Source organism: Sinorhizobium sp. P24N7 (genome assembly GCF_042436655.1).
Classification (GTDB): Bacteria; Pseudomonadota; Alphaproteobacteria; order Rhizobiales; family Rhizobiaceae; genus Sinorhizobium; species Sinorhizobium meliloti_A.
This window is the reverse complement of the sequence record NZ_JBHMIW010000027.1, coordinates 1-87,403: the sequence shown is the minus strand read 5'-3', so window position 1 is coordinate 87,403 and position 87,403 is coordinate 1. Positions and strand designations below refer to the sequence as shown.

The following is an 87,403-nucleotide window of genomic DNA, read 5'->3' as shown; positions in this document are numbered from 1 at the left end:
GAAACCATCTTGGCCAGTGGCCCTGTGCGGCCACACCGAAAGGCCGAACATATGGAAGCAAGCGATCCGATCAAAAAATCTGCAAAAAACACTTGCAAGGGGGAGCCGTCCACATAAGGGATGAGGGTAGAGAGGGGGCGGCCCCTCGGCGCGTTTCATAACCCGTGAAGATAGTGAGGCGGCGCGGAAGGCCCCAAGTCACGCCCGTCTACAGCGTCCCGCTTCGCTTCGATGTAGTAGCCGCACATCCCGGTCCCTCATTCCTGTGCTTGTCACAGGAATCCAGCCAGACCAAGTCCTTGGGCTGGAAGGCTCTTCCGCGCCGCAGACGCGGCGCTGCTCTCATCCCTGTGACGAGCACAGCGATGAGAGTAGAGAGGGTGCGGTCCCTCGGCGCGCTTCATAAACCGTGAAGATAGCGAGGCGGCGCCGAAGGTCCCGGGTCACGCCCGTATACAGCGTCCCGATTCGCTTCGATGTAGTAGCCGCACATCCCAGCTCCTCATTCCTGTGCTTGTCACAGGAATCCAGCCAGACCAAGTCCTTGGGCTGGAAAGGGTCTTCCGCGCTGCAGACGCGGCGCTGCTCTCATCCCTGTGACGAGCACAGGGGATGAGGGTAGAGAGGGGTGCGGTCCCTCGGCGCGCTTCATAAACCGTGAAGATAGCGAGGCGGCGCCGAAGGTCCCGGCTCACGCCCGTATACAGCGTCCCGCTTCGCTTCGATGTAGTAGCCGCACATCCCGGTCCCTCATTCCTGTGCTCGTCACAGGAATCCAGCCAGACCAAGTCCTTGGGCTGGAAGGCTCTTCCGCGCCGCAGACGCGGCGCTGCTCTCATCCCTGTGACGAGCACAGGGATGAGAGTAGAGAGGGTGCGGTCCCTCAGCGCGCTTCATAAACCGTGAAGATAGCGAGGCGGCGCCGAAGGTCCCGGGTCACGCCCGTATACAGCGTCCCGCTTCGCTTCGATGTAGTAGCCGCACATCCCAGTTCCTCATTCCTGTGCTTGTCACAGGAATCCAGCCAGACCAAGTCCTTAGGCTGGAAAGGGTCTTCCGCGCCGCAGACGCGGCGCTGCTCTCATCCCTGTGACGAGCACAGCGATGAGAGCAGCGAGGGGGCGGCCCCTCGGCGCGTTTCATAAACCCGTGAAGATAGCGATGCCGCGCGGAAGGCCCCCATTCACGCCCGTATGCAGCGTCCCGCTTCGCTTCGATGTAGTAGCCGCACATCCCAGTTCCTCATTCCTGTGCTCGTCACAGGAATCCAGCCAGACCAAGTCCTTGGGCTGGAAAGGCTCTTCCCGCGCCGCAGACGCGGCGCTGCTGGATCCCTGTGACGAGCACAGGGATGAGGTGAGGAGAGATTGCAGTCCTCCGATACGTTTCCTACAGCGCCGCGCGCCTTACGCGCAAAGGTCGCTGTAGCACTTTGAGCTGCTGCATGTTTTTGTCCTTTGATCGGCTACGATCAAAGGACAAATGGAGTGGCGCACGGTCGGTGCTCGAGGTCTTCAAGCGACAAAACCGACCCGAGCTTCAACGCCATTATCCATCTCGCAGCCGTCATAAACTCAAAATGAATCTCGACGGGCCCTAAACCAGCTCGACGTCCACCACCCCGGGAGCGGAGCGAAGGGCGGCGGCGATCTCGGGTGAGATCCGGTATTTCTCGTTGAGCTCGACTTCGATCTCCCGCTGCCCGTTGTCCTTGATGACGATAAAGGAAACCAGGCCGTCCCCCTTGGCGTTCAGATGCGAGGCGATGGAGCGCAGCGGTCCGCAGTCGCGCACATAGACGCGCAAGGCCTTCTGCATCTGCAGCGATTCTTCCTCGAGCGAACGCAGGGTTCGGATGCGGAGGCCGATCCCTTCGGGCCGCTCTTCGGCGTCGACCGTCATCACCAGCGATTTGCCGGGCTCCAGAAGGTCGCGATACTGGTTCAGCATTTCGGAGAAGAGTACGGCCTCGAATTGGCCCGAAGCGTCCGAGAAGGCGACGATGCCCATCTTGTTGCCGGTGCGCGTCTTGCGTTCCTGCTTCGACGTCACCGTCCCGGCGAGGCGGCCCGCCGCCGCTCCCTGTTTTACGGCTGCCGAGAACTCCGCAAATGTCTGCACGCGCATCTTGGCGAGCAGATTGTTGTAGGTGTCGAGTGGATGGGCGGAGAGATAGAAGCCCAAAACCTGGAACTCGCGATGCAGCTTCTCCGAGGCGAGCCACGGCGTATAGGGCGGGAGCGCGATCCTCTCGGGCCCGGTTGCGGCGCCCGCGCCGAACATGTCGCTCTGGCCGCTCACCTTGTTTTCCTGGGCGCGCTGGGCGAAACCGAGGATACGATCGAGGCCGCCGACGAGCTCCGCCCGGTCGTAGCCGAAGCAGTCGAAAGCACCGGCGGCGATCAGACTTTCGAAAACACGCCGGTTCAAGAGCTTCGGATCGATCCTCAGGCAGAAATCTTCGAGACTTGCGAAAGGCCGATCGCCACGCACGGCGACGATGTGGTCGACGGCGGACTCGCCGACGCCTTTGAGGGCGGCGAGCGAATAATAGATGCGGTTGTCGCCGGTCTCGAAGTGGCGGTGGGAGGTCTGCACGGACGGCGCGACCACCTGGATGCCGAGGCGCATCGCATCCTGGCGGAAATCGTTGATCTTGTCCGTGTTCGACATGTCGAGCGTCATCGACGCTGCGAGGAACTCGACCGGATAATGCGCCTTCATGTAGGCGGTCTGGTAGGAGACGATGGCGTAGGCGGCTGCGTGCGACTTGTTGAAGCCGTAATTGGCGAACTTGGCGAGAAGGTCGAAGATCAGGTCGGCCTGCGGCTTCGAGACGCCATTCTTGACGGCACCGTCAACGAAGCGGGCGCGTTGCTTGTCCATCTCCGCCTTGATCTTCTTGCCCATGGCGCGGCGCAGAAGGTCGGCCTCGCCGAGCGAATAGCCCGAGAGCACCTGGGCGATCTGCATCACCTGCTCCTGGTAGACGATGACGCCCTGTGTCTCCTTGAGGAGGTAATCGATCTTCGGATGGATCGATTCGATCTCTTCCTCGCCGTGCTTGCGGGCGTTGTAGACCGGGATGTTCTCCATCGGTCCCGGGCGATAGAGCGCCACAAGCGCGATGATGTCCTCGATGCAGTCCGGGCGCATGCCGATCAGCGCCTTTCGCATGCCGGCGCTTTCCACCTGGAACACGCCGACCGTCTCGCCGCGCGAAAGGGTCTCGTAGGTCTTCAGATCGTCGAGCGGAATGCTTGCGAGGTCGATATGGGCGCCGCGCTTGCCGACGAAGTCGACGGCCGTCTTCAGAACGGTCAGCGTCTTCAGGCCAAGGAAGTCGAACTTCACGAGACCCGCCTGCTCGACCCATTTCATATTGAACTGAGTGACCGGCATGTCGGAGCGCGGATCGCGGTACATCGGCACGAGCTGCGAGAGCGGCCTGTCGCCGATGACGATGCCGGCCGCGTGCGTCGAGGCGTGGCGGTAAAGCCCCTCGATCTTCTGGGCAATGTCGAGGAGACGGGCAACGACCGGCTCCTTCTCCGCCTCCTCCTGCAGGCGCGGTTCCTCCTCGATCGCCTTGGAAAGCGGCGTCGGGTTGGCGGGATTGTTCGGCACCAGCTTGCAGATCTTGTCGACCTGGCCGTAGGGCATTTCCAGCACGCGGCCGACGTCGCGCAGTGCTGCGCGCGCCTGCAGCGAACCGAAGGTAATGATCTGCGCCACCTGCTCGCGGCCGTATTTCTGCTGCACGTAGCGGATGACCTCCTCGCGCCGGTCCTGGCAGAAATCGATGTCGAAATCGGGCATCGACACGCGTTCGGGATTGAGGAAGCGCTCGAAAAGCAGAGAGAAGCGCATCGGGTCGACATCGGTGATCGTCAGGGCATAGGCGACCAGCGAGCCGGCACCCGAGCCGCGGCCCGGCCCGACCGGAATGTCATGCTGCTTGGCCCATTTGATGAAGTCCGCAACGATGAGGAAGTAGCCCGGAAACTTCATCCGCTCGATGACGCCGAGTTCGAAGGCCAGCCGCTCCCGATAGTCCTCTTCCTTGTAGCCGGGCGCCATGCCGAGTTTGGCGAGCCGGCCCTCCAGCCCCTCCTCCGCCTGCCGGCGCAGCTCCGCCACCTCCGCGCGTTCGGCCTCCTCCGGATCATCCGAAGCGCCGGTAAAGCGCGGCAGGATCGGTCCGCGGGTCTTCAACATGAAGGAGCAGCGCCGCGCCACCTCGATCGTATTCTCCAATGCCTCGGGCAGATCCGCGAAGAGCGCCGCCATCTCCTTGCGGCTCTTCAGATAATGATCCGGGGTCAGACGGAAACGGCTGTCGTCGGACACCATCGCATTGTGAGCGACGGCCATCAGCGCATCGTGGGCATCATAGTCGGACGGCGACGGGAAAAACGCCTCGTTGGTGGCAACGAGCGGAACGTCGAACCGGTAGGCGAGATCGATCATGCGGTTCTCGTGACGCCGGTCGTAATTCCCGTGCCGCTGCAGTTCGACATAGAGGCGATCGCCGAAAAGCTCGATCAAGACTTTCAGGCGTGCCTCGGCCAGGGCCGGCGAACCCGACTTCAGCGCCAAGTCGACCGGGCCGGCTCCCGCCCCGGTCAGCGCGATCAGCCCGGACGTACCGCCTGCGGCGAGCCAGGAGCGGCTTATTCGCGCCTGCTGGTGTCCCTCGCCTTCGAGATAGGCGCGGCTGACGAGCTCTACCAGGCGAGCGTAACCGTCATCGGTCGCCGCGATCAGCACGATCGCGGGAAGCTTGACGAACTGATGCGCGTTTCCACGCCGCTCGCCCTCCGCTTCGTCCTCCATATCGATGGAGAGTTGGCAGCCGATTATCGGTTGCAATCCGTCGTCCGCGGCCTTCTGCGAGAATTCGAGCGCCGCGAATAGATTATTGGTGTCGGCGATGCCGATCGCCGGCTGATCGTCGGCGACCGCCTTGCCGATGATCTTCTTCAAAGGCAGGGCGCCTTCCAGCAACGAATAGGCGGAATGCACCCGCAGGTGAACGAACTGCGGATCCGCCGCAGCCCCTGTGCCGTGCCCGATACTCTGCCCGATACTCTGGTTGCCTGTCATCGCCGCACTCCGATTCTTGTCCGGCGCCGAGGATATCCTGTTTCCCGTCCCAACTGTCCAGTCTCAAGGACGGGCCGCCGGGGTTTTTGCCCGGCGTGTGGTGTTTGGTGTGCGTTCGACAGGAACGCGGAGCACGCTCGATAAATCCCGGTCACAGGCCGAGAGCGATTACCGAGATGCTCACGATGAAAAGGCTCATCGAGGCGAAGGCAGCAAGATCACGTACGAAATCAGCCATAACTTGTCTCCTTTCCGCTACTGTTCCCTTTTTGTTCTAATTTTGTTCGATAGTCAAGGAAGTCTGCATAGAAGACCCGCTATTCAGTGGCTATGGTTAACGTGCACCGGCGGCCCGCATTTGTGCATGCCCTTCCGAGGGTCGACACGCCTCGAATGGAACATGCAAGGAGCGCAGCCCGAAGCGGGTGACCGCGCCGCGAGTGAGGTCGGAGCCAAGTAGGCGCAGCGGCGGCCGAACTATTTCAGTTCGACGACCTTGCCGTCCTCGATGGTGACGCGGCGATCCATGAGTGAAGCGAGTTCGTGATTGTGGGTGGCGATCAGCGCCGCGAGCCCGGACTGGCGCGCCAGGGCTTCCAGCGCCTCGAACACATAGCCGGCCGTCTCGGGGTCGAGGTTGCCGGTCGGCTCGTCCGCCAGAAGGATGAGCGGCGCATTGGCGACCGCCCTGGCGATGGCGACGCGCTGCTGCTCGCCGCCGGAAAGCTCGGTCGGGCGGTGGCTGCCGCGATGGCCGATGCGCATATAGTCCAGGAGGGCCGATGCCCGCTCCGCCGCCTCGGCCTTGGGCAATCCGGCGATCAGTTGCGGCATCATGATGTTCTCCAGCGCCGAGAATTCCGGCAGGAGATGATGGAACTGGTAGACGAAGCCGATCTCGTTGCGGCGGATGGCGGTTCGCCGGTCGTCGCTGAGCCCGTTGCAGGAGGTGCCGTTCACGAGCACCTCGCCCTCGTCCGGGTGTTCGAGCAGCCCGGCGATATGAAGCAATGTCGACTTTCCGGTACCGGACGGGGCCACGAGGGCGACCGTCTCGCCGCTTCGCAACGTCAGGTCGGCTCCCTTGAGGATCGGCAGAAACGTGTCGCCCTCGCCATAGTGCCGCTCGATGCCGGAGAGCTGCAGTGCCACGCGCGCATTCATTTAAGCTGTTGTCCTTGTTATTCGTACCGCAGGGCCTGCACCGGATCGAGGCGCGAGGCGCGCCAGGCCGGGAAGATCGTGGCAAGGAAGGAAAGCGCAAGCGCCATGACGACGACGGTGACGGTCTCGTCGGCGTTCATATCGGCCGGAAGCTGGCTGAGGAAATAGAGCTCCGGATCGAAGAGCGTGGCGCCGGACACCCAGGAGAAGAACTGGCGGATCGACTCGATGTTGAGGCAGACGACGACCCCGAGGACGACGCCCGCGATGGTTCCCGTGACCCCGATTGCGGCGCCCGTCATGAAGAAGATGCGCATCACCGAGCCGGAGGTCGCGCCCATCGTCCTAAGGATCGCGATATCGCTGCCCTTGTCCTTCACCAGCATGATCAGGCCGGAGATGATGTTCAGCGCCGCGACCAGCACGATCAGCGTCAGGATCATGAACATCACGTTCCGTTCCACCTCGAGCGCGGAAAAGAATGTTCTGTTGCGCTCGCGCCAGTCCGTAATGAATATCTGCCGGCCGGCGGCATCCTCCACCGGCTTGCGAAGCTCGTCGACCGCGTCCGGATGCTCGGCGAATATCTCGATCGACTGGACGAGGCCTTCGGCATTGAAATAGAGCTGCGCTTCCTCGAGCGGCATGAAGATGATGGTGGCGTCGTATTCCGACATGCCCATCTCGAAGATGGCCGAGACGGTATAGGCCTTGACCCTCGGATTCATGCCCATCGGCGTGACGTCGCCGTTCGGCGAGGTGAGCGTGATCGTCCCACCCACCCGGATGCCCAGCTGCTCGGCCATGCGCGAGCCGATGGCGACGCCGCTGCCCGAGGCGAAGCCGACGAGGTCGCCGGACTGAATATTTCCCGAGATCGACTTCAGCTTGGTGAGGTCGTCGGCGCGTATCCCGCGAACGAGCGCACCCGTCGACGCATCGCCCAGGCCCTGTGCGAGAACCTGGCCCTCGACGATCGGAATGGCCATGGTCACGCCCGGAACGGCGGAGAAATTGGTGGCAAGATCGGCATAATTGGTGAGCGGGCCGTCCAGAGGCTGGACGATCATATGGCCGTTCATGCCGAGAATGCGCGAAATGAGCTCGGTTCGGAAGCCGTTCATCACCGCCATGACGATGATCAGCGTTCCCACCCCAAGCATGATCCCTATGAAGGAAAAGCCGGCAATGACCGAGATGAACGCTTCCTTGCGTCGCGAACGCAGGTAGCGCCAGGCGACCATACGCTCGAAGGCGGAGAAGGGACGGCTGGAAGATATGCTGGATGGAGCGGCAGCCTGCACTTGCTCATCCGTCGCCGCGGTCATCATCGATCCCTTCGTCTGTTATCTCGCCGCGACCAGTTTGTTGATCGCCGCTTCGACGGTCATCGTCTCCCGCGCGCCGGTCCTGCGGTCCTTCACTTCGACTTCGCCGTTCGCGATCGAACGCGGTCCGACGATCACCTGCACCGGCACGCCGATAAGGTCGGCGGTGGCGAACTTCCCGCCGGCGCGCTCGTCGGTGTCGTCAAGAAGAACGTCGAATCCAGCCTTGCCGAGATCGGAGTAGACCCTGCCGCAAGCCGCATCGCAAGCGTCATCGCCCGTTTTCATGTTGATGACGACGACGTCGAAGGGAGCGATCGCTTTGGGCCAGATGATGCCGTTGTCGTCATGCGAAGCTTCGATGATCGCCGGCACCAGGCGGGTCGGACCGATACCATAGGAGCCCATGTGCACCGTGTGTTCCTTGCCGTCCGGCCCGAGCACCTTCGCACCCATGGCCTCGGAATATTTGGTGCCGAAATAGAAGATGTGACCCACCTCGATGCCGCGCGCGGACAGGCGTTCGCCTTCGGGGATGGCGCCGAAGGCGGCCTCGTCGTGCATTTCCGAGGTCGCCGCATAGCGCGACGTCCACTTGTCGAAGATCGTCTTCAGGCCCGCGACGTCGTCGAAATTCGTATCCTCGCCCGGAATGTCGAAGCCGAGGAAGTCCTTGTGGCAGAACACCTCGGACTCGCCCGTGTCGGCAAGGATGATGAACTCGTGGCTGAGATTCCCGCCGATCGGGCCCGTGTCGGCACGCATCGGTATGGCGCGCAGGCCCATCCGGTCGAAGGTGCGGAGATAGGCGGCAAACATCTTGTTATAGGCGTGCTCCGCCCCTGCCCGGTCGAGATCGAAGGAATAGGCGTCCTTCATCAGAAACTCGCGCGAGCGCATGGTGCCGAAGCGCGGACGGATCTCGTCACGGAACTTCAGCTGAATATGATAGAGGTTCAGCGGCAGATGGCGGTAGGACTTGACGTAGGAGCGGAAGATGTCGGTGATCATCTCCTCGTTCGTCGGTCCGTAAAGCATCGGCCGGTCCTGCCGGTCCTTGATGCGCAGCATCTCCTTGCCATAGGCGTCATAGCGCCCGCTCTCCTGCCAGAGCTCCGCCGACTGCAGTGTCGGCATCAGCAGTTCGATGGCGCCGGAACGGTTCTGCTCCTCGCGAATGATCGCATTCACCTTGTCCAGCACGCGCTTGCCGAGCGGCAGCCACGTATAGATGCCCGCGGACTGCTGGCGGACCATGCCTGTCCTCAGCATCAGTCGATGGGAAACGATTTCCGCTTCCTTCGGATTTTCCTTCAAGATGGGCATGAAAAAGCGGGACAGGCGCATGACGGGTTCCAGAACTGGTGAATTCGCACTATCGACGGATTCAGGCAAAATGACGTTGTGCTTCGGCCGCTCCTTCGCCTGAGATCAGGGTAGGCAGCTGTTGCCATTCTAACAGGGCTCTTGATTTTCCCGGCGACGCATCGACGGGAGCCTTTCGAGTTCAGCGTTCATAGCCGCTTCGCGCGCGGAAGGGAACCCTGCCTTAAGGCCGGCTATCGCTGCGTCGACACATAACCCGGATGAGAAATACGGGTCGCGACCCTGCGGCAAAAGAGCACGCTAGTAACAGGACGAAGACAGTTGGTGTCAACGGAAAAATTTTACCCGACTGTAGCAAAAATGCAAAAAAAGCAGATGACAGCGCCCAAGGTTTGAGCTAATTTCGGCTCACAAAACAGGCAGGAAGACCAAATTCTTGCCGAAATTCGCGGTCAAGTCTTGGGAGGATAAGATCTTAGGCGCGCTCGTTCGCTGCCGCCGGAAACGGATTAAAGATCACGCGACACTTAAAAAACAAGGCTTTGGCCTTGTTTTTTTTTGGTTTTTCATCGCCCCCTCCGGGCGAAGCAGGCGCGAGAAAACGTCAATAATCTGTCTGTCAAGTGCGCAAACGCGCCGGCCGGCCTGCAAGCTTCCGCCCCCCCGGTTCTGCTACGTCATATTTTAGGGGTGAAAGAGCGTTGAAGGCGGCCCCCCCGTTGGTCCTTCGAGAGACCGCCCTCGTCTAGTATCCTACGGAGTTGCGTCAGCGGTCCTGCGGCAAAGGCTTTGCTTCCCGTTCGGTGGCCGGAGCCGCTTCGTCGCCGTGCAGCGGATGATGATGAGCCATCTGCTTCATCATCCCCGCGCATGCCTCCATCATCGGCCCCATGGCGCGCATCATGTCCATCATGCCCTTCATTCCGGACATGTCGCCACCCATCATATCCATGCCGCCCTTAACCGCCTCGTCTTTCGCGACGGGGGGCGCGCTATGGTTCGCATAGGCGGCGGTTGCAATGAGCAGTGCTGCTGAAAGCGTTAGCTTCGTAATGGTATTCATCCTGGTCTCTCCTTTCTCTGGTCACTTGGTTCGTTCATCGGTGGCCGATGCATCGGCCGGCTTCTTGCCTCGGCACATGACGCAATATCCGGTGGCACACATCACCGCGCAGGGCGCGAGGCTCAAGAGAATGGGGGCCACACCCGCCGCTGCGAGCCAGTCCCAATTTGCGGCCAGGCCGGTTCCGGCAACGCCCAGTCCGACAAGGATCCAGCCGCGGCGGCCGAACGGCATCCGCAGGCCAGCTACTTGCCTCGTGCTGGCGGCTTTTACGATTTCACTCATTTTCGAGTCTCCCGTTGTTCTCATGGCTCTGCCCGTCGCCCGCGGTGATCCGGGTCTGTATTTTGCGCTGGCGCTCCGGCCACCTGCTCTTGATGAACCCCAGAACCGCGGTGATCTCGGCATCGGTCAGCAGCCCCCCAAAAGCGGGCATATCGCTTTCGTAGTCCGGTAGAACCGCGCCGAGACCCGATTTGGTGAAGGTGAACAGCTCCTGATCCGAATGATGCCAGGTATGTCCGGTTGCATCATGCGGCGGCGCGGGCATGCGGCCGCTCGCTTTTCTCCGTCGCCAGTCAGGCTCTCCTTCCAGCCGCACCCCGTGGCAAGAGGCGCAATGGTCCTGGTAGATCGTCCGTCCCAGGTCGATCTGTTCGGACGTGACGGCCTCCCCCAGAAAGGTCAGGCCGTTGGCCACCGGCCGCTGCGCAGCGGCGGCAAACCAGCCCGCAGCGCCGATGCCCACCGCGACAAAGACCGTCATGAGTTTGCGCACACGCATCGGCCCCGCCTCCGCTGCTCACTCATCGGAATAGACCGCCGGGCCGTCGGGACCGAAAGAAAAGATGCGCAACGACCCCGTCTTTTTGGAGGCCATACCCGGCGCATTCGCCGGCATGCCCGGCAGCGTGATACCCGTGACGGCGGGGCGTTCATGGAGCAAACGCCGGATGATATCGGCCGGTATCAGACCGCTCAGGGTATAGCCGTCGATTTCCGCCAGGTGGCAACCCATGCCACGCTCAGGCACCCCCGCCGCCACCGAACGGTTGACGAAGTCCCGGTCATCGATCACGTGAACCTCGAAGTTCTCGGAGCGCAGGTAATCGACGTAGGCGTCGCAGCAGCCGCAATCCGGATCGCGCCAGACCGTCATCGGTTTTTCGGCAAGGGCCGGGGTCGCCAAGGCGAGAAAAACGGCCAGGGAAAGTATATTTCGCAAGAGAGTTCTCCTTCAGAGCTTCGTCCAGTTTGTGCCGCCATCGCGGCTGACTACGACCGCATCTTTCGTGACGGCGGCAAGCTGTTCGGGGTTTTGTGGATGCGATGCCAGGGCGAGCGCATTCAGCTCCGAGCTGCGGGACCAGTTCACGCCCGCATCTGCGGAAGTCCAAAGACCGGAAGGCATCGCGGCGAACAGCCTCTCGGATTCCGCGAGGCAGGAGACGAGCGCGCGGACCGCCTCCCCCTTGGGCAAGGGTGCTTCCGGTTTTTGCGGGCCGCCGGCAATCAAAGCGTCCATCGCGTCGCCCGCTACGATCGCCTGCCAGCGGCAGAAGCAGTCAGGCACCCGGATCAAGCCGGCCTCGGTTGCGGCATAGATCCAGATGCCCCCCATGCCCGAGGCGGTGTTCACCGAGGCGAGCCCGACGATCTCGCGTTCCCCGTCCCCGATCCAGGGCCGGTCCATTGCGAGGCTCCAGACCGCCCCGTTGTCTGTGCTGTGCCAGAGACCGTCACCTGCAACGGTGGCGTAGAGCGTGTCGGGCGCTGCGGCGGATGCGGCCAATGCGGTTACGGGCGCCCCCGGCAGTCCCTTTCCCGGGAATTGCCAGCTGCTGCCGCCATCCGAAGAACGTGCGATGCCGCCCCCTGCCAGACCGGCAACGATCTCACCCGCCCGCGCGGGGAGGCTGGCGAGCGCCGTCACGAAACCGGGTGACTTCAGGACCTGCCAGCCGATCACGGGAGCGAACCGTCGGATCTCTCCTTCGATCGCAGTTACGAGCGAATCGCCATCGAAAGCGATCGCGCGCGGGACAGAGGTCGCTGCCACGATCCTGTATGGCAACAGGACGAAGCCGGCGCCGGTGGCAAGCAAGCCCACAACACTTCGCCGGGATAGACCGGCGCATGCGGCCGTGGAAAAGATCATTGTCTTCCTCATATACGATTTCGATTGCAGCTATCGTCCTGCCTGAAGGCCGGCATCGGAACGACGTGGCTGAGATGGCGCGTGTCTGGCCTGGCCGCGTGCCCGGGCCGCCAGCGCCTATCAAAGCGACGGAGGACGGCTGAAACCTTGCTTCGGCGACGGTCGCCGTGGCACGGAAACTGACCGTTCCACGCACCTCTCAGGCATTGCGCGTCAGATCAGGCGAAATGTTTTGGGGGAAGAGGGTCCGGCGGTCCGATACGGCCAGGCCGATCTTCAGCCGCAGCGGGGCCGAAGACTTTTGACGGGACGATCGGTCGGTATCCGGGATAATCGACGGGCAGGCCCGACCCGAGGGAGGTGCAGTCGACGTTGCAGGCAAAGCCGTCAGCGTCGCCAGGCTCATCGTCGCAATCCGGGCACCCTGCCATCTGCGAGCCGGCATCGGCTGCCATGGCGATCATCATCGCCGTGCTACCTGCCGCCTGCGCAACGGTACTCGCGGCAAAGGCGGCGAGCCAAAGGCACAGGAGGAGGCGGGCAAAATACAGCATGCCCTTTATTAGCCGGCGGGCGAGTGGCTGTCGATTCACGAAACCGTGTCGCTGCGTTCCCGGCGTCAGTAGAATTCCGGCGCGAAGCGTGGGATTGCATCGATGTCGTAGCCGAGCTTCACCGAAACAATGTACCAGCCGAGATGGATGACGGCGGCAATGACCGTGGTCAGCAGTACGACCCTGAGGGCGCGGAAACGGGCTGGAGCACTCTCAACGGAGCCGGGGACGACGTCATTCTCTTCGGCTTGCGTACGCACACCGAGCGGCAGCACGACGAAAAGCGTGATCCACCAGATAATGAAGTAGATTGCAAAGGTAGAGAAGAGAGGCATCAAAAATCTCTGCGGTGGAGCGTTCGGCCGCGTTATAACCCCGCACGGCTCAACCGGCAAACCTCTTCCCCGCGCCCGACTGTCACACCTCTTCGAGCTCGATCAAGGTGCCCTGAAAGTCCTTGGGGTGAAGAAACAGGACAGGCTTGCCGTGCGCGCCGATTTTCGGGTTGCCGTCGCCGAGGACACGCGCTCCCGCCTGCCTCAGCCGGTCGCGCGCGGCGATGATGTCTTCCACCTCGTAGCAGATATGGTGCATGCCGCCGGCCGGGTTTTTCTCGAGGAAGGCGGAGATCGGCGATGTGTCGCCGAGCGGCTCGAGCAATTCGACCTTGGTATTGGGCAGCGTCACGAAAACGACGGTCACGCCGTGTTCAGGCAGGGCCTGCGGCTCGGAGACCGGCGCCCCCAGCGTAGCGCGATAGCTTTCGATGGCGACTGCAAGGTCGGGCACGGCGATCGCCACGTGATTCACTTTTCCCAACATCCGATGCTTCTCTCCCTGCCCTGCGGTTCACGATTTCGGAGGGTGCCGCCGGATCAGACCTTGGTGATGAACACCGTGACGACCGGCTTCTTGCCCCAGACCTGGTTCGTAGTGCTGCGCACGGCGCGGCGAACGGCTTCCTGCAGCATCGCGAGGTCCTTCCGCTTTGCCCGGGGAATGCTCTCTACAGCGCCGAGCACCGCATCATAGAGCGTGTCCTCCATCGCCTCGCCTTCGTCGTCGTATTCCGGAAGGCCGATCGGCACGACGTCCGGGTCGCCCAGAAAGTCGTAACGGCTGTCGAGGACGACACTGACGGAGACGTGACCGGCAAAGGAAAGCTTCCGGCGTTCGCCGATCCCCATCTCCTCGAAATCGCCGATGAGGGTGCCGTCCTTGTAGATGCGGCCGTGCGGCGCCTCGTCAATGACTTCCGCGGGTCCGGGCGCAAGCCGCAGCATTTCGCCATTGCGCAGCCGCGGCACGCTCGGGATACCCGATTGCAGTCCAAGCTCCGCATGCGCCGTCAGATGCGCCGCCTCGCCATGCACCGGCACGAGGATCTGCGGCTTCACCCACTGGTACATCTGCTGGAGCTCGGTGCGTCGCGGGTGGCCGGAAACATGCACCAGCGCCTCGCTGTCCGTGACGATGTGGATGCCTTGCTCGATAAGCCCGTTCTTGATGTCATTGATCGCTTTTTCGTTGCCGGGGATGGTGCGCGACGAAAAGACGATCGTGTCGCCGGCCGAAAACGCCACGTTGCGCATCTCGTCGCGAGCGATCTTGGCAAGGGCGGCGCGCGGCTCGCCCTGGCTGCCCGTCAAAATGACCACGACCTTGTCGCGCGGGACATAGCCGAACTCGTCCTCTGCCAGGAACGGCTTCACGCCTTCCATGAGCCCGACATCGCGCGCAACGTCGACGACGCGCTTCATCGAACTGCCGAGTAGAAGCACCTCCCGCCCGGCAGCCTCCGCCGCTTCCGCAACGGAGCGGATGCGCCCGACATTGGAGGAGAAGGTCGTGATCCCGACCCGGCCCTCGGCATCGGCAATGATCTTGGCGAGACTTTCGGAGACTTGCTGTTCGGACGGCGATACCCCCTCGCGCAGGGCATTGGTCGAATCGCAGACGAGAGCGAGGACGCCTTCCTCACCGATCTGGCGAAACCGCGACTCGTCGGTCAGCGGCCCGAGCGAAGGCTCGAGGTCGATCTTCCAGTCGCCCGTGTGCACGACCGTGCCGAGCTGCGTGCGAATGACGAGCGCCATCGGCTCGGGGATCGAATGATTGACCCCCACGGCTTCGACGCTGAAAGGTCCGACATTGATGCGGTCGCCCTGCTTGAAGATCGTGATCGGGATCTCGCTGCGGGATTTTTCGAATGCGCGCTTGGCCTCCAGCATGCCCGCGGTAAAGGGCGAGGCGTAGACGGGAACGTTCAGGCCCGGCCACAGATCGTTCAGGGCCCCGTAATGGTCCTCATGGGCATGCGTGATGATGATCGCCTTCAGATTGCGGCGCTGTTCGGCCAGAAAGGCGATATCGGGCAGAACCAGATCTACGCCGGGCAATTCCGGGCCGGGGAAGGTCACTCCGCAATCGACCATGATCCATTGGCGGTGACCTGGCCTTCCATAGCCGTAAAGGCCGAGATTCATGCCTATTTCGCCGACGCCGCCGAGCGGCAAGAACACCAGTTCTTCATCCTGCGCCATGTCGTGATGCGCCTTTGCTTTTTTCAATCATCCAAAAAATACGTCGCCCGCCGCAATGGTTTGCGGCGGGCCGGAACCCGTGTCGAGTAGAAGCCGGCCGTCCCGATCGATACCTGCAAAGCGGCCGGAAAGCGAGCGGTCCGGGAGGTTGACCGTGATCGCCTCGCCGATGCCCTTGGCCGCGGCGCGCCACTGATCGATGATTGCGGCGACGCCCGCGCCTCGGTCCCATACGGCGAGCGTTTCGGCCATGGTTACGAAAAGATGCGCGAACAGCTCCTCGGGAGAGGTCGTCGCGCCCTCCCGCCGAAGCGATGTGACGGGGTAAAGCGCGTCTTCAGGCATGACGGCGACGTTGATGCCGCAGCCAATCACCAGGGCCCGCCGCCCGTCGGCCAGAACCTCGCCTTCGAGAAGAATGCCGCAGGTTTTCCGCCCGTCGATAAGAATGTCGTTCGGCCATTTGATCGCGGCCTCGGCCCCGCCCGGTGGCATCACCCGGCGGATCGCCCGATGGACCGCGACCGCTGCGGCGAGCGGCACCGCATGCAGCCTGTCCACCGGCGCCGGATCGATGAGCAGCAGGGATGCGTAGAGGTTCCCCGGCTCCGAGAACCAGGCGCGGCCACGCCTGCCCCTGCCTCCGGTCTGGCGCACCGCGGTGATCCAGAGATTGCCGGGATCGCCCTCGCGCGCCCGCAGAAGGCACTCGTTGTTGGTCGAGACCGTTTCGGCGAGCGCGACGTGCCGGAAATCTTCAGGCGAACTCCGGCCGCCGCTTCGTCCGCCGGTCAAAAGAATGTCCGCGCCGCAGCTTCGGCAGCGGTTCCGAGCGGACCGCCGATGAGCACGTAGCCGAGCACGAAGAGGCCGGACAGACCGAACACCAGCCTAAGCTCGCCCGCCGTTCGGGCAAACTCGCCTCTCGGCTCCTCGAACCACATCACCTTGATGACCCGCAGATAGTAGTAGGCGCCGACGACGGAAGCGAGCACGCCGATGATTGCCAGGCCATAGAGCTGCGCCTCGATCGCCGCAACGAAGACGAAGTACTTGGCGAAGAAACCTGCCAGCGGAGGGATGCCGGCGAGCGAGAACATGAGGATCGTCAGCACCGTCGCCATGAACGGGTTGGTCTGCGAAAGACCGGCGAGATCGTCGATACCTTCCACATGCTCGCCTTCCCGCCGGCGCATGGCAAGGATGCAGGCGAAAGTGCCCAGCGTCATGACCATGTAGATCAGCATGTAGAGGATCACGCCGCGTACGCCGGCCATCGAGCCGGCCGCCAGACCGACGAGCGCATAACCCATGTGGCCGATCGAGGAATAGGCCATCAGCCGCTTGATGTTGCGTTGGCCGATCGCGGCGAAGGAGCCGAGCAGCATCGATGCGATCGAGATGAAGACGACGATCTGCTGCCAATCGGCGACCACCGGCTCGAAGGCGTTGATGACGATGCGCACGAGGATCGAAATGGCCGCGACCTTCGGTCCTGCGGCGAAGAATGCCGTCACCGGCGTCGGGGCGCCTTCGTAGACGTCCGGCGTCCACATATGGAATGGTACGGCGGAGATCTTGAAGGCGAGGCCTGCAAGAATGAACACAAGCCCGAAGACGAGGCCCAGCGAGCGGCCCTCAGCCGTGAGCGCCGCCGCGATCTCGTCGAAGCCGGTATGCCCGGTGAAGCCGTAGACGAGCGACATGCCGTAAAGCATCATGCCCGAAGACAGCGCGCCGAGAACGAAATACTTCAGGCCCGCCTCCGTCGACCGGACGCTGTCGCGGTTGATTGCCGCCACGACGTAAAGGGCGAGTGACTGCAGCTCCAACGACAGGTAGAGCGAGATGAGATCGTTGGCCGATATCATCAGCAGCATGCCGAGGGTGGCCAGAACCAGAAGCACGGGGAACTCGAACCGGTCGATCTGAGCCGAACGCGCGTGTCCGACGGTCATCACCATCACGGTGATCGAGCCGATCAGGGCGAGGACCTTCATGAATTTGGCGAAGGGATCCGACAGGAAGGCGCCGCCATAGGCCTCCCCCTCGCCCGTCTTCAGAACGAGCCACAGCCCGGCGATGATGAGCACTGCGACCGCAAGTCCGGTCACGGTCGGTGTGGCTCTTTCGCCCGAGAAGACGCCGATCATCAGGAGAGCCATCGCGCCGACCGCAAGGATCAGCTCGGGCATCGAAAGTTGCAGGCTGGCGATAAGGGTTTCAGCAGTCATGTCACATCACGTCCCTTGATCATTGCACCGAAAGCGCAACGTCTTGCGCTGCCTGCAGGGCGGCGGCGTAGTTGTTGACGAGCAAGTCCACGGAGGCCGCGGTCGCGTCGAAGACCGGTGCCGGATAGACACCGAAGAAGATGGTCAGGATCACCAGCGGATAGAGAATGAGTTTCTCGCGCCCCGACAGATCGAGCAGCGCCTTCAAGCTTTCCTTTTCCAGCGCACCGAAAATCACACGGCGGTAGAGCCAGAGCGCGTAAGCCGCCGACAGAATGACGCCCGTCGTCGCGAACAGGGCGACCCAGGTGTTGGCGCGGAAGGCGCCCACCAGCGTCAGCACTTCGCCAACGAATCCCGACGTTCCCGGAAGGCCCACATTGGCCATGGTGAAGACCATGAAGGCGACGGCATATTTCGGCATGTTGTTGACGAGGCCGCCATAGGCCGCGATCTCGCGCGTATGCAGCCGGTCATAGACGACGCCGACGCAAAGGAAGAGCGCGCCCGAGACGATGCCGTGCGACAGCATCTGGAAAATCGCTCCCTGGACACCCTGAACATTCGCCGCGAAGGTTCCCATCGTCACGTAGCCCATATGCGCCACTGATGAATAGGCGATGAGCTTCTTGATGTCGGTCTGCATCATCGCGACCAGCGAGGTGTAGATGATCGCAATGATCGACAGGGTGAAGACGAACGGCGCGAAGAAGTCGGACGCCAGCGGGAACATCGGCAGGGAGAAGCGCAGGAAGCCGTAGCCGCCGAGCTTCAGGAGGATACCGGCCAGGATGACCGAGCCTGCCGTCGGCGCCTGCACGTGCGCATCGGGAAGCCAGGTGTGCACCGGCCACATGGGCATCTTCACCGCGAAGGAAGCGAAGAAGGCAAGCCAGAGCCAGGTCTGCATTTCGCGCGGGAACTGATAGGCGAGCAACTGCGTGATGTCGGTGGTGCCCGCCTGCCAATACATCGCCATCATGGCAAGCAGCATCAGAACGGAACCGAGCAGCGTATAGAGGAAGAACTTGTAGCTTGCGTAGACGCGCTCCTTGCCGCCCCACACACCGATGATGATGAACATCGGGATGAGCCCCGCCTCGAAGAAGACGTAGAAAAGGATGATGTCGAGCGACACGAAGACGCCAAGCATCAGCGTTTCCAGGATCAGAAACGCGATCATGTATTCCTTCAGGCGCTTCTCGATCGTCACCCAGCTTGCCAGCACGCAGAACGGCATCAGGAATGCCGCCAGCGGGACGAAGAGTATGGAAATGCCGTCGACGCCCAGATGATAGGAAATGCCGGTGCCGAGCCACTCCCGCTTCTCGACCATCTGGAAGCCCGGATTCGACGGGTCGAACTGGTACCAGATGTAGAGCGACACGAGGAAGGTGAAGACCGTCGTCAGCAGCGAGACGTTCAGGATGTTGCGGCGGCCGTAGGCGCTGTCTTCCCTTGTGAGCAGGAGAAGCAGAACGCCGACGAGCGGCATGAAGGTGACCGCGGAAAGTACGGGCCAATCGGTCATCAGAAGGAACTCCCGAGCATCATCCAGGTAACGAGCGCTGCAATACCGATCAGCATGGCGAACGCGTAGTGGTAGAGGTATCCGGTCTGCAGGCGGACCACCCGGTCGGTCACGTCGAGAACGCGCGCAGCGATCCCGTTCGGGCCGTACCCGTCGATCACCCGGCCGTCACCCTCCTTCCAGAGGAAGGTGCCCAGGCGCTTGGCGCTGCGGACGAACAGGAAATCGTAGAGTTCGTCGAAATACCACTTGTTGAGCAGGAACTGGTAAAGCCCGCGATGCTGCTCGGCGAGATATTTCGGCGTCTCCGGCGAACGGATGTACATGTACCAGGCCGTGAAGAGACCGAGCGCCATGGCCGCGAACGGGCTCCATTTCACCCATAGCGGAACGTGGTGGTACTCCTCGAGAAGCTCGTTTTCGGCGGACGTGAACAGAGCGCCCTGCCAGAACTCGGCGTAGTGGTGACCGAAGAAATAATCGTGGAACAGGAAGCCCGCGACGAGGGCGCCGGCGGCAAGGATGTAGAGCGGCACCAGCATGACCTGCGGCGACTCGTGGACGTGATGCATGACGTCGGAGGAAGCGCGTGGCTTGCCGTGGAACGTCATGAAGGTCAGACGCCAGGAATAGAAGCTGGTGAAGAGCGCCGCGATGACCAGCAGCACGAAGGCCAGACCGGAAACGACGCTATGCGACGCGAAGGTGGATTCGATGATCGCGTCCTTCGAGAAGAAGCCCGCCGTGCCGATGACCGTACCGGGAATGCCGACGCCGGTGAGCGCGATCGTACCGATGAACATCATCCAGTAGGTGACCGGAATATGCGTGCGCAGTCCGCCCATGTAACGCATGTCCTGCTCGCCGTCGACGGCGTGGATGACCGAGCCCGCGCCCAGGAACAGGAGCGCCTTGAAGAAGGCGTGCGTGAAGAGGTGGAAGATCGCCGCGCCATAGGCGCCGACGCCGAGCGCGACGAACATGTAGCCGAGCTGAGAGCAGGTCGAATAGGCGATGACGCGCTTGATGTCGTTCTGGACGAGACCGACGGTCGCCGCAAAGAATGCGGTGATCGCGCCGATCAGGGTGACGACCGTCAGGGCGTCTGGCGAAAGCTCGAAGAGCGGCGACATGCGGGCAACGAGGAAGACGCCCGCGGTCACCATGGTTGCGGCATGGATAAGGGCCGAAACCGGGGTCGGGCCTTCCATGGCGTCCGGCAGCCAGGTGTGCAGCAGGAACTGCGCCGACTTGCCCATCGCGCCCATGAAGAGCAGCAGGCAGGTGGCCGTCAGGGCATGCCCCTTGTCGAGCTGCATTCCGAAGAGATTGATGACCGCGTCCCCTGCCGCAGCACCCTCGGCCGGCAAATAGTTCTGCGCGGCGGCGAAGATGGTCTCGAAATTGATCGAGCCGAAGAGGACGAAGACGCTGAAGATGCCGAGCGAGAAGCCGAAGTCGCCGACGCGGTTGACGATGAAGGCCTTCATCGCCGCCGCATTGGCGGACGGCTTCTTGTACCAGAAGCCTATCAGCAGGTATGACGCGAGACCCACGCCCTCCCAGCCGAAGAACATCTGCAGCAGATTGTCCGACGTGATGAGCATCAGCATCGCGAAGGTGAAGAGCGACAGATAGGCGAAGAAACGCGGCCGGTTCGGATCGTGGTGCATGTATCCGATCGAATAGATGTGCACCAGGGTCGAGACGGTGTTGACGACGACGAACATGACGGCCGTCAGCGTGTCGACGCGGAAAGCCCATTCGACATCGAAGCTTCCGGACTGGATCCAGCGCAGCACCGAAACCTTGATCATCTCCTCTTCGCCGAGGGCGACGTGGAAGAAGACGAACCAGGAGAGCGCTGCGGTGACGATCATCAGGCCGCTGGTCACATATTCGGATGCTTTGGCGCCGATCTGCGTGCCGAGAAGGCCGGCGATCAGGAAGCCGATCAGAGGCAGGAAGACGATAGCCTTGACGATGGTATCCATAGCCCTGTCAGCCCTTCATCATGTTGACGTCTTCGACGGCGATCGAGCCGCGGTTGCGGTAGAAGACGACGAGAATTGCAAGTCCGATGGCGGCTTCGGCCGCCGCAACGGTCAGGATGAACAGCGCGAACACCTGGCCGGTGATGTCGTTCAGGAAGGCCGAGAACGCCACCATGTTGATGTTGACGGCCAGCAGGATGAGCTCCACCGACATGAGGATGATGATGACGTTCTTCCTGTTGAGGAAGATGCCGAAGACGCCGAGCGTGAACAGAATGGCGCTGACGGTCAGATAGTGGGAAATTCCGATTTCCATAAGTGTAGTCCCTCGACCTCGCGTCCGATTAGATGCCCTGCCCCGGCTTGACCGTAACCACCTCGACGGCGGTTTCGGGGGTGCGGGCAACCTGCTGCGGAATGCTCTGACGCTTGATGTTCTGACGGTGACGCAGGGTCAGCACGATGGCGCCGATCATGGCGACGAGCAGCACGAGCCCCGCGATCTGGAAGAAGTAGACGTAATGGGTATAGAGGACATCGCCGAGCGCGGCGGTGTTGGTGCGGTCGCTCGGCGCCGGTATCGGCATTGAGATGCCCTTGGCGATTTCAGGCGAGAAAGCCGAGCCGCCGACAACGACGATCAGTTCGGCGGCAAGGATCAGCCCGATCAGCGCGCCGATCGGCGCATATTCGAGCACGCCGGCGCGAAGCTCGGCAAAGTCGATATCGAGCATCATGACCACGAAGAGGAAGAGAACCGCGACGGCCCCGACATAGACCACCAGCAGGATCATCGCCAGGAACTCGGCACCGGTCAGCAGGAAGAGCCCGGCCGCATTGAAGAAGGTCAGGATCAGGAACAGAACCGAATAGACCGGATTCCTGGCCGCGATGACCATGAATGCCGACGCCACGGCGATGAAGGCAAAAAGATAGAAAAAAAGAGCCTGCAGACCCATGATCGGTGCCTTTTTCGTCTTGCTGGCGTGAAGGCACGCAGGCCCGCACTCCATGAGGCAAAGCCGGACCACCTGTCCGGCCGATGCCCAAACCCGTTTTGCATGCACCGTCTTCGATCAAGCGGCGCGATGCTGCGTTCCGCGAATGGCCTCAGCGGTAGGGCGAGTCCATCGCAATGTTGCGCGCGATTTCCCGCTCCCACCGGTCACCGTTGGCGAGCAGCTTCTCCTTGTCGTAGTAGAGCTCTTCGCGCGTCTCGGTGGAGAACTCGAAATTCGGCCCCTCGACGATCGCATCGACCGGACAGGCCTCCTGGCAGAAGCCGCAATAGATGCACTTCACCATGTCGATGTCGTAACGCACCGTGCGGCGCGTGCCGTCGTTGCGGCGCGGCCCGGCCTCGATGGTGATTGCCTGCGCAGGACAGATCGCCTCGCACAGCTTGCAGGCGATGCACCGCTCTTCGCCGTTGGGATAACGGCGCAGCGCGTGCTCGCCGCGGAAGCGCGGGCTGATGGGCCCCTTCTCGAAGGGATAGTTCAAGGTCGCCTTCGGACGGAAGAAATAGCGCATCGACAGAAGGAATGCGCCGACGAATTCCTTGAGGAACAGCGAGCTGACGGCGTTCGAAAGACCGGCCATCATTAACCTCCAAACTTGCCGGTTGCGGAGAAACCGGCGGTATGCAGCGAAGCGTGAGCGGCCATCATGCCCAGCCCGTCAGCTTCAGAACGAATGCGACGATGACGACCATCGCCAGCGAAAGCGGCAGGAAGACCTTCCAGCCGAGGCGCATCAGCTGGTCGTAGCGATAGCGCGGGACGAAGGCTTTCACCATGGCGAACATGAAGAACACCAGCGACGCCTTCAGCACGAACCAGATGATGCCCGGGACCCAGTTCAGGAGCCAGATGTCGACCGGAGGCAGCCAGCCGCCGAGGAACAGAATCGTCGTCAGCGCGCACATCAGGCAGATCGCCGCGTACTCGCCGAGCATGAACATCATGTACGGGGTCGAGCCGTATTCGACCATGAAGCCGGCGACGAGTTCCGATTCGGCTTCCGGAAGGTCGAAGGGCGGACGGTTCGTCTCGGCGAGCGCCGAGATGAAGAAGATGATGAACATCGGGAAGAGCGACAGCCAGTGCCAGTCGAGGAACGAGGCAGGCAGGCCGAGCATGGTGCCGACGCCGTCGTTCTGCGCGTTTACGATGTCCGTCAGGTTGAGCGAGCCGACGCAGAGCAGCACGGTGACGATGACGAAGCCGATCGAGACCTCGTAGGACACCATCTGCGCCGCGGAGCGCAATGCGCCGAGGAAGGGATATTTCGAGTTCGACGCCCAACCGCCCATGATGATGCCATAAACCTCGAGAGAAGATATGGCGAAGACGAAGAGGATGCCGACATTGATGTTCGCGATCACCCAGTTCGCATTGAGCGGAATGACCGCCCAGGCGGCGAGCGCCAGCGTCACGGAAACGAGCGGGGCGAGCAGAAAGATCGTCTTGTTGGCGCCGGCCGGAATGACCGGCTCCTTGAAGACGAATTTCAAAAGGTCGGCGAAGGACTGGAACAGCCCCCATGGGCCGACGACGTTAGGGCCGCGGCGAAGCTGCACGGCCGCCCAGATCTTGCGGTCGGCGAGCAGGATATAGGCGATGAAAAGCAGCAGCGCGACCAGAAGCAGGAGCGACTGGCCGATCATGATGGCCGTGGGCCAGACATAGGTCGAAAAGAAAGCGTCCATGATGCTCTATTCCCTCGCGCTCATTCCGCGGCAGCTTTGAAATTGTTGCGCGCCAAGGCCGAGCATTCGGCCATGACGGCGGATGCGCGCGCTATCGGGTTCGTCAAATAGAAGTCTTTGACCGGAGACGCAAACACGGATTTCGCCATCGCACCGGCTTTTTGTGCAAGTGCGGCAATTTCGTCGCTGCGGCCTGCGGCGATCTCGTCGACTGCGGCGAAATGCGGATAGGCCGCATAGAGCTTCGCACGCAATTCGCCGAGCGAGTCGAAAGGCAGCTTCCTGCCGAGCACGTCGGAAAGCGCGCGGATGATCGCCCAGTCCTCGCGCGCTTCACCCGGTGCGAAAGCGGCGCGGTTGCCCATCTGGACGCGCCCTTCGGTATTGACCCAGGTGCCGGACTTTTCCGTGTAGGTCGCGCCGGGAAGAATGACATCCGCCGCATGCGCGCCGTTGTCGCCATGCGAGCCGATGTAAACGGTGAAGCCGGCCTTCTTGGCCGAAAGATCGATTTCGTCGGCCCCCAGCAGGAAAAGGACATCCATGGCGTCGACCATTTCGCCCGCCGACTTGCCGCCCTGACCGGGCACGAAGCCGAGATCGAGACCGCCGACGCGGGCGGCCGCGCTGTGAAGCACGGCAAAACCGTTCCACTCGGCATTCACCGCACCAACGGCAACGGCGAGCTTCCCCGCATTGGCGAGCACGGCCGCACCGCCCTCCCCTGCCAAGGCGCCCTGGCCGACGATGATCAGCGGACGCGCGGCCTTTTCCAGCGTTGCGAAGAACGTCCCCTTGCCGGAAACGAGTTCGGCGAGCGTGTCGGTACCCGCACCCAGATATTCGTATTCGTAACGCAGCTCACCCGCCTCGCCGATCACACCGATCGGGAAGTTGGCCATGCGGTAGCGCTTGCGGATGCGGGCATTGAGGACCGACGCCTCGAAGCGCGGATTCGAGCCGATGATGAGCAGTGCATCGGCGCTTTCGATGCCCTGGATCGTCGGGTTGAAGATGTAGCTCGAACGGCCGAACGACGGATCGAGCGCTGCGCAGTCCTGCCGGCAGTCGAGGTTCGCCGAGCCGAGCGAGGAGACGAGCTCCTTCAGCGCGTACATTTCCTCGACCGAAGCGAGATCGCCGGCGATCGCGCCGATCCTGTCGCCCGACGTGCCGGCAACGGCGGTCTTGATCGCCTGGAAGGCTTCGCCCCAGCTTGCCGGCTGCAGGCGTCCATCCTTCTTGACATAGGGGCGATCCAGGCGCTGCGTCTTCAGCCCGTCCCAGATGAAGCGCGTCTTGTCGGAGATCCACTCTTCGTTGATCTCCTCGTTGACGCGCGGCATGATCCGCATGACTTCGCGGCCGCGCGTATCGACGCGGATGGCGGAGCCGACCGCGTCCATGACATCGATCGATTCGGTCTTGCCGAGCTCCCACGGGCGCGCGGTGAAGGAGAAGGGCTTGGAGGTCAGCGCGCCGACCGGGCACAGGTCGACGACGTTGCCCTGCAGTTCCGAGGTCATCGCCTGTTCGAGATAAGTGGTGATCTCGGCATCCTCGCCGCGGCCGATCAGGCCGAGTTCGGCGATGCCGGCGACTTCCGTCGTGAACCGGACGCAGCGCGTGCAGTGAATGCAGCGGTTCATCACGGTCTTGACGAGCGGACCGATATACTTGTCCTCGACCGCGCGCTTGTTTTCCTGATAGCGCGAGCTGTCGATGCCGAAGGCCATCGCCTGGTCCTGCAGGTCGCACTCGCCGCCCTGGTCGCAGATCGGGCAGTCGAGCGGGTGATTGATGAGCAGGAACTCCATGACGCCTTCGCGCGCCTTCTTGACCATCGGCGTGGTCGTGAAGACTTCCGGCACCTCGCCGTTCGGACCGGGACGAAGGTCGCGCACGCCCATGGCGCAGGAGGCCGCCGGCTTCGGGGGGCCGCCCTTGACCTCGATCAGACACATGCGGCAGTTGCCGGCAACCGAAAGCCGCTCATGGAAACAGAAGCGCGGAACCTCGGCGCCGGCCTCCTCGCATGCCTGAAGCAGCGTGAAATGATCCGGGACCTCGATCTCTTTTCCGTCGACTTTCAGCTTTGCCATCTTCGTACTCAATCCTGTCTTCAGTCCGTCTGCTCTTCTACAGCGCCGCGCGTCTTGATCTGGCGCGCAAGGGCCGCTGCAGCACTTTGGTTTGCTGCGAGTTTCCTTTAATCGGCTACGATTAAAGGAAACATGCAGTAGGCAACGGACAATTCCTTCACGGTCTCGCCGCTTGCCGTGACCACCGCACGGTCGTCACGTTATTTCTCTCGCGCTCCCGTGAGCGCCTTTGCCTGCCCGATCCAATCGTCGCGGACGACGCGGCCGGCAAGGCCGAGTTCGCTATCCAGTCGCTCCACGTCGGCCTTGCTCAGGGCGGCGATGTCGGCGAAGCGGAATATGCCCCTGCCCTTAAGCACCTGCTCGAGCTTGGGGCCGATGCCGGAGATACGCTTCAGGTCGTTTGCGAGGCCTGCCGCCGGTGCCGCAGCCCGCTTGACGGGTCTGCGCGGTTTGCGCGTCGCGTCCGCGGAGACCGGAGCTTTCCGCTGCGCTGCCTTTTGCGGCCTTGCGACCGGAGCAGGCTTGGAGATCTCCGCCTGATCGGGCGCGGCGACGCTCTTCTTGAGCGTGCTGGCCGCCCCCTGCATCGCGCCGAACATCATGCCGGCGATGTGACTGGACAGACCGAAGCCAAGAGCCGTCGCTGCCGCGACGGCCGCCGCCGGATGCGCCATCAACGGATGCAATCCGACGCTCGGCAAGCCGGCGTTCGACAGGTTCTTCATCCATTCGCCCATGCCGAACGGGTCGGCCGGGTCGGCGCCCTGAGGCCATGCGAATGAACCGGCCGCGCTCGCGGCTGTCCTCTCCTGTCCGTCCTTGCGTGCCCCAGCCATGGTTTCTTACTCCGCCGCCTCCAACACGGCGCCATGCGAGGTCGCATTGCGCGTGTATTCGTCGATCCGCTTCTCCATTTCCGGACGGAAATGCTTGATAAGGCCCTGGATCGGCCATGCCGCCGCATCGCCGAGCGCGCAGATCGTGTGGCCCTCGACCTGCTTCGTCACGTCGAAGAGCATGTCGATCTCGCGCTTCTGGGCGCGGCCCTGCACCATGCGCTCCATGACGCGCATCATCCAGCCCGTGCCTTCGCGGCAGGGCGTGCACTGGCCGCAGCTCTCGTGCTTGTAGAAGGCCGACAGCCGCCAGATCGCCTTGATGATGTCGGTCGACTTGTCCATGACGATGACGGCAGCCGTGCCCAGGCCCGAGCCGAGCTCGCGCAGGCCGTCATAATCCATGATCGCGTCTTTCATCTGCGCGCCGGGCACGCAGGGAACCGACGAGCCGCCGGGGATGACCGCCAGCAGGTTGTCCCAGCCGCCGCGAATGCCGCCGCAGTGCTTCTCGATCAGCTCGTGGAACGGGATCGACATCGCGTCCTCGACCGTGCACGGGCGATTGACGTGGCCGGAAACCGAATAGAGCTTGGTGCCGTGGTTGTTGGGGCGGCCGAAGCTCGTATACCAGCCGGCGCCGCGGCGCAGGATGGTCGGCGTCACCGCGATCGACTCGACATTGTTGACCGTCGTCGGGCAGCCATAAAGGCCCATATTCGCCGGGAAAGGCGGCTTCAGGCGCGGCTGGCCCTTCTTGCCTTCGAGGCTTTCGAGCAGCGCCGTCTCTTCGCCGCAGATATAGGCGCCGGCACCGTGATGCACGTAAATGTCGATGTCGTAGCCGAGCTTGTTGTCCCGGCCGAGCAGGCCGTATTCGTAGCATTCGTCGATCGCCGCCTGCAGCGCTTGGCGCTCGCGGATGAACTCGCCGCGCACGTAGATATAGGCGGCATGCGCACCCATGGCGAAGCTCGCAATCACGCAGCCTTCGATCAGCGTGTGCGGATCGTGGCGCATGATGTCGCGGTCCTTGCAGGTACCGGGCTCGGACTCGTCGGCATTGACGACGAGGTAATGCGGGCGCCCGTCGCTTTCCTTCGGCATGAAGGACCATTTGAGACCGGTCGGGAAGCCGGCGCCGCCGCGGCCGCGCAGGCCGGAGGCCTTCACCTCGTTGATGATCCAGTCGCGGCCCTTTTCGAGGAACTGCTTCGTGCCGTCCCAATGGCCGCGCGCCATCGCGCCCCTCAGCGACTTGTCCTTGAGGCCGTAGATGTTGGTAAAGATGCGATCTTCATCTCTAAGCATGGGGTATCACCTCTTCACCGCGGCTTCTTCGCGGGCTTCGACTTATCGACCGTTTCACCTTCGATCTTGACGTTCTTCGCCGCCGCCTTCCTGGCGGTGGCCGGCGTCTTCAAGGTCGGATTGGTAACGTCCGTCGCGGTCGAAGGCTTTGCCGCATTCGACGGAGGCACGCTCACCGCCTGTTCGTCCTTCGACTTGCGGACCGATTTCTTCTTCTCTTCGACCGGCTCGGGCCCCTGCAGCGTCGTCAGGCCGCCGATCGGCGCGGAATAGATGCGGTCGATCTGCGGGCCCGGCACGACTTCCGCCCCCTTCCCGGCCTCGAAGCGGTCGATGATCTCCTCGAGCCGCTCCGGCGTCAGATCCTCGAACGTGTCCTTGAAGATCATGACCATCGGCGCGTTGACGCAGGCGCCCTGACATTCGACCTCTTCCCAGGAAAGGGTGCCGCCCTCGTTGAGGGTGAACGGTTCACTGGCGATCTTCTTCTTGCAGATCCTGATCAGGTCTTCGGCGCCGCGCAGCATGCAGGGCGTGGTGCCGCAGACCTGGACGTGGGCACGCGTTCCGACCGGCTGCAGCTGGAATTGCGTATAGAAGGTGGCGACTTCGAGAACACGGATATAGGCCATGCCGAGCATGTCGGCGACCGACTCGATCGCCGCCCTCGTCACCCAGCCATCCTGCTCCTGAGCACGCATCAGCAGGGGGATGACCGCCGACTGCTCGCGGCCCTCGGGATATTTCTTGATCGTTGCCTCGGCCCAGGCAGCGTTTTCCTTGCTGAACGCGAAGGCCGCTGGCTGGACTGTGTCTTCGGCTAGTCGACGAACGGACATTCTAGTGGACACCTTATCAGTTAATCGAACCGCACCGCGATTTCGTCAGCGAGACAAATTCGCAGGCATAGGCTGACTGGTCTTTCTGCAAAAACACGATGTAGCGCGCGCCGTTGTTGACGGCTGCTTTGATCTCGTAACCCCTCGACAGGAGCGCCGGCATGGTGCCGCCCCTGAGCGCTGCGGATGACTCGCTGCCGACGTCCTCCTGGGCCGAGGCCCCGGAGGCGAGCGCAAGAAGTCCGACGGCGACGAGCGGCACCAGACGCATCAGCGATCCACCTCGCCGAAAACGATATCGAGGGAGCCCAGCACGGCCGAAACGTCGGCAAGCTGGTGTCCGCGACAGAGGAAGTCCATCGCCTGAAGATGCGCGTAACCCGGAGCGCGGATCTTGCAGCGATACGGCTTGTTGGTGCCGTCGGAGACCAGGTAGACGCCGAACTCGCCCTTGGGCGCCTCGACCGCGGCGTAGACCTCCCCGGCCGGCACGTGATAGCCCTCGGTATAGAGCTTGAAGTGATGGATCAGCGCCTCCATCGACCGCTTCATCTCGCCGCGCTTCGGCGGCACGATCTTGCCGTCGAGCGAGGAGACCGGACCGATCTTGGCATCGCCGAGCAGACGGTCTACGCACTGGCGCATGATACGCGCCGACTGGCGCATCTCGATCATGCGGATGAGATAGCGGTCGAAGCAGTCGCCGTTCTTGCCGATCGGAATGTCGAACTCCAGGTCGGAATAGCATTCATAGGGCTGCGAACGGCGCAGATCCCAGGCCGCCCCCGAGCCGCGCACCATCACGCCCGAGAAACCCCAGGCCCAGGCGTCCTCGAGGCTGACGACGCCGATATCGACGTTGCGCTGCTTGAAGATGCGGTTGCCGGTCAGAAGCTCGTCGATATCGTCGACGGTCTTCAGGAACGGGTCGATCCAGTTGCCGATATCTTCGACCAGCTGGTGCGGCAGGTCCTGATGCACGCCGCCCGGACGGAAATAGGCCGCGTGCATGCGCGCGCCGCAGGCCCGCTCGTAAAAGACCATCAGCTTCTCGCGCTCCTCGAAGCCCCAGAGCGGCGGCGTAAGCGCGCCGACATCCATGGCTTGAGTCGTCACGTTGAGGAGATGCGACAGGATCCGGCCGATCTCCGAATAGAGAACGCGGATCAGCTGACCGCGGACCGGCACCTGCGCACCGGTCAATCTCTCGACCGCAAGCGCGAAGGCGTGCTCCTGGTTCATCGGCGCGACATAGTCGAGCCGGTCGAAATAGGGTATCGCCTGCAGATAGGTCTTGGCCTCGATCAGCTTTTCCGTGCCGCGATGCAGGAGGCCGATATGCGGATCGACGCGCTCGACGATCTCGCCGTCAAGCTCCAGCACCAGACGCAGAACGCCGTGCGCCGCCGGATGCTGCGGGCCGAAGTTGATGTTGAAGTTGCGGACGTTATGTTCGGTCATACCGATTGCTCCAGGCCGGATGGCGTCCTTCGCGGATCGCCGCGGGCCGACTTAATTCAGCGTGGTCTCGCCTTTTCGTCGCCGGGCAGCACGTATTCCGTGCCTTCCCAGGGCGAAAGAAAGTCGAAATTGCGGAATTCCTGCTTCAGCTCGACGGGTTCGTAGACGACGCGCTTGGCCTCGTTGTCGTAACGCACCTCGACGAAACCGGTCAGCGGGAAGTCCTTGCGCAGCGGATAGCCTTCGAAGCCGTAGTCCGTCAGGATGCGCCTCAGATCCGGGTGACCGGTGAAGAGGATGCCGTACATGTCGTAGGCTTCGCGCTCGAACCAGTCGGCGCCGGGATAGACCGACGTCGCCGAGGGGACAGGCTCGTTCTCGCCGGTCGCAACCTTCACGCGGACGCGCTGGTTCTGGCGCGGCGAGAGAAGATGATAGACGACATCGAAGCGGTCCGGGCGCTGCGGATAATCGACCCCGCAGACATCGATGAAGCTGACGAAACCACACTGGACGTCGTCGCGCAGGAAAGTCAGTAGCGCGACGAGGTTCTCGGCTTTCGCCGTCAGCGTCAGTTCGCCGTATTTGACCTCCGCATCGGCGATCAGCGCGCCACGCGCCTCGCGAAGATAGGAGGCAAGCTCGTTCAGGGCTTCACTCATCTTAAGTTCCCCTGCCCTTAGCGCTCGATCGTGCCGGTCCGGCGGATCTTCTTCTGCAGCAGAAGCACGCCGTAAAGCAGCGCTTCTGCCGTGGGAGGACAGCCTGGCACATAGATGTCGACGGGCACGACGCGGTCGCAGCCGCGCACAACCGAATAGGAATAGTGATAGTAGCCGCCGCCATTGGCGCAGGATCCCATCGAGATCACGTAACGCGGCTCGGGCATCTGGTCATAGACCTTGCGCAAGGCCGGCGCCATCTTGTTGGTCAGCGTGCCGGCGACGATCATGACGTCGGACTGACGCGGCGAGGCGCGGGGCGCAAAACCGAAGCGTTCGGCATCGTAACGCGGCATCGACATCTGCATCATTTCGACCGCGCAGCAGGCGAGACCGAAAGTCATCCACATCAGCGAACCGGTGCGGGCCCAGTTGATCAACTCGTCGGTCGAGGTGACGAGAAAGCCCTTGTCGGCGAGCTCGTTGTTGATCTCGCCGAAGAACGCGTCATTGCTGCCGATCGGCTTGCCGGTCGCGGGATCGAGGATACCCTTGGGCTGCGGCGCAACGAGCGTGGTGCCGGATGCTAATTCCATTCCAGCGCTCCCTTCTTCCATTCATAGATAAAGCCGACCGTCAGGACCAGAAGGAAGACCATCATCGACCAGAAGCCGAACCAGCCCAACTCCTTGAACGAAACCGCCCAGGGGAAGAGGAAGGCGACCTCGAGATCGAAGATGATGAAAAGGATCGACACGAGATAGAAGCGGACGTCGAACTTCATGCGGGCATCGTCGAACGCATTGAAGCCGCACTCGTAAGCCGACAGTTTTTCCGAATCAGGCGCCTTGAAGGCGACGGCGAAAGGAGCGACCAGAAGTGCGAGGCCGATCACCAGCGCGATCCCAATGAAAATCGCGATCGGTACGTAGGAACCGAGAAGTTCTGTCATTTTATCCGTCCCTGCCTGCGGAGGGCGCCATGAAAGCGCTTCAACGAAGAATGCCGCAGGCCGAAAAGCATGTTGCAACGCCAGAGTGGTTAGCGCAGCCGGCGCCCGGGCGCAAGCCTCGAAGGGGCATTTAAACCGGTTCGCAGCGCATAGCGGGGATGCGCCCACCGCAGGATGCGCGGCAAGGCGCGCAATCGCGGGAAGCCGGGCCTCCCGGCGCCAGGAATTCCGCGGCGAGACACTTTGCCGCAATGCAAAAAAAGGAAGCACAGATAAGGGGAGACGGCCACGTGAGAAGAGAATGGCGCGAGTGACGGGGCTCGAACCCGCGACCTCCGGCGTGACAGGCCGGCACTCTAACCGACTGAGCTACACCCGCGCATTATGGCCATCGCTGACCATTATCTCATCATCGGCACTTTTTGAGAATGCCGCATTCCTTCAAGAGTGGCGCGAGTGACGGGGCTCGAACCCGCGACCTCCGGCGTGACAGGCCGGCACTCTAACCGACTGAGCTACACCCGCATCTCTTGACCTTCCAGACGCGCTCGCGCGCCCCTGCCCGAAGCGGCCTTGCCGTTCGATGAGCGGCTAACTAAGCGGTTCGCTTTGGGGTGTCAAGCGCGATTGAAAACAAATCGGTGACGGAACGTTTTTTGGTCCACAGCATGGCTTCAGGCAAGGATTTTGCCGTCTGTGGAAGCGCGCACCAAAGGTGAGCACCCCCTCACCCCCTCGGGAGCTCGCCCTTCCTTTATATGCGGGCGCAGCGGAGCGACCAACAATGCGCCGCCTGCCTCGCCAGCCGCCTCCCTTCCCCCCCCCAATTGTCCACAGACTTCCTGACGGGTGCCCCGGTCCGCGATAAAAAATTCGAAAAAATCGCTCGAACGCTCTTGCGGTTTTCGCCGGTTACGCATAGATCACGCCCACCGACGCGGCGGACACTTGTCCGGCAACGCGATAGGGCGATTAGCTCAGTTGGTAGAGCGCCTCGTTTACACCGAGGATGTCGGGAGTTCGAGTCTCTCATCGCCCACCACTTCTTCCCGAGAAATTAGCCATCAAAGTCCTGCACAAGCGGGGCTTTTGTCCTATTTGGCAGTTCTCAATTTCTTCCACCCGTCCGCTCGCCGCAGCCATTGATTCCATTGAAAAACTCGCTGCGCGCCCTCACCCTTGCTGTGCGGCATGGAGTAACCGAAAAGATCAAGAGTGCTTGACGTGTGTAGGTCTCCCCAAGCTCAGGGACATCTCTATCTCTTATGCTTTCAGCGAACCGCCGAGAAGCAGAAGCCCGGGAAAAGATAGAGCGCGACACAGAAGATCAGTTCGGGAATTAGCTCGGGACTCGGTGACTTGGTTTTGTATTTGGCGTTTTTGGGCTAGTTCAGATCGAACACGGCCGCTTCGTCCTCGCGTGGCCTGTCCCCCTTGAGGGAAGCGTGCCGCAACTTTCCGTTGTCGGTCCATGCGCGATACTCGACCTCGCCGACCCAGGACCGGCTCGGTGACGAACGCGTGACCGGAATGGCGTCGATGGTTATCAAGAGTAGATTTCATGTGGTTGCCGGATTGACGAAAGGTGGAGCTTCAGCAACGTTGCTCGCATAACGAGCGAGGGACTCATGAGCACTATCGAAGAAAGCCTGCGCGCAATTTCTGAGCGTGTTAAGTCGCATTCCAGCACAATGGCAACTGAAGAAGCGGTGAAGACAGCGGTCGTCCTGCCCTTCCTGCGATCGCTGGGGTATGACGTTTTTGACCCCACAGAAGTTGTGCCCGAATTCACGGCCGATGCTGTGGGCAAGAAAGGCGAAAAGGTCGATTACGCCATCAAGATCGACAACGAAATTCGCATACTTATGGAGTGCAAACCGATATCAGTCGCGCTCGACAAAAAGCATTTAGATCAACTCTACCGCTACTTCAGCGTCACCAATGCGAAATTCGCGATCCTCACGAACGGTCGGACATTTAACTTCTACACAGATCTCGAAGCGCCCAACAAGCTCGACACGAGGCCGTTTCTTGTTTTCGACGTGACCGATTTCAACGCGGGAATCGTCACAGAGCTCCGCAAGTTTGAAAAGTCCGCCTTCAACGTCGCTGCAATTCTAGCGACGGCTGAGCGCCTAAAATATACTTCTGGCGTTAAGCAGGTCATCTCGAAACTCATCGAAGAGCCGACGGACGAGTTCGTTCGCATAGTTGCGGGCGGTGTGTACGAAGGACGCATAACGGCTCAGGTCAAGGAAATGCTGACCGGGGTGGTGCGCACGGCCTTCCGCGAGGTGATCATGGACACCGTCAAAAGCAGGCTTTCCAGCGCCCTAGCCGACACCGAGGAGGTCATCGAAAAGATCGACACTCCGGTTGAAGAAGAGCCGGACGTCGTCACCACCGACGATGAGCGTGAAGGATACATGATTGTGAAAGCTATAGTTCGCGACACGATCAGTCCGAAGCGCGTCGTGATGCGAGATCAGAAGTCCTATTGTGGCATCCTGGTCGACAACAACAATCGGAAGCCCCTAGCGCGCTTGTGGTTCAATCGCTCGGTAAAATACATTGGCTTGTTCGACGGCGAGAACGAAGAGCGGCTGATAGTCGATAGCCTGGACCAGATCTACGAGTATAGCGATCGGCTGCGAGCAACGGCCAAGAAATATGCGGAGCTGTGAGTTATCTGGGACTCTCGGCGCGTTTCGGGTGCGTGCTTCAGTAAATCCCGGGCACCGGTTTCAGCGAGTCGTGGACAGTTGCCGGGCGGATTGCGGTCGGTTCTCGGCTGCGCTGCTCCGCTCTGAGCATTAGCCGGAATGGAAGCTGTTCCCGATGCAAGGAGGCTTGCAGCAGCAATTATGCTTGCAGCCTTCCACGGGATGGCGGTCACAGTCTCCGCTGGCGACCTCCATGACGTCACGAAACGTCTGCTTGCCGCAAGAAAACATACTGAAATGGACGGAATTTATCAAGATATATACCGAGAACTTGGGGGAGATGTAGCGAATATTGTTGGCTTTCTTAAGAAGAATGGTTTTTCTTGCTGGACTGACGATGGGTATTTCATGGCTAGATGCGTTCTTGCCTATTGCGGCGACCGGTCCGCATTCGTTGGTTTTCGAAAGAGGCTGATGTCTGTGGATGTCCTCATTACGATACGCGGTGCCGATACAGCTGTTGCACACCAACCTATCGCGTGCCCGGAGGCAGCAGCTGCGCTTCGCCAAATACAGGAAAAAGCACTGACAGGGGAGAATAAGCATCGCCGAGAATAACAAAGTTCAGTTCTCGATCATCGAATGCGAAATCATGCGGAGGAGAGAAGAGTTCGTTGGCCGAGCCGTGTTTCGGCGCTGATCAAGGCGATGCGTTGCAACAAAAAGGTCGTAGTGTGAAGGTAAAGAACTGCGTGGCGATCGCGTTCACTGGCGCTGCTATTGTGTTTGCGGCTACTCCTTTGCACGCGGTCGAAACCATCAATATCAGAGATCGATTGCTCACGGCGAGAAAACAACAAGACTTCTCTAATATTTATGACGAAATACGTATCGAATTGGCAGAAAGGCGAGCAATATTGTGGATTTTCTAAATACTGTTGGATTCTCGTGTCAGACTGGTGGTCCGTTTTTCGAGGCTAGTTGCGTTTTTGCTTATTGTGGTGACGCAAGGTATTTCCCCGTCTTTATCAAGCGTGAGCTGATGACTATCATCTCACTATCAGGGGAATGATCACGTGTGGACCGGCGTCGCTCACCAACAGGCGGCCTGTCCGGCGACTGACTCTCTTCTAAGGCAGACGCAGGAAGAGTTATTGACTGGGCAGACTTCGAGTGACGGAACGCAATAACCTCTTTTTTCTATAAGATAATTACTACGCGCACGACCGAATAAGCCGCTACCCGCCCCGATACTGCTCCTCCGTCACATGCTCGAGCCAGTCCACCGCCTTGCCGTCGAGCGCCTCCTGAATTGCGATATGCGTCATTCCCGTTTCCGGCGCGGCGCCATGCCAATGCTTTTCTCCCGGCGGGAACCAGACGACGTCGCCGGCGCGGATCTCGCGCGGCTCCCCGCCCCAGCTCTGCGCGAGGCCGCGGCCTGCGGTGACGATCAGGGTCTGGCCGAGCGGGTGCGTGTGCCAGGCGGTGCGCGCGCCGGGCTCGAAAGTCACCGTCGCGCCGCGTACCCGTGCGGGTGACGGTGCCTCGAAGGCCGGGTCCACGCGAACGGAGCCGGTGAAATATTCGGCCGGGCCATGCGCCGAGGGTCTCGATCCGCATTCGAAGATATCCATTGGAGCCTCCTTTGAGGGACTTCGCCGGGCCAGCCGACGGGTGATGCAGGGGCAAGGCGCATGCAGCTTACCTCTTTCCGGCAAGCGGCTACAACCGGTGGATCGTCACGCCCGGGCAGGCGCTCCGCGCAATGTCGCAAAGGTGCTCGTGGTGGGTCAGATAGATCACCTGTCCGACATCGGCCATTTCCGCCATCAGTTCGAAGGCGCGGCCGGCGCGGCCGTCGTCGAAGGTTTCCATGATGTCGTCGGCGATGAAGGGCAGCGTTTCCCGCGTCGCCGCGACTTCGTGGTAGCCGGCGATCCTGAGCGCGAGATAGAGCTGGAAGCGCGTGCCCTTGGAAAGATCGCGGGCGAGCTTCGATCCGCCGGCGGCGGTATTTGCTATGAGGAATTCCTGGCCCTTGTCGGCTTGCGTCGAGAGACCGGAATATTCGCCGCCGCTGATATGCATGAAGGTTCGCGAGGCGCGTTGCATCATGGCGCTGCGGTGGCGCTCGCGAAACAGCCTGAGCGCCTGTTCGGCGGCGATCACGCCCGCGCGCAGGCGGAGATAGCCGATCGCCTTGCTCTCGATGTCGAGAAGCAGCGTGCGGCGCCGCTGTTCGAGCTCCGCCACCCGGTCGCCGCCCTCGACGGCGGCAAGCGCCCTCTCCCGGGTCCTGACATCGGAGTGCAGCTCGCTGACATCCCGGTCGGCCGCCTCGATCGCCTCCTCCAGCCGCGCCAGTTCCAGCCCGAGCTCCCGGTCGTCGAGTTCGGCGAGCAGCGCTTCGGCCTCGGCGGCGCTCGCGACGCCGAGCCGCGCGGCCAGATCGCTTTCCATTTCCGAGCATCGCTGTCGCAGCCGCTGCTCTTCGCGGGTGGCTTCCAGGCAGGCGGCCGCTTCGTCGAGAGTCCCGCAGCCGAAAAAGTCGAGGACCCTCTGCCTGTTGGCGCCGTGAAGTCTCTCCTCGGCGCGCAGCGAGTCGAGGCTCTCCTCCATGCGCTCGATATTGCCCTGAAGCGCCAGACGGCGCTCCTCCTTCTGAAGTGCGGCGGCAACGCGGTCGCGCACCGCGGAAAAGAGCGTGAGGACATCGCCGGCCCGTTCTTCGCCCAGTGCGGCGGCCACGCCGACGACGTTTTCCGTGAAGGCCGCCTGATCCCTGCGCATCCCCGCCACGCGATGATCGAGCTCCGCTTTCTTCTGCATCAGCTTGTCGAGGTTCTGAAGCACGGCGAGCACGGGACCGATTTCCTGCGGCAGCGGGCGCTCCACCTGCCGGGAAAGCCACGTGCCGGCGAGCGCCTCGTCCCATTCCCCGCACCAGGATGCCATCGCAGCCTCCGCGGCCGCAAAAGCGGTCCGCCGCTTTTCGAGCGCCTCCGAGGCGCGTTGGAGCTGCGCCACGGCATTCCGGCAAGCAGTGGATGCGGCCTCGGCGCGGGAGGAGACAAGTTCCGCTACCGCGAGCAAGGCGTCGAGGCGCTCCGGCAGCGCATCGCTCATCCCGAGCCGCGCCAGCTCCGCCCGAAGACTGCAGACCGCCGCCTTCTCTTCGGCGACCGCCCGGTCGCGCTCCTTCAGCGCAGTGCGAAGTTCCATGCGCAATTCGAGCGCGGATGCGCGGGCGGCAAGCCACGCCTCCAACTGGGGCAGCCCCGTTATGCAAGGCAAGCCACAGGCGCGTGCGGCGGCGCCGATCTCGGCATTCAGCCTCTGCCGCCGCTCCTCCGCGGCTTTCCTTTGCATGTCCAGCGACTGCAGGCGGGCGCGCCGCTCGGTCACGGCAAGCGTCAGGGCGCGTATCTCGGCCACGCGCTCCGCCTGGGCAAGCCGAAGCGCCGTGGTTGCATCATGCTCGTGCAGTGCCGCCTCGAACGCGATCGCCGTCTGCTCGTCCAGACCGGCACGATGCCGCTGCCAGGCAGTATCGCGGCGGCGCCTTAGTTCGCACACGGTCGCGTCGTCCACGACGCCGCCATTGGCCGCAATGGCGGCAAGGCGCGCCTCGTCTCCGGCCTGGCGTTCGCTTTCGTCGGCGATCCTGTCGCCGAGGCGCAAGCGCCGCTCCGCCTCGGCGTGGTCCTCGGCCCGCCACGCTTCCACGATGGGCGGTGCCGGTGCAGGAAGCGCGGCCAGATCGTCGATCGTGCCGGCGAAAGGCCGCAATTCATCCAGTCGGTCGCAAATGGCTGCATCGAGCCGGTCGATCTCTCGTGCCGATGACTGCTGGCGCAACAGGCAGTCGCTCTGCCGGAGGAGATGCACGCGTTCGGCGAGGAACGCCGGGTCGGCCGCCCCCTCCTTCAGCCGGGCAACTTCGCGCTCGGCGTCGCCGTGGTTCCCTTCCGCGGTTTCCATCTCCTCGCGCGCCGCTGCCAGCCTTTCCGAAAGGCTTGCGTGCCGGCGCACCAGATCCTGCAGACGGACGGCGCGCGCCGCCTGCAGCAGGAGCGAGGCCAGGTCGGGATTGCCCGCCTCGCCGAGGCGGATCAGACAGGCATCGATCTCCGCGGCCGTCTTCGCCAGTTCCTCCAGACGAGCCGGCATGTCGCGGTCAGCCGTGAGATAGCGGGCTTCGAGTGCGGTTTCGCGCAGAGCCCCGAACCGGTCCGCGATCGCCAGCGCCTGCTCGTCGCGAGGCAGCCTGGCAAGCTCTTCGCGCCGCCGGGCGAGTTCCTCGTGCAATTGCCGGAGCCGCGCGGCGATTTCCGCATCGCTGCGGCGAAGAACCGGCAATTCCTCCTGCCACTCGGCCGGCGGCACCGGCAACGGGTCCCGCCCGGCAAGCTCCTGCCGCACGCCGCGAAGCCGCGCGAGAAGCGGCAGGGCGTCGCGCTGAGCCCGCATCCGGTCCCGGTCGGCACGCAACTCGTTGCGCTGCCTCGCCGCTGCCTCGTGGCGTGCGCGCATTCTCGCCAGGGCCTTGCGGAGTGCTGCATATTCGCGTGCATTCACGTCGACCGCGTTCCGCTCCGCCTTCAGTGCGTCGAGCTCCGCCTTCAGTTCGGCGAGCTGGTGCTTGCGCGCCTGCGGGCGGAAGAAAGAATCCGCTTCGGCTCGAAGCCCGGCAAGCACGGCGGCGCTGTCCGGCAAACCGGAACTCGCGGAAAACAGGAGAGACCCCAGCTCGCCCTCGCTCTTCAGTATGGCTTCCCCGCCCTCTTCGATGCTGTCGTCGTCGAGCGAGAACATCGTGCTGTAGGTTGCCCGGTCGATCGAGCCGAGGGCTGTGGAAAACAGGCCATCGGGCAGCGGCTGCTCGTCGGGGCCGATCAGGCTGTTGGCGTTGCGCTTGATGCGGTAGGCGTGATGCAGGCGGTTACCGGCCGCGACGATGCCGCCGATCCGCATCGTCTGATAGGGATGCAGGAAGCCGTAGGGGCTCGAACGTTCGATGCCGAAGACGAGGTCGAGGAAGCCGGAAAAGAGGGTCGACTTGCCCGCTTCGTTCGGGCCGTAGATGAGGTGAAAATCCGGCTCGCCCAGTCTCGCCTCGCCGAAATCGAGATGCCGCTCCGTGAATTTTCCGTAGCGGACGAGCTCCAGTCGCTGAAGCCGCATCAGTCGATGCCTCCGGCGCCGGCACGGCCGTGAAGATGCGCCAGCACATCCGCACTCCCCGCAAGTGCTGCCTCCAGCGCCAGCCGCTCCAGCGCCTCCTCGTCGCTCGCCAGCACCTGCCTGAGTTCAGGCGGCAATTGCTGCAGGAGCTCCTTTGCAACTCCGCTCAGCTCGCCGCGAAAGCCGAAGGAGGGCAGAACGTCGTTTTCGACGAGTGCCGCCAGTTCGCCGACCGGGTCGGCCGCACTTTGCTCCGCATTGCCGATTGCCTGGCAGCCCAGTTCCGTCTTCTCGATCCAGCATCCGCCGATCCCGGCCGCGATGTTGACGATCTCCGCTTCCAGGAGATCCGCGTCGCGCCTGAGGCGCCAGGCAAGCGGCGTCGCGCCGGTCAGCGTCAAGCGCAGGATCAGATTGTCCGCCGCCATGTTCTTTCGAAGGTGGATCAATTCACGGCCCACCGCATCCAGCATGTCGCGCCAGTCCGCAATCCCGCTCACGTCGATCTCATGTCGCTCGAACGCGGCGGTGCCGGTCGGCCGGTCATCCAGCGCAACCAGCCCCTCATCGTCGATCGTCACGATCGTGACGCCCTTCGTCCCCGCTTCGTTGATGTCTCGGCCCTGCGGCATGCCGGGCATGACGATGCAGGGCTTTTCGCAGTGCACCTGCCGCTGATGGACATGACCGAGCGCCCAATAATCGAAACCGTGCCGCTGAAGCTCGGCGACGCTGCAGGGCGCGTAAGGGTCGTGGGCCGCGGATCCGGAGAGGCTGGTATGCAGCATGCCGATATTGATGCCGCCGGCGACCGGCGGATGGAACTGAGGCAGCAGGCTTTCCGGCGCGTGCGGATCGGCAAAGCTCACGCCGTGGATGTGCACCGTGCGGCCGTTCGCAAGCGTCTTGACATGTACCGCCCTGCTCCGGCCGGCAAATACATGCACCGAAGACGGCAAAGTGAGTTCGCGCGTCACCTGCGACTGGGAATCGTGATTGCCGCGAATGATGAACGTCCGGATGCCGGCCTCGTCGAGCCGCCGAAGCTCGGCCGCCAGGAAGAGCGCCGTGTTCATGGAGGTCTGGCTGCCGTCATAGAGATCGCCGGCGATCAAAAGCGCATCGACGCTTTCGGCGATGCAGAGGTCGACGATGCGGACGAGCGCATCGCGCGTCGCGCTTCGAACGAGGCCGGCAAGCTCCGCATTCCGGAGTGCCAGGCTGCGCAAGGGCGAATCGAGATGGAGGTCTGCGGTGTGAACAAATCTGAAGGGCATGGCCGGGCGGACCATGGCCCGGCGCCGCCGCTTTCGTCAATGGCAGCAGGACCGGGTATCCACGGAATGCTTGAACGCGGGCAGCGTTACGACGCGCCGGCCGACAACTCTTCGCTTCGCAAACAACGGCATCGCGACGAGGGCGCGTTTCTTATCGCCGCCGGTCATTCCCAAGTTTTAGGTGGTTTTGGTCGACAAATGCGGCAATTGTGACTATCAATAATGTCACTGCCATTTCACATGGCCCCTCATAATAACTCATAAGGTCATGAAGAAGACATTCGAGGTTTCCGATAAGCTGTTCGAGCTCTACCATCGCGTTCATCGTCTGGTGAACGAGTCCATGACGGAGGAAGGCGTATCGCTTGCCAGGAGCAAGTTCCTGTTCTTCCTGAGCAAGCTCGGACCCTGTCGGTCTACCGACATAGCCTGTGCGTTGAATTTCGCTCCGCGAACAGTGACCGAGGCGATCGACGGACTGGAACGCGACCGTCTGGTCATGAGAAAACCCGACCCCGAGGATCGCCGCGCAAAGATCGTCTCCATAACAGAGACCGGCAGGGCCGTTCTTCAGGCTGCAGAACATCCGCGCAAACAGCTCATCGAAGAGATCTTTTCGGCGCTCGATGACGAGCAACTGGACCAGTTGTACGATATCGTCAGCAAACTCGTCGAGAAAACCGACGATATCCGCAAGCGCAAGGAAGAAGCGGAAGCGACGGAGATTGCCGTCGCGCGCTGAAGGCCGTTTCTAGAATCAAGAGGCCGGGACATCATGTCCCGGCCTCTTTCGTTTTCTCCGTATCGGACGCTTACATGGCGTCCATCGCGCCTATGGAGAAGAACAGCGTTTCGCCGGAGGAGTCGTCGACGTCGTCATTGTCGGTGACGACATAACCGTTGCCGGCCGCGTCGATTGCAAAGCCTTCGACCTTGTCGACGACATAGCCGTTCAGCGACTGCAGGTCCGGAATGAGGTCGCGCACCTCTTCCTTGCTCACGACAGGCAGTGCCCCGCCGAGTGCCGCGGGTTTCAGGTCCGCAAGCGCGACGCGGTAGAGCTTCTTGAGCTTGGCGGCTTCGCCGACCAGATTGTCACGCTCGAGAATATAGGCGTAGGCTCCATGAACGGAGATTTCCGACAGGCCGACCCAGCCTTCCTCCGCCTTTTCAAGCGGATAGCGCACGGCGCCCCATTCCTTGCTCGACGGCTTGTAGGAGACGAGCTTGACGAAGCCCTTCTCGTCATCCTTCCATTCGCGCTGCACAGCCATCCAGAGAACCTGGTCGTCCCCTTCGCCCACGACGGCGATGCCTTCGAAGCCGTAGCGGATCTCGCTGGCGCGCAACTCCTCCGGTAGTGCGATCTCCTGCTTGATCTCGCCCTTCCTGTTCACATGCAGCAGCGCATGGCTGTAGAGCTTGTCGGAGTTGCCTTCCGAAGCGAGCCAGAAGCCGCCTTCGCCGTCAGTGGCGATGCCTTCGACGTCGAGCTTCTGGGCGGGAGCGCCGTCACGGGTGACCGGCAGGGCTTCCGTGATCAAAGCGGGCTTCTGCGTAGCGTCGATCGTGAAGATGGTCGGCTGCGACGAATAGACTGAATCATTGACCGCATGCAGGAAGCCGGGCTTGTCGGCAGCGGCAAGGCCGGAAAGCGCCCCGAAGCCGATGGGTTGCCCATCCTTCTCCACGGAACGGATCTGCGGATAGGCAGCCTCCCCTTCCCCGCGCTCGTAGATCATGACATGCGCCCGCGCCCCGCCGTCTTCGACGAGATCGACCTCGTTGGCGGTCGCAAACAGGTTGCGCCCGGGAATGGCGACAGCGCCCTCGGGGGAAACGCCGGAGGGCAGAAGTTGCACGAGCTCCGGTTCGCCGCCCGTATCCTTGTAGACGCCGACGATCGAGGCGCGTTCCGAGAGAACGAAGAAGAGCTTGTCTTCGCCGAATTGCGCCATTTCAAGCCCTTCCGGTTCGACGCCCTTCGCCGAAGAACGCTTTTCCGGATAGTGGCCGATCGACGCGATAGCGTGTTCGAAGGCTGCTCCCGACTCGTAGAGGACCTTCCCGGTCGTGTCGAAGATCGTGAAGCCGCGGCTCCCGCCCTCATAATCGCCCTCATTGGCGACGACCAGGCGATCGTCGTCGAGCCACTTGATCGCATCGGGCTCGCGCTTGCGGCCCGCCTGCTCGCCGGTAAAGGCGATGGAGCCGTCGCGCTTTGTGTCGATACCTTGGAGATCGACCGTGCCCGCAGGGAAATGCGTCTTCACGGTTGCGGACTTACCGTCGATGATGACGATGTGGTTGTTCTCCTGGAGGGTGAGCGCAATCTCGTCCCGGCCGTTGAAGGTTACGAATTCCGGCTCGGGATCGTCGCCGGCGACCTCGGCGAGACCGGTCAGCGTCACATGCTTGATGGTCGCGCAATCGGCCGCCCCGTCCTTCAGCGACAGGATCACGAGATCTCCTGCAGGCATCTGAGGGATCTGCCCGTCATTGACGTCCTCGTCGCGCTCGTTCTCGATCGCGATTGCGGCAAGCGTCCGATCCTTGTTCACGGCCACCGAGTCCGGCTGGCCACCGAGATCGCAGGTGGCATCCACCTCCCTGCCGGCAATGTCGACCACGGCGAGCACGCCGGATGGCTTGGTAAAGCTTTCGCTCGTGTTGACGGCAACGAGCGCTTTGGCACCGGCTACCGCAACCGAAGTCGGCTCCCCGTCGAACGAGACGATACCGCCTGCCTCAGGCGCCCTGGCGTCGGTGATGTCGATGAAACCAATGCGTTTGCCGGGACTGTCGGAATAGATCAGCGTATTGCCGTCTTCGCTTGCGGTGATGATTTCGGCCGATGTCGGGGCGTTCCGCTCGGCCCCCTCGGGCAAATTCGTGGCCACCGCAAAGGATGCGATGCGATTGAATACCTGTTCGGCCTGAACGACCGACGCCGTCGATGCGGCAAGTGCCGCGGCCAATGCCGTGGTGATGGAAATTGCTTTCATCTGTCCCTCCTTGTCGCGGCACGCCGTTGCGCTACCGCGTGCGTCCGAAAACGTCGGACGGGAGGCTTTTGCAACTGTCCTGTAACAGCCGGATGACAGGGAAAGCCGGAATGAAAAGAGGCCCGGATGACCGGGCCCCAATCAACCTGCCGAATGCCGCCTGGGCGGTATCGCGACAGATGGAACATGAACCAGTAGCGGACGGAGGCACCCGCCGCTCCATCGGTAAATTAGTTGACGGCGTCCTTGAGGCCCTTGCCGGCCGTGAACTTCGGCACGTTGCGTGCCGGGATGTCAACTTCCGCACCCGTCGACGGGTTGCGGCCCTTGCTGGCTTCGCGGCGCGATACGGAGAAATTGCCGAATCCGACGAGGCGGATGTCGCCGCCGTTCTTCAGTTCGCCCTGAATGGTCTCAAAAACTGCATCAACGGCAGAAGACGCATCTGCCTTCGAGAGTCCGGCCTTGTCGGCTACGGCAGCCACGAGCTCATTTTTGTTCATGTTTCCACCCCTTTCATGCTGGTTCGAAACGACTGTCTTCTTAAGGCGGGGCTGCGAAAGCAATGCCCACGTCTTGCCATTCCCAATTGCGCCTAATCCCTTGGAATGCAAGGGTTGCAGCGTGCTTTTACAACAAAAAAGACCGGCAGAACGCCGGTCTTCCTTGTTTTTCTGGCCGAAGGGCGCAAGCGGGACACACTTGTCACCCTATCTGCACTGCCTCAGTGGGCAATCGAAGTGCCCGCTTCGTCCTGCGAATCAACGGACGGCAGGGCGGCCGGCTGGCTTGCCGGATCCCATTCGATGGGCTCCGGAAGCCGCAGCAACGCGTGCTCGATCACCTCGCCCATCCGCGAAACGGGGATGATTTCGAGGCTGTTCTTGACGTTGTCAGGGATGTCGGCGAGGTCCTTGGCGTTCTCCTCGGGGATCAGCACCTTCTTGATGCCGCCACGCAGAGCCGCCAGCAACTTCTCCTTCAAACCGCCGATCGGCAGCACGCGTCCACGCAGGGTGATTTCACCGGTCATCGCCACGTCCTTGGAGATGGGGATACCGGTCATCACCGACACGATCGCCGTCGCCATGGCGACACCGGCCGACGGGCCGTCCTTCGGGGTCGCGCCCTCCGGCACGTGGACGTGAATGTCGCGCTTGTCGAACAGCGGCGGCTCGATGCCGAAATCGATCGCGCGCGAGCGGACATAGGATGCCGCCGCCGAAATGGATTCCTTCATCACGTCACGCAGGTTGCCGGTAACCGTCATGCGGCCCTTGCCGGGCATCATCACGCCTTCGATCGTCAGCAGTTCGCCGCCGACCTCAGTCCAGGCAAGACCGGTGACCACCCCGACCTGATCGTCACGCTCGGCTTCGCCGTGGCGGAAGCGCGGCACACCGAGATAGTCGTGGATGTTCTCGGCCGTCACTTCGACCTTCTTGGTCTTGCCCTTGAGGATCTCCGTCACCGCCTTGCGCGCCAGCTTCATCAGCTCGCGCTCGAAGTTGCGGACGCCCGCTTCTCGCGTGTAGTTCTGGATGACCGCCATAAGAGCGCCATCCGTGACGGAGAACTCGTTCGTCTGGAGCGCATGGTCGCGGATCGCCTTCGGCAGCAGGTGCCGCTTGGCAATTTCCCGCTTTTCGTCTTCGGTATAGCCGGCAATGCGGATGACTTCCATGCGGTCCATCAGCGGCGGCGGAATGTTGAGCGTGTTCGCCGTGGTGATGAACATCACGTTGGAGAGGTCGTATTCCACCTCCAGGTAGTGATCCATGAACGTCGAGTTCTGTTCCGGATCGAGCACCTCCAGAAGCGCCGAAGACGGATCGCCACGGAAGTCCTGACCCATCTTGTCGATCTCGTCGAGCAGGAAGAGCGGGTTGGACTTCTTCGCCTTCTTCATCGACTGGACGACCTTACCCGGCATGGAGCCGATATAGGTCCGCCGATGGCCGCGAATTTCGGCCTCGTCCCGAACGCCGCCCAGCGCCATGCGGATATATTCGCGGCCGGTCGCCTTTGCGATCGACTTGGCGAGCGACGTCTTGCCGACGCCGGGAGGGCCGACGAGGCACAGGATCGGCCCCTTGATCTTGGACGAACGGGCCTGCACCGCCAGATATTCGACGATGCGTTCCTTTACCTTGTCCAGACCGAAGTGATCGGTATCCAGCACCTTTTCGGCATGGTTGAGATCGGTCTTGATCTTCGACTTCTTGCCCCAGGGCAGGCCCAGCAGCCAGTCGAGATAGTTGCGCACGACCGTCGCTTCCGCCGACATCGGGCTCATCTGGCGCAGCTTCTTCAGCTCCGCATCGGCCTTTTCACGGGCTTCCTTGGAGAGCTTCGTCTTGGAGATGCGCTCTTCGAGTTCGGCCATCTCGTCACGGCCGTCCTCGCTGTCGCCGAGCTCCTTCTGAATCGCCTTCATCTGCTCATTCAGGTAGTACTCGCGCTGCGTCTTCTCCATCTGGCGCTTGACGCGCGAACGGATGCGCTTTTCGACCTGAAGAACCGAGATCTCGCCTTCCATGAAGCCGAGCGCCTTTTCGAGGCGCATCTTCACGCTCGTCGTCTCCAGCATTTCCTGCTTTTCGACGATCTTGATCGACAGATGGGATGCGACGGTATCGGCGAGCTTCGAGTAGTCTTCGATCTGGCTCGCGACGCCGACGACTTCCGGCGAAATCTTCTTGTTGAGCTTCACATAGCTTTCGAATTCGGAAACGACCGAACGGCTCAGCGCCTCGATCTCGACCGGATCCTCGTCCGGTTCGGGCAGCGCATGGGCCACGGCCTCGTAGAAATCGTCACGCGGCGTATAGCGATCGATCTCGGCACGCGACCGTCCTTCGACCAGAACCTTCACGGTTCCGTCGGGGAGCTTCAGAAGCTGCAGCACGTTTGCAATCGTGCCGACTTTGTAAATGGCGGCGGGTTCCGGATCGTCATCCGTAGCGTTGATCTGGGTCACGAGCATGATCTGCTTGTCGGTACCCATGACCTCTTCGAGTGCACGGATCGACTTCTCCCGGCCGACGAAGAGCGGCACGATCATGTGGGGGAAGACCACGATGTCACGCAGCGGCAGAACCGGATAGGTCGCGCTTTCAGTCGCCGGAGACGTTTTGTTCGTCATATCATTTCCTTTCCGTCCCGATGTTCGGGCCCGTTTCCGGGAGCCTCTGCGGCACTCCCGGCTGTCACATTTCGTACATGAAAGTGGAGTGCAAGAGAGGCCTTTTCAAGGTACGGCGCAATCCCCGCCTTCATGGATAATCCCCGACCTTTAAGCTCGAATGCTGTTGCAGACCTTGCGACCTGCCCGGATATCGCGGCCTGCAAATGCGCACCCATTGAATCTGCGCATCATCGCGTTGTTGCGGCACTTTAGCAACAATCGATTGGTGCGATCACCATGATTTTGAACTGAAACATTCGAGGGAACGGGCCCGAACGGCGGCTGCAGAGCCGTCCTCGAAAATGCCGGTTCCGCACCGCTTCGCCGGCATGATCGCAACGGCGTCACATGAAAAAGCCCCCACGCGGGGGGCTCTTCAAACAATCGTGAGCGGCGATAAGACGCGCTGCGCTTGAGGCTCAAGCCGAAACGTTGGTCTTCTCCTCGGAACGCTCCGAGTAGATATAGAGCGGCCGCGCCGTTCCCTTGACGACCTCGTCCGAAATGACGACTTCGCGAACGCCTTCCAGCGTCGGCAGCTCGAACATGGTGTCGAGCAGGATCTTCTCCATGATCGAACGCAGGCCGCGTGCGCCGGTCTTGCGGACGATGGCACGGCGGGCGATCTCACGCAGCGCGTCCTCGTGGAAGTTCAGTTCGACGTCTTCCATTTCGAAAAGCCGCTGATACTGCTTGACCAGAGCGTTCTTCGGCTCCGACAGGATCTGGATCAGCGCATCCTCGTCGAGATCCTCGAGCGTCGCCAGAACCGGCAAGCGCCCGATGAATTCCGGGATCAGGCCGAACTTCACCAGATCTTCCGGTTCGAGCTCGCGCAGCACCTCGCCGACGCGCCGGTCTTCCGGAGCGCGCACCGTCGCGCCGAAGCCGATCGACGTCTTCTCGCCGCGGGCGGAGATGATCTTGTCGAGGCCCGCAAAAGCGCCGCCGCAGATGAAGAGGATATTCGTCGTATCCACCTGCAGGAACTCCTGCTGCGGATGCTTGCGGCCGCCCTGGGGCGGGACCGATGCGACGGTACCTTCCATGATCTTCAGAAGCGCCTGCTGCACGCCCTCGCCCGAAACGTCGCGCGTGATCGACGGGTTGTCGGACTTACGGGAAATCTTGTCGACCTCATCGATGTAGACGATGCCGCGCTGGGCGCGCTCGACGTTGTAATCGGCCGCCTGCAGGAGCTTGAGGATGATGTTCTCGACGTCCTCACCGACATAGCCGGCCTCGGTCAGCGTCGTCGCGTCCGCCATCGTGAAGGGAACGTCGATGATGCGAGCGAGCGTCTGCGCCAGATAGGTCTTGCCGCAGCCGGTCGGCCCGACCAGCATGATGTTCGACTTCGCCAGCTCCACGTCGCTGCTCTTTGCCGCATGGGCAAGGCGCTTGTAGTGGTTATGCACGGCGACCGACAGGATACGCTTGGCCTGCTGCTGGCCGATGACGTATTCGTCGAGGACCTTGATGATCTCCTGCGGCGTCGGAACGCCGTCGCGGGACTTGACCATCGAGGTCTTGTTCTCTTCGCGGATGATGTCCATGCAGAGTTCGACGCATTCATCGCAGATGAACACGGTCGGTCCGGCAATCAGCTTGCGGACTTCATGCTGGCTCTTGCCGCAAAACGAACAATAGAGAGTATTCTTCGAGTCACCGCCGTTGCTACCGCTGACCTTGCTCATTTCCACTTCCTTCCAGCACGCCGGACACCTTCGGAAAGATATCACGGACACTCAGTTCGCCTTGCACGTCGGCTCCAGGCGCCGCCCAAGGCTCTTGGGAGTACTCACCGTCCCGGGCGGAGGCCCGATCACCGGTTGCAACGACTCTCCCCATCAAATCCGAATGCTATGCTCCTTGTTCCAACATAGCATTAAGGATTCATATTAACGGCTTTGCCCCTTGGATAAAGCCCCTTCGCCATTACAAATGTGTCACAATTACATCTGTGGCGACACAAAAGCCCGTGTTCGAACTATTCCATGCCCTCGACCGCATCGCGCGACGTGATCACCTTGTCGATCAAGCCCCAGTCGAGCGCCTCGTCCGCACTCATGAAATGGTCGCGGTCGAGCGTCTGCTCGACTTCTTCGTAGGTGCGACCGCAATGCTTGACGTAAACCTCGTTCAGCCGGCGCTTCATCTTGAGAATGTCACGTGCATGCCGTTCGATGTCGGACGCCTGGCCCTGGAACCCGCCGGAGGGCTGGTGGACCATTATCCGCGAATTGGGCGTTGCGAAGCGCATGTCCTTGTGACCGGCGGCAAGCAGCAGCGAGCCCATCGACGCCGCCTGACCGATGCAGAGCGTCGAGACCGCCGGCTTGATGAACTGCATGGTGTCGTAGATCGCCATGCCCGCTGTCACGACACCGCCCGGAGAGTTGATGTAGAGAGCGACTTCCTTCTTCGGGTTTTCCGCCTCGAGGAACAGCAACTGTGCGCAGACCAGCGTCGCCATGTGGTCTTCGACAGGCCCCGTCAGGAAGATGATGCGCTCCTTGAGCAGTCGCGAATAGATGTCGTAGGATCGCTCGCCGCGATTGGTCTGCTCAACAACCATCGGCACCAGCGCCATGGCCGTATCAACTGGATTTCTCATATCGAACCTTCATCAATCGGGACCGCATCCCTTCGCGGACCGGAATCATCGGATAAGCCTCAGACCTTACATAGAGTGTCAATGCCCTTCACTTCAAGACGCGAACATTCGATAAACTGAATAGTCGCGGGCCCGGGGTCCAGAGCTTTTTATCGGCGTGGCGGATTGGCGGTAGAACAATTTTCCAATTCTTTATGCCGTCGCGCATGCCCCGGGCGCCTTCCTCACAGGCATTCGCAGGAGCGCGGTAAACGACTGGTAAATTCCGACGCCTTTCAAAGCTGGGACTCCAACGGCAGAAAGCGGATCACGCCGGCGATCAGCCGGCGGAGGATGCTTGCGTCCGGCTCGCGCCGCAGCAGCCGCAGGGAGCCGTTCGTCCGGTCCCGCCACGCGGGCCTGCCGTCCTTAAGCATCAGGCGATAGCTTCGCTCCGGCGCCGTTTCCTCCTCGAAGATCGACTGAAGCTCGGCGGCGAGCGCCTCGTCGGAGAAGACGATGCCCATCTCGGTGTTGAGCGACGCGGAACGCGGATCGAAATTCATGGAGCCAACATAGCCGCAGAGGCCATCGACGACGAAGGCCTTGGTGTGAAGGCTCGCGTTTCGCGCTCCGAACAGCGACATACGGTGGCGATCGAAGAAATCGCCGCGCTCCTTGAGCTCGTAAAGCTCGACACCGCCGTCAAGCAGGCCCTTGCGATACTTCACGTAGCCGCCATGCACCGCCGCGACGTCGGTTGCGGCGAGCGAATTCGTCAGCACCGCCACCCTCGCGCCCTTTCCCGCGAGCAGCGCCAGCACGCGCGTCCCCGCTGCGCCGGGGACGAAGTAAGGCGAGATGATCCGCAGATCACGCCTGGCGCCCTTGATCAGCGGGAACAGTTCGCGCAACAGCCAGTTCTGCCGCTTCTGCATCAGCGCCTTTTCCGGCGGGTCGAACGCCATGCGCATATCCGCGCTGCGATGGAGGGTCCGGCTCCCCCAATAGGGGCCGGGACCCGCGTCTGCGACCTTTTCGAGGTAGAAGCGCGCGGCCGCCGTGCGCGCCAGCGCGTCCAGCGCCTCTCTCAGCGCCGGAAGGTACTGCTTGCGCGGCGTCCTGAGCGCGGCGATCGGCAGCACCGACGTGCTGTTCCAGTAGAGATCGAACATGGCCGTCGCCTGGTCGACGACCGGCCCCGCCATCCAGACGTCGAGGTCACGAAAGTTCGACAGTTCCGCCGCGTCGAAATAGGCATCGCCGATATTGCGCCCACCGGATATGGCCAGCCGGCCATCGGCGACCCACAGCTTGTTGTGCATCCGGCGCGTCGCACTGAAGGCCCTTATCGCCATTTCGAACCCGCGGCGGAAGCGGTCCGTTCGTGCCCGGCTTGGATTGAAGAGCCGCACGTCGACATTCGGATGTGCGTCGAGCGAAATGCAGAGACGATCATGGATGCCTGCATTGATATCATCGAGCAGCAGGCGGACGCGAACGCCGCGGTCGGCCGCCCGGATGATCTCGCGCGTCAGCAGAAACCCCGTCAGGTCGTCCTTCCAGTAGTAGTATTGCAGGTCCAGGCTGCGCCCCGCCCGGCGGGCCGAAAGCGCCCGCGCAACGAAGGCTTCGATGTTATCGGAAATGAGCGCGACCACGCTCTCGCCGGGTTGGGCGGCACCCAGCAGCGGGCCAAGGTGCCGATCGATGCCCGTCTCGTCTCCGCCGATGGGGAGCGCGAATGATGGTTCGATCCGCGGCCTGCGACCAAACCAGCCGTAAACGTAGAGGACCGCGACCAGAAAGAGCCCGCAGAGCGCTACGAGAAAAAGTGCAATCCACGACAACATCAGACGCTGCCCTGCCGCATGTTTCACCGGAGCCGATCAAGGATGAAACATGCGGAAACCAAACTACGACGGCGACCAGCGCGCCCCACTATGGAGCGCGTGCGACACCGCTATCCCTGCCCCGCATCGGCCAAGCGGGCTTCCTCACCTTCGGGGCCGTCCTTCTGGACAACCTTCAGATCGATCGAGGCCTTGACGGGCAGATGGTCCGAAGCCACTCGCGCCAGGGGCGTGTCGTGCACGGCCACCGAGGTTACAAGATGATGCGGATTGCCGAGCACCCGGTCGAGCGGCAGCAGCGGAAAGCGCGAGGGGAAGCTGGCAACGGCTGAATGCGACGGGTCGAATATCGGACTGAGGAAGCTGAGCGAGGAGCGTTTGCCCATGCGCCATTCGTTGAGGTCGCCGATCAGCAGCGTCGGACGGCCGGCGCCGTCCGCCGTCGCCTTCAAAAGCGATTCCGCCTGGCGCGCCCGGGAATGACGCAGCAGGCCAAGGTGAGCGGCGATCACCCGCAACGGACCCGCCTTCAGGTCGAGATCGACGACGAGGGCGCCGCGCGGCTCGACGCCCGGCAATTTCAGCTGCCGCACGTCGGAAACCGCACCCTCACGGATAAGCAGGACGTTGCCATGCCATCCGTGGCCCTTCTCGCTGAAAGGCGAAATCGGAACGGAGACAAGATGCGCCTCACGGCGCAGGTGCTCGAGATCGAGGAGCCCCGCGCGCTCGCCGAATCTCTGGTCGGCCTCCTGAAGCGCGACGATATCCGCACCGATCTCCGCGATGACCTGCGCAATTCGCGGCGGGTCGAAGCGCCCGTCGGTGCCCACGCATTTGTGGATATTATAGGAAGCGATCACGATGTCGCCGCGGTTCACTGCGGCATCACGGTTGACGACCGTCGGCCGCCGCTTTCGTATCGCTGCCATGATGCCCGCGGATAGATTGCCTTGCGTCTTTGCCATGCCGCTCCCTGCTTGCTGCCGCATCATGCTCAAATAGGTCGGGCGGTGCTACCGGAAAAGTAGCTAGCGGCGATGTTGTTCCTTCCGGTGCCGAAGGCACTTGCAGTCAGCACGCATGGCGCAATAGAGATGCGGATCGTCATCCGATTGCAGCATTCGAAGAGTCGATATCATGTCCATCGCCCCCGGTATCACCATCGACGGCCCCGCCCGGCGCGTCTCCCTGGACGTCCGCAACCCCCGCTTCTTCCGCAATCCGCTGCCGGCCTACGCGGCGCTTCATGCGCAATGTCCGGCCTTTTTCTGGGAGGAGCCGCAGCAGTGGTTCTTTGCGGGCTACGAGCAGGTGAACAGTCTATTGCGCGACCGGCGCTTCGGCCGACAGATCCTGCATGTCGCCACCCGGGAAGAACTCGGCATGCCGAAACCGAAACCGCATCTGAAGGCTTTCGATGCGCTGGAGGAACACTCGCTGCTCGAACTGGAGCCGCCGGCCCATACGCGGCTGCGCACGCTCGTCAATCGCGCCTTCGTCTCCCGTCAGATCGAACAGCTCAGGCCGGAAATCGAGGCGCTCTCGCATGCGGTGATCGACGGCTTCGAGAAGGATGGTCAGACCGAGCTGTTGAAGACCTATGCCGAGACGATCCCGGTCACCATCATCGCGCGGATGCTCGGCATCCCGGTCGAAGCGGCGCCGCGTCTGCTCGACTGGTCGCACCGCATGGTGAAGATGTACGTGTTCAATCCCAGCCTGGAAACGGAGTTCGACGCCAACCAAGCATCGGCGGAGTTCGCCGACTACCTGAAGGGAATCATAGCGGAGAAGCGGGCAAACCCCGCCGACGACCTGCTCACGCATATGATCACCTCGGAAAAAGACGGCGAGCGCCTGTCGGATGCGGAGCTGATTTCGACCACGGTCCTCCTTCTGAATGCGGGCCACGAGGCGACGGTTCATCAGATCGGCAATGCCGTGCACACGATCCTGCAGTCCGGCCTCTCGCCCACCGAGCTTTTTTCGGACGAGAAGACGACGGAGCGCACGGTGGAAGAGTGTCTGCGCTTCGCCGCGCCCTTGCATATCTTTCAGCGCTACGCGCTCATGGATATCGAGCTGGAGGACGGCATCGCCCTCAGGAAGGGGGACAAGATCGGCCTCATGCTGGGGGCGGCGAACGTCGATCCGCGCAAATTCTCCTCTCCCGATACGTTCAGGCCGGATCGCAACGAAGGCGCCAACGTCTCGTTCGGCGCAGGCCTGCATTTCTGCATCGGCGCACCGCTGGCACGGCTGGAGCTGCAGATTTCCCTGCCGATCCTGTTCCGGCGGCTTCCCGGAATGCGGCTCAGGAACGAGCCGCCGGTCAAGGACGCGTTCCACTTTCATGGTCTGGAGCGGCTCGATCTGGTCTGGTGAGCGGTGTCAGACGCGGATCACGTAGTCCTTGCGAGTCGTTTCAACGACTTCCCAGGTTCCCTTGAAGCCGGGTCTCAACACCAGGCTGTCGCCGGCTTCGAGATGAAGGGGCTCCCCGCCCTCTTCGGTCACGATCGAATGACCGGAGAGGATGTGGAAATATTCCCACTCGTCATAGACGATCCGCCACTTGCCGGGGGTGGCTTCCCATATGCCCGCATAGAGCCCGCCGGCCTCCTCGATATTCCAGGTGCGAAATTCCGGATTTCCAGAAATCAGCCTGTCGCGCGCCGGCACCCCGATCTCAGCCTCGACGCAAGACGGATCGAATTTCAGCATATGGCCCATAAGAAGCCTCCACGTCCTGCCGTGCCTCTCAGGCCTTCCCCAGCGCCTGTTCCAGATCGGCAATGATGTCGGCCACGTCCTCGATGCCGACCGACAACCGGATGACGTCGGGTCCGGCGCCTGCGGCGATCTGCTGCTCCGGCGTGAGCTGCCGGTGCGTGGTCGAGGCGGGGTGGATCACGAGCGAACGCGTGTCGCCGATATTGGCAAGATGGGAGAACATTTCCAGTGCCTCGACAAAGCGCTTTCCCGCCTCGTATCCGCCCGCGAGCCCGAATGTGAAGACGGCTCCCGCCCCCTTCGGCGAGTAGCGCTTCTGCAGCGCGTGGTTCGGATCGCCTTCCAGCCCGGAATAGCGGACCCAGGACACCTTCTCATGCCCCTTCAGCCATTTGGCGACCTCCAGCGCGTTGTCGCAATGGCGCTGCATCCTCAGCGGCAGCGTCTCGACGCCGGTCTGGATAAGGAAGGCGTTGAAGGGCGAAATCGCCGGACCGAAATCCCTCAGACCCAGTACCCGTGCGGCGATGGCGAAGGCGAAGTTGCCGAAGACCTGGTGCAGGACGATGCCGCCATATTCCGGCCTGGGCTCCGACAGCAGCGGATACTTGCCGGATTTCGACCAGTCGAACGTACCGCCGTCGACGATGATCCCGCCCATCGAATTGCCATGACCACCGATGAACTTGGTGAGCGAATGGACGACGATATCGGCGCCGTGTTCGAGCGGCCGCATCAGATAGGGCGTCGCCATCGTATTGTCGACGATGAGCGGCAGTCCATGCCGCCGCGCGACGTCTGCGATCGCGGCTATATCGACGAAGGTGCCGCCCGGATTGGCGAGGCTTTCGATGAAGATCGCCTTGGTGCTTTCGTCGATCTGCGCATCGAAGCTTTCGGGCTCCGCCGAATCGGCCCAACGGACCTGCCAGTCGAAGGCCTTGAAGGCATGGCCGAACTGATTGGCCGACCCGCCGTAAAGCTGTCTGGCGGAAACGAAATTGTCACCCGGCCTCATGATCGTATGGAAAACCAGCAGCTGGGCCGCATGCCCCGAGGAAACGGCCAGGCCGGCGGTCCCGCCTTCGAGCGCCGCAATCCGCTCCTCCAGTACCGCCTGGGTCGGGTTCATGATGCGGGTATAGATATTGCCGAATTGCTGAAGGCCGAAAAGTGCCGCCGCATGATCGGTGTCGTTGAAGACGAAGCTGGTCGTCTGGTAGATCGGCGTCGCCCGCGCGCCGGTCGTCGGGTCCGGCTGGGCCCCGGCGTGGATTGCAAGCGTGCTGAACCCGGGTCCGGATTTCATCGTCGTTCCTCCCTCATTTATTAACGATCAACCGATCAGTCGCGGATATTCGATTGCCGGGCAGCGGTCCATGACGACCTTGATGCCTGCGGCCTCGGCCTTGGCCGCAGCTGCATCGTCGCGGACGGACAGTTGTCCCCAGATGACCTTGGGCAGGGCCGGCAGCGACAGGATCTCGTCGACGAGCGCCGGCAAGGCCGAAGCCGCACGGAAGACGTCGACCATGTCGATCGCCTCCCCTATTTCCGCGAGGCGCGCTACCACCGGCTGGTCGAGAATCGTACCGCCCGCATGGCCGGGATTGACCGGAATGACGCGGTATCCCTTGCGCAGAAGAAAGGCCATGACGCGATAGCTCGGCCGCTCCGGCTTCGGCGAAGCGCCGACGAGCGCGATGGTCTTCGTCTCGCGCAGGATGTCGGCAAGATAATAATCCGGGTAGGCATCGTGGTGCATGCTTGTTGTCCGCGCATGTTTATCATGCGGAGCGATAGTTGGCGTGGAGCGGCTGCGAGTCAACCAAGGCACCTTCCCCGGCCATGCATTTGCACCGTTTCGTTGCGATCGATCTGTAATTCCGGTTGCATTTCGGCAAATGCGAGCCCACAACCGGCTTTCCCGCCCAATCACCCCGCCGAGGTTCATCTTGCCGCCGGACGTCATTGCGCTCGTACTTCTCGGAGCGCTGCTGCACGCGACCTGGAACGCGCTCGTCAAGGCCGGCACGGAAAAATCGCTCGACGCCGCCATGGTGTCGCTTGGCGGCGCGGTCGTGGCGCTCCCCTTCCTGCCCTTCCTCCCGATGCCCGGTTCCGAGGCCGTGCCCTACATTCTGGTTTCGGCACTTTTCCAGTTCGCCTATTTCCAGCTGGTCGCAGCCGCTTACCGCGCAGGCGACATCGGGCTGGTCTATCCCTTGATGCGCGGCGTCGCTCCTCTTCTCGTCGCAGCGACGAGCAGCCTCGTCATCGGCGAGAAACTGAGCGGCGGCGCGATGGCCGGCATCATGACGATCTCCGCGGGCGTGCTCACGCTCGCCTTCGAATCCCGCAAGGGCGGCAGGCACGCCATCGTTCTGGCACTGCTCAATGCCTGCGTGATCGCGAGCTATACCTATGTCGACGGGATAGGCGCCCGCATTTCCGGCAATGCCATATCCTACACGCTCTGGATGGCATTGCTGCCGCCGGTCCTGCTCTTCGGCTGGGCCTTCGCCCGGCGCGGCGTCAAGCCGGTCGCGCGGCATGTGAGCCGTCACTGGTGGCGCGGGCTTGTCGGCGGCGCCGGATCGATCGGCTCCTATGGCCTTGCGCTCTGGGCGATGACGAAAGCCCCGGTCGCCACCGTCGCCGCCCTCCGCGAAACGGCGATCCTGTTCGCCGTCGTCATCTCCGTCGTGTTCCTCGGAGAGCGCGTCAGCGCCTGGCGCATCATCGCCGCCTGCATCATCGCGCTCGGTGCCTTGCTCCTCAGGCTCGCCTGAGGCCCAGGACCTAAAGCGCGTCGCGCTCGTTACTGCATGTCGTTATCCCAGAACCGCTGCACACTTTTGGGCGACATGCACTATTCCTCTTTCCATTCCGGCATGCGCTTGCCGAGAAAGGCACCGATACCTTCCTCGGCATCGCGGGCGAGCATGTTCTCGACCATCACGCCGACAGCGAAGTCGTAGGCGTCGGCAAGCGGCATTTCCGTCTGACGGTAGAAAGCCTCCTTGCCGATCTTCAGCGCCTGCGGCGACTTCGAGGCAATGATCGACGCATATTTGTCGATGACCTGGCGCAGATATTGTTGTGGGACGATGCGGTTGACGAGACCGAACTCCTTCGCTGTCCCGGCATCGATCGTCTCACCGGTCAAAAGCATCTCCATCGCCTGTTTGCGATGGGCGGCGCGCGTCAGGGCGACCATCGGCGTAGAACAGAAAAGACCGATATTCACGCCGGGGGTGCAGAAGGTCGACGTGTCGGTGCAGATCGCGAGGTCGCAACTGGCGACCAACTGGCACCCGGCGGCGGTCGCAAGGCCGTCGACTTCGGCGATGACCGCCTGCGGCAGCCTGGTGATCGTCAGCATGACTTCGGCTGCGAGGCGAATCGTTCGCTCGAAGAACGCCCGGCCACCGTCGGCGTCGGCCCTGTGCGAGGTCATTTCCTTGAGATCGTGGCCGGCGGAGAAGAGCTTCCCGGTCGCCGCGATCACGACGACCTTGATCTCCTTCGAGACGGCCGCTTCTTCGAGCGCCGCCAGCAGTGCTTCCATCAGGGCGATCGAAAGCACATTTGCCGGGGGATTGTTGAGGGTAAGCCGAAGGACCGGGCCATCGAACTCGCGCAGCAAGGGTCCGTTCGACTCTTCTTTCCTGAATGAAACGACGTCCGCCATGGCTCTCTCCCATATCGAAGTTCGTGTCGTGGTACGCCGCCGTCGCCGCTCTTTCAACCCCGCGCTCCCGACTGACCTATGACTGCCTAAGACCAATTTCCCGCTTGCACGGCGCTCCAGGACGTTTTGTAACGGGTGCAACCGAGGCAAGTAACACGGGAGAGAACGCGATGACCCTGCAGCCGGTCATGACCGTCGAGGAGCTCAACCGCTTTCTCGACACCGATTTTCCGCAGGTCCACACCGACGGAAAGGTCTTCGCGGTGACCGAGACTGGACCGGGCTTCGCCACGATGCGGCTCGACCCCAACGAGCGCCACATCCGTCCGGGCGGTACGGTCTCGGGCCCGACGCTCTTCGCGCTGGCGGACGTGTCGGCCTATATCGCGCTCATCGCGCATATCGGTCCGGTCGCGCTTGCCGTCACCACCAGCCTCAACATCAACTTCCTGCGCAAGCCGGAACCGGAACCACTCGAATGTACCTGCCGGATTCTCAAACTCGGCAAACGGCTGGCCGTTCTCGACGCATCGATAAAGACGGTAGCAAGTCCCGATTTGATCGCGCATGCGACGGCGACCTATTCGATTCCGCCCCGTTGAAGTGTGGTATAATAATACCACACTGGTAACTATCTGAATTTGCTTCATCTTCTTTCACGGCGCACGGAAAGACGGTCTTGACCTTGATGGCGAGCTTCCTTATAAGCTGCCCCAGATCGCGGTCCGACTGGGCCGCCTTCTTTTTTGCCCTCATCGAGGTCAAAGCAAGCAACAAGAAACGCCCGGCTTCGTTCCGGGTCCAAACGAAAGAGTTTAGATATGGCAACCTTCGTTCAGAAGCCTGCAGAGGTGGAGAAGAAGTGGATCATCATCGACGCCGAAGGCCTCGTTGTCGGTCGCCTCGCTTCCCTTATCGCAAACCGCCTGCGCGGCAAGCATAAAGCCACCTACACGCCGCATGTCGACGACGGCGACAACGTCATCGTCATCAATGCAGAGAAGGCCGTCCTCACCGGCAAGAAGTACACCGACAAGAAGTACTACTGGCACACCGGTTACCCCGGCGGCATCAAGGAGCGCACCGCGCGCCAGATCATCGAAGGTCGCTTCCCGGAGCGCGTCATCGAGAAGGCCGTCGAGCGCATGGTTCCGCGCGGCCCGCTCGGCCGTCGCCAGATGAAGAACCTGCGTGTCTACGCCGGTTCGAACCACCCGCATGAAGCACAGCAGCCGGCCGTCCTCGACGTCGCCAAGCTGAACAGCAAGAACACAAGGAGCGCCTGATAATGGCTGACCTTTCCGCTCTCAAGGAAATCGCCACGACCGCGGAACCGGCTGCTCCGGTTCACGTCAAGAAAGTCGACGCCCAGGGCCGCTCCTATGCGACCGGCAAGCGCAAGGACGCCGTCGCCCGCGTTTGGATCAAGGCCGGTTCCGGCAAGATCACCATCAACGGCAAGCCTTTCTCGGACTACTTCGCCCGTCCGGTTCTGCAGATGATCCTGCAGCAGCCGGTCGTCGCGGCAGCCCGTGACGGCCAGTTCGACATCGACGCGACCGTTGCCGGCGGCGGCCTTTCCGGCCAGGCCGGCGCCGTTCGTCACGGCATTTCCAAGGCCCTCACCTACTTCGAACCGGGCCTGCGCCCCGTTCTGAAGCGCGGCGGCTTCCTCACCCGCGACAGCCGCGTGGTCGAGCGCAAGAAGTACGGTCGTGCCAAGGCACGTCGTTCGTTCCAGTTCTCCAAGCGCTAATCGCTGGCAGACTGCACTTTCGAAGGCCGGGCTCGTCCCGGCCTTTTTTCATGTGCATCCATAGCGTCCCCGTGCACATGATTTTGACGCCGGGCTCTTGCCTTGCCCCGATCGATTGGCCAACGTCCGCACATCTGTCGGGAGAACAGCATGGCCAACAAGTCGATCGACCACGCGATCACTGCAAAATCACTGACGGCGGCGGCCTCCGATCCGACGCATGCCGGCATCCTTTCCTTCATGCGGCGGAAATACACCAAAGAGCTCAAGGGTGTGGAGGCGGTCGTCTGGGGAATCCCGTTCGATGCGGCCACGTCGAACCGCCCCGGCGCGCGCTTCGGGCCACAGGCGATCCGACGCGCATCGGCGATCTTCGACAACGATCCGCAATATCCGTTCCAGCGCGACCTGTTTGCCGACATGGCGACGATCGATTACGGCGATTGCCTGCTCGACTACGGCAACCATGCGAAGACTCCCCAGACGATCGAGCGCGAGGCGTCGAAAATCCTGAAGTCCGGCGCCTACCTGCTGACGCTCGGCGGCGACCACTTCGTCACCTATCCGATCCTCAGGGCCCATGCAGCCCTGCACGGACCCCTCGCCCTCGTCCAGTTCGACGCCCATCAGGACACCTGGCCGGACGAGAAAGGCCGCATCGATCATGGCTCTTTCGTCGGCCGCGCGGCACGCGAGGGACTGATCGACGTGGAACGCTCGATCCAGATCGGCATCCGGACGCATGCTCCGGAGGATTGCGGCCTTCGGATGGTCTACGGCGACGAGCTCGAGGAGATGCGCGCCGAGGAGATCGCCGATACCATCATCCGCCATGTCGACAGCCGCCCCGCCTATCTGACCTTCGATATAGATTGCCTTGACCCGGCCTTTGCGCCCGGCACCGGCACCCCCGTGGCCGGCGGCCCGTCAAGCGCCAAGATACTATCGGTCCTGCGCAAACTCGGCGCGCTTCATATCGCCGGAAGCGACGTGGTCGAGGTGGCGCCTGCCTACGACCACGCGGACCTCACCGCCATTGCTGGCTCGACCATCGCCATGTATATGCTGGGCCTGCGTGCCGAGTGGCTGGCGGAGAGGCGCGGCTGATCGAAGCGGCGGCGCGCGCCCAAGAAATTGATTCAATTTTATGCCAGACTGATTCCGGAAACGCCGCTAACGGACTGCAGGAGCAGGAAAATCATGACACCGAAGATCTTTATCGATGGCGAACACGGCACGACGGGCCTGCAGATCCGTGTGCGCATGGCCGGCCGTACGGATCTCGAACTCCTGTCCATTCCGGAAGCGGAGCGACGCAATGCAGCGATGCGCGAGGATCTCCTGAACAGCGCCGATATCGCCATCCTATGCCTGCCGGACGACGCCTCGCGGGAGGCCGTTGCCATGGTTGCCGGAAACAATCGCGTCCGCATCATTGATACGTCGACCGCGCATCGCGTCGCGCCCGACTGGGCCTATGGCTTTGCCGAGATGGACAAGGCGCAGCCCCAGCGGATCCGCGACGCGCGCCATGTCGCCAATCCCGGCTGCTACCCGACTGGAGCGATCGCCCTGATTCGCCCTCTGCGCCAGGCGGGTATCCTGCCGGACGGCTATCCCGTCACCGTCAATGCGGTTTCCGGCTATACCGGCGGCGGCAAGCAGATGATCGCGCAGATGGAGGACGACAAGAATCCGGACCACATCGACGCGCCGCATTTCCTCTACGGGCTTACGCTGAAGCACAAGCACGTGCCGGAAATGAAGATGCACGGGCTTCTCGAGCGCGCGCCGGTCTTCAGCCCTTCCGTCGGCAAGTTCGCGCAGGGGATGATCGTGCAGGTGCCGCTTTATCTCGAGGACCTGGCAGCCGGTGCAACGCTGGAAACGATCCATCGGGCCCTCGTCGACCATTATGCAGGACAGTCGATCGTTGACGTCGTGCCGCTTGAGGAGAGCGCCAAGCTCGCCCGGATCGATGCGACGGAGCTCGCCGGCAGCGACGCCATGAAGCTTTTCGTTTTCGGTACCCAGGGTGGAGCGCATGTCAATCTGGTCGCGCTGCTCGACAATCTCGGCAAGGGCGCCTCGGGCGCCGCCGTCCAGAACATGGACCTGATGCTGTCCGCCTGACACGGCGAGTCGAGACGAAAACCCCGGCAGCGTTCCTGCCGGGGTTTTCGTTCGTTCGATCGCAGGCAAATCAGTCGCGCATTTCTATCGCCGTGTCTGTCGGATAGGTGCCGACGAAACCGCGCCAATGGGCGATCGCGAAGCCGAGCACGACGAGGGCGCCGCCCTGATGCAGCACGCCCCAGCCGATCGGTACCTGCAGAAGCAACGTCGTGATGCCGATTGCCGCCTGCACCGTCACCAGCGCGAAGAGGAGTACCGAGCGGCGGGCATGTGTCGTCTCCGGCGCGGCGCGGAGGGACGCGATCATGTGCCAAAGCGCCAATGCGAACAGCAGATAGGCGCCGAGACGGTGGACGAACTGCACCGTCTTCGGATTTTCGAAGAGATTGATCCAGGCGGGCTGCTGCACGAACAGACCGCCCGGCACGATCGCCCCGTCCATCAGCGGCCAGGTGTTGTAGCTCAGACCCGCATCGAGACCCGCGACGATCGCGCCCAGATAGATCTGGAAGAGGCTCATGGTCGCGATGGCCGCCGCCATGCCTTGCGACCTTTTCGTCGGATGCGCGTCGTCGGAATGCGGACACAGCCCCCGGTAAATCCACATGCAGGCGGCAAAGATCAGGCAGGCGATGGTCAGATGCGTGGCAAGCCGGTACTGGCTGACTGCGGTCCGCTCCGCCAGACCGGAGGATACCATCCACCAGCCGATGAATCCCTGAAAACCGCCGAGCGCCAGGATTCCGAGAAGCGGCAGCCGCAGACGCCGCTCTATCCGCCCCGTGATCCAGAAGAAGAAGAGCGGCAGAGCGAAGATCACGCCGATGCCGCGCGCGAGCAGCCGGTGCGCCCACTCCCACCAGAAGATGGTCTTGAACTCGTCGACCGTCATGCCTTTGTTGATCTGCTCATATTGCGGAATGCGCTGGTAGAGGCGGAATTCCTCCTCCCATTCCTCCGCGGAGAGCGGCGGTATGACGCCGTGGACGGGTTTCCACTCGGTGATCGACAAGCCGGATTCGGTCAGTCGCGTAGCCCCTCCGACGAGCACCAGCGCAAACAGAGCGAAGAGAACGGCGGCAAGCCAGCCGCGGATCTGCCGGCGGTTGCGCTCGGTTCTGCCGATCTCTTTGAGCAGCATCTGTTCTGTTGCCAATTCGGCGTGGGCCATGGCACTTCCTCATCTGTCGCGGAAACGGTACCGCTATGCCGGCATTGCCGGTCAGGACGGTCTCAAAGCCGTTGATTTGCACCAGAGTGCCGTGCAAAACAAGGCCGAACCCTTTGCGGCATGCCGTCGCGGGCCGCCCGAGTGCCAACGCTGCCGCCACCGAAAGATCGAAAAATGCCCGTACGCCTCCGAAAACTGATCGGTACCGTCCTGCTCATCATCCTCGTCGTCGTCTACGCACTTGCGGCCGTTACCTTCGCTTCCCTGCTGCTCGGCGCGTCTCCCTGGTGGGTGCATCTGCTTTATTTCTTCTTCACCGGCCTGCTGTGGGTCCTTCCCGCCATGCTGATCATCAAATGGATGGAAAAACCCGCCGCCGATCACTGAGGTTTCCGGGCATGAGAATCGCGGTGATTTCGGATGTTCACGGCAACGACCTCGCGCTCGAGGCCGTGCTTGCCGACATCGACGCACAGGGCATCGACGAGATCGTCAATCTTGGCGATCATCTGAGCGGCCCGCTGAATGCCGCGCGGACAGCGGAGATCCTGATCGGCCGCCGTACCGCTGCGATACGCGGCAATCACGACCGCTATCTTCTCACGCTCGACCCTGCCCGCATGGGATTGTCCGACCGCTCCGCCCATGAAGAACTCGATGAGCGCCACCTCGACTGGCTGGCCGCTCTGCCGGCGACCCTCGTCTATCGGGACGCTCTCTTTCTCTGCCATGGCACGCCGACGAGCGACGAGGCCTATTGGATGGAAGCGCTGACGGGCGACGGCATCGTTCACATGGCGCGGCGCGCGGAGATCGAGCGCTTTGCCGACGACATCGAGCACCCCGTAATCCTCTGCGGCCACACGCATGTTCAACGTGCCCTGCGGCTTTCGGGCGGGCGGCTCCTGGTCAATCCGGGCAGTGTCGGATGCCCGGCCTATGGCGACGACCGGCCAGTCGCGCACAAGGTCGAAACCGGTTCGCCGGATGCCCGCTACGCCATCGTCGAGATGGCATCCGGCGACTGGAACGTCACCTTCCGCTGTGTCGGCTACGATCACATGGCGGCGTCGCTCCTCGCGGCCGAACGCGGCCGCGCCGAATGGGCAACGGCGCTCGCGACCGGGTTCCTCGACTGAATTCTACCGGCCGCCTTGCCTGCATTTCCAGCGGCCGCCTGTTCCGGCTTCATATTCCCCTAACCCTGTTGTCTGCCGGGCACGCGCGTGCCTGCCGGATTAATCAGATCTATCAGAATTCCCGTTTCAATGGCTGCATCACGCATGCGGATCGACAATGATGGCAAGTTCCGATTTCACCCTTTCGCCGGAAGCCAGCGCCGGGCGGTATCTTTCGGCCGGGAGCGTCGCCCGTGAAGGCAGCGGTGCCGGCCGGATCACCATCTCCGTCCACGCGGACATGGACGAGATCGAAGCGGAATGGCGCGTTCTTGACGGAAGCAGCGGCAATTCGCTGCACCAGAGCTTCGACTGGTGTGCGGCGTGGACAAAGACGCATGGCAGCGAACTGCTGATCGTTCGTGGTGCGGCTGGCAGGGAGCCGCTTTTTCTCCTCCCGTTCGAGATCGAACGCGGCCGGCTTTTCCGCGCGGCGCGCCTGGTCGGCTCGGAGCACAGCAATCTCAACACCGGCCTGTTCGGCCCCGGCATCGACAATGCGCCCGCTGCGGAGCTCACGGCAGCGCTCACCGGCGGCATCGGTCGCCAGCTCCGCCGTTTCGCGGACGTGATCGTGTTCGACCGGACGCCGCAGATCTGGCGCGGCGCGCCGCACCCCCTCGCCGCTCTGGCCGGCATCGAGAACCCGAACGCCTCCTTCCAGTTGCCGCTTCTCGGCACGATCGAGCACACACTCGCCCAGATCAATGCCAAGCGGCGGCGCAAGAAGATGCGCATATCCGAAAGGCGCCTCGCCGAGATTGGCGGCTATGATTATGTTATCGCTCGCGAAACGCAGGAGGCCCACGCCCTGCTCGAGACTTTCTTCCGCCAGAAAGCCGCCCGCTTCGAGACACTCGGCCTGCCGGATGCCTTTCGTGATGCCGAGACGCGCGCCTTTTTCCATGCGCTGATCGATGCCGGGGCGCCCGAGCCCCTCCTCGAACTCAATGCGATAAGACTGAGGGGCGAATATGCCGGCCGAATTCTCGCGGTCGCCGGTCTCTCGCGTAAGGGCGACCACGTCATCTGCCAGTTCGGTTCGATCGACGAGGAAATCGCCGCGGACGCCAGCCCGGGCGAGTTGCTGTTCTACAGAATGATCGAGCGCCTCTGCGCGGAAGGCGTCGCCGTCTTCGACTTCGGCATCGGCGACCAGCCTTACAAGCGGTCGTGGTGCACGGTGGAAACCCCGTTGCGCGACATCGTTCTGCCCCTTACGTTCCGCGGTCGGCTGGCCGCCGGCGGTTTCCGGGCGATCGCCGGGGCGAAACGGTTGGTCAAGGCCAACGAAACGCTTTATGCCTTCATTCAACGGCAGCGGCAGCGGCGGCAGACATCGGCTGCAAGCGCGGATGAACCGTGACGTTATGCAGCGCGGCGGTCGGGAAAATCGGGGCCGTCCTGCCCCTTCCCGGTCATCAGCACGACGTCGCGATATCCGGCTTCCCCGAAACTCAACAGCATCTCGACGATCTGGTCGTCGCTGATCGACGGTGCCGACAGAATGATCTCGGTGCCCTCGTGCCGTGCCACCTTGGCGACGGCCTCCGCATCGGCCGACCCGCATTCGATCAGGACGAGATCGTAGGCGTTGGCGAGCGCGTCGATGATGATCTGCAGCCGGTCGATGCCGCGCATCGCCGCATGAGGATCGGCGTCGCCATGGGGTATGATATGTGCTTGGGACAACCTGTCCGAGTGAATCGACTCGGAGAAGGCGACTTCGCCCATGAGCAGATTCGTAACCCCGGCAAGGTCCTGCGATTGTGCCATGAGCCGCGTCGGACAGGCCGAACCGGAAAGGTCGATCAGCACGACCTTCTGCTCGTCCTCGGCCAGAACGCGCGCCAGCATCACGGTGGCCGTCGATCCCTCGTCGCCGCCCGGCGATACCGAGACCGCAATCCGCACGCCATTGGCACGAAGATGTTCGGCCACCGACTCGATCGAAAAATCGTGCTTCGATGCCGCATTTCCATCGCCGCCGTTCTCCTCAGGCGCAGGTTCCGCCGCGACGAGGACAGGTGCGGGAATTTCTTCGATCACGCCAGCGACTGAAGGCATTTCTGCGGGCTGACCCGCGGCCGGTGCTTCGGGGAGCGAGACCGGCCTTAGCGCCCGGCCGCTGAAAAGTTCGCCAAGCATGACGACGACGCAACTGACCAGGAGGCTTGCAAAGGCAGCGACGATCGTGATCGGCAGCACCTTCGGAAAGCTCTGGGCGGTCGGGACCACGGCGCGCGAAATCACGCGTGCATCGGCCGGAGTTGCGTTCGCAACTGTACGCGACGTCGCCTCGCGGTATCGGGCGAGATAGGTTTCGAGCAGTTGGCGCTGCGCCGTCGCCTCGCGCTCGAGCGCGCGGAGCCCGACCTCCTCCTCGCCCGCCTGCGCCGATTGCGCCTTGAGCGTGTTCATTTGCTGAACGAGCTGCTGCTCGCGCAGTTGCCCGACCTTCGCCTCATTTTCGAGGCTCGCAAGAATCTTCCGCGTCTCCGACCGGATCTGCCCTTCGATCCCTTCGAGCTGGGATTTGAGCCCCTTCAACCGCGGATGGCCGTCGAGCAGTGTCGTCGACAGGTCGGCGATCTGCGCCTGGACGTTGGCGCGGTTCTCCTTGAGACGCTGAATCATCGGCGAACCGACGATGTCGGCAAGCGTGTCCGCCGGACGGCCGTCGGCGAGCGCCGTCCGCATTCCCTCGGCGCGCGCAGCCGTGTTCGCCCGCTCCGACCGCACCCGTGCAAGCTCCGTCGAAATGTCGGTAAGCTGGCGCGTGGCAAAATTCTGCGTCTCGCCGGTCGGAAGCAGGCCCGACTCGGCGCGGTAACCTGCGACCTTCGCCTCCGCCTCGCGCACCTTCTCGCGCAGGTTGGCGATCTCCGGCTCAAGCCAGCGGCTCGCCTCGGAGTTCGAGTCGAGCTTGGCTCCGCTCTGCAACGAAAGATAGACATTGGCCATTTCGTTCGGAATGGCGGCTGCGAGCTTCGGGTCCTTCGAGGTGAAGGCGATGGCGATCACACGCGATTTTTCGACCTGATAGACCTGCAGCTTCTCTTCGAACTCCTTCAGCACCCGTTCTTCCGGCGGCAAATCGAGAGGATTCTTCTTCAGACCCAGCATCACCAGGAGATCGGACGCGGCAGAAGGCCGTGCCGAGGGATCGAACTCGTCGAGTTCGTGAAGCTTCATGTTGCGCGCGACCTGCTTGATAAGGTCCGCCGAACGCAGGACCTGCACCTGGCTGAGGATGCCCGACTCGTCAAACATCCGGTCGGAGCCATTCTGCGAAACTTGATTGGTGCCGCTGAACTCGGGCTCACGCGACTCTATCAGAACGCGCGTTTCGCCCTCGTAATCGGGATCGACCATCTTGGCAGCCGCGAAGGCGACGGCAGCGGCCCCGACCGTGGCGAGCAGCACCCGCACGCGGCGTTGCCAGATGGCGCGAAAAAGCCCGCCGAGATCGATATCCACATCCTGCTGTCCGCCGATGCCCGACATGCCTGCACTCCAAAGCTTTCTCGTTTGGCGGGAAGGTAAACGAACATGGTAACCCAAGGGTTAATTTCCGCTGCAACCAGAGGGTGGCATGCGCCATGACGAGAAGGGCATTCGATGCGGGAAATTCTCGTGGTGGATTTACCGGCCATTAACCCTAACGGATCGATAACATCGGCCAACGGTGATCGTTTCCGGAGCCCCTGACCGCATGTCGACCGCAGCCAACAAGAGAACAAGCGTCTTCGCCGTCGCGATCCTGTCGGCGCTCGTCGGCGGTTGCACGAACTACCAGCCCGCCCCCAAGGGCTTCAGCCAGGCCACGGTTCAGCCCTATCGGCTGGACAGCGGCGATCGCCTGCGCATCAACGTCTTCGAACAGGCAAGCCTCAGCGGCAGCTACACGGTCGATCAGGCCGGCTATGTCGCCTTCCCGCTGATCGGGGCCGTTCCGTCGCGCGGGCATACGCTTCCGGAACTGGAGGGGATGATCGCGGCGAAGCTCCGCCAGGGCTTCCTCAAGGATCCGGACGTCACGATCGAGGTCGACCGCTACCGCTCCGTGTTCATCATGGGCGAAGTGGGACAGGCCGGCCAATACGCCTACGTTCCGGGGATGACGGTACAGAATGCGATCGCCGTCGCAGGCGGCTTCACGCCACGCGCCAACCAGGCGACCGCCGACATCACCCGCAAGATCAACGGCCGCATCATCACCGGACGCGTTCCGGTAACCGACCCGGTTCTCGCCGGCGACACCGTCTATATACGCGAACGACTGTTCTGATCGCCATGAGCGAACGCCCCTTGCGCATTCTGCATTGCTTCAGATCCCCGGTCGGCGGCATATTCCGGCACGTGCGCGACCTTGCCGAAGCGCATGCGGACGCCGGACATCAGGTCGGAATCCTTTGCGACAGCACCACCGGCGGGGCCCACGAGGACGCGCTCTTCGAAGAGGTTCGCCCGCATCTGGCGCTCGGCATCATCCGTGTTCCAATCCATCGTTCGATCGGGGCATCGGACGCCGCGGCGCTTTGGCGCGGCTACAAGGAAATCAGAAGTTTGCAACCGGATGTATTGCACGGCCACGGCGCCAAGGGCGGCGTGATGGCGCGCATCGTCGGTTCAGCCCTGCGGGTCAACAAGTATCGCGTAGCCCGCCTCTATTCGCCCCATGGGGGCAGCCTTCACTTCGAGCGCCGGTCCCTGGCTGGTTCGCTCATTCTGCGCGTCGAGCGCCTGCAGGAACGCCTGACCGACGCCCTCGTCTTCGTCTGTGAATACGAACGCCGCACCTACGGCGCCAGGGTCGGCCCTCCACTGGCGCGCAACGAGCTGATCTATAACGGCATCGACGATGCGGAATTCGAACCGGTCGAGACGGGCCCGGGCGCTGTCGATTTCCTCTATATCGGCATGATGCGGGACCTGAAGGGTCCCGATCTTTTTATCGAAGGATTTGCCGCAGCCGAAGAGATCGCCGGCCGCAGGCTTTCCGCCTTGATGGTCGGAGATGGCCCGCAGCAGCGGCAATACGAAGAAATGACCCTGCGCATGGGTCTCGCCGATCGCGTCCGGCTGCTGCCGGCAATGAGGGCGCGCGAGGCTTTCGCTCTGGCCCGCAAGGTCGTCATTCCCTCCCGCGCAGAATCCATGCCCTATATCCTTCTGGAAGCGCTCGCCGCCGGAAAGCCCGTAATCGCGACCCGCGTCGGCGGCATCCCGGAGGTTCTCGGGTCCGATAGCGAGGCGCTCGTCCAACCCGGCGATGCGGGGGCGCTTGCCCGCCTCATGGCAGACGCCATCCTGGACGCCGGCTGGGCTGCCCGGACGATGCCCGACGCGGACCGGTTCAAATCCCGCTTCGCCGCATCGGTGATGACCAGACACGTGATGCAGCTTTATCGAGACCTCACCGAGGAATCGCTTGTGCCGCAGGGGCGGCTGCGTACAACGTAAGCGTTTCTTAGTGGCTTTCTGCTATCCGGGCGAAGGACTTCAGCGCCGGAAAGCGACCATGAACCAGTTTGACAGGCCAGAGAGCTTCAACCCCGAAGCGCTTCGCAAGAAGGTCTCGGAGATCCGCAAGACCACCACCGAACAAAAGAACGGGACAGGGGGAAATGCGGGGCTCAACCCGCTGGCGAAGCAGATCGCCCTCCAGTTCCGTGCGGACACCTACACACCGGCGATGATCACCGGACTTATCCGGCTTCTCGACTTCTGCGCACTTTTTGCCATCGGCTACGGCATCAATGCACAATATGTCGCGCCGGCGCTGGAGCAACTGCCGGTCTATCTCCTCATCCTCGCCGGGGGGCCGGCGCTCGCCGTTGCCGCCATGCAGGTCGCCGACGCCTACCAGGTGCCGGCACTGCGCGCCTGGCTGAGGATGACGCCGCGCGTCCTCGGTGCCTGGACGGCTGCGTTCGGCGTGATTGCGCTTGGCCTTTTCTTTCTCAAATCGGGCCACCTCTATTCGCGGTTCTGGATCGGCGCATGGTTCCTCGCCGGCGGGTTTTTCCTCGTCGCGGAGCGCGCATTCATCGCCTATTCGATCCGTCACTGGTCGAGAAACGGCACCATGGAACGGCGAGCCGTCATCGTCGGTGGCGGGCAGCCCGCGAAGGACCTGATCCGGGAGATCGAGCATCAACCGGACAACGATATCCGCATCTGCGGGATCTTCGACGATCGAGACGAGCGCCGGTCCCCGAATGTGATTGCCGGCTATCCGAAACTCGGGACGGTGGACGAACTGGTCGAATTCGCCCGTCTCGCCCGCATCGACATGCTGATCATCTCGCTGCCGCTGACTGCGGAAAAGCGCATCCTCGCACTCCTCAGAAAGCTGTGGGTGCTTCCGGTCGACATCCGGCTCGCGGCGCACGCCAACAATCTCCGTTTCCGCCCACGCAGCTATTCGCATGTCGGGCAGGTCCCGATGCTCGACATCTTCGACAAGCCGATCGCCGACTGGGATTCCGTCGCCAAGCGCTGCTTCGATATCTTTTTCAGCCTCGTGGCGCTCGCTTTGCTCTGGCCCGTCATGCTCGCTGCCGCCGTCGCGGTGAAGGTCACCTCGCCCGGTCCGATCATCTTCAAGCAGCACCGCCACGGCTTCAACAACGAGACCATAGAGGTCTACAAGTTCCGCTCGATGTACACGCATATGAGCGACCCGACCGCGCGCAACGCCGTAACCAAGAACGATCCTCGCGTAACCCCCGTCGGACGCTTCCTGCGCAAATCTTCGATCGACGAATTGCCCCAGTTCTTCAATGTGCTGAAAGGCGAGCTCTCGCTCGTCGGGCCACGTCCCCACGCCGTGCTCGCGCAGACGAAGGACCGAACCTATTCCGATGTCGTCGAAGGCTATTTTGCCCGCCACCGCGTCAAGCCGGGAGTGACCGGCTGGGCACAGATCAACGGCTGGCGCGGTGAGATCGACAACGACGAAAAGATCCGGTTCCGAACGGCATTCGACCTCTACTATATCGAGAACTGGTCGCTGCTGCTCGACCTGAAGATTCTCATCCTCACGCCGTTTCGGCTGCTGAATACGGAAAACGCCTATTGACCGCCGTCACCGCATCGCGGCCGGCTATCCTTCGCCCGCAGCTTGCCGCGATTTCGCTCGTCGGCTCCTGCCTGGTGACGATCGGCGTCTTCCTGTCCGGGTTCGTCATCGCCGAGCCCGCGCCCTACGAGATCTTCATGGCGGGGCTCATCGGCCTCTGGGCGCTTTTCGGCCTCAGGATCTCCCGTGCCACGGCTCCGCTCACGGTCCTTCTCGCCCTGTTCATGATCGGCGGCATCCTGTCGCTGACGGTGATGGCCGACCTTGGGACCGGTCCGATGTATATGGCCGTTACCGGCTTCCTCTGCCTCACGGCGGTGTTTTTTGCGGCCATCATCGAAGAGAGCTACCAGCGCCTGCCGCTCATCCTCAACGCCTGGGTGGCAGCCGCAGTCATCACCGCCCTCCTCGGCATCCTCGGCTATTTCGGCGCGATACCGGGTGCGGCGAACTTCACGCTGTACGATCGGGCAAAGGGAGCGTTTCAGGACCCGAATGTCTTCGGACCGTTTCTCGTAGCCCCCACCCTCTACCTCCTTCACGGCCTGCTGACGCAGCAGATCAGCCGGGCGCCCTTGAAGATCGCCGGGCTGCTGGTGCTCACGCTCGGCGTGTTCCTCTCCTTCTCGCGGGCGGCCTGGGCTCTCGACCTCTTCTGCGTCGTCGCTTTCGTCTTCGTCATGCTGCTTAAGCAGCGCAGCGGTCTCTTCCGCCTCCGGATTCTCGTGCTGACCCTCTCCGGCGCCCTGTTCGTGGTGGCAGCACTCGTGGTCGCCCTGCAATCTGACCAGGTTGCCTCTCTCTTCTCGAGCCGCACGCAGCTCGTTCAGGATTATGACGGCGGACATCTCGGGCGTTTCGACCGGCACCGGATCGGCTTTTTGATGGCCATGGAAAAGCCGCTCGGCATCGGCCCCATGGTGTTCAGCACCATGTTCCCTGAAGACGAGCACAACGTGCTTCTGAAGAGCCTGACATCCTATGGATGGCTCGGCTTCGTCGCCTATGTCACGCTCATCCTCTGGACGCTGTCGCTCGGCTTCCGGTTTCTGCTGCTCGAGAGGCCGTGGCAACCATATCTGATGATCGCCTGGATCACGCTTATCGGCCATGTCGGCATCGGCAACGTGATCGACACCGACCACTGGCGCCATTTCTACCTGCTTCTCGGCATTCTCTGGGGGTGCGCCGCGCTGGAATATCGCCATAGAAGGCAGATCCGTTCCGGAACGACCGCATGACTACGGGTAGCGAGCCGCTCGACGCCCCTCTGCGCCTGCTCGAGGTACTGGAACCCAGCGGCGGCGGGTCCGGACGCCACTTTCTCGATCTCTGCCGCGGCATGCATGCGCGCGGTCATCATGTCGAAGCGATCTATTCTCCTGTTCGGGCCGAAGACGGTTTCGTGCGCGAACTCCAAGCACTCGGCCTTCCCGCCATTCACGCCGTCGGCATGTGCCGGGCGCCCGCCCCCTCCGACTGGTCCTGCTTTCGCGCCATAAATCGCATCATCCGCACTGCCGGGCCCTTCGACGTCGTTCACGGGCACAGTTCCAAGGCCGGGGCCCTGACGCGCCTGCGCCTGCCGGGAAGGCACGTGCCGCGCGTCTACACGCCGCATGCCTTCAGGACGATGGATCCGACGCTCGGCCGCAGCGGCCGGGTGATATACGGAGCCATCGAGGCGCTTCTCGCCCGTTTCTACACCGATCACCTCGTCACTGTCTCCGGTGACGAACTCGCCCATGCGCTGTCGATCGGCATTTCGAGACAGGGCATGTCCGTCATCGTCAACGGCGTCGAGACCCCCTCGACCGGCAAGGCGCAGACGGTGCGCGCCAGCTTCGGCATTCCACCTGACGCCTTCGTTTTCGGCTTCATCGGCCGGCTCTCGGCGCAAAAGGCCCCCGAGCGTCTCATCAACGCCTTCGGCAAGGCCGCGACGGCGATCAGGAACGGTCACCTTGTGCTGGTCGGATCGGGAGAATTGGAGGAAGAGGTCCGCGCCGCGATCGCCGCAAGCGGTTTGCAGAACCGCATCCATCTGACCTCGGCCTTTACGGGCCCTCAGGCGGTGCCCGCATTCGATCTCCTCGTCATGCCGAGCCGCTACGAGGCAATGTCCTATGTGATGCTCGAAGCCGCCGCCGCCGGCCGGCCGATCATCATTTCCGACGTCGGCGGAGCCAGAACGGCCGTCGATCACGGAGAGAACGGCTACGTCGTTCCGAACAGCGAGGACGCCTCACCGCTTGCAAAAGCGATGATAGCGGCGGCCGACCCGGATATGTTTCGACGCCTTGCCAGCGCGGCTTCGGCACGCCGGGACCGTTTTACACTGAAACGCATGCTCGACGAGACGGAAGAGGTTTATCGGCGAATGGCAGCGCAGCGGCGCCGACAGCAGCCATAGGATCGAATCAGCCCAGATTTGGCCACAGACGTTCAGTACATTCCATTACACTTTATTAGGCATTTATAATTCTATTTATATTGGATGGGGGCAATCATGGGACCGGTAACACTGGTACTAACGGTGTGCCTTATTTCGGCGCCCGAAAAATGCCGTGAGGAGCGCCTGCACCTGGAGATCCAGGAAACGTTGATGCAGTGCACGTTCCGCTCCGCAATGTATGTCAGCAACTGGTCGGGACAGCACCCAGCTCTTAGTGTCAAAAAATGGCGATGCGAGCTTTCAGTGGCGAACAGGAGCATCTAGGCGTCCTACGACGCACCGGGCAGGCGCAAGAGGGACTCGGTGACGATCGGCAGGGTTGGTGGCCGGACGATGATCGAGGCGACGGCGGCAACCCGCTCCTCCAAACCGAAAGATGGCCTGACACAAATAGAGCTGCAGCGGGGGACTTGCTGCAGCTCCGGTCGCGACGTGTCATCTTCTAGCTGGGGCGCATTTGCCCTGTTCCATTCAAGGGAACCGCTTCGAACGTCGCTTGGAGATATTGTACTCTCAGCGGAACAGGAATCAAGGGAAAGCGCCTGTTTTGCCGGTGCCGGGGCTCACGCTTTTCAAGGCCGGGAATGGCACTCGCCCCATGGCCCGAGGGCGATGTTCCGATAGCCGTGCCAGCGCTTCCCGCCGACGGCATATCGGACCTTGGTCGGGTGTATCGATGGCAAAGGTCTTAGCCAGGCGGCCGAGCGAAACCTTTCAGACCGAATTGGAGTTGTCACCGTCGAGCGGCCCCCAGCCGCTTGGGTGAGTGATGACCTCAGAGCTGTAAAGATTGTCCCTTCTCCGCAGCTCTGAGGCTCCCACTCCCCAGCGCATTAGGAATTGATTGATGCAAGACAGAGACGACTACGCGTTGCCGGAGCAAAGTGCCTCACGCGACGAGAACAAGGATTCTGACACTCCAAAGAAAACGATGGCGCAGCGGCGGAAGTCAGTTGGAGTGACCCGCGGAGCCGATCACAGTCGCCTGAAGGCCTTGGAGTATCTCGGCAGAAGGTGGTTGTCACATCGATGACAGAGTGAGAGCAAGCGGACTTACTCTCCCCGAAGCAAAAACACAAAGCGCCAGTCGGAACCATCTTTGCGGCTGACCGTTAAAGCCCGTCTCCGGACGGAGCGGCAGCGTCCTCATCTCCTCCCTCGCCCCGAGGATGCTGCCACTTCCGGGCAACTTTGAGCACACGCTGGCACAGCTCGATCAACGCCGCAACCGAGCGCCGTCTCGAAGGAGATGGGGAGGAAGAAGGGCAACCGGTATCCGATCACCTATAGCGGGCTCAAGATGCAGTGGAAACGAATCAGGGCGAAAGCCAAGATCCAGGATTGCGCAAGGGCGCCCATCGTATCGCGTTGAAACTAAAGCGGAAATGGTCGGAGCGGCGGGATTCGAACCCACGACCCCTTGACCCCCAGTCAAGTGCGCTACCGGGCTGCGCTACGCTCCGACCCGCTTGGTTACAAGCCCGCTCTCATTAGTCGGAACACACGCCCGGCGCAAGGGGGAAAATGGAGCTCGCCCATCACAGGAGGCCGCCGACTGTAGCGGAAGCGGCAAGACAACAGTTTTGTGATTTGGATCGATGTCCCGTGCTGGATAAACTGCGCCTGCAAACCACAGGAGAAGCCCGATGAAGAGCATCCTCGTACTTGCAGCCGCCTTCGCTTTATCGGCGACGGCAGCGTCAGCCGATTGCCTGGGCCATTCCAATACCACGGCATCGATCGACAAAGTCGACAAGGAGATCACGACCGCGAGCGTGGCAAAGGCCGAGCAGTCGACCTCTGACGATCTCCTCCTGAAACAGAAGAATGCACAGCAGTCGACGGAAGAAGCGGCCGAATAAGTTGATCACGACCGAGTTGGGCCTCGGCACTGCTTTCGAGGCCCCCTTCCCGTGTCTTCCCTACTACCGAACCTGATCGAGCAGACGCTTGCATTCGAGGAGGTCGTAGAGCGCTTCCTGCAGCAGCGCCCTGTCTTCCTTGCCGACTGACGTCTTGCCGACGGTTATCTCTGCATCGTCGCCTCCGGTGCCGAAAGAGAAGAAACGCCGGCTCGCCGGTGCCTTCGGACGGCCGACGATCTGGTCCTCCTCCGCCACGCCCGCCTTGGGCGGCGCCGGCTCTTCGTTGCTGGAAGCGGCAAGCGCCTCGACGGTCGCAAGATCCCCGCTCGCGATGGCGGCGACGAATTTGTTGCCGTTGGCTTTCAAAAGCTTCTGCACACCCTTGATCGTATAGCCGTGATCGTAGAGGAGGTGGCGGATGCCCTTGAGCAGGTCGACATCCTCGGGGCGATAATAGCGGCGCCCGCCACCGCGCTTCATCGGCTTGATCTGCTGGAACCGGGTTTCCCAGAAACGAAGCACGTGTTGGGGGAGATCGAGTTCGTCCGCAACCTCGCTGATGGTGCGGAAAGCATCCGGGCTTTTCTCCATGTGGTCCCCATCTCCATAAGGCGCGTCGGGATCTGAACCGATTCCTGCGACGTGTTTACGTCCTCTGTCTGCGTATCCGCCATCCAAATCGCCGCTAGGACCAGCGCTTTCAGTTTTTCATGGAAAGACTGAAACCCTCTAAGTCCTTGAAGCTCCGCACTTCCGTACGGAAAAGCGCTAAGCACTTTCCCGGCAATGCTTCGGGCGGCGCTTGCTCGCCGCGCAAGAACGGCTACGCGACGCACGGATCGTCAGGCGATGATTACACGAATCATGCCTATTTCAATGGCTTATGGATGGGTTTTCAACCACATTTGTGGTGGTCGACGGCGCTTCAGCCGGCCGGGTTGGACGGTTTCAACTTGGACTTGCGGCTCAGATGCGCCTTCAGGACCCGCTGCTTCAGGACATTCGAAGCCTTGAAGGTCATCACCCGGCGCGGAGAAATCGGCACTTCCTCGCCGGTTTTCGGGTTCCGGCCAATGCGCTCGTTCTTGTCGCGCACCTGGAACGTTGCGAAAGAAGACAGCTTCACGCTCTCGCCACGCACGATTGCGTTGCAGATCTCGTCGATGACAGTTTCCACGAGTTCGGCGGACTCCGTGCGAGACAGACCCACCTTGCGAAAAACCGATTCAGCCAAGTCTGCCCGCGTTACTGTTTTTCCGCTCATCTTCCCCCACCGATGTCTGGCATGCCGATCAGCGATTGAAGACTATTGCCCTTGTCTTTTCCGGTCAAGCACCTGCCGTAATTCATTATTTTCTTACCAGCGTAGAAGAACGGAGCCCCAGGTGAAGCCCCCGCCCATCGCTTCGAGCATTACGAGATCACCCTTCTTGATCCGGCCGTCGGAGGCGGCGGCATCAAGGGCAAGCGGAATCGACGCCGCGGAGGTGTTGCCATGCAGATCGACGGTAACCACAACCTTTTCGAGAGGGATGCCGAGCTTCTTGGCCGAGCCGTCGATAATGCGGCGGTTGGCCTGGTGCGGAACCAGCCAATCGATGTCGTCGGCGGTGGTCCCGGTTGCCTCGAAAGCCGCCTCGATCACGTCGGTGATCATGCCGACCGCATGCTTGAAGACCTCGCGCCCTTCCATCCGGAGATGGCCGACGGTGCCCGTCGTGGACGGCCCGCCGTCGACATAGAGCTTGTCGCGGTGGGCGCCGTCAGAGCGCAATTGCGCCGTCAGAACGCCTCGATCAGCCTTCGTGCCGGCCCCCTCCTGCGCCTCCAGGACGATCGCACCGGCGCCGTCGCCGAAGAGCACACAGGTCGTCCGGTCGGTCCAGTCCAGAAGTCGCGAGAAGGTCTCAGCGCCAATGACCAGCGCGCGTTTGGAGAGACCGCCGCGAATATAGGCGTCAGCCGTCGCGACCGCGTAGACGAAGCCGGAACAGACCGCCTGCATATCGAACGCCGCACCGTGCCGCATGCCGAGGCGGTTCTGGATGTTCACCGCGGTTGCAGGGAAGGTGTTGTCCGGAGTGGAGGTCGCGACGATGATCAGGTCGATGTCGTCGGGCGTCAGCTCGGCTCTCGCGAGCGCCGCACGCGCCGCCGCCTCGCCGAGAGAGGCGCTCGTCTCCTCCTCGCCTGCGATATAGCGCTGGCGGATGCCGGTCCGCTGCACGATCCATTCGTCGGACGTGTCGACCTTGGATTCGATTTCCTTATTGGTCATCACTCGCTTCGGCAGTGCTGCCCCGAAGCCGCGCACGACAGAACGGATCATCTACTCAAACCTCATCATTCATGCCCGCGGAAGGGCTTCGGACGGCTGGGCGCCATGATACCGTGCCAGATCGGTCTCGATCTTCGCCTTCAGGCCGTTCTTCACCATATCGTATCCGACGTCGATGGCCGCGGCGAAGCCCTCGGCATCCGCGCCACCATGGCTCTTGATAACGATGCCGTTGAGACCGAGGAAAACCCCGCCATTGACCTTTCGCGGATCCATCTTCTCGCGGAGCCGGTCGAAGGCTCCCTTGGCGAAGACATAGCCGACCCTTGCAAGAAGCGTGCGCGACATCGCGGCGCGCAGATATTCGGCGATCTGACGCGCCGTCCCCTCTGCTGCCTTCAGCGCGATATTACCGGAAAAGCCCTCGGTCACCACGACATCGACGGTGCCGCGGCCGATATCGTCGCCTTCGACGAAGCCGTAATATTCGATCCCCTCGACGTCGGCCTCACGGATCAGGCGCCCGGCCTCCTTTACCTCTTCCTGGCCCTTGATCTCCTCCACGCCGACATTTAGAAGGCCGACGGAAGGACGCTCAACTTCGAAGAGCGCCCGGGCCATTGCGCCGCCCATCAGGGCGAAATCCATGAGTTGCTGCGCGTCCGCGCCGATCGTAGCGCCGACGTCGAGAACGATGCTTTCGCCCTTCAGCGTCGGCCAGATGGCGGCGATCGCCGGCCGCTGAATGCCCTGCATCGTCCTCAGACAGAAAACCGACATCGCCATCAGGGCGCCGGTGTTCCCGGCCGAGACGACCACATCCGCTTCGCCGGCGTTGATCGCGTCGATAGCCTTCCACATGCTCGATTTGCCGCGTCCGCGCCGAAGCGCCTGGCTCGGCTTTTCGTCCATGCCGACGGCAATCTCGCAATCATGGAACGTGCTGCTCGCCTTGAGCTTCGGGTGCTTGGCGAGCAGTTCCACGCACCGCGCTTCCTGGCCAAAAAGAACGAACTTTATGTCCGGGTGACGTTCGAGCGCTCTCGCTGCGCCCGGGATGACGACTTCAGGACCATAGTCGCCTCCCATCACGTCAAGTGAAATTCTGACCACGCGTGTCTTATCCTTTTTTCCCGCCACGCAACATGTTTCGCCCCTCAAGCATCAAGCGGCGGCGATCCATGTTCCTTCTGAAGTGGGGCCGGCATGCAATGTCTCGGCGTAGCGGCCCCCTTGGCTGGAGTCGGGCCAAAATACTGCTTTTCGTCGGCGTGACAACCGAATTGTAAGCCGGGGCTCAGCCGTTTCAATCCTTTTTCCAGTCCTTCAGCACCGCGAACGGGTTCGGCCGTTCGTCGTCCGCGGCGGAGCTTTCGATGCGTTCGCCGAAAGCGGCGCCCGGCTTGCGCGGATAGGGATCGATGGCGAGCGCGACGTGCTCGCTGACGACCACGCCGGCATCGATCGTATCGCCTGTGAAGGTATCTGGCAGGTCGGGTCCGTCCGGATCGACGATCATCTCGCCGCCGTCGACGTCGGCCTGCCGCGCGAGACGTGATCCCTCGGGTACGAGGATCGCATCCACCGGTTCCCGGATATCAGACTCGACCGGCTCGAGCGTCACGACGCAGGACTGGACGATATGCGCACGAACCTCGCCCTTGATCTTCACACCGTCCTTTTTCCAGCGCGCAATCTGCAGGTCGGCGGCAAGGGAAGAGACGCCTTCCACGCGCCAAAGCTCGGCAAGAGCCCGCAGTTCGGCATCGTTCGCCGACATATGCACGGTCACAGGATTTGCCGAAATATGCCCCACCTTCACCGGGTAGGAGAATGCCGGTTTGCTCTCTTGCTTCATGTTCAGGTCCTTCCTCGCGCCGGCACCGCTGCAGGGCGGCGGTCGGCGCGCTGCCATTTGATCGACGAACGATCGCGGCGCTTTTACGTTCCGGCCGGGGGGATGCGCAACTGACCCGTCTCGACGGCCTCTTCCGTGGTATCCGAGAGTACGGACTCGACCGCAAGGAGGTAGGAGGCGAGGCCCCGCATGGACGGCGCGTCCTCTACGTCGGCGTGAAAATTGCGCCGCAATGCGGCCGCCAGTGCGCCGGCGTCGCGTCCTTCAAGGGCCGCCGCGTAGGATTCGAGGCGGCCGTAGAACATGCCGGCAAGTTTCTTCATCTTCTTCGGCACGCTCATGTCGCCGACGCCGAGCTCGCGGATGGAATGGTCGACATCCTCGAAGAAGGCGTCGACAATCTCCTGCGCGATCTCCTGGCCGGCTCGCGCCGAGCTGCGCGTGCGGCGGAAATAAAGGATCAGAATCGCCGACAACATCTCGAAGCGCCCCATGACCGTGTCGGGCACATCGAGGTCGGTATAGAGAAACGGTTGGCGCGCCGCCGCGGTCAGTGCCGCATATTGGCGCTTCACAATCGCAATATTGCCGCTTTTTTTCTTGAACAGTCCAAAAATCATCACAGAGGCCGGCTGGCTTTCTCGAAATCAGGGGCAAGCGCCCATGATCATGTTGCATGATAGCCGAAGCTGGTTTACCGAAGCGGGCACGAATTGCAATGGCCGATCTGCCAATCGTTACTCCAGGGGAGCAGTCCTTGACGAAGCGGTATTTGACGACAAACCTCAAAGTCCTGGGCCGTGCCGTGCTCGTGGCTTCCCTGTGTACTACCGCCCTTTCCGCCTGCATGTCCGCGAATGTGGGTGAAGTCCTGCATCAGGGCTATGTCGTCGACCAGGAAACGCTGGCACTCGTGCCGGTCGGATCGAGCCGCGAGCAGGTGCTGCTTTCGCTCGGCACGCCTTCGACCACCGCGACATTCGACAATGAGGTGTTCTACTACATCTCCCAGACCCGTAAGCGGCCGGTCGCCTTCATGAAGCCGAAGATCATCGATCAGTCCATCCTGGCCGTCTATTTCGACAAGGAAGGCACCGTCAGCCAGCTCGCGCACTACACGTTGAAGGACGGGAAGGTCTTCGACATGCTGTCGCGAACGACGCCGACCGGCGGCAAGGAATCCAGCTTCCTCGGCCAGCTCCTGAGCGGCCCCGGCGCCGGACAGGCCGCCGCGCGCAACCTGTTCAAGGACTTCGGCAAGTAACCGAGCCGCAACGGATCAAAAAAGGCCCGCGAGACCAGGTCCCGCGGGCCTTCTGTTTTTCAAGACGCCTGCGTCAGGCCAGCACGGCGAGCAGGAGAAGGGCCACGATATTGGTGATCTTGATCGCGGGGTTGACCGCCGGACCGGCGGTATCCTTGTAGGGATCGCCGACGGTGTCACCCGTCACCGAGGCCTTGTGCGCTTCGGATCCCTTCATGTGGCGGGTGCCGTTGCGGTCGACGAAGCCGTCTTCGAAGCTCTTCTTGGCATTGTCCCAGGCACCGCCGCCGGACGTCATCGAGATGGCCACGAAAAGGCCGTTGACAATCACGCCGAGGAGCGAGGCACCGAGCGCCGCGAAGGCAGACGCCTTCGAGCCGGAGATCAGCAGCACGCCGAAATAAACGACGATCGGCGCCAGCACCGGCAGCAGCGACGGGATGATCATTTCGCGGATCGCCGCCTTCGTCAGCATGTCGACGGCCCGGCCATAGTCCGGCCGATCCTTGCCTTCCATGATGCCTGGCTTTTCCTTGAACTGACGACGAACCTCCTCGACGACGGCGCTCCCGGCACGGCCGACGGCGGTCATTGCGATGCCGCCGAAGAGATAGGGGATGAGACCGCCGAAGATCAGCCCGGCGACGACGTAAGGATTGGACAGATCGAAGGAGATCGTCCCGACGTCGGCGAAATAGGGATGCTTGTCGCCATTGGCGGCGAAATAGGCGAGGTCGTTGGAATAGGCCGCGAAGAGTACCAGGGCACCAAGCCCCGCCGAACCGATCGCATAACCTTTCGTCACGGCCTTGGTGGTGTTGCCGACGGCGTCCAACGCGTCGGTCGACTTGCGCACCTCGGGCGGCAGATGCGACATCTCGGCAATCCCGCCTGCATTGTCGGTCACGGGGCCGAAGGCGTCGAGCGCTACGATCATGCCGGCAAGACCGAGCATGGCGGTCACGGCGATGGCCGTCCCGAAGAGGCCGGCGAACTGGTAGGTCGCGATGATGCCGCCGACGATGACGATTGCCGGCAAGGCCGTCGATTCGAGGGACACGGCGAGACCCTGGATCACGTTGGTGCCGTGGCCCGTGACCGAGGCCTGCGCGATCGAGTTCACAGGCCGCTTGTTCGTCCCCGTATAATATTCGGTGATCACGACGATCAGCGCGGTGACGATAAGGCCGATGATGCCGCAGAGAAACAGATTCCAGCCGGTGATGTCCATGCCCGCGACCGTTCCGATCGAACCCCATCCGATCGTCAGCGATGTCGCCGCGCCAAGGCCGAGGATCGACAGAGCGCCCGTAACGATCAGCCCGCGATAAAGCGCTCCCATGATCGAGGCGTTTGCGCCGAGCTTGACGAAGAAGGTGCCGATGATCGAGGTGATGATGCAGGCCGCGCAGATCGCCAGCGGATAAGTCATGACGGTTGCGAGCATCGGGGTCCCGGCGAAGAAGATCGATGCAAGCACCATCGTCGCCACGACGGAAACCGCATAGGTCTCGAACAGGTCGGCGGCCATGCCGGCGCAGTCTCCGACATTGTCGCCGACGTTGTCGGCGATCGTCGCCGGATTGCGCGGATCGTCCTCGGGGATACCCGCTTCTACCTTGCCGACGAGGTCGCCGCCGACATCGGCGCCTTTCGTGAAGATGCCGCCGCCGAGACGGGCGAAGATCGAAATCAGCGACGCCCCGAAGCCGAGCGCGACAAGCGCATCGATGACCTCGCGCGCGGCCGGCTCATGCCCCAGGCCTGCGGTGAGTATGAGATAGTAGACCGAGACGCCCAGGAGGGCGAGGCCGGCCACCAGCATGCCGGTGATTGCACCGGATTTGAATGCGATGTCGAGACCGGAGGCGAGGCTGACCGAGGCGGCCTGGGCCGTACGGACGTTGGCCCTGACCGAAACATGCATGCCGATGAAGCCTGCGGCACCCGAGAGCACCGCACCGATAAGGAAGCCGATGGCGGCTGCACCCGACAACAGGACCCATGCGGCGACGAAAACGACGACACCGACGATGGCGATGGTTGTGTACTGACGCGTGAGGTAGGCCTGCGCCCCCTCTCTGATAAAACCTGCGATTTCTTGCATGCGGGCATTCCCCTGGTCGGCGGCAAGCACCGACCTTGTCGCCCAGATGGCGTAGACCACCGAAAGCAACCCGCATGCGATAACGCCCAACAATATGGTCATTTCGCACTTTCCTCCGTTACAACCTGCGGGCTCATCCCTGCCGCAGGCCCCTCTCCGCGAATCACACGGCGCCTCCTCAAGCGACGCGTTTTCGCGGCGCGGCCAGAGTGCTGTTGCCGATGTGGATCGTCAAGCCCCTGAAATTGCCCGCATGCGGGCCTTTTTCAGGGTCCGGGAAGCATTCGGATAAACCGGCTTTCAGGCAGTGGCTTGCTTGCCCGCCCGCAGGAGCGGGAGAAGGAGAAGAAGGCAAAAACCGGCCACTGGCCAGACAACCGCGCTCAGCATGTCCCAACCATAGGCGGAAAGCACCTTGCCGGAAGCGAAGGAAGAACAAGCGACGGCTGAGAAGAGAACGATGTCGTGAAAGCCCTGGACCTTGTCTGCCTCATGCGGCCGGTAACTCTGCGCGACGATCGCCGTGGAGCCGATGAAACCGAAATTCCAGCCGAGGCCGAGCAGCGACAACGCGCCCCAGAAATTCCAGAGTGCGACGCCGAGGTGAGCCACGGCAGCGCAGGCCATCAGCAGGAGGAGACCGCATGCGACGATGCGTTCGGCGCCGAAGCGGCTGATCAGCCAACCCGTGACGAAACTCGGAGCGAACATCGCAAGCACGTGCCATTGGATTCCGAGCGTCGCGAGATCGCTCGAAAAGCCGCAGCCGACAACCATGGCGACGGGCGCGCCCGTCATCATGAAGGTCATCAGGACATAGCTGGAAATCCCACAGATCATTCCCGTCATGAAACGCTGGCTGCCCGCAATCTCGCGCAGCGGACGCGCGGGAGGCTGCTCATGATGGGTCGATGCCGATGTGTGGTCCGGCAGCCGTAGCGGCACGAAGAAGAAGAGCGCGACGAGGCAGACCGGTACGAGAGCGACGAAAGCGCCCGCGAACCACACGGGCGCAAAGTAATCGCCCGCGAAGATGACGATCTGCGGTCCGAGGATCGCCGAGACGATGCCGCCTCCCAGAATCCAGGAAATCGCCTTGGCCTTGTAGAAGGAGGGCGAAGCGTCGGCTGCGGCAAAGCGGAGCTTCTGCGTAAAGCCGTTGGAAGCGCCGAGCACGGCGAGGCCGCAGGCGAAGAACCAGAAACTCTCCCGGAAAAGTGCCGCCGTGGCGAGCACGCCGCCGAGCGCAGCGATCGACGCACCGGCGATGAAGGCGAAGCGCCGGCCAAGGAGTCGCGACAACACCGCAACGAGCACGACGCCGAGCGCCATGCCGAGATTGTAGGCGGTGAGCGGCGCCGTCGCGAGCGACTTGTCTTCGCCGAGCAACTGGTGGCCGGCAACCCCGCCGACGGCAAAACTGATCGGCCCGACAACGCCGAGGAGTGCCTGCGCCACGGTAAGCAACTTCACGTTGCGACGAGCCTCGCGGAGGACCGTTCGGATTTCTGCCGGCTCGGTGGCCATCCGCTTACTTTCTCTGGTCGCCGCGAACTTGTTTGGCGATCCGGTCGAGGACGGCGTTGACGAGCTTCGGCTCTTCGTCCTGGAAGAAGGCCTTGGCGATCTCGACATATTCGGTCACGATCACCGGAACCGGCACGTCCTTTCGCTCCAGTATCTCGAAGGTGCCGGCGCGCAGGATTGCGCGAACGGTGGAATCGAGCCGGGAAAGCGCCCAATCATCCTGAAGCGCCGAGCCGATCAACGGATCGAGCTTGCGCTGGTCGCGCACGACGCCCGCAACGATCGAGCGAAACCAGGACGCGTCTGCCCTGAGATAGGTGTCACCGTCCAGTTCCTTGCCGAGGCGATGTTCCTCGTATTCGGCGACGATCTCCAGGACGCCGGTCCCGCCGACATCCATCTGATAAAGCGCCTGAACGGCTGCAAGGCGCGCGGCGCCCCGCTGGTTGACCTGTTTCAGCGGCTGATCCGAAGGGGTGTTCGTCACTTCTCTGCGCCCAATCTTTGCTTCAGTTCAATCATGGTCAGGGCGGCGCGCGCGGCGAATCCGCCCTTGTCGCCTTCCGTACGGCGGGCCCGTGCCCAGGCCTGATCGTCGTTTTCGACCGTCAGAATGCCGTTGCCGAGCGCCAGGCTCTCGCTGACGGCGAGATCCATCAGCGCGCGCGCGGACTCGTTGGCGACGATGTCGAAATGGTAGGTTTCGCCGCGGATCACCATGCCGAGCGCAACGAAGCCGTCATATTCCGCCCCGCCTTCGTCGGCGCCGTCGAGCGCCATGGCGATCGCCGCGGGAATTTCCAGCGCCCCCGGAACCGTCACAATATCATAAGTGGCGCCGGCCGCATCCAGCGCATGTTTCGCTCCATCGAGGAGCGCGTCGGCCATATCGTCATAGAAACGCGCTTCCACAATCAGGATGTGGACGGGCTTGATCTTCGCCATGGATCACCTGTCTTGAAAAATTCGGACCGGACTTGGCCGGTGCAGGCGGCGGTCAAACCATGCCCGGCACGGAATGGCAAGTAAATTCCGTTAACCGAAGGGCATTTGCCGTACCGCAATCTTCGATATTGGTGGAGCCGAACAGCAAACCCGCTTGTAACGGCGCCAACTGTCTCTAATCCTTAAGCGCGCCCAGACCGATTCCGCGAGGTCGAGCCGGGCATGCGACGCGACCAGGAGGACGACTGCGATGACGGACGCGCAAAAGCCCATCGTCAATCCGAAGAATCTGAAGCTCGACCACTGGCGCCGTGGCTCGTTCTTCGAATCCAGCGACGTCTCTTTCGGGTCGCTTCTCGGCCTCAAGGATATCGGCATAGGCTACGGCGAGGTTCCGCCCGGCAAATCCGGGTGTCCATTCCATAACCACCACATCGAAGAAGAGCTGTTCATCATCCTCGAGGGGCAAGGTACCTACCGTTTCGGCAGCGAACGCCATGCGGTCGGACCAGGCGACATACTCGGAGCCCCCGCTGGCGGTCAGGAGACCGCGCATCACCTCATCAATACCGGCACCGTGCCGCTCAAATACCTGTCCATTTCCACCATCGCAGCGACCGAAATCTGCGAATATCCGGACTCCGGCAAGTTCCTTGCCCGGACCCGGCGTCCGGGCGAAAGCCAGGCGTCGTTCGACTTCATCGGCCGCGCGCCCTCGGCGGCCGACTATTGGGACGGTGAACCGGGCATCTGAGAACTCTACTCCTTCCCCTGTCAGAACAAGCGGAGCGACAATGCACAGCGTCCCCACGATCGAGACCGAGCGGCTATTCCTGCGCCCCTACCGGCGCGACGACTTTCCTTCCTATTGCGCACTCTTCGGCGACGAGGAAGTGACCCGCTATACCGGCGGCGTGCCGTACACCCGCGAACAGTCCTGGACGCGATTCCTGCGCCAGGTCGGCATGTGGCACTACTTCGGCTTCGGCTTCTTCGCGATCCAGGACAAGCAAAGCGGCGTCTTTATCGGAGAGGCCGGCTTCCACGAAGCGCATCGCCAGATCACGCCCACGCTGGAGGGAACGATGGAGACGGGCTGGGCGATTTCACCGAAAAACCACGGCCGCGGACTGGCGACGGAAGCCGTGACCGCCGCCCTCGCCTGGGCCGACCGTCAGTTTCCCGTGCTGAGGAAGACCTGCATCATCGAACCGGGCAACCAGGCTTCGATCAATGTCGCCCTGAAACACGGTTTCAAGGAATTCTGGCGCACGACCTATAACGGCCGGCCGATGGTCATGTTCGAAAGGCGGCCGAAGGGATCGGAAGCTTAGACCGGGAAAGAGTATGTGGGGTTTTCCGCCCGCACTCCGCGTCTCAACCTCTCGGAATCGATCACGATGTTCTTAGCTCGACCCGACCTAAGAACATCGTGATCTAAGGCCTGTTGAGATTCGGGCCACCCGCGGCAGCTTGTTTGATCGCCTCATCCCTGTGCTCGTCACAGGGATCCAGCCAGACCAAGTCCTTGGGCTGAAAGAACGCTTCCCGCGCCGCAGACGCGGCGCTGCTGGATCCCTGTGACGAGCACTGTTGGGGTGGACGGCTCCCAACGGCATCGCAATGTGCCAGAGTGAGTCGTTAAGACATCAATCGAGGGAGACCGTCCGTGGAGCAGATTATCCGAATTGGCATGGATAC

Annotated in this window: 83 protein-coding genes and 4 tRNA genes; 27 read left to right on the top strand and 60 right to left on the bottom strand. The window is 62.3% G+C overall.

Features of this window, described 5'->3' with window-relative positions; all coding sequences use genetic code 11:
* Positions 1-1,596: 1,596 nt before the first annotated feature.
* The 32 genes from dnaE to ACFHWW_RS32210 form a co-directional block, all read right to left on the bottom strand.
* The gene (gene dnaE / locus ACFHWW_RS32365) at positions 1,597-5,106 is read right to left on the bottom strand and encodes a DNA polymerase III subunit alpha (RefSeq protein WP_379943364.1); all 3,510 of its coding nucleotides are present in this window, start codon (positions 5,104-5,106) and stop codon (positions 1,597-1,599) included.
* Between the two features lie 477 nt (positions 5,107-5,583).
* Positions 5,584-6,270 carry an ABC transporter ATP-binding protein gene (locus ACFHWW_RS32360; protein WP_010969157.1) on the bottom strand — a complete coding sequence of 229 codons (687 nt, stop codon included), beginning with the start codon at positions 6,268-6,270 and terminating at the stop codon, positions 5,584-5,586.
* Between the two features lie 17 nt (positions 6,271-6,287).
* The gene (locus ACFHWW_RS32355) at positions 6,288-7,601 is read right to left on the bottom strand and encodes a lipoprotein-releasing ABC transporter permease subunit (protein WP_198516727.1); all 1,314 of its coding nucleotides are present in this window, start codon (positions 7,599-7,601) and stop codon (positions 6,288-6,290) included.
* A gap of 15 nt (positions 7,602-7,616) precedes the next feature.
* Entirely contained in the window at positions 7,617-8,945 is a 1,329-nt protein-coding gene (gene proS / locus ACFHWW_RS32350; protein ID WP_100672204.1) for a proline--tRNA ligase, read from the bottom strand.
* Between the two features lie 745 nt (positions 8,946-9,690).
* A complete protein-coding gene (locus ACFHWW_RS32345) occupies positions 9,691-9,987 on the bottom strand; it encodes a hypothetical protein (RefSeq protein WP_198516726.1) in 297 nt (98 codons plus the stop codon).
* A gap of 21 nt (positions 9,988-10,008) precedes the next feature.
* Positions 10,009-10,272 (bottom strand): hypothetical protein, encoded by a 264-nt coding sequence (locus tag ACFHWW_RS32340; RefSeq protein ID WP_379943361.1) that lies wholly within the window; start codon positions 10,270-10,272, stop codon positions 10,009-10,011.
* Positions 10,265-10,771 (bottom strand): c-type cytochrome, encoded by a 507-nt coding sequence (locus ACFHWW_RS32335; RefSeq protein ID WP_379943359.1) that lies wholly within the window; start codon positions 10,769-10,771, stop codon positions 10,265-10,267. Before ACFHWW_RS32335 ends, ACFHWW_RS32340 begins: the two co-directional genes overlap by 8 nt.
* 18 nt (positions 10,772-10,789) lie before the next feature.
* Positions 10,790-11,212, bottom strand: coding sequence for a DUF411 domain-containing protein (locus tag ACFHWW_RS32330; protein WP_379943357.1), 423 nt, complete (start codon positions 11,210-11,212; stop codon positions 10,790-10,792).
* A 12-nt stretch (positions 11,213-11,224) separates the two neighbouring features.
* A complete protein-coding gene (locus tag ACFHWW_RS32325; protein WP_379943355.1) occupies positions 11,225-12,145 on the bottom strand; it encodes an exo-alpha-sialidase in 921 nt (306 codons plus the stop codon).
* Between the two features lie 218 nt (positions 12,146-12,363).
* Positions 12,364-12,738 carry a hypothetical protein gene (locus ACFHWW_RS32320; RefSeq protein ID WP_379943353.1) on the bottom strand — a complete coding sequence of 125 codons (375 nt, stop codon included), beginning with the start codon at positions 12,736-12,738 and terminating at the stop codon, positions 12,364-12,366.
* A gap of 26 nt (positions 12,739-12,764) precedes the next feature.
* Positions 12,765-13,034, bottom strand: a complete 270-nt coding sequence (locus ACFHWW_RS32315; RefSeq protein ID WP_018094857.1) for a DUF1467 family protein — start codon at positions 13,032-13,034, stop codon at positions 12,765-12,767.
* A gap of 82 nt (positions 13,035-13,116) precedes the next feature.
* Positions 13,117-13,521, bottom strand: coding sequence for a methylmalonyl-CoA epimerase (mce, locus tag ACFHWW_RS32310; RefSeq protein ID WP_018094856.1), 405 nt, complete (start codon positions 13,519-13,521; stop codon positions 13,117-13,119).
* Between the two features lie 53 nt (positions 13,522-13,574).
* Positions 13,575-15,242 carry a ribonuclease J gene (locus ACFHWW_RS32305; protein WP_379943350.1) on the bottom strand — a complete coding sequence of 556 codons (1,668 nt, stop codon included), beginning with the start codon at positions 15,240-15,242 and terminating at the stop codon, positions 13,575-13,577.
* Positions 15,243-15,269: 27 nt separating this feature from the next.
* Complete coding sequence (locus ACFHWW_RS32300; protein WP_275596429.1) at positions 15,270-16,037, bottom strand: biotin--[acetyl-CoA-carboxylase] ligase; 768 nt, start codon at positions 16,035-16,037, stop codon at positions 15,270-15,272.
* Positions 16,034-17,476 (bottom strand): NADH-quinone oxidoreductase subunit NuoN, encoded by a 1,443-nt coding sequence (gene nuoN, locus ACFHWW_RS32295; protein WP_003531859.1) that lies wholly within the window; start codon positions 17,474-17,476, stop codon positions 16,034-16,036. The genes ACFHWW_RS32300 and nuoN overlap by 4 nt, the downstream gene beginning before the upstream one ends.
* A 19-nt stretch (positions 17,477-17,495) precedes the next feature.
* Positions 17,496-19,007, bottom strand: a complete 1,512-nt coding sequence (locus tag ACFHWW_RS32290) for an NADH-quinone oxidoreductase subunit M (protein ID WP_379943347.1) — start codon at positions 19,005-19,007, stop codon at positions 17,496-17,498.
* Positions 19,007-21,001: an NADH-quinone oxidoreductase subunit L gene (gene nuoL / locus ACFHWW_RS32285; protein ID WP_275596430.1), complete on the bottom strand. Its 1,995-nt coding sequence runs from the start codon at positions 20,999-21,001 to the stop codon at positions 19,007-19,009. Before nuoL ends, ACFHWW_RS32290 begins: the two co-directional genes overlap by 1 nt.
* Before the next feature lie 7 nt (positions 21,002-21,008).
* On the bottom strand, positions 21,009-21,317 hold the full coding sequence (gene nuoK, locus ACFHWW_RS32280; protein ID WP_003531854.1) for an NADH-quinone oxidoreductase subunit NuoK: 309 nt from the start codon (positions 21,315-21,317) through the stop codon (positions 21,009-21,011).
* 28 nt (positions 21,318-21,345) lie between these two features.
* Entirely contained in the window at positions 21,346-21,960 is a 615-nt protein-coding gene (locus ACFHWW_RS32275; protein ID WP_018094851.1) for an NADH-quinone oxidoreductase subunit J, read from the bottom strand.
* Between the two features lie 151 nt (positions 21,961-22,111).
* On the bottom strand, positions 22,112-22,603 hold the full coding sequence (nuoI, locus tag ACFHWW_RS32270; RefSeq protein WP_100672197.1) for an NADH-quinone oxidoreductase subunit NuoI: 492 nt from the start codon (positions 22,601-22,603) through the stop codon (positions 22,112-22,114).
* A gap of 64 nt (positions 22,604-22,667) precedes the next feature.
* Entirely contained in the window at positions 22,668-23,711 is a 1,044-nt protein-coding gene (nuoH, locus tag ACFHWW_RS32265; protein ID WP_018094850.1) for an NADH-quinone oxidoreductase subunit NuoH, read from the bottom strand.
* A 20-nt stretch (positions 23,712-23,731) separates the two neighbouring features.
* Positions 23,732-25,813 carry an NADH-quinone oxidoreductase subunit NuoG gene (nuoG, locus tag ACFHWW_RS32260; RefSeq protein ID WP_379943366.1) on the bottom strand — a complete coding sequence of 694 codons (2,082 nt, stop codon included), beginning with the start codon at positions 25,811-25,813 and terminating at the stop codon, positions 23,732-23,734.
* A gap of 200 nt (positions 25,814-26,013) precedes the next feature.
* Entirely contained in the window at positions 26,014-26,652 is a 639-nt protein-coding gene (locus ACFHWW_RS32255; protein WP_379943344.1) for an NADH:ubiquinone oxidoreductase, read from the bottom strand.
* A 6-nt stretch (positions 26,653-26,658) separates the two neighbouring features.
* Positions 26,659-27,963, bottom strand: a complete 1,305-nt coding sequence (nuoF, locus tag ACFHWW_RS32250; RefSeq protein WP_379943342.1) for an NADH-quinone oxidoreductase subunit NuoF — start codon at positions 27,961-27,963, stop codon at positions 26,659-26,661.
* A 14-nt stretch (positions 27,964-27,977) separates the two neighbouring features.
* Positions 27,978-28,802: an NADH-quinone oxidoreductase subunit NuoE gene (nuoE, locus tag ACFHWW_RS32245; protein WP_100672194.1), complete on the bottom strand. Its 825-nt coding sequence runs from the start codon at positions 28,800-28,802 to the stop codon at positions 27,978-27,980.
* A 16-nt stretch (positions 28,803-28,818) separates the two neighbouring features.
* Complete coding sequence (locus ACFHWW_RS32240; protein ID WP_018094845.1) at positions 28,819-29,073, bottom strand: hypothetical protein; 255 nt, start codon at positions 29,071-29,073, stop codon at positions 28,819-28,821.
* Positions 29,073-30,263: an NADH-quinone oxidoreductase subunit D gene (locus ACFHWW_RS32235; RefSeq protein ID WP_379943339.1), complete on the bottom strand. Its 1,191-nt coding sequence runs from the start codon at positions 30,261-30,263 to the stop codon at positions 29,073-29,075. The genes ACFHWW_RS32240 and ACFHWW_RS32235 overlap by 1 nt, the downstream gene beginning before the upstream one ends.
* Before the next feature lie 56 nt (positions 30,264-30,319).
* The gene (locus ACFHWW_RS32230) at positions 30,320-30,925 is read right to left on the bottom strand and encodes an NADH-quinone oxidoreductase subunit C (RefSeq protein ID WP_018094843.1); all 606 of its coding nucleotides are present in this window, start codon (positions 30,923-30,925) and stop codon (positions 30,320-30,322) included.
* Between the two features lie 17 nt (positions 30,926-30,942).
* Positions 30,943-31,521, bottom strand: a complete 579-nt coding sequence (locus ACFHWW_RS32225) for an NADH-quinone oxidoreductase subunit B family protein (protein WP_003531828.1) — start codon at positions 31,519-31,521, stop codon at positions 30,943-30,945.
* Positions 31,512-31,877, bottom strand: a complete 366-nt coding sequence (locus ACFHWW_RS32220; protein WP_018094842.1) for an NADH-quinone oxidoreductase subunit A — start codon at positions 31,875-31,877, stop codon at positions 31,512-31,514. The genes ACFHWW_RS32225 and ACFHWW_RS32220 overlap by 10 nt, the downstream gene beginning before the upstream one ends.
* A 302-nt stretch (positions 31,878-32,179) precedes the next feature.
* Positions 32,180-32,256: transfer RNA gene (locus ACFHWW_RS32215), tRNA-Asp, on the bottom strand.
* 69 nt (positions 32,257-32,325) lie between these two features.
* Positions 32,326-32,402: transfer RNA gene (locus tag ACFHWW_RS32210), tRNA-Asp, on the bottom strand.
* A 441-nt stretch (positions 32,403-32,843) separates the two neighbouring features.
* On the opposite strand from ACFHWW_RS32210, the gene ACFHWW_RS32205 reads away from it, so the two are divergent.
* A tRNA-Val gene (locus ACFHWW_RS32205) sits at positions 32,844-32,919 on the top strand.
* Positions 32,920-33,262: 343 nt separating this feature from the next.
* Here the strand turns inward: ACFHWW_RS32205 and ACFHWW_RS32200 are convergent.
* Positions 33,263-33,427, bottom strand: a complete 165-nt coding sequence (locus ACFHWW_RS32200) for a hypothetical protein (protein WP_379943337.1) — start codon at positions 33,425-33,427, stop codon at positions 33,263-33,265.
* A gap of 78 nt (positions 33,428-33,505) precedes the next feature.
* Here ACFHWW_RS32200 and ACFHWW_RS32195 point away from each other — a divergent pair, with 78 nt between their 5' ends.
* The 3 genes from ACFHWW_RS32195 (at position 33,506) to ACFHWW_RS32185 (ending at position 35,472) form a co-directional block, all read left to right on the top strand.
* Positions 33,506-34,561: a type I restriction endonuclease gene (locus ACFHWW_RS32195; RefSeq protein ID WP_379943335.1), complete on the top strand. Its 1,056-nt coding sequence runs from the start codon at positions 33,506-33,508 to the stop codon at positions 34,559-34,561.
* 138 nt (positions 34,562-34,699) lie between these two features.
* Positions 34,700-35,158 (top strand): hypothetical protein, encoded by a 459-nt coding sequence (locus ACFHWW_RS32190; protein ID WP_379943333.1) that lies wholly within the window; start codon positions 34,700-34,702, stop codon positions 35,156-35,158.
* Positions 35,159-35,214: 56 nt separating this feature from the next.
* Entirely contained in the window at positions 35,215-35,472 is a 258-nt protein-coding gene (locus ACFHWW_RS32185) for a hypothetical protein (RefSeq protein ID WP_379943331.1), read from the top strand.
* Between the two features lie 306 nt (positions 35,473-35,778).
* On the opposite strand, the gene ACFHWW_RS32180 is transcribed toward ACFHWW_RS32185, so the two are convergent.
* The 3 genes from ACFHWW_RS32180 to ACFHWW_RS32170 all read right to left on the bottom strand — a co-directional run bounded on the left by ACFHWW_RS32180 (position 35,779) and on the right by ACFHWW_RS32170 (position 41,019).
* On the bottom strand, positions 35,779-36,177 hold the full coding sequence (locus ACFHWW_RS32180) for a cupin domain-containing protein (protein ID WP_275596463.1): 399 nt from the start codon (positions 36,175-36,177) through the stop codon (positions 35,779-35,781).
* 88 nt (positions 36,178-36,265) lie between these two features.
* Positions 36,266-39,727, bottom strand: coding sequence for an AAA family ATPase (locus ACFHWW_RS32175; RefSeq protein WP_379943329.1), 3,462 nt, complete (start codon positions 39,725-39,727; stop codon positions 36,266-36,268).
* Complete coding sequence (locus ACFHWW_RS32170) at positions 39,727-41,019, bottom strand: exonuclease SbcCD subunit D (RefSeq protein WP_379943327.1); 1,293 nt, start codon at positions 41,017-41,019, stop codon at positions 39,727-39,729. Before ACFHWW_RS32170 ends, ACFHWW_RS32175 begins: the two co-directional genes overlap by 1 nt.
* Between ACFHWW_RS32170 and ACFHWW_RS32165 the strand changes: the two genes are divergently transcribed.
* Together ACFHWW_RS32165 and ACFHWW_RS32160 are read left to right on the top strand one after the other, a co-directional pair.
* Positions 40,984-41,217: a hypothetical protein gene (locus tag ACFHWW_RS32165; RefSeq protein ID WP_379943368.1), complete on the top strand. Its 234-nt coding sequence runs from the start codon at positions 40,984-40,986 to the stop codon at positions 41,215-41,217. The two genes, ACFHWW_RS32170 and ACFHWW_RS32165, sit on opposite strands and share 36 nt — an antisense overlap.
* 55 nt (positions 41,218-41,272) lie before the next feature.
* A complete protein-coding gene (locus ACFHWW_RS32160) occupies positions 41,273-41,746 on the top strand; it encodes a MarR family winged helix-turn-helix transcriptional regulator (RefSeq protein ID WP_018094837.1) in 474 nt (157 codons plus the stop codon).
* A gap of 70 nt (positions 41,747-41,816) precedes the next feature.
* On the opposite strand, the gene ACFHWW_RS32155 is transcribed toward ACFHWW_RS32160, so the two are convergent.
* From ACFHWW_RS32155 to ACFHWW_RS32125, 7 genes are all read right to left on the bottom strand, one after another.
* Positions 41,817-44,009, bottom strand: coding sequence for an esterase-like activity of phytase family protein (locus ACFHWW_RS32155; RefSeq protein ID WP_379943325.1), 2,193 nt, complete (start codon positions 44,007-44,009; stop codon positions 41,817-41,819).
* Positions 44,010-44,239: 230 nt separating this feature from the next.
* Entirely contained in the window at positions 44,240-44,512 is a 273-nt protein-coding gene (gene hupB / locus ACFHWW_RS32150) for a DNA-binding protein HupB (protein WP_003531811.1), read from the bottom strand.
* A gap of 221 nt (positions 44,513-44,733) precedes the next feature.
* Positions 44,734-47,154 (bottom strand): endopeptidase La, encoded by a 2,421-nt coding sequence (gene lon / locus ACFHWW_RS32145; protein ID WP_100672188.1) that lies wholly within the window; start codon positions 47,152-47,154, stop codon positions 44,734-44,736.
* 461 nt (positions 47,155-47,615) lie between these two features.
* Positions 47,616-48,893: an ATP-dependent Clp protease ATP-binding subunit ClpX gene (gene clpX, locus ACFHWW_RS32140; protein ID WP_003531807.1), complete on the bottom strand. Its 1,278-nt coding sequence runs from the start codon at positions 48,891-48,893 to the stop codon at positions 47,616-47,618.
* A gap of 293 nt (positions 48,894-49,186) precedes the next feature.
* Complete coding sequence (clpP, locus tag ACFHWW_RS32135) at positions 49,187-49,813, bottom strand: ATP-dependent Clp endopeptidase proteolytic subunit ClpP (protein ID WP_003531805.1); 627 nt, start codon at positions 49,811-49,813, stop codon at positions 49,187-49,189.
* 275 nt (positions 49,814-50,088) lie between these two features.
* Positions 50,089-51,645, bottom strand: coding sequence for a phospholipase D family protein (locus ACFHWW_RS32130; RefSeq protein ID WP_275596466.1), 1,557 nt, complete (start codon positions 51,643-51,645; stop codon positions 50,089-50,091).
* A gap of 110 nt (positions 51,646-51,755) precedes the next feature.
* Positions 51,756-52,613, bottom strand: a complete 858-nt coding sequence (locus tag ACFHWW_RS32125; protein WP_018094833.1) for an endonuclease/exonuclease/phosphatase family protein — start codon at positions 52,611-52,613, stop codon at positions 51,756-51,758.
* A gap of 172 nt (positions 52,614-52,785) precedes the next feature.
* Between ACFHWW_RS32125 and ACFHWW_RS32120 the strand changes: the two genes are divergently transcribed.
* Entirely contained in the window at positions 52,786-54,033 is a 1,248-nt protein-coding gene (locus ACFHWW_RS32120) for a cytochrome P450 (protein WP_379943321.1), read from the top strand.
* A 6-nt stretch (positions 54,034-54,039) separates the two neighbouring features.
* On the opposite strand, the gene ACFHWW_RS32115 is transcribed toward ACFHWW_RS32120, so the two are convergent.
* The 3 genes from ACFHWW_RS32115 to ACFHWW_RS32105 are packed head-to-tail and all read right to left on the bottom strand — an operon-like array spanning position 54,040 to position 56,146.
* Positions 54,040-54,381: a cupin domain-containing protein gene (locus ACFHWW_RS32115; RefSeq protein ID WP_379943319.1), complete on the bottom strand. Its 342-nt coding sequence runs from the start codon at positions 54,379-54,381 to the stop codon at positions 54,040-54,042.
* A 28-nt stretch (positions 54,382-54,409) separates the two neighbouring features.
* Positions 54,410-55,690, bottom strand: a complete 1,281-nt coding sequence (locus ACFHWW_RS32110) for an O-acetylhomoserine aminocarboxypropyltransferase (protein ID WP_379943317.1) — start codon at positions 55,688-55,690, stop codon at positions 54,410-54,412.
* Between the two features lie 27 nt (positions 55,691-55,717).
* Positions 55,718-56,146 carry a CoA-binding protein gene (locus ACFHWW_RS32105; protein WP_127709298.1) on the bottom strand — a complete coding sequence of 143 codons (429 nt, stop codon included), beginning with the start codon at positions 56,144-56,146 and terminating at the stop codon, positions 55,718-55,720.
* Positions 56,147-56,336: 190 nt separating this feature from the next.
* Here ACFHWW_RS32105 and ACFHWW_RS32100 point away from each other — a divergent pair, with 190 nt between their 5' ends.
* A complete protein-coding gene (locus ACFHWW_RS32100) occupies positions 56,337-57,173 on the top strand; it encodes a DMT family transporter (RefSeq protein ID WP_018094828.1) in 837 nt (278 codons plus the stop codon).
* A gap of 80 nt (positions 57,174-57,253) precedes the next feature.
* On the opposite strand, the gene ACFHWW_RS32095 is transcribed toward ACFHWW_RS32100, so the two are convergent.
* Positions 57,254-58,075: an enoyl-CoA hydratase gene (locus tag ACFHWW_RS32095; protein WP_275596468.1), complete on the bottom strand. Its 822-nt coding sequence runs from the start codon at positions 58,073-58,075 to the stop codon at positions 57,254-57,256.
* 170 nt (positions 58,076-58,245) lie between these two features.
* Here ACFHWW_RS32095 and ACFHWW_RS32090 point away from each other — a divergent pair, with 170 nt between their 5' ends.
* From ACFHWW_RS32090 to argC, 5 genes are all read left to right on the top strand, one after another.
* A complete protein-coding gene (locus tag ACFHWW_RS32090) occupies positions 58,246-58,677 on the top strand; it encodes a PaaI family thioesterase (protein ID WP_018094826.1) in 432 nt (143 codons plus the stop codon).
* A 219-nt stretch (positions 58,678-58,896) separates the two neighbouring features.
* On the top strand, positions 58,897-59,361 hold the full coding sequence (gene rplM, locus ACFHWW_RS32085; RefSeq protein ID WP_018094825.1) for a 50S ribosomal protein L13: 465 nt from the start codon (positions 58,897-58,899) through the stop codon (positions 59,359-59,361).
* A 2-nt stretch (positions 59,362-59,363) separates the two neighbouring features.
* Positions 59,364-59,831 (top strand): 30S ribosomal protein S9, encoded by a 468-nt coding sequence (gene rpsI / locus ACFHWW_RS32080; RefSeq protein ID WP_003529231.1) that lies wholly within the window; start codon positions 59,364-59,366, stop codon positions 59,829-59,831.
* A 150-nt stretch (positions 59,832-59,981) separates the two neighbouring features.
* Positions 59,982-60,938 (top strand): agmatinase, encoded by a 957-nt coding sequence (gene speB, locus ACFHWW_RS32075; protein ID WP_100672179.1) that lies wholly within the window; start codon positions 59,982-59,984, stop codon positions 60,936-60,938.
* A gap of 93 nt (positions 60,939-61,031) precedes the next feature.
* Positions 61,032-61,964: an N-acetyl-gamma-glutamyl-phosphate reductase gene (gene argC / locus ACFHWW_RS32070; protein WP_379943313.1), complete on the top strand. Its 933-nt coding sequence runs from the start codon at positions 61,032-61,034 to the stop codon at positions 61,962-61,964.
* 70 nt (positions 61,965-62,034) lie between these two features.
* Here the strand turns inward: argC and ACFHWW_RS32065 are convergent, their stop codons facing one another.
* Positions 62,035-63,138, bottom strand: a complete 1,104-nt coding sequence (locus tag ACFHWW_RS32065; RefSeq protein ID WP_379943311.1) for a COX15/CtaA family protein — start codon at positions 63,136-63,138, stop codon at positions 62,035-62,037.
* A gap of 174 nt (positions 63,139-63,312) precedes the next feature.
* Between ACFHWW_RS32065 and ACFHWW_RS32060 the strand changes: the two genes are divergently transcribed.
* From ACFHWW_RS32060 to ACFHWW_RS32050, 3 genes are all read left to right on the top strand, one after another.
* Complete coding sequence (locus tag ACFHWW_RS32060) at positions 63,313-63,525, top strand: DUF2842 domain-containing protein (RefSeq protein ID WP_003529239.1); 213 nt, start codon at positions 63,313-63,315, stop codon at positions 63,523-63,525.
* A gap of 11 nt (positions 63,526-63,536) precedes the next feature.
* Positions 63,537-64,277 carry a metallophosphoesterase family protein gene (locus ACFHWW_RS32055; protein WP_379943309.1) on the top strand — a complete coding sequence of 247 codons (741 nt, stop codon included), beginning with the start codon at positions 63,537-63,539 and terminating at the stop codon, positions 64,275-64,277.
* Between the two features lie 157 nt (positions 64,278-64,434).
* A complete protein-coding gene (locus ACFHWW_RS32050; RefSeq protein WP_379943307.1) occupies positions 64,435-65,682 on the top strand; it encodes a GNAT family N-acetyltransferase in 1,248 nt (415 codons plus the stop codon).
* Between the two features lie 2 nt (positions 65,683-65,684).
* On the opposite strand, the gene ACFHWW_RS32045 is transcribed toward ACFHWW_RS32050, so the two are convergent.
* Complete coding sequence (locus tag ACFHWW_RS32045) at positions 65,685-67,823, bottom strand: GumC family protein (RefSeq protein ID WP_379943305.1); 2,139 nt, start codon at positions 67,821-67,823, stop codon at positions 65,685-65,687.
* Positions 67,824-68,031: 208 nt separating this feature from the next.
* Here ACFHWW_RS32045 and ACFHWW_RS32040 point away from each other — a divergent pair, with 208 nt between their 5' ends.
* The 7 genes from ACFHWW_RS32040 (at position 68,032) to ACFHWW_RS32010 (ending at position 74,891) form a co-directional block, all read left to right on the top strand.
* Positions 68,032-68,607, top strand: a complete 576-nt coding sequence (locus ACFHWW_RS32040) for a polysaccharide biosynthesis/export family protein (RefSeq protein WP_018094818.1) — start codon at positions 68,032-68,034, stop codon at positions 68,605-68,607.
* A gap of 5 nt (positions 68,608-68,612) precedes the next feature.
* Positions 68,613-69,782 (top strand): glycosyltransferase family 4 protein, encoded by a 1,170-nt coding sequence (locus tag ACFHWW_RS32035; protein ID WP_275596476.1) that lies wholly within the window; start codon positions 68,613-68,615, stop codon positions 69,780-69,782.
* A 58-nt stretch (positions 69,783-69,840) separates the two neighbouring features.
* Positions 69,841-71,403 (top strand): undecaprenyl-phosphate glucose phosphotransferase, encoded by a 1,563-nt coding sequence (locus ACFHWW_RS32030; protein ID WP_275596477.1) that lies wholly within the window; start codon positions 69,841-69,843, stop codon positions 71,401-71,403.
* Positions 71,400-72,644 carry an O-antigen ligase family protein gene (locus ACFHWW_RS32025; RefSeq protein WP_379943302.1) on the top strand — a complete coding sequence of 415 codons (1,245 nt, stop codon included), beginning with the start codon at positions 71,400-71,402 and terminating at the stop codon, positions 72,642-72,644. The genes ACFHWW_RS32030 and ACFHWW_RS32025 overlap by 4 nt, the downstream gene beginning before the upstream one ends.
* Entirely contained in the window at positions 72,641-73,816 is a 1,176-nt protein-coding gene (locus ACFHWW_RS32020) for a glycosyltransferase family 4 protein (protein ID WP_379943300.1), read from the top strand. The genes ACFHWW_RS32025 and ACFHWW_RS32020 overlap by 4 nt, the downstream gene beginning before the upstream one ends.
* A gap of 96 nt (positions 73,817-73,912) precedes the next feature.
* The gene (locus ACFHWW_RS32015; RefSeq protein ID WP_018094813.1) at positions 73,913-74,122 is read left to right on the top strand and encodes a hypothetical protein; all 210 of its coding nucleotides are present in this window, start codon (positions 73,913-73,915) and stop codon (positions 74,120-74,122) included.
* Between the two features lie 583 nt (positions 74,123-74,705).
* Positions 74,706-74,891, top strand: coding sequence for a hypothetical protein (locus ACFHWW_RS32010; protein WP_100672169.1), 186 nt, complete (start codon positions 74,706-74,708; stop codon positions 74,889-74,891).
* A 353-nt stretch (positions 74,892-75,244) separates the two neighbouring features.
* On the opposite strand, the gene ACFHWW_RS32005 is transcribed toward ACFHWW_RS32010, so the two are convergent.
* Positions 75,245-75,321, bottom strand: a tRNA-Pro gene (locus ACFHWW_RS32005).
* Positions 75,322-75,504: 183 nt separating this feature from the next.
* Here ACFHWW_RS32005 and ACFHWW_RS32000 point away from each other — a divergent pair.
* A complete protein-coding gene (locus ACFHWW_RS32000) occupies positions 75,505-75,720 on the top strand; it encodes a hypothetical protein (protein WP_100672168.1) in 216 nt (71 codons plus the stop codon).
* Positions 75,721-75,783: 63 nt separating this feature from the next.
* On the opposite strand, the gene ACFHWW_RS31995 is transcribed toward ACFHWW_RS32000, so the two are convergent.
* From ACFHWW_RS31995 to ACFHWW_RS31970, 6 genes are all read right to left on the bottom strand, one after another.
* Entirely contained in the window at positions 75,784-76,314 is a 531-nt protein-coding gene (locus ACFHWW_RS31995; RefSeq protein ID WP_324763211.1) for a MerR family transcriptional regulator, read from the bottom strand.
* A 334-nt stretch (positions 76,315-76,648) separates the two neighbouring features.
* Positions 76,649-76,987, bottom strand: coding sequence for an integration host factor subunit alpha (locus ACFHWW_RS31990; RefSeq protein ID WP_003529278.1), 339 nt, complete (start codon positions 76,985-76,987; stop codon positions 76,649-76,651).
* A 93-nt stretch (positions 76,988-77,080) separates the two neighbouring features.
* Complete coding sequence (locus ACFHWW_RS31985; protein ID WP_100672166.1) at positions 77,081-78,052, bottom strand: beta-ketoacyl-ACP synthase III; 972 nt, start codon at positions 78,050-78,052, stop codon at positions 77,081-77,083.
* Positions 78,053-78,070: 18 nt separating this feature from the next.
* A complete protein-coding gene (plsX, locus tag ACFHWW_RS31980) occupies positions 78,071-79,114 on the bottom strand; it encodes a phosphate acyltransferase PlsX (RefSeq protein ID WP_275596481.1) in 1,044 nt (347 codons plus the stop codon).
* A gap of 193 nt (positions 79,115-79,307) precedes the next feature.
* The gene (locus ACFHWW_RS31975; RefSeq protein ID WP_379943296.1) at positions 79,308-79,859 is read right to left on the bottom strand and encodes a YceD family protein; all 552 of its coding nucleotides are present in this window, start codon (positions 79,857-79,859) and stop codon (positions 79,308-79,310) included.
* A gap of 83 nt (positions 79,860-79,942) precedes the next feature.
* Positions 79,943-80,479, bottom strand: coding sequence for a ubiquinol-cytochrome C chaperone family protein (locus ACFHWW_RS31970; protein ID WP_018094733.1), 537 nt, complete (start codon positions 80,477-80,479; stop codon positions 79,943-79,945).
* Between the two features lie 137 nt (positions 80,480-80,616).
* Here ACFHWW_RS31970 and ACFHWW_RS31965 point away from each other — a divergent pair, with 137 nt between their 5' ends.
* The gene (locus ACFHWW_RS31965; protein ID WP_018094732.1) at positions 80,617-81,123 is read left to right on the top strand and encodes an outer membrane protein assembly factor BamE; all 507 of its coding nucleotides are present in this window, start codon (positions 80,617-80,619) and stop codon (positions 81,121-81,123) included.
* 73 nt (positions 81,124-81,196) lie between these two features.
* Here ACFHWW_RS31965 and ACFHWW_RS31960 read toward each other — a convergent pair whose 3' ends face one another.
* The 4 genes from ACFHWW_RS31960 to ribH form a co-directional block, all read right to left on the bottom strand.
* The gene (locus ACFHWW_RS31960) at positions 81,197-83,332 is read right to left on the bottom strand and encodes a sodium-translocating pyrophosphatase (protein WP_379943293.1); all 2,136 of its coding nucleotides are present in this window, start codon (positions 83,330-83,332) and stop codon (positions 81,197-81,199) included.
* 198 nt (positions 83,333-83,530) lie between these two features.
* Positions 83,531-84,757 (bottom strand): MFS transporter, encoded by a 1,227-nt coding sequence (locus ACFHWW_RS31955; RefSeq protein WP_379943292.1) that lies wholly within the window; start codon positions 84,755-84,757, stop codon positions 83,531-83,533.
* Positions 84,758-84,761: 4 nt separating this feature from the next.
* Positions 84,762-85,244, bottom strand: a complete 483-nt coding sequence (nusB, locus tag ACFHWW_RS31950) for a transcription antitermination factor NusB (protein WP_003529296.1) — start codon at positions 85,242-85,244, stop codon at positions 84,762-84,764.
* On the bottom strand, positions 85,241-85,702 hold the full coding sequence (ribH, locus tag ACFHWW_RS31945) for a 6,7-dimethyl-8-ribityllumazine synthase (protein WP_018094729.1): 462 nt from the start codon (positions 85,700-85,702) through the stop codon (positions 85,241-85,243). Before ribH ends, nusB begins: the two co-directional genes overlap by 4 nt.
* Before the next feature lie 250 nt (positions 85,703-85,952).
* Between ribH and ACFHWW_RS31940 the strand changes: the two genes are divergently transcribed.
* Together ACFHWW_RS31940 and ACFHWW_RS31935 are read left to right on the top strand one after the other, a co-directional pair.
* Positions 85,953-86,456 (top strand): cupin domain-containing protein, encoded by a 504-nt coding sequence (locus ACFHWW_RS31940; RefSeq protein ID WP_379943289.1) that lies wholly within the window; start codon positions 85,953-85,955, stop codon positions 86,454-86,456.
* A gap of 40 nt (positions 86,457-86,496) precedes the next feature.
* Entirely contained in the window at positions 86,497-87,036 is a 540-nt protein-coding gene (locus tag ACFHWW_RS31935; RefSeq protein ID WP_379943287.1) for a GNAT family N-acetyltransferase, read from the top strand.
* Positions 87,037-87,403: the final 367 nt, after the last annotated feature.

Bases quoted from the DNA above. Each gene is read 5' to 3' on its own strand.
- mce (WP_018094856.1), bottom strand. From the start codon at position 13,521: ATGTTGGGAAAAGTGAATCACGTGGCGATCGCCGTGCCCGACCTTGCA.
- ACFHWW_RS32275 (WP_018094851.1), bottom strand. From the start codon at position 21,960: ATGGGTCTGCAGGCTCTTTTTTTCTATCTTTTTGCCTTCATCGCCGTG.
- ACFHWW_RS31940 (WP_379943289.1), top strand. From the start codon at position 85,953: ATGACGGACGCGCAAAAGCCCATCGTCAATCCGAAGAATCTGAAGCTC.
- ACFHWW_RS32290 (WP_379943347.1), bottom strand. From the start codon at position 19,007: ATGACCGATTGGCCCGTACTTTCCGCGGTCACCTTCATGCCGCTCGTC.
- ACFHWW_RS32065 (WP_379943311.1), bottom strand. From the start codon at position 63,138: ATGGCCCACGCCGAATTGGCAACAGAACAGATGCTGCTCAAAGAGATC.
- ACFHWW_RS32255 (WP_379943344.1), bottom strand. From the start codon at position 26,652: ATGGCTGGGGCACGCAAGGACGGACAGGAGAGGACAGCCGCGAGCGCG.
- proS (WP_100672204.1), bottom strand. From the start codon at position 8,945: ATGCGCCTGTCCCGCTTTTTCATGCCCATCTTGAAGGAAAATCCGAAG.
- ACFHWW_RS32340 (WP_379943361.1), bottom strand. From the start codon at position 10,272: ATGAGTGAAATCGTAAAAGCCGCCAGCACGAGGCAAGTAGCTGGCCTG.
- ACFHWW_RS31990 (WP_003529278.1), bottom strand. From the start codon at position 76,987: ATGAGCGGAAAAACAGTAACGCGGGCAGACTTGGCTGAATCGGTTTTT.
- ACFHWW_RS32305 (WP_379943350.1), bottom strand. From the start codon at position 15,242: ATGGCGCAGGATGAAGAACTGGTGTTCTTGCCGCTCGGCGGCGTCGGC.
- ACFHWW_RS32195 (WP_379943335.1), top strand. From the start codon at position 33,506: ATGAGCACTATCGAAGAAAGCCTGCGCGCAATTTCTGAGCGTGTTAAG.
- ACFHWW_RS32120 (WP_379943321.1), top strand. From the start codon at position 52,786: ATGTCCATCGCCCCCGGTATCACCATCGACGGCCCCGCCCGGCGCGTC.
- ACFHWW_RS31955 (WP_379943292.1), bottom strand. From the start codon at position 84,757: ATGGCCACCGAGCCGGCAGAAATCCGAACGGTCCTCCGCGAGGCTCGT.
- clpX (WP_003531807.1), bottom strand. From the start codon at position 48,893: ATGAGCAAGGTCAGCGGTAGCAACGGCGGTGACTCGAAGAATACTCTC.
- nuoI (WP_100672197.1), bottom strand. From the start codon at position 22,603: ATGGCCGGTCTTTCGAACGCCGTCAGCTCGCTGTTCCTCAAGGAATTC.
- ribH (WP_018094729.1), bottom strand. From the start codon at position 85,702: ATGGCGAAGATCAAGCCCGTCCACATCCTGATTGTGGAAGCGCGTTTC.
- ACFHWW_RS32015 (WP_018094813.1), top strand. From the start codon at position 73,913: ATGGGACCGGTAACACTGGTACTAACGGTGTGCCTTATTTCGGCGCCC.
- ACFHWW_RS32020 (WP_379943300.1), top strand. From the start codon at position 72,641: ATGACTACGGGTAGCGAGCCGCTCGACGCCCCTCTGCGCCTGCTCGAG.
- ACFHWW_RS32040 (WP_018094818.1), top strand. From the start codon at position 68,032: ATGTCGACCGCAGCCAACAAGAGAACAAGCGTCTTCGCCGTCGCGATC.
- ACFHWW_RS32105 (WP_127709298.1), bottom strand. From the start codon at position 56,146: ATGCACCACGATGCCTACCCGGATTATTATCTTGCCGACATCCTGCGC.
- nuoN (WP_003531859.1), bottom strand. From the start codon at position 17,476: ATGACTGCTGAAACCCTTATCGCCAGCCTGCAACTTTCGATGCCCGAG.
- ACFHWW_RS32125 (WP_018094833.1), bottom strand. From the start codon at position 52,613: ATGGCAAAGACGCAAGGCAATCTATCCGCGGGCATCATGGCAGCGATA.
- ACFHWW_RS32095 (WP_275596468.1), bottom strand. From the start codon at position 58,075: ATGGCGGACGTCGTTTCATTCAGGAAAGAAGAGTCGAACGGACCCTTG.
- ACFHWW_RS32170 (WP_379943327.1), bottom strand. From the start codon at position 41,019: ATGGTCCGCCCGGCCATGCCCTTCAGATTTGTTCACACCGCAGACCTC.
- ACFHWW_RS32360 (WP_010969157.1), bottom strand. From the start codon at position 6,270: ATGAATGCGCGCGTGGCACTGCAGCTCTCCGGCATCGAGCGGCACTAT.
- ACFHWW_RS32240 (WP_018094845.1), bottom strand. From the start codon at position 29,073: ATGCGTCTGGTGCCGCTCGTCGCCGTCGGACTTCTTGCGCTCGCCTCC.
- ACFHWW_RS32325 (WP_379943355.1), bottom strand. From the start codon at position 12,145: ATGATCTTTTCCACGGCCGCATGCGCCGGTCTATCCCGGCGAAGTGTT.
- ACFHWW_RS32160 (WP_018094837.1), top strand. From the start codon at position 41,273: ATGAAGAAGACATTCGAGGTTTCCGATAAGCTGTTCGAGCTCTACCAT.
- nuoE (WP_100672194.1), bottom strand. From the start codon at position 28,802: ATGTCCGTTCGTCGACTAGCCGAAGACACAGTCCAGCCAGCGGCCTTC.
- ACFHWW_RS32035 (WP_275596476.1), top strand. From the start codon at position 68,613: ATGAGCGAACGCCCCTTGCGCATTCTGCATTGCTTCAGATCCCCGGTC.
- rplM (WP_018094825.1), top strand. From the start codon at position 58,897: ATGGCAACCTTCGTTCAGAAGCCTGCAGAGGTGGAGAAGAAGTGGATC.
- ACFHWW_RS31970 (WP_018094733.1), bottom strand. From the start codon at position 80,479: ATGATTTTTGGACTGTTCAAGAAAAAAAGCGGCAATATTGCGATTGTG.
- ACFHWW_RS32155 (WP_379943325.1), bottom strand. From the start codon at position 44,009: ATGAAAGCAATTTCCATCACCACGGCATTGGCCGCGGCACTTGCCGCA.
- ACFHWW_RS32000 (WP_100672168.1), top strand. From the start codon at position 75,505: ATGAAGAGCATCCTCGTACTTGCAGCCGCCTTCGCTTTATCGGCGACG.
- clpP (WP_003531805.1), bottom strand. From the start codon at position 49,813: ATGAGAAATCCAGTTGATACGGCCATGGCGCTGGTGCCGATGGTTGTT.
- nuoH (WP_018094850.1), bottom strand. From the start codon at position 23,711: ATGGACGCTTTCTTTTCGACCTATGTCTGGCCCACGGCCATCATGATC.
- rpsI (WP_003529231.1), top strand. From the start codon at position 59,364: ATGGCTGACCTTTCCGCTCTCAAGGAAATCGCCACGACCGCGGAACCG.
- ACFHWW_RS32335 (WP_379943359.1), bottom strand. From the start codon at position 10,771: ATGCGTGTGCGCAAACTCATGACGGTCTTTGTCGCGGTGGGCATCGGC.
- ACFHWW_RS32230 (WP_018094843.1), bottom strand. From the start codon at position 30,925: ATGAGTGAAGCCCTGAACGAGCTTGCCTCCTATCTTCGCGAGGCGCGT.
- nuoK (WP_003531854.1), bottom strand. From the start codon at position 21,317: ATGGAAATCGGAATTTCCCACTATCTGACCGTCAGCGCCATTCTGTTC.
- ACFHWW_RS32225 (WP_003531828.1), bottom strand. From the start codon at position 31,521: ATGGAATTAGCATCCGGCACCACGCTCGTTGCGCCGCAGCCCAAGGGT.
- nuoL (WP_275596430.1), bottom strand. From the start codon at position 21,001: ATGGATACCATCGTCAAGGCTATCGTCTTCCTGCCTCTGATCGGCTTC.
- dnaE (WP_379943364.1), bottom strand. From the start codon at position 5,106: ATGACAGGCAACCAGAGTATCGGGCAGAGTATCGGGCACGGCACAGGG.
- speB (WP_100672179.1), top strand. From the start codon at position 59,982: ATGGCCAACAAGTCGATCGACCACGCGATCACTGCAAAATCACTGACG.
- ACFHWW_RS32055 (WP_379943309.1), top strand. From the start codon at position 63,537: ATGAGAATCGCGGTGATTTCGGATGTTCACGGCAACGACCTCGCGCTC.
- ACFHWW_RS32050 (WP_379943307.1), top strand. From the start codon at position 64,435: ATGATGGCAAGTTCCGATTTCACCCTTTCGCCGGAAGCCAGCGCCGGG.
- ACFHWW_RS31960 (WP_379943293.1), bottom strand. From the start codon at position 83,332: ATGACCATATTGTTGGGCGTTATCGCATGCGGGTTGCTTTCGGTGGTC.
- nuoG (WP_379943366.1), bottom strand. From the start codon at position 25,813: ATGGCAAAGCTGAAAGTCGACGGAAAAGAGATCGAGGTCCCGGATCAT.
- ACFHWW_RS32180 (WP_275596463.1), bottom strand. From the start codon at position 36,177: ATGGATATCTTCGAATGCGGATCGAGACCCTCGGCGCATGGCCCGGCC.
- ACFHWW_RS32045 (WP_379943305.1), bottom strand. From the start codon at position 67,823: ATGTCGGGCATCGGCGGACAGCAGGATGTGGATATCGATCTCGGCGGG.
- nuoF (WP_379943342.1), bottom strand. From the start codon at position 27,963: ATGCTTAGAGATGAAGATCGCATCTTTACCAACATCTACGGCCTCAAG.
- ACFHWW_RS32010 (WP_100672169.1), top strand. From the start codon at position 74,706: ATGCAAGACAGAGACGACTACGCGTTGCCGGAGCAAAGTGCCTCACGC.
- lon (WP_100672188.1), bottom strand. From the start codon at position 47,154: ATGACGAACAAAACGTCTCCGGCGACTGAAAGCGCGACCTATCCGGTT.
- ACFHWW_RS32220 (WP_018094842.1), bottom strand. From the start codon at position 31,877: ATGACAGAACTTCTCGGTTCCTACGTACCGATCGCGATTTTCATTGGG.
- hupB (WP_003531811.1), bottom strand. From the start codon at position 44,512: ATGAACAAAAATGAGCTCGTGGCTGCCGTAGCCGACAAGGCCGGACTC.
- ACFHWW_RS32235 (WP_379943339.1), bottom strand. From the start codon at position 30,263: ATGACCGAACATAACGTCCGCAACTTCAACATCAACTTCGGCCCGCAG.
- ACFHWW_RS32060 (WP_003529239.1), top strand. From the start codon at position 63,313: ATGCCCGTACGCCTCCGAAAACTGATCGGTACCGTCCTGCTCATCATC.
- argC (WP_379943313.1), top strand. From the start codon at position 61,032: ATGACACCGAAGATCTTTATCGATGGCGAACACGGCACGACGGGCCTG.
- ACFHWW_RS32345 (WP_198516726.1), bottom strand. From the start codon at position 9,987: ATGAATACCATTACGAAGCTAACGCTTTCAGCAGCACTGCTCATTGCA.
- ACFHWW_RS31985 (WP_100672166.1), bottom strand. From the start codon at position 78,052: ATGATCCGTTCTGTCGTGCGCGGCTTCGGGGCAGCACTGCCGAAGCGA.
- ACFHWW_RS32355 (WP_198516727.1), bottom strand. From the start codon at position 7,601: ATGATGACCGCGGCGACGGATGAGCAAGTGCAGGCTGCCGCTCCATCC.
- ACFHWW_RS32115 (WP_379943319.1), bottom strand. From the start codon at position 54,381: ATGGGCCATATGCTGAAATTCGATCCGTCTTGCGTCGAGGCTGAGATC.
- ACFHWW_RS31935 (WP_379943287.1), top strand. From the start codon at position 86,497: ATGCACAGCGTCCCCACGATCGAGACCGAGCGGCTATTCCTGCGCCCC.
- ACFHWW_RS32030 (WP_275596477.1), top strand. From the start codon at position 69,841: ATGAACCAGTTTGACAGGCCAGAGAGCTTCAACCCCGAAGCGCTTCGC.
- ACFHWW_RS31995 (WP_324763211.1), bottom strand. From the start codon at position 76,314: ATGGAGAAAAGCCCGGATGCTTTCCGCACCATCAGCGAGGTTGCGGAC.
- ACFHWW_RS32315 (WP_018094857.1), bottom strand. From the start codon at position 13,034: ATGCCTCTCTTCTCTACCTTTGCAATCTACTTCATTATCTGGTGGATC.
- ACFHWW_RS32190 (WP_379943333.1), top strand. From the start codon at position 34,700: ATGGAAGCTGTTCCCGATGCAAGGAGGCTTGCAGCAGCAATTATGCTT.
- ACFHWW_RS32130 (WP_275596466.1), bottom strand. From the start codon at position 51,645: ATGTTGTCGTGGATTGCACTTTTTCTCGTAGCGCTCTGCGGGCTCTTT.
- ACFHWW_RS32090 (WP_018094826.1), top strand. From the start codon at position 58,246: ATGACCCTGCAGCCGGTCATGACCGTCGAGGAGCTCAACCGCTTTCTC.
- ACFHWW_RS32175 (WP_379943329.1), bottom strand. From the start codon at position 39,727: ATGCGGCTTCAGCGACTGGAGCTCGTCCGCTACGGAAAATTCACGGAG.
- ACFHWW_RS32110 (WP_379943317.1), bottom strand. From the start codon at position 55,690: ATGAAATCCGGACCCGGGTTCAGCACGCTTGCAATCCACGCCGGGGCC.
- ACFHWW_RS31975 (WP_379943296.1), bottom strand. From the start codon at position 79,859: ATGAAGCAAGAGAGCAAACCGGCATTCTCCTACCCGGTGAAGGTGGGG.